At 70.5% G+C, this 115343-nt stretch carries 77 protein-coding genes, 1 tRNA gene and 6 pseudogenes (1 of these 84 running past the window's edge); 55 read left to right on the top strand and 29 right to left on the bottom strand.

Annotated features, from left to right (window positions below; all coding sequences use genetic code 11):
- The 19 genes in view from ASC98_RS05285 to ASC98_RS05200 are tightly spaced (at most 48 nt apart) and all read left to right on the top strand, a layout consistent with a single transcriptional unit that may run on beyond the window.
- Positions 1-1059 carry the 3' portion of a phage tail sheath subtilisin-like domain-containing protein gene (locus tag ASC98_RS05285; protein ID WP_056808447.1) on the top strand. Its footprint begins 732 nt before the window's first position, so 1059 of the gene's 1791 nt are visible here — the last part of the coding sequence; its start codon lies off the left edge, out of view; it ends in the stop codon at positions 1057-1059.
- Between the two features lie 33 nt (positions 1060-1092).
- On the top strand, positions 1093-1536 hold the full coding sequence (locus tag ASC98_RS05280) for a phage tail protein (protein ID WP_056808444.1): 444 nt from the start codon (positions 1093-1095) through the stop codon (positions 1534-1536).
- Positions 1537-1553: 17 nt separating this feature from the next.
- Positions 1554-3146 (top strand): phage tail protein, encoded by a 1593-nt coding sequence (locus ASC98_RS05275; protein ID WP_056808442.1) that lies wholly within the window; start codon positions 1554-1556, stop codon positions 3144-3146.
- Positions 3143-3613, top strand: coding sequence for a phage tail protein (locus ASC98_RS05270; RefSeq protein WP_056808440.1), 471 nt, complete (start codon positions 3143-3145; stop codon positions 3611-3613). The genes ASC98_RS05275 and ASC98_RS05270 overlap by 4 nt, the downstream gene beginning before the upstream one ends.
- 8 nt (positions 3614-3621) lie before the next feature.
- The gene (locus ASC98_RS05265) at positions 3622-4728 is read left to right on the top strand and encodes an MGMT family protein (RefSeq protein ID WP_056808438.1); all 1107 of its coding nucleotides are present in this window, start codon (positions 3622-3624) and stop codon (positions 4726-4728) included.
- A gap of 5 nt (positions 4729-4733) precedes the next feature.
- Entirely contained in the window at positions 4734-4901 is a 168-nt protein-coding gene (locus tag ASC98_RS30080; protein ID WP_157597911.1) for a hypothetical protein, read from the top strand.
- 31 nt (positions 4902-4932) lie between these two features.
- On the top strand, positions 4933-6018 hold the full coding sequence (locus tag ASC98_RS05260) for a phage late control D family protein (protein ID WP_056808436.1): 1086 nt from the start codon (positions 4933-4935) through the stop codon (positions 6016-6018).
- A gap of 15 nt (positions 6019-6033) precedes the next feature.
- Positions 6034-6717 carry a phage baseplate assembly protein V gene (locus ASC98_RS05255; RefSeq protein ID WP_235581179.1) on the top strand — a complete coding sequence of 228 codons (684 nt, stop codon included), beginning with the start codon at positions 6034-6036 and terminating at the stop codon, positions 6715-6717.
- 5 nt (positions 6718-6722) lie between these two features.
- Entirely contained in the window at positions 6723-8288 is a 1566-nt protein-coding gene (locus ASC98_RS05250; protein WP_056809184.1) for a hypothetical protein, read from the top strand.
- Between the two features lie 9 nt (positions 8289-8297).
- Positions 8298-8678 carry a GPW/gp25 family protein gene (locus tag ASC98_RS05245; protein WP_056808432.1) on the top strand — a complete coding sequence of 127 codons (381 nt, stop codon included), beginning with the start codon at positions 8298-8300 and terminating at the stop codon, positions 8676-8678.
- Positions 8679-8726: 48 nt separating this feature from the next.
- Positions 8727-10994: a putative baseplate assembly protein gene (locus ASC98_RS05240; protein ID WP_056808430.1), complete on the top strand. Its 2268-nt coding sequence runs from the start codon at positions 8727-8729 to the stop codon at positions 10992-10994.
- Positions 10994-13603 carry a phage tail protein gene (locus tag ASC98_RS05235; protein WP_056808428.1) on the top strand — a complete coding sequence of 870 codons (2610 nt, stop codon included), beginning with the start codon at positions 10994-10996 and terminating at the stop codon, positions 13601-13603. Before ASC98_RS05240 ends, ASC98_RS05235 begins: the two co-directional genes overlap by 1 nt.
- Before the next feature lie 36 nt (positions 13604-13639).
- The gene (locus ASC98_RS05230; RefSeq protein WP_056808426.1) at positions 13640-14548 is read left to right on the top strand and encodes a hypothetical protein; all 909 of its coding nucleotides are present in this window, start codon (positions 13640-13642) and stop codon (positions 14546-14548) included.
- 24 nt (positions 14549-14572) lie between these two features.
- The gene (locus ASC98_RS05225) at positions 14573-16780 is read left to right on the top strand and encodes a hypothetical protein (RefSeq protein WP_200953010.1); all 2208 of its coding nucleotides are present in this window, start codon (positions 14573-14575) and stop codon (positions 16778-16780) included.
- A 36-nt stretch (positions 16781-16816) separates the two neighbouring features.
- Positions 16817-21787 (top strand): hypothetical protein, encoded by a 4971-nt coding sequence (locus ASC98_RS05220; RefSeq protein ID WP_056819714.1) that lies wholly within the window; start codon positions 16817-16819, stop codon positions 21785-21787.
- On the top strand, positions 21784-23244 hold the full coding sequence (locus tag ASC98_RS05215) for a hypothetical protein (RefSeq protein WP_056808421.1): 1461 nt from the start codon (positions 21784-21786) through the stop codon (positions 23242-23244). The genes ASC98_RS05220 and ASC98_RS05215 overlap by 4 nt, the downstream gene beginning before the upstream one ends.
- The gene (locus ASC98_RS05210) at positions 23241-25166 is read left to right on the top strand and encodes an ATP-binding protein (RefSeq protein ID WP_056808419.1); all 1926 of its coding nucleotides are present in this window, start codon (positions 23241-23243) and stop codon (positions 25164-25166) included. Before ASC98_RS05215 ends, ASC98_RS05210 begins: the two co-directional genes overlap by 4 nt.
- 4 nt (positions 25167-25170) lie before the next feature.
- The gene (locus tag ASC98_RS05205) at positions 25171-34257 is read left to right on the top strand and encodes a hypothetical protein (protein ID WP_157597910.1); all 9087 of its coding nucleotides are present in this window, start codon (positions 25171-25173) and stop codon (positions 34255-34257) included.
- Positions 34257-35213: a hypothetical protein gene (locus ASC98_RS05200; protein ID WP_056808415.1), complete on the top strand. Its 957-nt coding sequence runs from the start codon at positions 34257-34259 to the stop codon at positions 35211-35213. The genes ASC98_RS05205 and ASC98_RS05200 overlap by 1 nt, the downstream gene beginning before the upstream one ends.
- Before the next feature lie 89 nt (positions 35214-35302).
- On the opposite strand, the gene ASC98_RS05195 is transcribed toward ASC98_RS05200, so the two are convergent.
- The 13 genes from ASC98_RS05195 to ASC98_RS05135 all read right to left on the bottom strand — a co-directional run bounded on the left by ASC98_RS05195 (position 35303) and on the right by ASC98_RS05135 (position 46083).
- A tRNA-Pro gene (locus ASC98_RS05195) sits at positions 35303-35379 on the bottom strand.
- A gap of 42 nt (positions 35380-35421) precedes the next feature.
- Positions 35422-35913 (bottom strand): MerR family transcriptional regulator, encoded by a 492-nt coding sequence (locus tag ASC98_RS05190; protein WP_056808413.1) that lies wholly within the window; start codon positions 35911-35913, stop codon positions 35422-35424.
- A 35-nt stretch (positions 35914-35948) separates the two neighbouring features.
- Entirely contained in the window at positions 35949-36317 is a 369-nt protein-coding gene (locus tag ASC98_RS05185; protein ID WP_056808411.1) for an integration host factor subunit alpha, read from the bottom strand.
- A gap of 12 nt (positions 36318-36329) precedes the next feature.
- Positions 36330-38744, bottom strand: coding sequence for a phenylalanine--tRNA ligase subunit beta (pheT, locus tag ASC98_RS05180; protein WP_056808409.1), 2415 nt, complete (start codon positions 38742-38744; stop codon positions 36330-36332).
- Between the two features lie 18 nt (positions 38745-38762).
- Positions 38763-39806, bottom strand: a complete 1044-nt coding sequence (gene pheS, locus ASC98_RS05175) for a phenylalanine--tRNA ligase subunit alpha (protein ID WP_056808407.1) — start codon at positions 39804-39806, stop codon at positions 38763-38765.
- Positions 39807-39956: 150 nt separating this feature from the next.
- Positions 39957-40313 carry a 50S ribosomal protein L20 gene (rplT, locus tag ASC98_RS05170; protein WP_047511792.1) on the bottom strand — a complete coding sequence of 119 codons (357 nt, stop codon included), beginning with the start codon at positions 40311-40313 and terminating at the stop codon, positions 39957-39959.
- 52 nt (positions 40314-40365) lie between these two features.
- The gene (gene rpmI, locus ASC98_RS05165; RefSeq protein WP_056808404.1) at positions 40366-40569 is read right to left on the bottom strand and encodes a 50S ribosomal protein L35; all 204 of its coding nucleotides are present in this window, start codon (positions 40567-40569) and stop codon (positions 40366-40368) included.
- Between the two features lie 135 nt (positions 40570-40704).
- Complete coding sequence (gene infC, locus ASC98_RS05160) at positions 40705-41220, bottom strand: translation initiation factor IF-3 (RefSeq protein WP_255358641.1); 516 nt, start codon at positions 41218-41220, stop codon at positions 40705-40707.
- A gap of 118 nt (positions 41221-41338) precedes the next feature.
- The gene (gene thrS / locus ASC98_RS05155) at positions 41339-43258 is read right to left on the bottom strand and encodes a threonine--tRNA ligase (RefSeq protein WP_056808403.1); all 1920 of its coding nucleotides are present in this window, start codon (positions 43256-43258) and stop codon (positions 41339-41341) included.
- A gap of 178 nt (positions 43259-43436) precedes the next feature.
- Complete coding sequence (locus ASC98_RS05150) at positions 43437-43946, bottom strand: hypothetical protein (protein WP_157597909.1); 510 nt, start codon at positions 43944-43946, stop codon at positions 43437-43439.
- Positions 43947-44049: 103 nt separating this feature from the next.
- Positions 44050-44754, bottom strand: coding sequence for an aquaporin Z (gene aqpZ / locus ASC98_RS05145; RefSeq protein ID WP_056808399.1), 705 nt, complete (start codon positions 44752-44754; stop codon positions 44050-44052).
- 55 nt (positions 44755-44809) lie between these two features.
- Complete coding sequence (locus tag ASC98_RS05140) at positions 44810-45286, bottom strand: acyl-CoA thioesterase (protein WP_056808397.1); 477 nt, start codon at positions 45284-45286, stop codon at positions 44810-44812.
- A complete protein-coding gene (locus ASC98_RS05135) occupies positions 45286-46083 on the bottom strand; it encodes a class I SAM-dependent methyltransferase (protein WP_082541880.1) in 798 nt (265 codons plus the stop codon). The genes ASC98_RS05140 and ASC98_RS05135 overlap by 1 nt, the downstream gene beginning before the upstream one ends.
- Positions 46084-46245: 162 nt before the next feature.
- Between ASC98_RS05135 and ASC98_RS05130 the strand changes: the two genes are divergently transcribed.
- From ASC98_RS05130 to fabG, 12 genes are read left to right on the top strand one after another with little or no spacing between them, the layout of a single operon-like run.
- Positions 46246-46515 (top strand): phosphopantetheine-binding protein, encoded by a 270-nt coding sequence (locus ASC98_RS05130; RefSeq protein ID WP_056808395.1) that lies wholly within the window; start codon positions 46246-46248, stop codon positions 46513-46515.
- Between the two features lie 4 nt (positions 46516-46519).
- A complete protein-coding gene (locus ASC98_RS05125) occupies positions 46520-47152 on the top strand; it encodes a hypothetical protein (RefSeq protein ID WP_056808393.1) in 633 nt (210 codons plus the stop codon).
- On the top strand, positions 47149-48519 hold the full coding sequence (locus tag ASC98_RS05120) for an AMP-binding protein (RefSeq protein WP_056808391.1): 1371 nt from the start codon (positions 47149-47151) through the stop codon (positions 48517-48519). The genes ASC98_RS05125 and ASC98_RS05120 overlap by 4 nt, the downstream gene beginning before the upstream one ends.
- A 5-nt stretch (positions 48520-48524) precedes the next feature.
- Positions 48525-48845: a MaoC/PaaZ C-terminal domain-containing protein gene (locus ASC98_RS30075; RefSeq protein WP_056808389.1), complete on the top strand. Its 321-nt coding sequence runs from the start codon at positions 48525-48527 to the stop codon at positions 48843-48845.
- Positions 48842-49762 (top strand): acyl-CoA synthetase, encoded by a 921-nt coding sequence (locus tag ASC98_RS05110; RefSeq protein ID WP_056808387.1) that lies wholly within the window; start codon positions 48842-48844, stop codon positions 49760-49762. The genes ASC98_RS30075 and ASC98_RS05110 overlap by 4 nt, the downstream gene beginning before the upstream one ends.
- Before the next feature lie 23 nt (positions 49763-49785).
- Positions 49786-50340: an outer membrane lipoprotein carrier protein LolA gene (locus ASC98_RS05105; RefSeq protein ID WP_157604793.1), complete on the top strand. Its 555-nt coding sequence runs from the start codon at positions 49786-49788 to the stop codon at positions 50338-50340.
- Positions 50337-52712 (top strand): MMPL family transporter, encoded by a 2376-nt coding sequence (locus ASC98_RS05100; RefSeq protein WP_056819711.1) that lies wholly within the window; start codon positions 50337-50339, stop codon positions 52710-52712. The genes ASC98_RS05105 and ASC98_RS05100 overlap by 4 nt, the downstream gene beginning before the upstream one ends.
- A 40-nt stretch (positions 52713-52752) precedes the next feature.
- Positions 52753-53652, top strand: coding sequence for a polysaccharide deacetylase family protein (locus tag ASC98_RS05095; protein WP_056808381.1), 900 nt, complete (start codon positions 52753-52755; stop codon positions 53650-53652).
- Positions 53649-54836 (top strand): beta-ketoacyl-[acyl-carrier-protein] synthase family protein, encoded by a 1188-nt coding sequence (locus tag ASC98_RS05090; protein ID WP_056808379.1) that lies wholly within the window; start codon positions 53649-53651, stop codon positions 54834-54836. Before ASC98_RS05095 ends, ASC98_RS05090 begins: the two co-directional genes overlap by 4 nt.
- Positions 54836-55639 (top strand): beta-ketoacyl synthase chain length factor, encoded by an 804-nt coding sequence (locus ASC98_RS05085; RefSeq protein WP_056808377.1) that lies wholly within the window; start codon positions 54836-54838, stop codon positions 55637-55639. The genes ASC98_RS05090 and ASC98_RS05085 overlap by 1 nt, the downstream gene beginning before the upstream one ends.
- The gene (locus ASC98_RS05080; protein WP_056808375.1) at positions 55636-56118 is read left to right on the top strand and encodes a hypothetical protein; all 483 of its coding nucleotides are present in this window, start codon (positions 55636-55638) and stop codon (positions 56116-56118) included. The genes ASC98_RS05085 and ASC98_RS05080 overlap by 4 nt, the downstream gene beginning before the upstream one ends.
- Positions 56115-56852 (top strand): 3-oxoacyl-ACP reductase FabG, encoded by a 738-nt coding sequence (fabG, locus tag ASC98_RS05075; protein WP_200953009.1) that lies wholly within the window; start codon positions 56115-56117, stop codon positions 56850-56852. Before ASC98_RS05080 ends, fabG begins: the two co-directional genes overlap by 4 nt.
- An 84-nt stretch (positions 56853-56936) precedes the next feature.
- On the opposite strand, the gene ASC98_RS05070 is transcribed toward fabG, so the two are convergent.
- On the bottom strand, positions 56937-57407 hold the full coding sequence (locus ASC98_RS05070; RefSeq protein WP_056808373.1) for a nuclear transport factor 2 family protein: 471 nt from the start codon (positions 57405-57407) through the stop codon (positions 56937-56939).
- 104 nt (positions 57408-57511) lie between these two features.
- Between ASC98_RS05070 and ASC98_RS05065 the strand changes: the two genes are divergently transcribed.
- The 8 genes from ASC98_RS05065 (at position 57512) to ASC98_RS05035 (ending at position 65212) form a co-directional block, all read left to right on the top strand.
- Positions 57512-58186: a response regulator transcription factor gene (locus ASC98_RS05065; protein WP_056808372.1), complete on the top strand. Its 675-nt coding sequence runs from the start codon at positions 57512-57514 to the stop codon at positions 58184-58186.
- Positions 58187-58205: 19 nt separating this feature from the next.
- Positions 58206-59684, top strand: a complete 1479-nt coding sequence (locus ASC98_RS05060) for a sensor histidine kinase (RefSeq protein ID WP_056808369.1) — start codon at positions 58206-58208, stop codon at positions 59682-59684.
- A gap of 170 nt (positions 59685-59854) precedes the next feature.
- Complete coding sequence (locus ASC98_RS05055) at positions 59855-60265, top strand: hypothetical protein (RefSeq protein ID WP_157597908.1); 411 nt, start codon at positions 59855-59857, stop codon at positions 60263-60265.
- A complete protein-coding gene (locus ASC98_RS29265) occupies positions 60262-60462 on the top strand; it encodes a CPCC family cysteine-rich protein (RefSeq protein ID WP_200953008.1) in 201 nt (66 codons plus the stop codon). The genes ASC98_RS05055 and ASC98_RS29265 overlap by 4 nt, the downstream gene beginning before the upstream one ends.
- Positions 60463-60859: 397 nt before the next feature.
- A complete protein-coding gene (locus ASC98_RS30070) occupies positions 60860-61273 on the top strand; it encodes a hypothetical protein (RefSeq protein WP_157597907.1) in 414 nt (137 codons plus the stop codon).
- 349 nt (positions 61274-61622) lie between these two features.
- Entirely contained in the window at positions 61623-62444 is an 822-nt protein-coding gene (locus ASC98_RS05045; RefSeq protein WP_056808366.1) for a helix-turn-helix domain-containing protein, read from the top strand.
- A gap of 39 nt (positions 62445-62483) precedes the next feature.
- Positions 62484-64700, top strand: a complete 2217-nt coding sequence (locus ASC98_RS05040) for a molybdopterin-dependent oxidoreductase (RefSeq protein ID WP_056808363.1) — start codon at positions 62484-62486, stop codon at positions 64698-64700.
- Positions 64701-64930: 230 nt separating this feature from the next.
- Positions 64931-65212, top strand: a complete 282-nt coding sequence (locus ASC98_RS05035; RefSeq protein ID WP_056808362.1) for a helix-turn-helix domain-containing protein — start codon at positions 64931-64933, stop codon at positions 65210-65212.
- A gap of 8 nt (positions 65213-65220) precedes the next feature.
- On the opposite strand, the gene ASC98_RS05030 is transcribed toward ASC98_RS05035, so the two are convergent.
- From ASC98_RS05030 to purL, 4 genes are read right to left on the bottom strand one after another with little or no spacing between them, the layout of a single operon-like run.
- On the bottom strand, positions 65221-66033 hold the full coding sequence (locus ASC98_RS05030) for a metal-dependent hydrolase (RefSeq protein ID WP_056808360.1): 813 nt from the start codon (positions 66031-66033) through the stop codon (positions 65221-65223).
- Positions 66034-66045: 12 nt separating this feature from the next.
- Positions 66046-66399, bottom strand: coding sequence for a 5-carboxymethyl-2-hydroxymuconate Delta-isomerase (locus ASC98_RS05025; protein ID WP_056808358.1), 354 nt, complete (start codon positions 66397-66399; stop codon positions 66046-66048).
- 9 nt (positions 66400-66408) lie between these two features.
- The gene (locus ASC98_RS05020; protein ID WP_056808356.1) at positions 66409-66651 is read right to left on the bottom strand and encodes a hypothetical protein; all 243 of its coding nucleotides are present in this window, start codon (positions 66649-66651) and stop codon (positions 66409-66411) included.
- Between the two features lie 24 nt (positions 66652-66675).
- Positions 66676-70680 carry a phosphoribosylformylglycinamidine synthase gene (gene purL, locus ASC98_RS05015; RefSeq protein WP_056819707.1) on the bottom strand — a complete coding sequence of 1335 codons (4005 nt, stop codon included), beginning with the start codon at positions 70678-70680 and terminating at the stop codon, positions 66676-66678.
- Between the two features lie 99 nt (positions 70681-70779).
- Between purL and map the strand changes: the two genes are divergently transcribed.
- Both map and ASC98_RS05005 read left to right on the top strand, forming a co-directional pair.
- Positions 70780-71619, top strand: coding sequence for a type I methionyl aminopeptidase (gene map / locus ASC98_RS05010; RefSeq protein WP_056808352.1), 840 nt, complete (start codon positions 70780-70782; stop codon positions 71617-71619).
- Between the two features lie 11 nt (positions 71620-71630).
- On the top strand, positions 71631-74267 hold the full coding sequence (locus ASC98_RS05005; RefSeq protein ID WP_056809178.1) for a [protein-PII] uridylyltransferase: 2637 nt from the start codon (positions 71631-71633) through the stop codon (positions 74265-74267).
- 658 nt (positions 74268-74925) lie between these two features.
- Here the strand turns inward: ASC98_RS05005 and ASC98_RS05000 are convergent.
- The 6 genes from ASC98_RS05000 to phaC form a co-directional block, all read right to left on the bottom strand.
- On the bottom strand, positions 74926-76365 hold the full coding sequence (locus ASC98_RS05000) for an FAD-binding oxidoreductase (protein WP_082541879.1): 1440 nt from the start codon (positions 76363-76365) through the stop codon (positions 74926-74928).
- Positions 76366-76553: 188 nt separating this feature from the next.
- Positions 76554-77489, bottom strand: coding sequence for a LysR substrate-binding domain-containing protein (locus tag ASC98_RS04995; RefSeq protein ID WP_056808349.1), 936 nt, complete (start codon positions 77487-77489; stop codon positions 76554-76556).
- 61 nt (positions 77490-77550) lie between these two features.
- Positions 77551-79407: a thiamine pyrophosphate-binding protein gene (locus tag ASC98_RS04990; protein ID WP_162249265.1), complete on the bottom strand. Its 1857-nt coding sequence runs from the start codon at positions 79405-79407 to the stop codon at positions 77551-77553.
- A gap of 497 nt (positions 79408-79904) precedes the next feature.
- Positions 79905-80642, bottom strand: coding sequence for an acetoacetyl-CoA reductase (phbB, locus tag ASC98_RS04985; protein WP_056808346.1), 738 nt, complete (start codon positions 80640-80642; stop codon positions 79905-79907).
- Positions 80643-80757: 115 nt separating this feature from the next.
- On the bottom strand, positions 80758-81936 hold the full coding sequence (locus ASC98_RS04980) for an acetyl-CoA C-acetyltransferase (protein ID WP_056808344.1): 1179 nt from the start codon (positions 81934-81936) through the stop codon (positions 80758-80760).
- 78 nt (positions 81937-82014) lie between these two features.
- Positions 82015-83652 carry a class I poly(R)-hydroxyalkanoic acid synthase gene (phaC, locus tag ASC98_RS04975; RefSeq protein WP_082541882.1) on the bottom strand — a complete coding sequence of 546 codons (1638 nt, stop codon included), beginning with the start codon at positions 83650-83652 and terminating at the stop codon, positions 82015-82017.
- Positions 83653-83843: 191 nt separating this feature from the next.
- On the opposite strand from phaC, the gene ASC98_RS04970 reads away from it, so the two are divergent.
- The gene (locus ASC98_RS04970) at positions 83844-84110 is read left to right on the top strand and encodes a hypothetical protein (RefSeq protein ID WP_056808340.1); all 267 of its coding nucleotides are present in this window, start codon (positions 83844-83846) and stop codon (positions 84108-84110) included.
- Here the strand turns inward: ASC98_RS04970 and pgeF are convergent.
- The 3 genes from pgeF to ASC98_RS04955 are packed head-to-tail and all read right to left on the bottom strand — an operon-like array spanning position 84042 to position 86195.
- Positions 84042-84821, bottom strand: a complete 780-nt coding sequence (pgeF, locus tag ASC98_RS04965; protein ID WP_056809175.1) for a peptidoglycan editing factor PgeF — start codon at positions 84819-84821, stop codon at positions 84042-84044. The two genes, ASC98_RS04970 and pgeF, sit on opposite strands and share 69 nt — an antisense overlap.
- A complete protein-coding gene (maiA, locus tag ASC98_RS04960; RefSeq protein WP_056808338.1) occupies positions 84821-85459 on the bottom strand; it encodes a maleylacetoacetate isomerase in 639 nt (212 codons plus the stop codon). Before maiA ends, pgeF begins: the two co-directional genes overlap by 1 nt.
- 28 nt (positions 85460-85487) lie before the next feature.
- Positions 85488-86195, bottom strand: coding sequence for a fumarylacetoacetate hydrolase family protein (locus ASC98_RS04955; RefSeq protein ID WP_056808336.1), 708 nt, complete (start codon positions 86193-86195; stop codon positions 85488-85490).
- 82 nt (positions 86196-86277) lie between these two features.
- Here ASC98_RS04955 and ASC98_RS04950 point away from each other — a divergent pair, with 82 nt between their 5' ends.
- The 12 genes and pseudogenes from ASC98_RS04950 to ASC98_RS31510 all read left to right on the top strand — a co-directional run.
- Positions 86278-86823 carry an NUDIX hydrolase gene (locus ASC98_RS04950; RefSeq protein ID WP_056808333.1) on the top strand — a complete coding sequence of 182 codons (546 nt, stop codon included), beginning with the start codon at positions 86278-86280 and terminating at the stop codon, positions 86821-86823.
- Between the two features lie 46 nt (positions 86824-86869).
- Positions 86870-89098 carry a type I secretion system permease/ATPase gene (locus ASC98_RS04945; protein WP_056808331.1) on the top strand — a complete coding sequence of 743 codons (2229 nt, stop codon included), beginning with the start codon at positions 86870-86872 and terminating at the stop codon, positions 89096-89098.
- 56 nt (positions 89099-89154) lie between these two features.
- Positions 89155-90603, top strand: coding sequence for an HlyD family type I secretion periplasmic adaptor subunit (locus ASC98_RS04940; RefSeq protein WP_235581177.1), 1449 nt, complete (start codon positions 89155-89157; stop codon positions 90601-90603).
- Between the two features lie 299 nt (positions 90604-90902).
- Positions 90903-98828, top strand: a pseudogene (locus tag ASC98_RS04935) (immunoglobulin-like domain-containing protein); the annotation flags it as partial.
- A gap of 124 nt (positions 98829-98952) precedes the next feature.
- The gene (locus tag ASC98_RS32290; protein WP_369821156.1) at positions 98953-99951 is read left to right on the top strand and encodes an immunoglobulin-like domain-containing protein; all 999 of its coding nucleotides are present in this window, start codon (positions 98953-98955) and stop codon (positions 99949-99951) included.
- A pseudogene (locus ASC98_RS32285) lies at positions 99948-100297 on the top strand (immunoglobulin-like domain-containing protein); the annotation flags it as partial. The gene ASC98_RS32290 and the pseudogene ASC98_RS32285, both read left to right, overlap by 4 nt.
- A 59-nt stretch (positions 100298-100356) precedes the next feature.
- Positions 100357-102542: pseudogene (locus tag ASC98_RS32280) on the top strand (beta strand repeat-containing protein); the annotation flags it as partial.
- Between the two features lies 1 nt (position 102543).
- On the top strand, positions 102544-104046 hold a 1503-nt coding region (locus ASC98_RS31515; protein WP_235581176.1), incomplete at its 5' end, for an immunoglobulin-like domain-containing protein.
- Positions 103947-104716: pseudogene (locus tag ASC98_RS32275) on the top strand (immunoglobulin-like domain-containing protein); the annotation flags it as partial. The gene ASC98_RS31515 and the pseudogene ASC98_RS32275, both read left to right, overlap by 100 nt.
- A gap of 1 nt (position 104717) precedes the next feature.
- A pseudogene (locus ASC98_RS32270) lies at positions 104718-105762 on the top strand (immunoglobulin-like domain-containing protein); the annotation flags it as partial.
- Between the two features lies 1 nt (position 105763).
- A pseudogene (locus ASC98_RS32265) lies at positions 105764-106372 on the top strand (immunoglobulin-like domain-containing protein); the annotation flags it as partial.
- Position 106373: 1 nt separating this feature from the next.
- Positions 106374-110297, top strand: a 3924-nt coding sequence (locus ASC98_RS31510) for an S-layer family protein (protein WP_235581175.1), incomplete at its 5' end; no start/stop codon positions are given.
- A 113-nt stretch (positions 110298-110410) separates the two neighbouring features.
- Here ASC98_RS31510 and ASC98_RS04915 read toward each other — a convergent pair.
- Positions 110411-112324 carry an EAL domain-containing protein gene (locus ASC98_RS04915; RefSeq protein WP_056808321.1) on the bottom strand — a complete coding sequence of 638 codons (1914 nt, stop codon included), beginning with the start codon at positions 112322-112324 and terminating at the stop codon, positions 110411-110413.
- A gap of 22 nt (positions 112325-112346) precedes the next feature.
- Positions 112347-113018 (bottom strand): transglutaminase-like cysteine peptidase, encoded by a 672-nt coding sequence (locus ASC98_RS04910; RefSeq protein WP_056809171.1) that lies wholly within the window; start codon positions 113016-113018, stop codon positions 112347-112349.
- A 279-nt stretch (positions 113019-113297) separates the two neighbouring features.
- Here ASC98_RS04910 and ASC98_RS04905 point away from each other — a divergent pair, with 279 nt between their 5' ends.
- Positions 113298-115145, top strand: a complete 1848-nt coding sequence (locus ASC98_RS04905) for a TolC family outer membrane protein (RefSeq protein ID WP_157597657.1) — start codon at positions 113298-113300, stop codon at positions 115143-115145.
- Positions 115146-115343 lie beyond the last annotated feature (198 nt).

The raw sequence follows: 115343 nt of genomic DNA, 5'->3' as shown, positions 1-115343 counted from the left end.
AACCCGCCGGCGCGCAACGATGCACTGAACAACATCGTCTGGTTCGACGTCGGCACCGCCGTCAGCGCCTTCGAACTGCAGGCTGCCGCGATGGCGCTGCCCGCCCTGGCCGGCAGCGGCGACCCGCGCCCCGCGCTGGCGCTGGCCGGCGGCACCGACGGCGCGGCCCCGATCGCCGGGGCCGAGACCACGGCGGGCACCTACGCTGCCGCGCTGGCCGTGCTGTCCGGCCTGGAAGACGTCTCCATCGTCGCCGCGCCCGGCTCCACCGCCTACGCCGACGGCCCGGCCATCCAGGCCGCGCTGATCGGCCATGCCGAGCGCCGCCGCAGCTACCGCATCGCGGTGCTCGACTCCGCAGCGCGCCAGACGCCGGGCGACGTGCGCGTGGCACGCGGGCGGATCGACTCGAAGTACGCCGCGCTCTACTACCCCTGGGTGATCGTCTCCAACCCGCTGGCCCGCCCGGGCCGCGACGACATCCCGAAGGAGATCGCGCTGCCGCCGTCCGGCTTCGTCTCCGGCATCTATGCGCGCAACGACGTCCAGCGCGGCGTGCACAAGGCGCCGGCCAACGAGGTCGTGACGGGCGCGCTGCGCTTCGAGTCGGACATCAACTTCGCGCAGCAGGAGTTGCTGAACCCGCTCGGCGTCAACTGCCTGCGCTACCTGTCGGGCCGCGGCTACCGGCTGTGGGGTGCGCGCCTGGCGTCCAGCGATCCGGAATGGAAGTACGTCTCCGACCGGCGCTATTTCAACTACCTCGAGGCCTCGATCGACCGCGGCACGCAGTGGGCGGTGTTCGAGCTGAACGGCGAGCGCCTGTGGGCCAACGTGCGGCAGACCATCTCCGACTTCCTCTACAACGAGTGGCGCAACGGTGCGCTGCTGGGCGCCAATGCCGAGGAGGCCTTCTTCGTGCGCTGCGACCGCAGCACCATGACGCAGAACGACCTCGACAACGGCCGCCTGGTCTGCCTGATCGGCGTGGCGCTGATCCGCCCGGCCGAGTTCGTCATCTTCCGCATCGGGCAGAAGACCGCCGACGCGCGGTCCTGACGACGTCCCCCATCCGCACAGGAGCCCCTCACCATGGCCAACAGGACCACGCCCTACGGCGCCTTCAACTTCGTCGTCAACTTCGACGGCGGCGAGATCTTCGGCGGCTTCTCCGACGTGTCGGGGCTGGGCACCGAAGTCACGGTGTCCGAGTACCGCTTCGGCAACGACAAGGAGAACCACGTGCGCAAGGTCGCCGGGGTCCACAAGGTTTCGGACGTCACGCTCAAGCGCGGCATCCTGAACTCCAGGACCTTGTTCGACTGGATCGCCACCGCCCGCACCAAGGGACCCGATGCGCAGAAGAGCGTCACCATCACGCTGCTCGACGAATCGCAGAAGCCGGTGCAGGCCTGGGTGCTGCGCGGCGTGATCCCGATGAAGTACACCGGGCCCACGCTGGCCGGCAAGGGCGGCGGCGACGTCGCGATGGAAGAGGTCGTGCTGTCGGCCGAGGCGCTGGAACTCAGCGTCTGAACGCCACGGTCCGCACCATGAGCCTCGCCTTCGAACCTGCCACACCCGCGCTGCAGCCGCAGGTGCGCCGTGCCGACGTGGCCTGCTTCATCGGCCACGTCGCCCGGCGTGCCGGCCAGCCGCTGCCGGCGACGCTGCGCGACCAGTTGCGCCTGGCCGGCTGGATCGACGGGCCGTGGCAGCGGCCCGCGGCGCAGGTCGAGAGCCTGCTGAACCTGCCGGTGGCGCTGGACAGCTGGCAGCAGTTCGACCAGCTCTACGCGTGGGACCGGCGCGTGCTCTCGCCCGACAGCCCGCAGCGTTGCGCGACCTACCTGGGTGCGGCGGTGCGCAGCTTCTTCGCCCGCGGCGGGCGGCGCGCCATCGTGCTGCGGGTCGGCGACCCGTGGGACTACCTGGAAAGCGCGGCGCAACGGCTGGCCGCCTCGGGCACGCGGCTGGCGCGGCTGCTGCCGGCCATCTCGGCGGCCAACCCGCCGTTCTCGCCGTACGCACCATCGACCTGGCAAGGCATCCAGCACCTCTACGGCCTGCGCGACACCAGCCTGCTGCTGTTGCCGGACCTGGCCGATGCCTGCAGCCACGTGACGCCCGCACTCGAGGCGGCACCCTTCGTCGCGCCGGCGCCGGAGGGTTTCGTCGAATGCAGCACCGACGAGCCGGCGGCGGTCGACACGCGGCTGCAACGGCTGGCGCCGCCGGAGCTCGACCTCGCCGGCTACACGGCATGGATGGGCGCCGTCTCGCAGGCCCGCGCCTTCCTTGCCGCGTGGCAGCGCGAGATCGTCTTCCTCGGTGCCCTGCCCTTGCCGCACCTCGACACGCAAGGCGGCAGCGGCAGCGGCCTGGTGCACGCGCAGGCCGACATGCCGGCGTGGCTGACGCGGCTCGGCGTGTTGCGCACCGACGGCCTGCCCGGCGATCCGCAGGCCGCCAGCGCCTTCGTGCAGCTGGCCTGGCCGTGGCTGCGCACGCAGGCGTCCGGCAGCGACCTGCCGGGCGGGCTGGAGTCGCCCGACGGCGTGCTGGCCGGGCTCGTCGCTTGCGGGGCGACGCGCCGCGGCTGCTTCCGCTCGGTGGCGGGCGACAGCTCGCTGCCGCTGCTGCGCGACCTGGCCTCGGCCGTGCCGCAGCCCGCCTGGGGGCTGGGCGACGACAACCCGGACGTGCAGCTCGCACGCCATGTCTGCCTGTTCGCGCAGGCGCCCGACGGCTGGATGCTGCAGTCCGACGTGACCACGTCGCCGAGCGAGGCCTGGCGCTTCGGCGGCGCGAGCCGGCTGATCGGTGCCATCCGCCGCAGCGTGCGCGCCGACGGCGACGTGCTGGCCTTCGACCTGAACGGCCCGACGCTGTGGGCGCAGCTGCAGCGCCAGGTCGAGGACCTGCTGCTGGGTTTCTGGGACGAGGGCGCCTTCGCCGGGACCAGCGCCGCGGAGGCCTTCGAGGTGCGCTGCGACCGCGGCACGATGAGCCAGGCCGACCTGGACGCCGGGCGATTGATCGTCGAGATCAGCGTGCGGCCTGCGGCTTCGATCGAACGCATCACCGTCGTGCTGAACCTGGGCAACATGGCCGCGGCTTCCGATGCCTTGAGGGAGGCGGCATGAGCATCGAGACCGAAGCCCCGCTGCACGTCTTCCGCTTCGAGCTGTCGTTCAAGCGCGTGGACAGCGGCCAGTCCGGCGCCATCAGGGTGTGCGGCGGCGCGTTCGCCGAATGCAGCGGGCTGGAGGCGACGATGGAGCCCAAGCTGATCAAGTCCGGCGGGGTCAACTACGGCTCGACGCAGCGGCCCGGTGCGGTGAGCTTCGCGACCGTCGTGCTCAAGCGCGGCATGACCAGCACGCGCGACCTCTACACCTGGTTCCAGCTGGTCGGTGCCGGTGGCCATGCCTTCCGGCTCGCGGCCCAGATCGCGGTGCAGAACAGCGCGGGCGCCACCGTCATCACCTGGGGGCTGGACCGCTGCCTGCCCGTCAAGTTCAAGGCCGCCGACCTGAACGCCAAGGGCACCGACGTCGGCATCGAAGAACTCCACCTGGCGCACGAAGGCCTGCGCCTGCTGCTCGCCTGAGGACGACCATGCCCTGGCTTCCCGCTCCCCGCGCCATCGCCGCTGCGACCTTCAAGATCCTCGAAGGCAGCGGTGCCGGCGGCACGCCCTTCAAGCTGCAGTTCAACCCGGCGTCGCTGGAATACAGCATCAGCACCGAGTTCGACGACCGCAACGCGAACAACGGCGCGCGCCAGTTCGTCAAGAAGTCGAGCGCCAAGCTGACGATGACGCTCGTGTTCGACACCACCGACACCGGCAGCAACGTGCGCGAGGTCACCGCCAACATCGCGGGCCTGCTGAAGCCGGCCAAGGACGGCAGCAAGAAGTTCGCGCCCAAGGTCGAATTCGGCTGGGGTGCCTACAGCTTTGCCGGCGTGGTGGAGCAGTTCAAGGAAACGATCGACTTCTTCTCGGCCGACGGCGTGCCGCTGCGCTCGAGCATCAGCCTGACGCTGGCCAGCCAGGAGGTCGAGTTCCAGAGCAGCAAGAGCCCGGCCCCGGCGGTGGACCGCAAGGCCCAGCCGGAGCCGGTGAGCGCGCCGCCGGGCCGCGGTGCCGCCGACGTGGCGAATGCGCTCGGCGACCCCCGGGCGGCGCGTGCGATCGCCAGCGCCAACGGTGCGGCGAGCCTGCGCTTCGGCGCCGGTGCCTCGCTCGACGTCGGCGGAAGCATCAGCCTCGCCGCGGCGGCGGATTTCTCGGTGGGCGCCAGTGCCGGCCTGTCGCTCGGCGCCGGCATCGGCGCGAGCGCGGGGGTGGGCATCGGCGGCGGCATCGGCGGCGGTATCGGTGGTGGCATCGGTGGCGGGCTCAGCGCCGGGATCGGTGGCGCGGTCGGTGGGGGCATCAGCGGCGGGCTGGGCGGCAGCTTCGGTGCCGGCATCGGCGGCAGCGCCGGCCTGTCGCTGACCAGCACCGCCGGGGCGTCCTTCAGCGGCCTGCGCGTCAGCGCCGGCGTCGCGCCCGGCGTCAGCGTGTCCGATGCACGCGCCGCGCTGCTGCCCGCGCCCGGGTTGGCCGGCGCCGCGTCCTTCACGGCCGGCGGCCGGGCCGTCGTGCAAGGCGGCGGCAGCCTGTCGGCCCAGGTCGGTGCCGATGCCGACCTGCATGCCCGCATCAACTTCGGAGCCTGACCCCCATGGCCATCACCTTTGAACACGTCTCGGCCGACATCCAGCGCGACCCCGCGGCCGAGTCCACCCCGGCGCCTGCGGCGCCGGCCGCGCAGCCCGACGACCTGCGCGAGCCGTTGCAGCAGTGGCTGCGGCTGCGCGACGAGCGCCTCGCCCGCCTCTGTGCCGACTGACCCCCGCGCTGCGAACGAACCCGAGCCCGCCATGTCCGAAACCAGCCTCAGCCGATCCGCGATCTTCAGCGCCCGCCCGACGCTGCGCCTGGGCGGGCAGCCCGACGAGCGGCTGGGCACCTTGATGACGGCCTTGCGGATGGAAGAGTCCGAAGGCGGCATGAGCACGCTGGAGCTGCACCTGGTCGGATGGGTCGCCAACGGCGACGGCAAGGCCGAACTCGCCTTCGACGGTAATTCGACGCTGAAGCTCGGCGCCGAGATCGCGGTCTACAGCGGCGACGAGGCCACCCCGCGCGAGATCTTCAAGGGCCTGGTCAGTGCGCTCGAGATGGTCTGCAACTACGGCTCGCCGCCGGAACTCGTGGTGCTGGCCGAGGACGGATTGACCGCCGCGCGGCGCGGCCGGCGCAGCAAGGTCTACGCCGACATGTCGCCGGCCGACGTGGTGAAGGCCGTCGCCGACGGGCTGGGCCTGACGGCCGGCGTCAGCGGCCTCGCGGCGCCGGTGTCCACCTGGGCGCAGTTGAACGAGACCGACCTCGGCTTCCTGCGCCGGCTGCTGGCGCGCTTCGATGCCGACCTGCAGGTGGTGGGCCGGCAGCTGCAGGTGGCGCCGCGGCAGGATGCCAGCCGCGGCAGCATCGACCTGACGCTCTACAGCCAGCTGGCCCGCGTGCGCGTCTGCGCCGACCTGGCGCACCAGGCCACCGCCGTCAGCATCGCCGGCTGGAACGCCCGCGAAGGCTCGGCCGTCCAGGGCGAGGCCTCGAGCCTGGCCAACGCCGGCCCGGGCCGCGGCAAGAGCGGCCTGGCCTGGGCGAAGGACGTCTTCGGCGCGCGGCCCGAGCACCTGTCGACACCGGCCGTGGCCAGCGCTGCCGAGGCGCGTGCGGTGGCCGAGGCGGCACTGGACCAGCGTGCGCGCCGCTTCGTGCGCGCCGAAGGCCTGGCCGAGGGCAACGCGCAGTTGCGGGTCGGCGCGAGCGTCAGGCTCTCCGGCATCTCGCCGCAGTTCGACAACAGCTTCTACGTGGTGCAGGCCTGCCACCTGTTCGACATGAAGCAGGGCTACCGCACCGAGTTCAGCGCCGAGTGCGCCTGGCTGGCGGGCTGAGCGATGAAGCGCGACATGCCCTTCTCCCCGGCATCGCTGCTGGCCGGCGCCGGCAACGGCCAGCTGGCCACCGTCAGCTCGCTCGACGACCCGCTGCATGCCAACCGGGTGCAGGTCAGGCTGCTGGCCTTCGACGACGTCGCGCAGCAGGATGCGCCGATGTGGGCGCGCGTGGTCGCGCCGTTCGCCGGCGACGACCGCGGCTGCTGCTTCCTGCCCGACGTGGGCGACGAGGTGCTGGTGCTGTTCGTGCAGGGCGATGCACGCTTCCCGCTGGTGGTCGGCGGGCTGTGGAACGGGGCGGCCAAGGCGCCGGCCGCCGTCCAGTCGGGCGGGCGCAACCGCTACAAGCGCATCAAGTCGAAGAACGGCATCGTCGTCACGCTGGACGACCAGGACGGCCAGGAGACCCTGCAGCTCGAAACCCCCGGCGGGCAGAAGCTGACGCTGAAGGACGGGCCCGGCACGGTGACGCTGGAAGACAGCAACGGCAACAGCATCAAGCTCGAAAGCGCCGGCATCACGGTGAACGCCGCCGCCAAGGTGACGGTGCAGGCGGCGAACGTCGAGGTGTCGGCCGGCATGGTGAAGGTGGATGCGGCGCTCTCCACCTTCTCCGGCATCGTCAAGTGCGAGACGCTGATCACCAATGCCGTGATCAGCAGCAGCTACACGCCCGGCGCGGGCAACGTCTGGTGACCCCCATGCATGCGACCCACACCATCCTGATCGGCGCGCCGCGCGACCTGCCCGGCCGCGGTGCCAAGCCTGCGATCCTGCAGCGCAGCGACGAGGACTTCCTGCCCGCGACGCTGGACGACCTGCGCAGCGCCGCCGGCCGGGGACGGCTGCAGGCCCTGGCCGCGAAGGCCCGGGATTCGAAGGGGCAGCTGAAGCTGTTCCAGCCGATCCAGCGCCAGTTCCACATCGCCCTGACCGAGGCCTGGTGCGACACCCCGGGCACGCCGCGCGTCGACCCGGCCCGCGTGGCCGGCGCCGGCATGGTGGTGCGCCGGCTGGACGCGCAGGGGCGGGCCGAGGGCTGGATGCGATCGAAGGGCCGCGTGCGCGGCTGGCTGCCGCTGTCGCGCGTGGGCGGGCCCGACCGCGACCCGGTGGCCGCGCAGCGGCTGCAACTGGGCCTGAGCGGCGTGGCCGACATCGACCGGCAGCTGGCCGGGATCGCGCGGCTGAACGACGACAGCCTGCTCGAGGAGCACGTGATCGCGATGTACCTGGCGCCGCCCGATGTGTGCGGCGATGCGGGCAAGACGCTGTTCTACGGCATCGTGCCGACCATCAGCAGCGAGCTGTCGGAGGCCGACGCGGTGTTCGAAGCGGCGCCTGGGGTGGATTTCGGGCCGCAGTCGGATGCGTTCCGCAAGCACCTGGTGCTGGCCTTGAATGGCGAGGCGATGGCGCTGCCGTTCACCGGCCAGCCGCTGAGTCCGGGCTGGTTCGCGCTCAGCCAGGCGGCCGGTGCGGACGCGACGCTGGCGCGCTTCGTGTTGCTGCTGCGGCAGCTGGGCACCGAGTTCAACCTGTTCGACGGCGGCAGCGAGGTGGCCGCGCTGAAGCAGGCGCTGCATGGCATCGCGTTGCCGCTGGTGCGCCGTGGCAGCGAGGCGCAGCGCCATGTCCAGGCCGATGATTTCCTGGCGCGCGCCCACGCCATCGTGCTGCAGGGTGGCAGCGTGCCGGGCGGCGCGGAGATGCCGTCGACCTGGCCGGCCCTGCCGGCGCCGGTGGCCGCCGCGCTGCGCAGCGCGCTGCATGCCGCGATGGTGGCGCGTTTCGCGGCGATGAAGGGCAAGCAGGGCCGCTTCGACGAGCCGGCGGCGCGCTATGTGTTGCGTGCCTTCGTGCGGCTGAAGGCGGACGGGCCGTGTCCGTCGCGCATCGTCTGGGGCGAGGCCAGCGAGCCTTTCACGATCGCGCCCTGGTACGAGGGCGCCGGTGCGGCTCCGGTGCAGATCCCGTTGCCCGACCCGGGCGACAAGAACCTGATGAACGCCTTGAAGCCGAACGTGGCGTTCGTGGTGCCGCCGTCGCTGCAGAGCCTGCTGGGGGGCGCGACCAAGGACATCCTGGACGGCAAGGGCACGAGCAGCGGGCTGGGGCTGACGTGGATCTGCGGCTTCAACATCCCGATCATCACGATCTGCGCCTTCCTCGTGCTGAACATTTTCCTGACGCTGTTCAACCTGGTGTTCGGCTGGCTGTTCTTCATGAAGATCTGCCTGCCGTTCCCGAAGATTCCGCCCAAGTGAGGTGATGCGATGCAGCCGCTGATCGGATGGCCCTTGCTGCCCTTGCCCGACGAACACGGCAGGCTGCAGTGGCCGGAGCTCGCGACGAGCGCGCGCGATGCGATCCGCATCATCCTCAGCACGCGCCCCGGCGAGCAGCTGATGCGCTCGGAGTTCGGCGGCGGGCTGGACCGCCTGCTGCATTCGCCGAACACCGTGGCCACGCGGCGCGAGATGCGCGACCTGGTGCGCGACTCGCTGGCGCGCTGGGAGGGCCGCATCCTGCTCGACGGCGTCGAGGTCTGGGAGGTCGACGGGCAGCCGAGCCAGGTGCGGGTCGAGATCGGCTACCGGCTCGCGCGCACCGGGGCGCCGTCGGCGATGAACGTCACCGTGGACCTGGAGGCGTGATGCAGGCCTCGCCCACCGAATGTTGGCCCCTGACGATGGATCACTGACATGCCGATACTTCCACCCTCACTCGACGACCGTCGCTTCGACGACCTCGTCGACGACCTGGTCGCCCGCATCCCCGCCCACACGCCGGAGTGGACGAACCCGCGACTGGGCGACCCCGGCCGCACGCTCATCGAGCTGTTCGCCTGGCTCGGCGACGCGCTGCTGTACCGCGCCAACCTGGTCCCCGAACGCCAGCGGCTGGTCTTCCTGAAGCTGCTGGGCATGGGCCTGCAACCGGCCCGCCCGGCGCGCGGCATCGTCTCGCTCGCCTTCGCGCAGGACAGCGAGCGCAGCGCCTGCACGCTCGCGCCGCAAGGCCGCCTCAAGGCCGCCCTGCCGTTCGAGACCCTGTCCGAAACCACCGTGCTGCCGATCAGCGCCGAGGCCTACCTGAAGCGCCCGCTGTCCGCCGCCGAATCCGCGCGCCGCAGCGACATGCTGCAGGGCCTGGCCCGCATCCACCGCATCAGCGGCGCCCTCAAGGCCTACGAGACCACGCCGGTGTTCGCCGGTGGCCGCGCCCAGCCCGCCGGCATCGACGTGTTCGGCAGCAGCGCCGACCGCGCGCTGTGGATCGCCCTGCTCGCCCCGCGCGCCGAAACCCCCGCCGACCAACCCGCCACGAACAGCGCCGTCAAGGCGGCCCTCGGCGGACAGGATGTCGGCCTGCCCGCCCTGCTCTCGCTCGGCATCGTCCCCGCCCTCGCCACGCCCACGCTCGACACCGTCGCCAGCACGCCGACACCCGTGCCGGTGCTGTGGGAGATCACCACCCGCGGCCGCAACGACTTCGAGACCGACTACCTCACGCTCGCCATCGACGGCGGCAGCGACACCAGCCTCGGCCTCGCGCAAGCCGGCACGCTGCGCCTGCGCCTGCCCGACGAGAGCCTGATCTGGGCGCCGTCGAACGACGTCGGCGTCAACGCCCGCGCCGGCGTCGGCGACGTGCCGCCGCGCCTGGACGACCCCGACCGCGCGGCCCGCCTCGTCGCGTGGCTGCGCCTGCGCCCGAAGCCCGGCGAACCGGTCCAGCACCTGTCGCTCGCCTGGCTCGGCATCAACGCCGTCGAGATCGACCAGCGCAGCAGCCTGGCCGGCCGCGTGCTCGGCGTCTCCAGTGGCGCCGGCGACCAGGTGTTCCCGTTGCCGCAAGGCTCGGTCGACGCCGACACGCTGCGCATCCAGGTCGAGGAGCCCGGCCGCGGCTACCAGGACTGGACCCGCGTCGACGACCTGGCCGCCATCAGCGCCGACCCCGACGTCGCCCGCGAAGCCGCCGCCTACCAGCTCGACGCCGAAGCCGGCACGCTGCGCTTCGGAGACGGCGTGCGCGGCCGCCTGCCGGAAGCGCAGATGCGCGTGCGCCTGGCCTTCGGCCGCTTCGGCGGCGGCCGCGCCGGCAACCTGCCCGCCGGCTCGCTGGCCGAATTGCAGGCGCTGCAGATCGACGGCCGCAACGCTCCGCCGATCAAGGTGCTGCAGCCGCTCGCCCTCGCCGGCGGCGAAGACGCCGAAACCCTGCAACTCGCCGAACGCCGCATCCCCGCTCGCCTGCGCCACGGCGACCGCGCCGTCACCGAAGACGACTACCGCCGCCTCGCCCTCGCCGCACCGGCGGTCGACGTCGGCCGCGTCGAGCTGCTGCCGAAGTTCAAGCCGCGCGAACGCCGCTTCGGCGTGCCGGGCGTCGTCAGCGTGATGGCCCTGCCCGCCGCGCCGCTGGGCCCGGCGCCGAACCCGCGTCCCGACCGGCCCTTCATCGAGCGCCTGCACGCCCACCTGTCGGCACGCACGCCGCTCGCCACCGAGCTCTACGTGATCGGCTGCGACTACGTGGCGCTCGGCCTCTCGGTGGCCGTCACGCTGCGCGACGGCTTCGCGCGCGACAAGGTGCTGCTGGACGTGCGCGAAGCGCTGCGCCGGCTGCTGTGGCCGCTGCCCCCCGGCGGCATCGGCCAGGCCGGCTGGCCGCTCGGCCGGGCGGTGCGCAGCCGCGAGCTGGAGGTGGAGGTCGCGCGCGTCGACGGCGTCGACGAACTGCGCGGCCTCAACCTGTTCCAGCGCAACGGCAACGACTGGCAACGCCTGCCCTCGATCGCCGCCGACGGTGCGCAGGTCCTCACGCTGCAGGCCTGGCAGCTGCCGGAGCTGCTGTCGGTGATCGCCGTCGACGGCCCCGGCGCGCCGAACGACCTGCGCGCGCTGCCCAACCCGTTTGCCGACGCCAGCGCCGTGGCGGTGCCCGCCGTGCCGGAGCTCTGCTGATGGACAGCAACGGCCTGCGTTTCTGGCTGCTGGCGGAGGCGGCGCATTTCCCCGCGCTGCAGCACGCCACCTGGGATGCCGGCTGCCGCCTGCTGCGGCTGGCTTCCGAGCGCACGCTGCAGGCCGTGCTGCCGGCCGGCCCGGCGCAGGCCGCTGCCGAACTCGCACTGGACCAGGTACCGCGCGCCATCGACGCGCTCGAATGCGTGGCCCGCTGGGACAGCGGCGCGGTGCGCGTGCACAGCGCGCTGCCGGGCGACGTGCCACTGCTGCCGCTGCCGGCCGCCCCGACGGACCTGTGCAGCACGCCGGACGGCGTGCTGTGCATCGCGCAGGCCGACGGCATCCTGCTGCACGACCTGCGCGCACGCTGGCCCGACACGCCGGTCGCGCTGGCCGGCTTCGCGCCGTGGCGGCTCGCCGCGGCGCCCGACGGCACGCTGTGGGCACTGGAGCGCGGCAGCGGCCGCCTCGCGCACCTGCGCGGCCGGCCGCTGCGCAGCCCCGCGCCGCAGCCCGGCGACTACGACGGCCGCGTGTTCCGCCCGAGCCCCGAGAACGGCTGCGCGCCGCAGCTCGCACTGGCCGGCGAGCTCGCCTGGCCCGCCGACGAACAGGCGCTCGCGCTGGCCTGCGACAGCGCAGGCACGCCGCTGCTGCTGAGCTGGCGAGGGATCGACGGCACGGCCTGCGTGCGCCGATTGCAGCTCGACACCGGGCGGCTCGGCGCCCCGCTGATCGCCAGCGGCGCGAACTTCGCCTACGCCATCGCCAGCCTGGCGCCGCAACGCATCGCGCTGCGCGTTCCGGGCCGCCAGGACGCACCGGCCTTCGACCTGTCGGCCGCCGATGCCGATGGCCGGCTGATGCCGCTCGGCGAGGTCTATCCGCTGGCCGGCGACGCCATCGAAGCGCCGTTCGCCAACGGCAGCATCGCCCCGCCGCACTACCCCGCCGGCAACGCAGGCGCCGAACCGCTGCATGCCTTGTCGCTGAACCAGCTGGCGCGCCGTGGCGAAGCCGCCAACCATGCCGCTTCACCGGCCGGCCTGGTGGCCCACGCGATCGACAGCCGCGACACCACCACCGTGTGGCACCGCCTGGTGGCGGAGGCGGCCATCCCCGACCACTGCGGCTTCGTCGTGTGGCTGGCCGCCACCAACGAGCTGCAGGCGCCGCCGGCCGACGACCGGGTCGCGTGGCAGCCGCATGGCTTCGGCCGCGACATCGCGAGCCTGGACGAGGCCCTGCAGGCCCCGCACGTGCCGCGCGCCGCCTGGGACCGCGCGCCCAGCGAGTTGCCGCACCACCCCGGCCTGCTCGGCGGCGAGCCCGAGCCCGACGTGCGCGGCCTGTTCTCGGTGCTGATCCAGGACAGCCGCCGACGGGTCCGCTCGCTGGTCGGCCGCTACCTGTGGGTGCGCATCGTGCTGCATGGCGACGGCCGCACCGGCCCGGGCATCGCCGCGTTGCGGGCCTGGGGCAGCCGGCTGTCGTATGTCGACCGCTACCTGCCGCGCCTCTACCGCGAGAGCCTGTTCGGCGACGCGGCCCAGGCCCCCGGCACGCCCAGCGGGCAGATCGAGGCCGGCTTCGGCGCCGCGCTCGATGCCGCCGGCGCGCCCGACGCAGCGCTGCGCGAGCGCCTGGCGCTGCTGCCGGTGACCCTCGGCGACGCCGCCCGCATCACGGTCGAGCGCGCCGGCCAGGCATGGTTGCTGCGCGACGGCGCCCTCGCGTGGCGCCTGGTGCTCGAAGCCGGCGCGATCGCCCTCTACCGGCCGCGCGCGACGCCGTCGGACTTCAACGCGCGGCTGCTCGCCAACTTCGAAGGCGTGCTGACGCAGCTGGAGGACCGCGTCGCGTCGGCCCACCTGCTCAGCGACCCCGATGCCACCGGCGAAGACCATCTGGAGTGGCTGGGCGGCTGGATCGGCGTCGCCTTCGATCCGGCCCTGCCGAGCCGCGCCCGGCGCGACTGGCTGCGCGCCGCACCCGATCTCGCGCGCTGGCACGGCACGCGCAACGGCCTGCGCCTGGCACTCGACGTCGCCACCGGCGGCGGCGTGCGCTCCGGTGCGATCGTCGTGGTGGAAGACTTCCGCTTGCGCCGCATCCTCGCGACGCTGCTCGGCGTCGACCTGTCCGACGAACACGACCCGCTGCTGCCGGGCCTGGGCCGCAGCGGCAACTCGATCGTCGGCGACACCTTGTTCGTCGGCGACCAGGAGCGCGTCGAGCTGCTGGCACTGTTCGACGCCTCGGTCGGCAACAACGCCGAAGACGCCGCCGCGCTGAATTTCTACGAACGCCTGGCGAACCGCGCCACCGTGCTGGTGCACCAGCAGGTCGAGGCGCAGGACCTGGCGCTGATCCGCCGCATCGCGCAGCTCGAAGCGCCGGCGCACGTCGACGTGCGCGTCGCGGTCGCGAGCTGGCCGCTGCTCGTCGGCGTGTCCAGCCTGGTCGGCGTCGACACCTTCCTCGGCCCGCCGCGCACGCCGCAACCGGTGCGGGTGCAGCGTTCGTCGCTCGGCAACGGCGACCAGACGATCGGCCGGGCCGTGCTGGACCCGCGGCTGGCCGGCACCGCGCTGCCGCCGCCCTGAATTTCCACCCCCTCCGCCTCATCAAGGTCACCCACCATGAGCCTCCAAGCCCAAGACGCCGACCCGCTGTACGCACAGCCCCGCGCCGAACGCCCCGCGTTCGCGACCGGCATGCTGCTGGACGCGCAGGACTTCACCGACGAGCAGACCTACCACCGCGGCCGGCTCGCCCGCGCGCTCGCCTTCCTGGCCGGCGGCGGCACGCTGGCAGGCCTGCAGGTGGAGCACCTGCCGGCCGCGGCGGGCCAGGTCGAGGAGATCCGCGTGCAGCCCGGCCTCGCGGTGGACCGGCTCGGCCGGCTGGTCGAGCTGGTGCGGCCGGCCTGCGTGCGGCTGGACGCCTGGTACGCCGCGACGCAGGCGGCCGACGGCGGCGACCTGCTGTTCGCGTCGGCCTACGGCACGCCCGGGCGCTTCGTCTCGCAACGCTTCACCGAGGCGGCCACGCCGCTGCCGGCGCGGGCGGTGGTGGCCGACGTCTACCTGCGCTTCGCGGCCTGCCCGATCGGGCTCTCGCCCAGCTTTGCGGGCGGACCGTTCGACGCGCTGAATGCGGTGTCGACCTCGCGCCTGCGCGACGCCTACGAGCTGCAACTGCTGCCGCGTGCCGGCCTCGACGACGCCTACAGCGGCCTGCCCTTGCCGCCGGCCGCCGAGGTGCTGGGCGACCCGACCGGCGCCGCCGCGGCACGCCGCAACGCGTTGCAGGACGCGGTGTTCGCGGCCTATGGCACGAGCGGCCATGCGGGCGGCAGCGGCGGCCTCGCGCCCTCGCCCGAGCAGCCGCCCGGCATCGACCGCAGCGCGATCTTCCTCGCCCGCGTGCTGCTGCCGGTGGACAACGCCAACCCGCCGGTGCGCGGCGCCGGCGCGCCGGCGGTCGACAACTTCGGACGCCGCTTCCTTCCCCCCGCCGCGCTGTTCGCGCAATGGGCCGGGGCCTGACCTGCATTGACGGAGCTTCCAGCCATGGCGATCAACTTCACCCGAGGCGCAGCGCGCGAACTCGTCGACCCGGCCGAGGTGCCCCAGCTGCGCTCGCGCGGCGTGCTGGTGCAGGACCCGCGGCGCGAGCGGCCGCGCTACTTCGACGGCCGCTTCCTCGCGGCGCGCGACCTGATCCGCGACCAGCAGTACTTCCTGACCCGCGAGGCCGACCTCGGCCGGGCCGCCGGCAGCGGCGTGGCCGGCGGCCTGTATGTCGATGCAGGCGCCACCCCGCAGTCGCTGAAGATCGCGGCCGGCCAGGGCATCACGCCGGCCGGCGAACTGGTGCTGCTGCCGCACGAGGTGAACCTGAACCTGGCCGACATCCCGCTGGCCGAGCAGTTGTCGGTGAGCTTCGGGCTGTCGCGCCTGCCGGCCGCACCGCTGCGCAGCCGCACCGGCCTGTTCATCCTCGCGCTGCGCCCGGTCGAGTTCACCGGCAACCCGATCGGCGCCTACCCGAGCTCGCTGACCGGGCCGCGCACCGTGGAAGACGGCGACGTGCTGGAAGCCGCGGCCATCGTGCTGATTCCCTACCAGGACGATGGTGCGCCCGACGACCTGCTGGCACGGCGCGGCAAGGCGGCGCGCACCATCTTCACGCTGTCGCAGCGCGACAGCACCTCCGTCAACGTGCTGCCGCTGGCGATGCTGGCGCTGCAAGCGAACAGCCTGGTGTGGGTCGACGAAGCGCTGGTGCGGCGCGAGCTCGGCGCCTCGCGCGGCGACCTGCCCGGCCTCGGCTTCGCGCCGCGCGCGCTGCGGCTTGCGCACCTGATGCAGCACCAGGTGCACCTGGCCGACGTGGTGGCGCAACTGCACGGCCGCAGCTTCCCGGCCGCCACGCAGTTCCCCGCGCTGCCGCCGGCCGGCCCGCTGCCACCGGGCACCATCGACGTGCGCGACTTCACGCAGCGCTACTTCCCGGCCGAGGTCGACGTCGACTTCTCGATCATCCCGGACGACGAGCTGCCAGCGCTGGTGGAGGAGTCGCTCGCGCTGCCGCCGATCGACTTCCTGGCCAGCGATGCCGCGCTCGACCTGACCGCCGTGCTGGTGCTCGCGCCGGTGCCGCGCAACGATTTCCGCAGCGTGCTGGCCAAGCTGCAGACGCGCAGCCGCGCGCTGAAGCCGGTCGCCCCGAACCGGGTCGCGCAACGCAAGCCGCTGGAGATCCTGCAGCGCCTGCGCCTGCCGCTGCCCTTGCCGGCGGTCGACCCGGCGAACCCGGCGGATGCCGAGTGGGCACGGCTGGCGCAGCTGCCGACGCTGTGGTTCGTGCGACGGCGCAACCTCGCGTACCGCGACGACCTGGTCGGCGCGCCGGTGGCGGTGGCCGGCGCCAACGAACTGGCGATCGAGACCGCGGTGCGTGCGCGCATCGGCTCGCTCGGCCTCGATGCGTCGCTGGCCAAGGTGCTGGGCAGCGCCAGCACCAAGGCGGCCTCGTCGGTGATCTCGCTGCTGGCATCGCCGCGTGTCTCGGCCTCGCCGACGCTGACGGCCGCGACGCTGGGCGCCTTGACCGCACAAGCGACCCAGGCGGGCGGCACCGAAGGGACCGGCGGGCTCGACCAGGCCAAGGTGCTGAGCCTCGGCGCCGAGATCAGCAACGGCAGCGTGGGCAGCGGGCTGCTGCGGCTGGAGAAGAGCGCCGACGGGGCGGTCAGCAAGAGCGCCCTCGCCACGCTGGCCGGCAACGACGCCTGGCGCAAGCTCGACACCAACGCGCGCAGCGCCCCCGCCGGGCAGCTGCCGCAGTTGTCGGCACGGCTGACGCGCATCGCCGGGCCCAAGGCCCAGACCGAGACCGAGACCGAGGTCGACGCGGCAACGCCGACACCGCCGGCCGGCCCGGCGGTGCCCGTGCCCCCGCCCCCACCTGTGCCCGTACCCGTACCCGCGCCCGCGCCGCCCGCAGCAACGCCTGCCACGCCGACCGCGCCACCGGCACCCCGGCCCCCGATCGTCAAGCCGCCGGTCTCGATCCCCGTCGTGACACCGCCGATCTCGCCGCCACCGGTCGTCGCGCCCCGCGTGATCGTCACGGCGCCGACCGCCGTCGTGAAGCCGGTCGCGAAGAAGGCCGTCGCCAAGGCCGCGACCGCCAAGGCCGCGCCGAAGAAGGGCGCTGCCAGCAAAGCCGCCACGGCCAAGCCCAGGACCAAGGCGCCGCGCACCGGCCGCTGAGCCGCCGCCCCGAACCGACCAGCCAGGAGAACTGCCGTGAGCATCACCCCCGTTCGCGACCCGGTGCCCGGAGAGCGCGTCATCGCGTTGTCGCCGGCCGATGCCGCCGAGGCCGCCGCGGCCTGGCTGCGGCGGCCGCACATCTTCCCCGGCCGTGCGCTGACGCAGAACGCGCTTCAGCAGTCGCAGGACTGGGCCGCGGGCCACCTGGCCAAGCGCGGCCAGGACTGGGTCGCCGGCATCGTCGACGGCCTCGAGCTGATGGCGCAGCCGGCCGTCACCGGCGATGGCTTCGCCGCCACGCAACTGCACCTGTCGCCGGGCCGCGGCCTGGCCACCAGCGGCGAAGACGTGGTGCTGACCCGCTCGCTCCAGTGCCTGCTGGCCGACGTGCCGGTGGTCGCGCCGCCCGGCTTCTTCGTCGACGGCAGCGGCGTCGGTCCGGGCGACGCAGACCTGCCGCCCAGCCTGCGCCCGCGCGGGATCGGCATCTCGCTCGGCGAACTGGCCGCGGCCTCGCTCGCGACGCTGCCGCCGGTCGGCGTGCTGCTGTTGCAGCCGGTGCGCGTCGAGACCACGCCGCTCGACCCGTCGGACCCGTGCGAGCACAACGCCTGCGACGAAGGCACGGTCAACAACGCCGAGTCGCATGTCGACTGGCGCAGCGCCGATGCGGTGCGCCTGCTGTGGTTCGCCTGGCCGCCCGAGTGGCGCCCGCTGCCGGACCTGCCCGCGGCCCAGTGGCGCAACGCCCTCGCCTGGAGCATCTTCCAGGCCGAAAGCGAGCTCGACGTCGACGCCACCCTGCCCTGGGAAGACTGGGGCGTGCCGATCGCGCTGGTGAACCTCGACGCCGCCCGGCTGCCGCTGTGGCTGGACCGCGCCAGCGTCGTGCGCGACGGCGGCCGGGCGCGCGATGCGCGCCTGTTTGCGCCCGCCGCGGGCCTGGGCGGCCCGCTCGGCTGCAACAGCCGCCTGCCGTCGCTGTGGCAGGCGCAGATCGAGCAACTCGCCGAGCAGATCACCGCGGCCGGCGAGCCTTCGCCCGCGGCCGACCAGCTCGCCGACGCCTTCAGCACGCGGTTGCCGCCGGTCGGCCTGCTGCCGAAGAACGCCTTCGAGCCCGCCAAGCGGCGGAGCGGTTTCTTCCCGGCCGGCTTCGACGTCGACGCCGTGCCGGTACCGATCGAGCAGCTCGACCTCGCGGTGCGCGCCAGTGCCTCGCTCGCGCCGCTGAACCCGTCGGCCGCCGAGAGCGTGCGGCTGCTGGTGCCGGTGCCGCTCCAATCCTGGGAACCGCGGCTGCTGCAGACCGAGCTCATCGACCCGCTGTTCCAGCAGACGCTGGACGAGAACCTGCTGCGCCGCGCCCGCACGCTCGGCATGCGGCAAGGGCTGCGCTACCGGGCCGCGATGCTGGCGCACGCGCTGAACGGCCTGTCGCAGCCGGTGCCCCCGTTCCGCGACGATCCGCTCGCGCTCGAGAACGAGGCGCTGACACCCTGGGGCGAACCGCCACCGGGCGGCGGCCACCGCAGCACGGTCGCGGTCGGCCAGCACCAGCACTTCTTCGACAACGCCAGCCCGAGCTTCACGGTGCCGGCCGGCTGGTCGATCTTCACCTGGGTCTGCCTCGACCCCGACAACCCGCCCACCGAGCTGATGCTGCAGTGGCACACGGCCGGCAACTGGGAGCACCGCGCCTACTGGGGCGACGACCAGATCAAGCTGGGCACCGCCAACACCGTGTCGCGCACCCGCATGGGCGACCTGCCGCCGGCCGGCCAGTGGGTGATGCTGAAGATCCCGGCCGAGAAGGTCGGCCTGGCCAACCAGGCACTGGACGGCATGTCGTTCATGCTGTTCGGCGGCCGTGCCGCCTATGGCCTCACCGGCGCGCGCACCGATTTCCAGTGGACCAAGTGGTTCTGCAACTTCCTGCCGCTCGGCGCGCACGTGCAGGGCGACGAAGCCTGGGACCTGCTGACCCCCAACGACCTCTGGGCACCCTTCGAGCCGCACGACGGCGTGGTGCCGAGCCTGCCCGAGCTGCTGGGCAGCACCGACGGCGACGTCTTCTCCACCCCCGGCACCCAGACGCGCGCCGTGCCGATCAGCGGCTTCAACATCGACTATCCCAACGCCGCCGGCTGGCGGGGCCACACGGTGGGCGACTTCAACGGCGTCACGCTGGCCGCCAACGGCAGCGACCGCCTTTCCATCTGGGTCTACCTGGACGAACTGACGCCACCGCGCTCCCTGCTCTCGGTGGTGGTCGGCAAGGTCAGCCCGACCGCCCCCGAGACGACGCGCTTCGCCTTCTGGGGAGAGAACCACCTGGCGCAGCTGGCAGCCACGTCCAGCGCCTTCAAGTCGGTGACGTCCGCCGAGCGCGCCGGAGCGCTGCCGCAATCGGGCAGCTGGGTCCAGCTGACGCTGCCGGTGCCTCCATTCGCCGAGGTCGCGAGCGAACTGCTGGTGCGCGTGCGGCTGCTGGCCTTCGACGGCGCCGTCGCGTTCAGCGAGCTCGTGCGCTACCCCGCCGCCACGCCCACGGTGCCGCAGCGCCTGTGGCCGCTGAGCATCGTCAACCGCACCTCCACCACCCCGCCGTACTCGCCGCTGCTCAATGCGACGCTGGTGCCGCAGAACAACCTCGGCGTGCTGACGCCGACGCCGTCGTCGCGCATCGGCACGGTGCGCATCTACACCGAGCTGGTCAGCGACCCCTTGATCAGGAAGCTGTCGGGCCACGAGCAGTCGCAGTTGCTGCTGCGCGGGCTGTCCGGCTTTGCCGACTACCTGCGCACGCGCATCGACCGCGCCGACGACATCACCGACTTCGGCTTCGCCCACATGCAGGTCGACATCTACCGCATGCGCCAGCTGACGATGAGCACCACCGACGCCTCGCGGCTGGCGGTGTCGCCGATGCTCGCCGCCATCGCCAAGTCCGACAGCGCGATCGTGGTGCAGAACCAGATCCGCGACTACCTCGGCACCGTCAAGGCCTCGGCCTCGCTGACCCGGGGGCTGGCACTGAACGCGGCGACCGTCGCTTCCGCCGCCCCGCCGTCGGCGCCGACCGTGTTCGCCGCCGCGAGCAGCCTGGCCATCAACACCAACCTGGCGATCAACGGCAGCTTCGAGGACGTGCGCGTGGCGCCCCGCTCCAACCTGCTCTCGTCGCGGCCCCTCACCTCCGGCCGCGTGCTGCTGCAACCGCGCGCGCCGCTGCCCATCGTCTACTCGGCCCCCATCATCGGCGCGTCCGAGGTGCGCACCACCGCGATCGCCGACCGGCTGCGCAACCCGCCGTCGCCCGAGGCCCGCGACTACGCACTGCTGAATCGCCGCAACACCGTCAACTCGCTGCTGACGCTGCTGGACCAGTTCATGACCGAGGACAGCGGCGAGGTGCCGGCGCTGCTCGACGGCTTCAACATCCCCGGCCTGCCCGGCGACCCGTTCCTGGCCGGCAGCAACGCCACCAGCCGCAAGCTGATGGAGTTCCGCACCAACCCGGCCTTGCTCGATGCGCTGACGCGCCCGCCGCCCCTGGTGCTGCCGCCGGCCAATGCCGTCTCGGTCGACGAAGCGGCCATGTTCACGCAGACCGTGGCGCTGTCGGACGTGACCATCTCCATCCTGCGCCAGCTGGAAGCCCGACTGGTCACCTACCGCGATGCGCTGACCCGCGCGCATGCCGCGCTCGACGACCTGCAGACCGAGAACGACGCCAGCCGGGCCCGCCTCGCCGAGGTGGCCGACGACCTGGCCGAGGCGCGCCACGACGTCAGTGTGGCCCGTGCGCTGATCAGCGAGGAGCAGGAGCGCATCGCCGCCGTCAACGCGCGGCGCGCCAAGGTGCTGGACGAGGACGTGAAGTTCGTTGCCTACATCCGCCCGCGCGAGACCGACACGCTGCTGGCCACGCCGACGCATTCGGTCGACCCGGGCCTGCTCGACGCGCCGGTGCCGGCCTGCCTGCGCGAGCACCCCGACACGCCCGACGAGCTGATGGACATGCTGCGCGTGCTGCGCGAGGCGCCGAGCAACTGGTTCGTGCGTGCGCCGCTGATCCTGCAGCAGCTGGACCGGCTGGAACCGATGCTGCGCCTGATGCAGAGCGCGCAGTTGCGGGCGGTGTCGGGCATCGCGCTGCCGCAATTCATCCAGCCGGCCGTCCATGCGAATGCGCTGGCGCTCGGCATCGCCCGCGTCGCCACGCGCCAGGTCGAGGCCCTGGCGCCGCGCCTGAGCGCGATGCAGGGCTTCAACATCGCGGCGGTCGCGACCAGCACCTGGCAGGCGGTGCGCGTGCAGGCCGAGGCGGTGGTCAGCTTTGCCGACCTGGCCGAGGGCGGGCATGGCCGGGCCGATGTGGCGCGCGCGGCGGCCACCGAGCTGCAGAACATGCGCAGCGTCGTCAGCTGCCTGCATGCCGAGTTCTCCGGCATCCCGGCGGTGCTGCGGCTGCAATGGGCCGAGATGCTGTCGGAGTTCGACGCCGCACCCAACCTGCGCAACCTGTCGAGCCTGCCGCGCTGGGCCGAGATCGGCTACATCGACCGGCGCCAGATGCAGGGCTATGTCGACTGGCTGTTCGCGCAGATCGTCGACAACGTGCCGCAGGCGGTGGCGCTGGTCAACGACGTGGTGCGCATGTGCCTGCTGCTCGCGAGCCATGCGCCGGTCGACCGCATCGTCAGCGGGCGCATGGCGCGGCCGGTGACCGGCATCAGCACCGGCCTGCGCATCCCGCTGGCGGTGCTGGATGCCGCACCGCTGCGCGTGGGGATGCAGGCGCTGCTGTACCGCAACGACGCGCTGGTGGCGCGCGCGCTGGTCGAGGACCTGGGCTCGGCCGAGATCTCGGCGCGCGTGATCCACACGGCCGCCGACAGGGTGGACCTGGGCGACGACGTGCGGGTGCATTTCGACAGCAGCGCGATGGTCAGCCTGAGAACACAGGCCTCCACGCGCACGCTGTTCCGCGTGCCATGAGCCAGCGCACCGTGCACCGGCTGCAGCTGCGCGCCCCGAGCGAGGCCGCGGTGGCGCGCCTGCTGCCGAGGCTGGAGGACGCACTGCGCTGCGCCAGCCTGCCGGGCGACGATGCGCGCGTGATGGTCGTGCGGCGGCTGGCGCTGGGGCGCATCGCGCACGACATCGGGCCGCAGGCCCTGTCGATGCTGATCGAGCGGCAGCTGGCGGCGACGACGGCGGCGGTCGCCGCGGCCACGGGCGAACCGCCGGCGGCCGACGCGGACGTCGTCTGCTTCGCGAGCCCGCTGGACGCGCGCACGCAGCTGGGCTCGCACCTGCAGCGCGGCGCAGCGTGCGATGCCTGGTACTGGCCGCTCGCGGTGCCGGAGTTCCAGCGTGGCCTGGCCTTGGCCGCGCAGTGGCGGCGCGTGTTGCTGGCGCTGGCGGCGCTGCCGGAAGCGCGCAGCGCGGTGCCGGCCTGGGTGGCCGCGATGGTGCGCGCGGGAGCCGCGGGTTCGCTGGCCGCCGCGCTGACGGCCGACGAAGGCGCGGGCCTGCTGCTGCAGTTGTCGATCGCACTCGTTGACGATCGCGACGCGGCGGCGCCGCCGCGCGACGCGCCCAGGCCGTCACACGACGGCCTGCGGGCCGATGCCGTCCTGCCGCGCTGGCTGCGCAGCCTGCTGGCCGTGGCAGCCGGCGCCCCGTCGCTGTCGCGGCGAACGCCGCCACGGCCCGCGGAGTCCGCAGCGCAGTCGCCCACGCCCACGGCCACGCCGGTCCGGCCTGGCGAAGCGCAGGTCGCGGGAGCCGTCCCGGCATCGGCCGAGACCGGGTCGGCGCCAGGCGAAGCGCACCGCGCGGCGCCTGCGCGCCCACCGGAAGGAACCGCCCCGCCATCGAAGGACGCTGCGCCGCGGGCCCGCCTCGACCCGCAGCAAGGCCACGCCCCCACCCTCGCGGCGCCGACGCCGCAGCACAGCGAGCCGCCGGACCTCGGCCGGATCGCGCACGATCCGGCCCCCTGGCTGCAAGCGACGACCTGCGGCGGCCTGCTGTTCCTGCTGCCGGTGCTGGCGCGGCTGGGGATCGCCGCACGGCAGGCATCGGACGCTGCGCTGCCGCAGCGCGTATTGCACGCAGCGCTGCGGCGGCTGCCGGTGCCCGCGGACGACCCGGCCTGGCAACTGGCACTCGCGCTGCCCGACCCCGCGCACGATGCCGATGCGCAGCAGTGGCTCGCGCAGGCCCGGCGCTGGCTGTGGCGCGCCGGCCGGCTGGGCCTGCGGCGCCTGGTGCTGCGGCCGGCCCGGCTGGGGGTGAGCGCGACGCATGCCGACCTGCATTTCACGCTGGACGACATCGACCTGCGCGTGCGACGCCTCGGCCTCGACATCGACCCCGGCTGGCTGCCGTGGTACGGCCGCGTCGTCGGCTTTCATTTCGACGGTTTCCGCCGTCGCCACGCACCATGAATGCCCCCGAACGCCTGCTGCCCGCGCTCGCCGCGTTGACGCTGGCCGAGCAGGCGCTGGCGCAACTGGCACCGGTCGAGCTGGACGACACGGCCGCGCCGGAGGCGCAGTGGCTGGCCTCGCTGCGCACCCGCGAAGCGCCGCCGCCGGACGCTGCTCCGGCGTCCGCCGATCGGGCCTTGCATCGGCTGGCGCAGGCCCTGGCCCTGCTGCCGGTCGAGTGCAGCGCCGTCGCGCTGGCCCTGGCCGCCGACACCGATCCGATGGTCTCGCGCGCACTTGCCTGGCTGCAGGCCCCGTTGCGCGAGATGCACCCCACGGCCGGCCTGGTGGCCGCCTTGCACCTCGACGAGAACGGCAGCGCCACGCAGGCCCTGGCACAGCTGGTCGACGGCATGGCCGTGCGCAGCGGGCTGCTGCAGCTCGACACGGCCGGCCGTACGCTGCCCGACGCACCGTTGCGCGTGCCCGCGCCGGTGGTGCTGGCGGCCTCGGGCGCGCAGGGGCACTGGCCGGGCGTCACCCTGGCAGAGGCCGCCGATGCGCTGCCGCCGAGCCTGCAACGGCAGGCCGAGCAATGCGCCCGCAGCCTGGCTGCGCAAGGCGTGCTGGTCGTGCGCGGCAGCCACCCGCGCGAAGCCCGCAGCGCCGCCGCCGCCATTGCCCGGGCGCTCGGCCGGCGCGCCGCCTTCATCGACGGCATCGCGCCGCCCGCGGGACTCGCCGCCTGGCTCGCGCTGCACCAGGCGCAACCGGTGTTCTGCAGCGAGGTCGCTCCCGGCGAGCGCCAGCGCGTGCCGGCCCTGCCCGGCCACCGCGGTCCGCTGCTGGTCGCCAGCGGCGTCGACGGCGCCTGGTCCTGCGATGGCGACACGCCACCGGCGTGGCGCGTGCCGCTGCCACAGGCCGACGAGCGCGCCGCGCTGTGGCGCCTGGGCCATGTCGACGTGGAACTGGCCTGGCAACTGGCCACGCAGCACCGCCACAGCGCCGCGCGCATCGCGCAGCTGTGCGAGGCGGCCGGGCAGGCGCGGCTGCGCGAAGGCGACGGGCCGCTGCAGCCTGCCCACCTGCACGGTGCGCTGCGCCACGCCCGCAGCGAACTGGGCAGCCTGGCCGAGGCCCTGCCCGACGACGTGCCCGACGCCGCGCTGGTGCTGCCGCCGGCGCTGCGTGACGAACTGGCGCGTGTGCTGCAGCGCTGCCGGCTGCGCGACAGCCTGTCCGACGGCCTGGGCGCCGCCAGCCGCACGCGCTACCGGCCGGGCGTGCGCGTGCTGATGGTCGGGCCGTCCGGCACCGGCAAGACGCTGAGCGCAGGCTGGCTGGCGACGCAGCTGTCGCTGCCGCTGTACCGCGTCGATCTGGCTGCTGTGACGAGCAAGTGGATCGGCGAGACCGAGAAGAACCTGGCCGAGCTGTTCGCGCGCGCCGAACATGCCGAGGCGATGCTGCTGTTCGACGAGGCCGATGCGCTCTTCGGCAAGCGCACCGAGGTCAAGGACGCCAACGACCGCTTCGCGAACCAGCAGACCAACTACCTGCTGCAGCGCATCGAGTCCTGCGACGGCATCGTGCTGCTGACCAGCAACAGCCGCAGCCGCTTCGACACCGCCTTCACGCGGCGACTCGACGCCATCGTCGACTTCCCGGCGCCGGGTGCGGACGAGCGCCGCGCGCTCTGGCTGGCGCACCTGGGCGAGGCCCACCGGCTGGCCGGGCCGGCGCTGAACCGGCTGGCCGCCGGCTGCGAGCTGGCCGGCGGCCACATCCGCAACGTGGCGCTGGCGGCCCGCGCGGCCAGTGGCGGCGGCTGCATCGATGCGCAAGCGCTGCTGTCGGCGCTGTCGGCCGAGTACCGCAAGCTCGGCCGGGCGATGCCGGCCGGCCTGCTGGTCGTGCCCGACGCCGCGCCGGGCTGAACCCATGACGCGGCTGGCGACGCGCCGTGCACCCGCGCCCGCCGGGCGCGTTGCCGCGCCGAGCCGACCGGCCCCCGCCCACGTGCAGGCCGATCCCGCGCCGGACGGCCTGGCCACGCCACGGCCGGCCGCGGCGCCGGCCCCGCTGCCGCGCTACCTGCAGCCGCAGCCCGCACCGCTGGGGGCGACGTGGCAGGCGCCGCTGCCGCCCGACGCCGTCGGCAGGCCGGCGCGCCGCATGCCGACCGCCGACGACGCGCCCGGCCGCACGCCGGGCACGCCTTCGGCGCCGGTCGCGATGAGCTCGGCCACGGAAGCCGTTGCCGCGTTGACGCCGCTGGCCCCGCCTGCGCCGCCCCCGAAGGCCACCGTGCCTGCTGCGACGCCGTCGCACCCACCGCCTTCTGCCACGCCCCCTGCGGCCACGCCGACGCAAGACAAGAAGGCAGACGCCAAGTCGCCGGGCGACAAGAAGGCCGACAACGGGAAGGACGACAAGAAGCAGGACAAGAAGGCCGCGGCCAAGCCCGGCGGCCCCGGCGAGGCCAGGGACAAGCCGGCCGGCAAGGGCGAGGCCGACGGCAAGGACAAGGGCAAGACCGCCAAGGGCGCCGCGGCCGGCGGCCTGGCTGGCAGGCTCGAAGGCGACGGCGAGGAGCAGCCCGAAGGCGAGGTCGAGCCCGATCCGGACAGGCCGTCGGAGGACACCGGTCTCGCGGTACCCACCAGCTTCGATGCCGAAGCGCTGGAGATGGAATGGCAGGCCGACGCCGAGTTGCCGGCCGACGTGTTGCCGCGCCGCGAAGGCAGCGCCGCCAGGCCCGCCGAGCCGAAGAAGAAGGACGAGGGCAAGCGCGCGCCCGGACCCGCCACCCACCCGTCCGCACCGGACAGCGACCCGCAGGCGGTCGACGCGGCCCGCGAGGCGGCGCGCAGTGCCTATGCCGACCTGCACCGCGAGGCGCACCGCGAGCAGGCGGCACTGGCCGCAGAGACCGGCCAGGTCGCCGCGTGGATGACGCACCGCTACGGCCTGACCGCCGACACCGTGACGCAGCAGCACGTCGAGGGCATCTCGCAGCTCGATGCGCAGTCCGACCGCCTCTGCGAAGAAGCCGACGCGCAGGCCAGCCAGGCGCAGTTCGCGCTCCAGTCGAGCTTCCTCGACGCCGGCACCAGCCTGCAGCGGGCGGCCAACAGCGCCTGGGGAGCGATCAACGCCAACGACGCCGCTGCCTCGGCGATGATCACCGCCAACGTCGGCACGCTCGAGCGCTCGCACAACGCGCGCTTCGCGAAGGAGACCGGGCGCGCCTCGGCGGCCCTCAAGACGACGCTGGATTCGATCCAGAAATGGTCGGACCAGCGCGCCACGCGGTACCCGATCCAGGGCGCCTCGTCGGCGCTGCAGGGCGCGAAGAACGAGCGCTACCAGCCCCGCATCCCACCGCTGGCGAAGAAGCAGATCGACGAGCTGGGCAAGCACAACACCGAGGTCATGAAGGCCTGGACCAGCACCAGCAGCACCACGCTGTGCAACGCCGGTTGCGGCTACCGCGGCGGCCTGGACTCGAACCGCAAGCAGACCTTCGACGCCGGGCGCAAGTCGGTCGGCAAGGCCCTGAAGCAGGCGAAGAAAGGCTTGGCCACGCAGTTCGCCGCCGCGCAGCTGAACCTGCGGCAGATGCGCGCCGCGCTGCTGCACCAGCTGCGCGCGCAGCAGCGCGCCGCCCGCAGCCGTTTGACCGCGCAGGCCCGCGCCGTGCTCGGCGGGGCGCTGCGCGGCGCGAAGGGGGCCGTCGGTTCGGTCCACGGCGCGGCCCGCAGCGCGCTGCCCGGCTACTGGCGCAGCGTGCACGGCTTCGGCCAGAACCTGCGTGCGACCGGCCTGAGCGGTGGTGCCGCCGCCGTGCGCCGCCTCGCGCAGACCGGACCGGGCCCGTTGCAGCGCGGCCTTGCCGCCACCGGCGCCTCGGTGCGCGAGCGCAGCGCCGGCAGCCGCGAACGCTTCGAAGCCGACCAGACACAGCAGCAGGACGACCTCGCGACCAGCCGCAGCACGCAGGTCGATGCGACGCTGCAAGGCATGTCGCAGGCGGCCACCGGCGGCGAGCAGCAACAGGGCGAGCGGATCGCCGCCTTCGCCAAGTCGGCCGTCCAGTTGCGCGACAGCGTCACCGCTGCGGCGCAGAGCTGCATGGCGGCCCCGCAGAAGCTGTTCAAGGAGTCGCTCGCGAAAAGCCAGGCCCAGGCCCAGGCCTCGCTGGACGGCGTGTTCACCGGCGTGCAGCCCAAGCCGCCGCCTGGAAACCCGGACGGCAAGGACGGAGGCGGCGAGGCCTGCACCAGTTGCAGCAAGGATTCACCCGGCAGCGACGGCAAGAAAGGCAGCGGCGACGGCCCCAAGGGCATCACCGGCCAATGCGACGAAGAGGTCAAGCAGCTGGAGCAATCCGCCAAGGCCGATGAGCTCTTCAAGCCCGCACTCGACAACATGGGTGCCAAGGTGGCCAGCCTGCTCGACAAGCACGGCAACGACGTGCATGCCGCCTTCCGCGGCGCCTTCGCCGGCTCGGTGAAGGAAGAAGCCGTGACCGGCGGGCTGCACGGCCTGACCGCACCGCAGGGCCACGCGCTGGACGTGAAGGACCACCCCGGCGCGATCAACAAGGGCCGCACGCTGACCTGGGAACTGGGCTGGTACCTCGGCGTCAACAGCGACGACTACGCCGCGGCGATCAAGTACCTGGCCGGCGACGCCGTCGGCGGCGCGAAGGCGGAGTTGAAGGCCTCCATGCATTGGTACAACGACGAGGAGTCGCGCATCGAGAGCACGATGCGCAACCTCTCGCCCACCGAGGCGGCCGAGCTCGCCCGCTCCGACCCGGCGTTGAAGGACAAGGTGCGCGATGCGCTGGACGGCACCGACCTGAAGGTGTTCGACGCGCTGCTGCAGGGCGATGCCGCGACGGCCGACGCGCTGCGCATGAAGGACAAGATCGACGACGCGCGCCGCGAAGGCGACGCCGACGCCGTGCACGCCGCCGAGGCCGAGTACACCAGCATGCGCGGCGGCGACTGGAATTCGCGCGACCTGGAGGAGCGCAGCGAACTCGGGGAGATGAGCCCCGAGCAGCGCGAGCAGGAAGAAGACAAGCACCGCGCCGCGGTCGCCAAGGCGCTGGGCAAGATGGTGCCGGACGCCGACGTGGCGCAGGCCGCCGGCCCGAACGGCGTGGCGGCGATGAGCGACGAGGAACGGGCGGCGGCCTACGTGACGCGCGACATCCAGGTCTACGTCGGCGGCGGCGAAGGGGCGCCGCCCGAGCCGGTGACGATGAGCATCACCGGTGCCAACAAGGACCTGGCCACCGCCATCCTGCTGCACGGCAACAAGAGCGTCGAGGCGCAGGCTGCGCGCCTGGGCGTCGAGATCGAGCGCAAGGGCGACGACCCGAAGGCGCTGAACGTCGACACCGCGGTGTTCGACGAACGCTTCACGCCCGACAACCCGCAGGCCGGCCCGAAGGAAAAGGCCGACAACGAGGCGCGCCGCGCGCAGGCACGCGACAAGCGCGCGCAGATCCTGCTGCTGGCCGGCCAGAAATACGCCGGTGCCGAGGCGCCTCCGAAGGACTTCAAGCCCGACGCGGCCAGGCCGCTGGACGACCCGCGCGTGGCCGAGGCGCGCGAGAAGCTCGGCGCGAAGTTCACCGACCGTTTCGGCGAGGACAAGCTGGGTGCCGACCTGGTCAAGGGCCTGATGAAGGACGAGCGGCCCTCGGCCACGACCAACTCGCTGGCGATGCAGCATGCGATGTACTCGCACTGGGGCACCAACGAGGAACTGATGTTCCGCTTCTCCGAGCGCATGACGCGCGTGGAGATCGAACAGATGCGGACCCAGTTCCGCACCGATACCGGCAAGGACCTGGACGCCGAGATGGGCCTGTTCGGCAAGGGCCCGTTCTTCTCCGAGCTGTCGGGAGACGACCGGCTGCGCATGGAACGCGCGATGCTCGGCGTGCCGGTCAACGACAAGGAGAAGCTCGAGGCCGCGGTGTTCGCCATCCAGCAGCAGAAGCGCGAAACGGGCTTGCTGGGCAAGTTCCTCGCGTCGGGCAGCGACGGCGAGAAGTCGATGGAGGCGACCGAGCAGAACCTCTACCAGGCGGCCGGCGTGAAGCCCGGCGACTTCACGGTCGAAGGCCACCTGAAGGGCGGCGGGCTGTTCGACAACGGCGGCAACTACACCGGCAAGGACAAGGACAGGTTCGTCTCCGGCACTGCCAACGCGCTGCAGGTGGCGCAGAACTACCAGGCGGTCATCGATTCGTATGCGGACATCGCGACCACCGGCATCGCGATCCTGGGCGCGATCGCCGCCGCCGCGATCACCGTGGCCACCGGCGGCGCGGCCGGACCGCTGATCGCCGCCGCGGTGGTGGCGGGCCTGGCCTCGATGGGTGCCAACTACGCGATCAAGGGCGGACGCTACGGCTGGGAGCAGGCGGCCGTCGACCTGGGCATGACGGCGGTGCAGGCGGTGACGGCTGGCGTCGGCGCGCAGCTGGGCGCCGCCGCGCAGGTGGCCTCCAAGGGCGCGCAGGCGGCCACGCAGGCCAGCCGCATGATCACCTCGCTGGCGCGCATCTTCACCGGCAATCCGGTGGTCGACCAGATCATCATCGGCGCGATCACGAGCAGCATCGGCACGCTGGGCAGCACCGCACTGCAGGAGCAGACCTGGGAGAAGGGACCGGGCCATGCGGTGGGCGCGCTGTTCGAGGCGTTGCTCAAGGGCGCGCTGACCGGGGCGGCGACCGCCGCGGTGTCGCAGGCGATCGAGGTCGGCGCCGGGCTCGGGCCGAAGCTGCAGGCGCTGTCGGCCGAAGGCGGGCCGGCCGCCGCGCTGCGCGCCGTCGCCTTGCGCGGGGCCGGCCGCGCGCTGATCGCCGGCACCGGCGGCATGGTCGGCAAGGGCACCGAGATCCTGTTCGACAAGGCCACCGGCAAGTTCCATGGCCGCGGCGAAGACGCGCTGTGGGAGGTGGGCAAGGCCGGGCTGCATTCGGCGGTGCAGGGTTTCGGCGAAGGCTCGTCCGAGGCGGTGGGCCAGCGCTTCCACAACGCGTCGATGCAAAGGCTGGAGGCCGACATCAGCGCCGAGCGCAAGGGCCGCGGCATGGAGCCGCTGGAGCCGCGGGCGCTGACCGAGGCGGCGCACGACCTGGCGCTGCTGAACCTGGCCGGCGGCAACGACGGGCTTGCGCGCGCGATCCACCTGGACCACGTGGCCACGCACGGCGGCATCCACGCGACCGTCGCCACGATGCATCCCGAGCCGGTGGTGCTCGACAGCATGCGCGCCGAACTGCTGCGCCATGTGCCGCCCGAGTTGCATGCGGGCTTCGGCGAGGTGCCGATCCGCGTGCTGCCCGAGGCCGAGTTCCGTGCGCTGACGCGCAGCGAATCGGGCAGCGTGGTGACGCTGATCCACGACGGCAAGCCTTCGGTGGTGATCCGCGAGGGCACGCCGATCTCGCGCCTGGCCGACGAAGGGCCGCACCTGATGCAGGCGCACGAAGGGCCGGCCCGGGCCCGCGTCGCCAGGCTCGACGAGGCGGCGCTGGCGCACTGGGATTCGCTGCCGGTGGAGGCGCAGCTGGACCTGTACCGCAACAAGGTCGGGCTGGAGATCGAGGCCCACGAGCAGATCGCGCGTTCGACCGACGAGGCGGTGGCACGCGGCGAACTCGACCCGCGCCAGGCGGCGCTGGAGCAGGCACGCAACGACACCACGCTGCGCAACCTGCGCGAACGGCTGGTGGAGGTGGAGGCGATCGGGCCGCAGCAGCGCGCCGCGATGGAGAGCGGCGCGGCCGCGAAGCCGCAGTACCTGGAACAGCCGGCGCGGCTGTTCTCGAAGGAGTCCGCGCCGCGCGCCAACGCCGGTTTCAGCACCGAAGAGATCCAGGCGGTGCGACAGCAGCACGAAGGCGAGCATGAGCACGACGCACGCCCGGCCCGACCGGGCGAGACCGAGGAGCCGCACCCGACCGTGCCGCACGAGCCGCCGGAGTCGACCGATGGCAAGCGCCTGTTCGACCGCACCCAGCAGCAGGTGGATGAGCAGCAGGCGCGCATGGACCGCGGCAACACCTTCAACAACGAACAGGAAGTGCGCCACCCGCACAACGAGGTGTACATCGACATCGGCAGCAATGGGAAGCGGGTGCGGGTCGACTCCTACGTGCCGGGCGAGGAGATCATCTCGCGCAAGTACACCCAGCTGGCCGAGCTGAGCGAGGCGCATGCGATCGGCTACATCAACGAGCTGATCGAGAAGTACCCGCGCGGTGCGGTGATCTCCGACGTGCCGTCGAACCATGCCAACGGGCTGGCGGGGCGGACGCTGCAGGGCGAGTACGTGCTGCAGGTGGCCGAGCAGTTGACGCCGGTGCCGCGCGAGGTGCTGCAGAACGCGCACAACGCCGGCGTGACCATCCGCGATCCCGAAGGTCGGGTCTACTCGCTGGAGCATCCGGAAGGCAGCGGTCGACCCGGCCTGCGGGCCTCGGCCAGCGAGCCGGAACAGCATGCCGCCGAGATGCAGCAGGCCCTGCTGCGCCATGTGCCGGAGGCGTTGCACGCGGTACTGGGCGACACCGTGATCGAGGTGTTGCCGGAGCACACGTACAACCGGCAGTTCGGCAGCGAGCACTCGGGGGCCGTCACGCTCATGCAGGACGGGCGCCCCTACGTCGTGATGCGCGAGGGCATGCCGATCTCGCGCCTGGCCGACGAAGGCCCGCACCTCGTGCAGGCGCACGACGAGACCACCAGCGCCCGCGTGGCGATGCACGACGAAGCCGAGATGCGGCGCTGGAACTCGCTGAGCGTGGAGCGGCAGACCGAGCTGTATCGCAACAAGCTGGAACTGGAAATCCTGGCGCACGAGCAGATCGGCCGCTCGTTGCAGGAAGAATCGCCACAGGGCCTCGACGAGCAGCACCAGCGCGACTTCGAGGCCGGCCGCAATCGCAACACGCTGGACAACCTGCGCGCACGCCTGACTGAACTCGGCGAGATCACCTCGGCCGGTGCCGCCCGGACGCCGGCGCAGGCCGACACGCTGAACGAGCGGCTGAGCCAGCCGGCACGGCTGTTCTCGAAGGAAGCCTCACCGAAGATGGAGCAGCGGCCGGTCGTCTTCGAGCCCTTCTCCGGCCCGTCGCTGAAGAGCGCGCAGGAACTGCAGCAGCGCCATCCGGGCGCGGAGGTGGTCACCTCCGAGGCCAGTCGCCCGCCTCCCGCCAGCGAGGTCGAGCACTTCGAGGCCGGCGGCGGGCGCTTCATCGGCGAGCGCTTCGGCGAATCCCTGCCGGACAACTCGGTCGACCAGATGCACGTGCGCTTCCCGTTGCCGCACAGCAAGGGCAGCGAGATGGCGATCGGCCCGCACCAGATGGCGGCGCACCCGGGCAAGAACATCTTCGAGGTCGCGATGGCGATGCAGGCCGGCATCGAGAGCATCACCAACCTGGGCCCGCACGCGCTGCGCACGCTGAAGCCCGGCGCGACGATGGAGGTGGTGTTCCACGAGGGCGAGATCGCCGGCGAGCTGGCGAAGCTGCAGGGACGGGTGTGGACCGACCCGGGCACCGGCGAGCGCTTCCGGCTGGAGGCGGTCGGGCCCGCGCAGCGCCAGCAGCGCAGCGAGGTCGCGCCGCATTCGGGCCACGGCCTGATCGAGATGGGCGTGGACCTGACCGAGGTCAACGTGGTGAAACTGCGCAAGGTGCGCGAAGGTGCACCGGCGGGCGAACCGCCGCCCTCCTCCTCCTCGAACCCGACGGCGTCGAGCGCGGCCAGGGCCCCGAGCGAACAGGAGCGTGCCGAGGGCCGCAGCGGCCGGGCCGGGCGCAAGCAGCAGGAGCGCCTCGAACGCAACCAGCGTGCCGAACAACGCCAGCTGAAGACCGAGCGCGAGGCCGCGCAGCGCCAGGCGATGCAGGAGCGGCAGGCGTCGGCCGCGATCGAGACGGCGGCCCGGCGCGCTGCGGTCGAGGAAGGCCGCGTCGGCCCCGGCGAAGACCTGCACCAGCGCATCGGTGCCGTCGCCGCGGCGCTCGACGTGCCGGTCGACCAGCTGGCTCGTGCCATCCGGCACTTCACCGACGACCTGGGCGGCTCCGGCCGCCGGCTCGATGCACAGGAGGTGATCGACAGCCTGCGCAACCGCGTGCGCGATGGCCAGCCGCCGCGCTACGGCGAGCTCGAGACCTGGGTGGCGCAAAGCGTGCTGGAGCAGAACGCGCTGGCGGTGCAGATGATGCGCGAGCACATCGCGCAGGTGAAGCCCGATGCGGTGCTGGGCGTCAAGCGAGGCGGGGCCTTCCTGGCCGAGATGCTGTCGAGGGGCGTGAGCGGCTTCCCCGAGACCGTGCAGGTGCCGAAAGCCCTCATCCAGCGGCCGGGCAAGGCCGACATCGAACTTCGCATCCCGCACCTGGAGACGGAGATCCGTGCGCGCATCGCAGCGGGCCAGTCGACCTTCGCCATCGTCGACTTCTACATGGGTGGGGTGTTCGCCGGCGAGCTGCAGTCGATGATTCGGCGCATCGTTGCCACCCGGCCCGATGTGCGCTTCGAGGTGATGTGGATGCGCGAGACGCACGGCTTCGAGCGACTCGCGCTGCACCCCGAACGGCCGAACCCGATGAAGCCCACGCGCGAGGACCTGGAGCGCGGCGTGGTCTTCACCGGAAGGCTGCATGACGGCAAACTGCTGCTGCAAGGGCCGGGCGTGCTGCTGCCGGGCCTGAAGGGCACCGGCGACAACCTGGTGCAGTTGCGCGCCACCGAGTTTCCGGTCGACCTGGTGCTCGGCGACGACATGAACAAGGTGATGGCCGCCACCGCGACCGACCCGATCCGCATCTTCGACCGGCATGGCAGCATCGTGAACGAGATCCCGGCCGGCACGCCGGACCCGTCGACCGGGCAGCCGCTGCGCACCACCAAGGACATCCTGGTGCGATTGATCGAAGATCCGGGCTTCAACGACGAAGACAGGGAGGGCAAGTGATGAGCACCGTGGACCCAGCCTCCGGCGCGACGCAGCGTCGTTCTCGCGTGCTCGACCCGGGATGCGGCTTCGAGGCGCTGTCGCGCCGGCTGGCCTCGCAAGGCTGGACGGTTTCGGCCCAGGCGCAGGGGCCGCTGCTGCCGGGCGAACCGGAGCATGCGAGCTTTGCGCACGCGGACGGCGGGCAGCTCGTCTACACCTTCAACCCGGTCTGCCAGCTGCGCGTGCTGGATGCGCCGACGGCGCTGGATGCGGACAGCCTTTCGCAACTGCCGATCGTCGGCGATGAATTGGTGGCCGCGTGGCTCGGGAGCTCGGATGAACGCACCTTGCTGCGCGGCGTGCTCGCGGCGCGCGTGCTGTCGCTGCTGGCGCTGCGCCCTCGCCTGCAGGCACTGCGCACGCACGCGAGCCACGCGGTGCAACAGGCGGCCACGGCAGCCGACGCGGCGATGGCCCGGCAGGTGGAACCTCTCGCGCGACAGGCCGCGATGGTGTCGATCGAGTTGATCGAGGAACAGCTGCAGCCCTTGCTGCGCGCACTCGTGAGCGACTCGCAAGGCGCGGTGGCGGCCACGCTGCGGCCTCGCGACGACGACTTCGACAAGGCCTTCGTGCCGGGTGTGGCGCGGGCCGCGCGGCAGGCTTATGGTGCGCTGTGGTCGCAGCCGCCCCGCCTGGGCAGCGCATCGCGCGAAAGCCGCATCGTGCTGCACCTCGCACCGGCCGGCATGCTGGCCGACGACAACGAACTGTCGCGGCACCTGCCCGGTGGCTATCGGCACATCGCGTCGCAGTTGCAGCCGCAGCGCGTGTGGGCAGCCTGGAAGGTGATCGAACCGGGCCAATCCGCTGGCACGTCGTACGACGGGCTGGTGTGGCTGGACGACCACTGGGCATGGTTTCCGAAGCCGTACCGGGTGCTGGGGCCACCGGGCAGGGACTCGCAGGCCTGAAAACACAAGAGCCCGCCAAGTGCATGCCTTGGCGGGCTCTCTTTCATCGGTGCCGGTCATTGGGACATGACCGCTAACTTTCAAATCTATGGTCGGGGTGGCGGGATTCGAACTCGCGACCCCTTGCACCCCATGCAAGTGCGCTACCAGGCTGCGCTACACCCCGACGTAAGCCGCGCAGTATAGCGTGGAAATCCGGTGGTTCCGGTCAGGCGACGAGCAGGTGGCGGATCGAGATCAGCTCTTCGCGCATCTGCGTCATCGACACCTCGTCGACGATCACGACCGGTTGCGGAATGGGCGCATCTTCGGGCTCGGCCGCCAGCGGCAATTCGGAGTCGGGACCGGTCGCATCGAGTTCGGCATCCAGTTCACCGTCGAGCTCCGCATCCTGGCTGTCCGGCGCTGCGGACGATGCCAGCGAAGACGACGACGCCCGCGAATGGACCAGCTCGGTGAGCCGGTTGCGGGCTCCGCTGATCGTGAACCCCTGCTCGTACAGCAGCTCGCGGATGCGCCGGATCAGCAGCACTTCGTGGTGCTGGTAGTAGCGCCGGTTGCCCCGGCGCTTCATCGGCTTCAGCTGCGTGAACTCCTGTTCCCAATAGCGCAGCACGTACGGCTTCACGCCGCACAAATCACTGACCTCACCAATGGTGAAGTAGCGTTTGGCAGGGATGGCGGGAAGCGCTTTCTCCATTGAAATCAAGGAGTTCGAGAGAGAAAGCTAAGACTTTACTCGAAGTCGTCACCCGCAGGTATGTCGCCCTGCACAACTCCCTTCAGTTTGTGACTCGCGTGAAAAGTTACAACATTCCGGGCCTTGATCGGTATCGATTCCCCGGTACGGGGGTTGCGCCCCGGTCGCGGCGCCTTGCGCCGGATGTTGAAATTACCGAATCCCGACAGCTTCACGTCCTCGCCCTTCACCAGCGTGCCGTGGATGATGTCGAAAAACGCCTCGACCATGTCCTTCGATTCGCGCTTGTTCAGGCCCAACCGCTCGAACAGCAGCTCGGCCAGTTCGGCCTTGGTCAGCGTCGGGGTCTCGAGCGTCGGCAGCAGCACGCGCGGCGGGGATTTGTCGTCGTTGTGGTCGTCCATCGCGGCCTCCGCTCAGCCGCGAAGGCGCACGCCGAGGCGGGCCTTCAGGCTGTCCAGCACCCGGTGTACACCGGCTTCGATGCGCTCGTCGGTCAACGTCGCGGTGTCGTCCAGCAGTTCGAGCCGGATCGCCAGGCTGCGCTCGCCGGCCGCCATGTCGGCGGACGGCGTGACCGGCTTGTAGATGTCGAACAGGCGCGCCGAGCGGATCAGGCCCGGGTCGACGCCGATGATCGTGCCGATCAACGCCTCGTGCGTGACCTGCTCGCCGGCGATCACGGCGATGTCGCGCCAGGCCGACTGCTGCTTCGGGATCGGCTGGAACTGCGGCAGCGGGCGCTGCAGCAGGGCCGACGCATCGAGCTCGAACACCACCGGCGCCTGCGGCAACTCGTACGACTGCCGCCACTTCGGGTGCAACTCGCCGACGAAACCGAGGACCATGCCGTCGACCTCGATGCGCGCCGAGCGCCCCGGGTGCAGCGCCGGATGCTCGTCGGCGACGAAGCGGACCGCCAGCGGTGCGAGCAACGATTCGATGTCGCCTTTCACGTCGAAGAAGTCGACCGGCCGCTCCTTGGCCGCCCATTGCAGCGCATCGACACCGCCGTAGGCCAGGCCCGCGACCCGCAGCGGCTGCGCGATGCCCGCGACGCTGAACGCGCCGTTGGCGACCGCCGCATCGCGGCGGAACACGCGGCCGAACTCGAACACCCGCACGCGCGAGGTCTTGCGCGCCAGGTTGAAGCGCAGCACGTTGACCAGGCCGCCGATCAGGCTGGAGCGCATCACCGACAGCGGGCTCGCGATCGGGTTCAGCACGCGGATCGGATCGGCATTGCCGGCGAGTTCATGCTCCCAGCGCTCTTCGACGAAGCTGAAGTTGATGGTCTCCTGGTAGTCCAGGCCGGCCAGCAGGTGGCGAACCGCATGCGGCCCGCGCTTCGATTCGCTGCGCACGCTCGCGGTGATCGCCGCGCGCGGCGGCGTCGACGGCAGCGTCGGGTAGCCGAGCACGCGGATCACTTCCTCGATCAGGTCTTCCTCGATCAGCAGGTCGAAGCGCCAGCTCGGCGGCGTCACGGTGATCGTGCCGTCGGCCTGCGTGAACGGCAGGCCCAGGCGCTCCATCACGCCGACGCACTGCGCCTGCGTGATCGGCATGCCGATCACCTTCGCTGCACGCGCGACGCGCAGCGTGACCGGCGTGCGCGCCGGCAGCCGGGTGGTCTGGTCGTCCATCGGACCGGCCTCGCCGCCGCAGATGTCGAGGATCAGCTGCGTGATGCGCTCGATGTGCTCGACCGTCTGCGCCGGATCGACGCCGCGCTCGAAGCGGTGCCCTGCATCGGTCGTGAAGTTGAAGCGGCGCGAACGGCCCGCCACCGCTTCTGGCCACCAGAACGCGGCCTCGACGTAGACGTTGCGCGTGGCATCGGACACCGAGGTCGCGTCGCCGCCCATGATGCCGGCCAGCGACTCGACCGCCTCGGCATCGGCGATCACGCCAACTGCCGCATCGACCTCGATCGTGTTGCCATTCAGCAGTTTCAGCTGCTCGCCAGGGCGCCCCCAGCGGACCGTGAGGCCGTGGTGGATCTTGTCGAGGTCGAAGATGTGCGAAGGCCGGCCGAGCTCGAACATCACGTAGTTCGAGATGTCGACCAGCGCGGTCACCGAACGCTGGCCGCAGCGCGCCAGGCGGTCGACCATCCAGGCCGGCGTCTTCGCGGTGGTGTCGACGTTGCGCACGATGCGGCCCGAGAAGCGGCCGCACAGGTCGGGCGCCTCGACCTTGACCGGCAGCACGTCGCGGTGCTTCACCGGCACCGGCGCGAAGGTCGGCAGCTTCAGCGGCGTGCCGGTCAGCGCGGAGACCTCGCGCGCGACGCCGAGCACGCTCAGGCAGTGGCCGAGGTTCGGCGTCAGCTTCAGCGTGAACAGCGTGTCGTCGAGCGACAGGTGCTTGCGGATGTCTTCGCCGACCGGCGCGTCTTCGGCCAGGATCAGCAGCCCGCCGTGGTCCTCGGACAGCTTCAGCTCGCGGGCCGAGCACAGCATGCCCTGGCTCTCGACGCCGCGCAGCTGGCCGAGCTTGATCTCGAAGGGTTTGCCGTCCTCGCCAGGAGGCAACACCGCGCCTACCAGCGCGCACGGCACCTTCACGCCGGCTGCCACGTTCGGTGCGCCGCAGACGATGTTGAGCAGCGCACCGCTGCCGACGTCGACCTGGCAGACGTTCAGCCGGTCGGCATTCGGATGGCGCGCCAGCGACACGACGCGCCCGACGACCACGCGGCTGAAGGGCGGCGCCACCGGGCGCAGCTCCTCGACCTCCATGCCGGACATGGTCAGCAGCTCGGCCAGCGCGGCGGTGTCAAGGGGCGGATTGCAGAACTCACGCAACCACGACTCGGGGAATTGCATTGATGGGTCTTCCGCTGGTTACTTGAACTGGCTGAGGAAACGCAGGTCGCCGTCGAAGAACAGGCGCAGGTCGCTGACGCCGTAGCGCAGCATCGCAAGGCGGTCGATGCCCGAGCCGAACGCGAAGCCGACATGGCGCTCCGGGTCGAGCCCCATGTTGCGCACCACCTGCGGGTGCACCTGGCCGGAGCCGGAGACCTCGAGCCAGCGGCCTTTCAGCGGCCCGCTCTCGAACATGATGTCGATCTCGGCGCTCGGTTCGGTGAACGGGAAGTAGCTCGGGCGGAAGCGCAGCGCGAGCTCGCTGGTCTCGAAGAAGGCCTGGATGAAATCCAGGTACATCGCCTTCAGGTCCTTGAAGCTGACGTTCTCGCCGATCCACAGGCCTTCGACCTGGTGGAACATCGGCGAGTGCGTCGCGTCGCTGTCGACGCGGAAGGTGCGGCCCGGCGCGATCACGCGGATGTCGGGCATGTGCGGCTGGCCGGCGTACTTCGCGGCATGCGCGCGGGCATGGCGCACCTGCATCGGCGAGGTGTGCGGACGCAGGTTCAGCCAGTGGCCCTCGTCGTCCTTCATGTCGACGTAGAAGGTGTCCTGCATCGAACGCGCCGGATGGTTCTCCGGGTTGTTCAGCGCGGTGAAGCTGTACCAGTCGGTCTCGATCTCGGGGCCATCGGCCACGTCGAAACCCATCGAACCGAAGATCGCCTCGATGCGCTCCATCGTGCGTGCGATCGGGTGCACGCTGCCGACGCCGCGCTTGCGACCGGGCAGGCTCACGTCCAGCGATTCGGCCTTCAGCTGCGCCTGCAGCTCGGCATCGGCCAGGGCCTGGCGGCGCGCATTCAGCGCGGCCTCGATGGCCTGCTTCGCCGCGTTGATCTCGGCGCCGCGCGACTTCTTCTCGTCGCCCGCGAGCCCGGCCAGCGACTTCAGCAGCTCGGTCACGCGCCCCGCCTTGCCGAGGTAGCGCGCCTTCGCGTTCTCGAGATCGGCGGGTGCAGTCGCCTGCGCGAAATCGGCGTGCGCGGCCTGCACCAGTTGATCGAGGTCGTTCATCGGTTGAGGGTGGATGGTCGGTTCAAGAAACAAAAAAGGCCGCACACGAGGTCGGCCTTGGAGAGCTTGCCCCGACGGCTGCGAACAGCCTTCGGGGACTTGCGTGGCACCGGATGCACAGGATGTGCGCAAACCGGCGCGATCACGACATCAAGCGAGCTGGGCCTTCACCTTCTCCACGATGCTGCCGAAAGCGGCAGGATCGTTGACTGCCATGTCGGCAAGAACCTTGCGGTCGATCTCGATCGACGCCTTCTTCATGCCGTTCATGAACTTGCTGTAGGTGATGCCCAGGCCACGGGCCGCGGCGTTGATACGCGCGATCCAGAGCTGGCGGAACACACGCTTCTTGGTGCGGCGATCGCGATAGGCATATTGCCCAGCGCGCATGACCGCTTCCTTGGCGATGCGGAACACATTCTTGCGACGGCCGCGGTAACCCTTGGCGAGTGCGAGAATTTTCTTGTGACGAGCGCGGGCTGTTACACCACGTTTGACGCGAGGCATGGATTTCTCCTTCTAGAAGTATTTCTGAGACCGTGGAATCAATCGCTGCAGATCACAGCCCGGCGAAGGGCAGCATCTGAGCCATGTGACCCATGTTGGTCTCGTGCACGCCGACAGAGCCACGGAGGTGGCGCTTGTTCTTCGTGGACTTCTTCGTGAGGATGTGGCGCTTGAACGCCTGGCCCCGCTTGACGGTGCCACCCGGACGAACGCGGAAACGCTTCGCAGCGCTCTTCTTGGTCTTCATTTTGGGCATGACTGCTCCTTTTTCGTTGCTCCACCAGGCGCCCGCAAAGAACTTGCGGTCTTGTTGGCCTGGAGGGGCTTCTTGCAACGCGCCGGTGACCAGACCGGCGCGCTGAACTCTCAAAAACTCAACGCTGTTGCGGTCTCAGCGCTTCTTCGGACCGAGCACCATGATCATCTGGCGCCCTTCGAGCTTCGGCATGTTCTCGACGACGGCCACATCGGCCAGTTCGTCGCGAATGCGCTCCAGCAGGCGCATGCCGATGTCCTGGTGGGTGATCTCGCGGCCGCGGTAGCGCAGCGTGACCTTGCCCTTGTCGCCGTCTTCCTCGATGAAGCGGCGCAGGTTGCGCATCTTGATCTGGTAGTCGCCCTCGTCCGTGCCCGGACGGAACTTGACTTCCTTGATCTCGATGACTTTTTGCTTGGACTTCGCTTCCGCTGCCCGTTTCTGCTCTTGGTACTTGAACTTGCCGTAGTCCATCAGCCGGCAGACCGGCGGATCGGCCTGGGCAGCGATTTCGACCAGATCGACGTCCAGTTCGCCCGCCATGCGCAGGGCCTCCTGGATGTTGACGATCCCGAGCGGTTCGTTCTCCACACCGTTGAGCCGCACCTCTGGCGCCATGATTTCGCGATTGAGGCGGTGCTTGCGCTCCACATTGGGAGTGCGACGGTCAGCAAAAGTAGCGATGGTTCTTACCTTTCACCGGACCCCGAGGCAGCGGAGCCCAAACTTTGGATGTCGATGAATGCCGGCGGACAGGAGTTGCCTAGCTTCAGGCCCGGTGGGCGATGTCGCTGGCGAGCTTCTTTGCGAAGTCGTCCAAGGGCATCACGCCGAGATCCTGGTTGCCGCGGGCACGCACCGCAACGGCCCCGATTGCCTTCTCCTTCTCGCCAACGACAAGGATGAACGGGACCTTTTGCAAGGAATGCTCGCGGATTTTATACGTGATCTTTTCATTGCGCAAATCACTCTCCGCCCTAACTCCTTGTTTTTGAAGTGTTTTCGCGACTTCCCGGGCGTAGTCGGCATGCGCTTCGGTGATGCTGGCCACCACGACCTGCACCGGCGCGAGCCAGACCGGCAGCGCGCCGGCATGGTGTTCGATCAGCATGCCGATGAAACGCTCGAAGCTGCCGATGATCGCGCGGTGCAGCATCACCGGGTGGGCGCGGCCGCTGGTGTCGGTGACGTACTCGCCGCCCAGGCGCTCGGCGGTGTTGTAGTCGACCTGCATCGTGCCGCATTGCCATTGCCGGCCCAGCGCGTCCTTCAGCGTGTACTCGATCTTCGGTCCGTAGAACGCACCGTCGCCCGGGGAGATGATGAATTCGCAGCCGGAGCGGCGCAGGCTCTCCATCACCGCGAACTCGGCCTTGTCCCAGAACGCATCGGAGCCGACGCGGTGTTCCGGCCGGGTCGCGACCTTGTAGATGATGTCGGTGAAGCCGAAATCCTTGTAGACCTGCTGCAGCAGCGTCGTGTAGGCGACGCACTCCTCGAGGATCTGGTCTTCGGTGCAGAAGATGTGGCCGTCGTCCTGCGTGAAGCCGCGCACCCGCATGATCCCGTGCAGCGCGCCCGACGGCTCGTTGCGGTGGCACTGGCCGAACTCGCCGTAGCGGATCGGCAGGTCCTTGTAGCTGCGCATCTGCGAGTTGAAGATCAGCACGTGGCCGGGGCAGTTCATCGGCTTCAGCGCGTAGTCGCGCTTCTCCGATTCGGTCACGAACATGTTGTCGCGGTAGTTGCCCCAGTGGCCGGTCTTCTCCCACAGCCCCTGGTCGAGGATCTGCGGGCCCTTCACTTCCTGGTAGCCGTTGTCGCGGTAGACGGCGCGCATGTACTGCTCGACCTGCTGCCACACCGACCAGCCCTTGGCATGCCAGAACACCAACCCGGGCGCGTGCTCGTCGAGGTGGAACAGGTCGAGTTCGCGGCCGATTTTGCGGTGGTCGCGCTTCTCGGCCTCTTCGAGCATGTGCAGGTACTGCTGCAGCTCGTCCTTGGTGGCCCAGGCGGTACCGTAGATCCGCTGCAGCATCTCGTTGCGGTGGTCGCCGCGCCAGTAGGCGCCGGCCACCTTCATCAGCTTGAAGTGCTTCAACCGGCCGGTGCTCGGCACGTGCGGGCCGCGGCACAGGTCTTCGAACTTGCCTTCGCGGTACAGCGAGACGTCTTCATCGGACGGGATGCTGGCGATGATCTCGGCCTTGTAGTCCTCGCCCAGGCTCTTGAAGTACGCCACCGCCTCGTCGCGCGGCAGCACGCGGCGCTCGACGCGCTCGTCCTTCTTCGCGAGCTCGGTCATCTTGGCTTCGATCGCCACCAGGTCTTCCGGCGTGAACGGGCGCTTGTACGAGAAGTCGTAGAAGAAGCCGTTCTCGATCACCGGGCCGATCGTGACCTGGGCCTCCGGGAACAGCTCCTTGACCGCGTACGCCAGCAGGTGGGCGGTGGAGTGGCGGATGACGTCCAGCCCGGCGGGGTCCTTGTCGGTGACGATCGCGAGCGCGGTGTCGGCCTCGATGCGGTAGCTGGTGTCGACGACGCGCGCCGCATCGCCCTGCCCGACCCGCCCGGCGAGCGCCGCCTTCGCCAGCCCGGTGCCGATGGACGCCGCCACCTCGGCCACGGTGACCGGGCCGGGGAACTCGCGTCGGGAACCGTCGGGCAACTGGACTGAAATCATGAAAGGAGCTCCTGAAAACAAAAAAGCGCGGGGGTGAGCCGCGCTTCGAGAGAGATGACGAGTAAAGACGTGATGAGCCGCGGCCGACTAAACCTTCGTGAAATCCGGCGTAGTTCGCGGTGTCATAACCATGCTGCCTTCCTCGGTCCTTGCTGCTCGTGGGAGCCGGGATTGTAGATCAGCCGGGGAAGATGCGGGGGCCTTCGACGCGCACCGCGTCGCCCACGCGCAGCCCGTTCGGCTGCGAGACGATGAATTGCCGCCACACGCCGCTGTCCAGCCGCACCGAGATCCGGAACACGTCGTAGGCCGGCGCCTGGTTGCGCTCGATCTCGTTGCCGACGACCGCACCGCCGATCGCGCCGGCCACCACGCCCGCGCCGCGCCCGCCCATCACCGCGCCGATCACCGCGGCGCCGACGATGCCGCCGAGCACCGCGCCGCCGCCGGTCGGGCGCTCCTGCTGGCGCAGCACCTCGATGTTGGTGACCTGGCCGCGGCCGTTGTCGTTGTACGAATAGCGCGGCGGCGGCGCCTGCGGCACCACGACGACCGCTCCGGGCGGCGGCCCGGGTGGCGGGCCGTAGGGCCGCTCGTGGTACGGCCGTGGGTAGACGATGCAGCCGGACAAGGTGCTGCCCACCAGGGTCAGCAACGCGAGCCGCGTCAACGCAAGCTTCGGGTTCATCGACATCTCCGGGCGCCGGAGGCGGCGCCGCCCTGGAGCAACGTCGCAGCCCGGCCGCGGGTTGGCCGCCCGCGTGTAAAGAACGATGTCGGCCCTTGTCGCCTCAGGCCTTGTCGTCGGCCCCGGCCAGCCAGCGGTACAGCACGCCGCCGATCACCGCGCCCCCGATCGGCGCGACCCAGAACAGCCACAGCTGCGCGAGCGCCCAGTCGCCGACGATCAGCGCCGGACCGGTGCTGCGCGCCGGGTTCACCGAGGTGTTGGTGACCGGGATGCTGATCAGGTGGATCAGCGTCAGCGCCAGGCCGATGGCGATCGGCGCGAAGCCGGCCGGCGCGCGCTTGTCGGTCGCGCCCATGATGATCACCAGGAACATGCCGGTCATCACGACCTCGCAGACGAAGGCCGCCATCACCGAATAGCCGCCCGGCGAGTGCTCACCGAAACCGTTCGACGCCAGCCCGCCGGCCAGGCTGAAGCCGGCCTTGCCGCTGGCGATCAGGTACAGCACCGCGGCACCCAGCAGGCCGCCGATCACCTGCGCGGCGATGTACGCCGGCAGCTCCGACGCCTTGAAGCGCCCGCCAGCCACCAGCCCGATCGACACCGCCGGGTTCAGGTGGCAGCCGGAGATGTGGCCGATCGTGAAGGCCATCGTCAGCACCGTCAGCCCGAACGCGAGCGACACCCCGAGCAGGCCGATCCCGACGTTCGGGAAGGCGGCAGCCAGCACGGCGCTCCCGCATCCGCCCAGCACCAGCCAGAAGGTTCCGATCAGTTCGGCCGCAGCCCGCTTCGTCAGGTTCATCGCCTCTCCTCTGTCGTTGATGAGGAGCGCATTGGTGCATTCCTCATCCGACACGTCAAGGCTTCATCGACGTGGCGCGCTGCTCGAACTCCTGGCGCAGCTGGCGCCGCACCTGGGCGGCCTTGCTGCGGCGGATCTCGTCGGGCGTCACCGGCACCAGTTTCGGCACCGTGGCCGGCTGGCGCTCGTCGTCCATCGCGACCATCGTGAAGAAGCAGCTGTTGGCATGCCGCACCGTCTGCGTGCGGATGTTCTCGGTGACCACCTTGATGCCGATCTCCATCGAGGTGTTGCCGGTGTGGTTGACCGACGCCAGGAAGGTCACCAGCTCGCCGACGTGGATCGGCTGCCGGAACGTGACCTGGTCGACCGACAGCGTCACCACGTAGCGCCCCGCATAACGGCTCGCGCAGGCATAGGCCACCTGGTCGAGCAGCTTCAGGATGCTGCCGCCGTGCACGTTGCCGGTGAAATTCGCCATGTCGGGCGTCATCAGCACCGTCATGGTCAGTTGATGCGAAGGCAGGTTCATCAGCCGCGGGCTCCGTATTCCGAAAAAATGCCGAGTTCGACGTACCTGCTCGCATCGTGCAGGCCGGCCGCACGCAGCGTCGCCAGCACCTCGGCCGGTGCCACGCAGGCGGCGATGGTGTCCCAGTAGTAGCGCCACAGCCGCGGCGTGCCCTCTGCCTTCGAGACGAAGCGCGCCAGCAGCGGCAGCGCGCCGCGCATGTAGAGCTTCAGCAGCGCGGTGGCGATGCGCCCGGCCGGCTTCGTGATCTCGAGGATCAGCAGCCGGCCACCCGGTTTCAGCACGCGGCGGAACTCGGCGCAGGCGACCGAAAAGTCCTCGATGTGGCGCAGCGCATAGCCCATCACCAGGAAATCGATGCTGGCATCGGGCACCGGCAGCGCCTCGGCCCGGCCGACCAGGCAGCGCACCTCGCCCGGCAGGTGGGCCTGCGCCATCATCCCCGGGCTCGGGTCGACGCCGACCAGCCGCTGCGGCTCGTTCGTGACATGCAGGATCTCGTGCGACACCAGCCCGGTGCCCATCCCGAGGTCGAGCACCTGCATGCCCGGCGCCAGACCCGCGCGCAGCAGCGCCTGGCGCCGGTACCACGAGCCGGTGCCCAGGCCGAGGATGCGTTCGAGGCGGTTGTAGTCGCCGGCGGTGTCGTCGAAGGCCGAGCGGATGAAGCGCTCGCGCGCCTGCCTGTCGCCGTCGGGGTAGTAATCGGTCAGCGCACCGTGCGGCAGGTGCACCACGCCGTCAGCCGACTCGGGCGAGGAGCGTGCGGGCGGAACGCGGTCAGCGCGGTCGGGCATGGGCTGCAGACGGTGGCCAGGGTCGGGCGATGGTACGGCCTGTGACGGATGCCGCAACCCGGGCTCCGCTAAAATCGCGCACTTTGATTGTGCGGACCCATTGCACAGTCCCCTCGCAAGACGCTCCGAGCCAGACCCACCGAGCAAGTAGCCCGAGACTGCATGAGTTCAGCTGACACCTCTCTGTTGCCGGAAGTCGGCACGCTCCTGGTCGAATCCCTCAACCTGGAGATCGCCCCGGACGCCATCGACCCCGATGCGCCGCTGTATGGCGAAGGCCTCGGCCTCGATTCGATCGACATCCTCGAACTGGCGCTCGTCGTGTCCAAGCGCTACGGCTTCCAGCTGCGCTCGGGCGACGAGGACAACCTGCGCATCTTCTCGTCGCTGCGCAGCCTGGCCGGCCACATCGCGACCCATCGAACCGTTTGATGTCATGAAGGTGCATGCCCGCTGGGGTCTGGCCGCCGTCGGCCTCGGGGCGTATGCGCTGCTCGCGCACCACCTCGTCAGCCGCGACGCCGGCTCGGTGCCGGCACTGCTGACGCTGCTCGGGCCGATGGTCGGTGCCGCGCTGTGGGGGCTGTGGCACGCCGGCAACCGGCTGGTCGCGCTCGGGCTCGCGGGGCTGGCCGTCGCGGTGCTGCTGAACGGCTCGCGGCTGCCGGTCTCGTGGCTGTACCTGGCCCAGCATGCCGGCATCCACCTCGGGCTCGCGTGGTGGTTCGGCCGCACGCTGTTCGACCAACGCGAACCCTTCATCACGCAACTGGCACGCCGGCTGCACGATCCGATGCAGCCGACGATGGTGGTCTACACCCGTCATGTCACCGTGGCCTGGACCGCCTACTTCGTCGCGATCGCCGGCAGCTCCATCCTGCTGTTCGCGTTCGCATCGCTCGCCGCCTGGTCGCTGTTCGCCAACGTGCTGACGCCGGTCTCGCTGGTCGCGATGTTCGCCGTCGAGTACCTGCTGCGCTACCGGCTGCACCCGGAGTTCGAGCGCGTCGCCTTCCTCGACGCGGTGCGCGCCTACCGCGCGAGCGCTGCCGCCGACACCCCGCGATGAGCGCCGCCGCGCCGTTGCCGCCGCAGTTGCCACTCCTGGCCGGCGCGCCGCTCGACGCGCCGCTCGCGTGGCGAGCCGGCGTGCCGATCAGTCGCCGCCAGTACCTCGCCGACGTCGACGCGCTGGCCCGCCGCTTGCCCGACGGCGACGCGGTGCTCGCCGTCTGCAACGACCGCTACCGCTTCGCGCTGTCGCTCGGCGCGGCCATGCAGCGCGGCCAGTTCAACCTGATGCCGCCGAACCACACGCCGGACATGGTCGAGCGCCTGCTCGGCCTGTTCCCGCGCACGCACGGCCTGCTCGAAGCCGGCGCCGGCCCGCACGCATTGCCGTCGCTGCGCTTCGACGACGTCGCCCCGGGCCGCGCCGACTCCATCACCGAAACGCCCTGCTTCGCGCCCGACACCGTCGTCGCGCAGGTGCTGACCTCCGGCTCCACCGGGCAGCCGACGCGCCATGCCAAGCGCTGGGACCTGCTGGTCGAGAACCTCCGCGCCGAAGCCGCGCGCATCGCGCACCACCTCGGCCGCGACAGCCTCGCCGGCGTCAGCCTGCTGGGCACCGTGCCGCCGCACCACATGTACGGCTTCGAATCGACGGTGCTGCTCGCGATGCTGGGCGGCGCGTCGTTCGCCGCCGAGAAGCCGCTGCTGCCGGCCGACATCGCCGAAGGGCTGGCGCAGTTGCCGCGGCCGCGCGTGCTGGTGACCACGCCGTTCCACCTGAAGACGCTGCTCGACGCCGGCGTCGCGCTGCCGCCGCTCGACCTGGTGCTGTCGGCCACTGCGCCGCTGTCGCCGCAGATGGCCGCCCGCGCCGAGGCGGCGTGGCAGGCGCCGCTGATCGAGATCTACGGCTGCACCGAGGCCGGCCAGGTCGCGACGCGCCGCACCACCGACGGCGCCGACTGGCTCACCTACGACGGCGTGCGGCTGGCGGGCGACGGCGCCGACAGCATCGTCAGCGGCGGCCACGTGCCCGAACCGGTGCGGCTCGCCGACGTGCTGGAGGTGCTGTCGCCGACACGCTTCCGGCTGCTCGGCCGCAGCAACGACCTGATCAACGTCGCCGGCAAGCGCAGCTCGCTGTCGCACCTGAACTTCCAGCTCAACGGCATCGACGGCGTGCGCGACGGCGCGTTCTGGCTGCCGCCGGCCGACACGGTCGAGGGCATCGCACGCCCGGTGGCCTTCGTCGTCACCGACACGCTGACGCGCGAGGCACTGCTGGCCGCGCTGCGGCTGCGGCTCGACCCGGTGCTGCTGCCGCGGCGCATCGTGCTGCTGCCGTCGCTGCCGCGCGACGCCACCGGCAAGCTGCCGGCGCAGCGGCTGGCCGCGCTCGCGGCCGAGCACCTGCCCACCTGACCCGCATGCCTGTCGCCACCGTTCGCATCCCGGCCTCGCACCCGGCCTTCGCGGGGCACTTCCCCGGCCGGCCGATCGTGCCGGGCGTGCTGCTGCTGGCCGAGGTCGTCGAGGCGATCCTGGCGCACGGCGGCACGCTGGCGCCGCTGCAGGTCGGCGCGGTCAAGTTCGTCGCGCCGGTCGGCCCCGATGCCGAGCTGCGCATCGAATGGGACGCGGTCGACGCCGCGTCGACACGGCTGCGCTTCGAGGTCGGCCAGGTCGTCGACGGACAGGCGCAGCGCCGCGCCAGCGGCCATTTCGACCTGTCGCCCGCGCCCCGATGACGCCTGCCGACAGCTCCTGGACGAGCCAGCGCGAGCGCAGCAACCTGTGGGCGCTGGCGCTGATGCGCCGCATCGCGGTCGGCCTCGGCCGCCCGGTCGCGCGGCTGCTGCTCGGCCCGATCGCGCTGTACTTCCTGCTGTTCGGCGGCGCGCCGTCGCGCGCCTCGGCACAGTACCTGCGGCGCGTGCTGGGCCGCGCGCCGTCGTTCGGCGAGCGGCTGCGCCACCTGCACGCCTTCGCGTCCACCGTGCTCGACCGCGTCTACCTGCTGCAGCAGCGCTTCGACGGCTTCGACATCCGCATCGAAGGCACCGACCACCTCGATGCGGTGCTCGCGCGCGGCCAGGGCGCGCTGCTGATCGGCGCGCACCTCGGCAGCTTCGAGGTGATGCGCGCGCTCGGCCAGTCGCGCGCGGGCTTGCGGGTCGCGATGGTGATGTACGAAGAGAATGCGCGGATGATCAATGCCACGCTGAAGGCGATCGCACCCGACACGCCGCTGCACATCATCGCGCTCGGCCACCTCGAATCGATGCTGCAGCTGCGCCGCTGGCTCGACGACGGCGGCGTCGGCGGCCTGCTCGGCGACCGCAGCCTGCCCGGCGCTGCCTCGGCGCGCTCGGTCAGCCACCGGCTGCCCTTCCTCGGCGACGACGCCACCTTCTCCGACGGCCCGTTCCGGCTTGCCGCGCTGCTGCGCCGGCCGGTCGTCTTCATGACCGGGCTGTACCTCGGCGGCAACCGCTACGAGCTGCGCTTCATGCCGCTGGCCGACCTGAGCGAGCGGCCGGCCGGCCGCGAGGCGCAGGATGCGGCCATCGCCGAGGCGCAACACCGCTATGTGGCCATGCTGGAATCGCTGTGCCGCGAGCAGCCGTTCAACTGGTTCAACTTCTACGACTTCTGGAAACCATGACCCCCGTGCGCAGGCTCGTCTGGATGTTGCTGGCACTCGTGAGCACCGCCGCGGGCGCCGCGCCCGCCGACCTGGGCAGCCTGCTGCCGCTGCTGGCCGCGGTGAAATCCGGCGAGGCCACGTTCACCGAACAGCGCCAGGTCACGCTGCAGGACATGACGCGCACGCTGGAATCGTCCGGCCGGCTCAGCTTCGCGGCGCCCGACACCTTCGTGCGCGAGACGCTGAAGCCGCGCCGCGAGCGCCTGGCCGTGGCCGGCAACACGCTGACGATGAGCCAGGGCAGCCGCAGCCGCAGCGTGCCGCTGGACACCGTGCCCGAAGCGCAGGTGCTGGTCGAGGCGGTGCGCGGCACGCTGACCGGCAACCGCGAATTGCTCGACCGCCATTTCACGCTGCAGTTCAGCGGCAGCCTCGACCAGTGGACGCTCGAGATGGTGCCGCGCGAACCGCTGTTGCGCGAGCAGGTCGCGCGCGTCACGGTGAGCGGCGTGCGCGCCGCGCTGACCGAGGTGCAGGTGCAGCTCGCCGGCGGCGACCGCTCGACGATGAAGATCGTCGAGAGCCGGGCGCCATGAATCTTCAGGCGTTGCGCCGGCCGGCGGCCTGGGTGTGGCTGGCAGCGATGCTGCTGGGCGCCTGGCTCGCGACGCGCGCCACGTACGTCGCCGACCTGTCGGCCTTCCTGCCGTCGTCGCCGAGTGCCGAGCAGCGCGTGCTGCTCGAGCAGCTTCGCCACGGCGTCACCGCGCGCGTGATGCTGGTCGGCGTGCGCGGTGGCGATGCGGCCTTGCGCGGCGAAGCCTCGCGCGGCCTGGCGGCCGCGCTGCGCACCGGCGGCGAATTCGACAGCGTCAACAACGGCGACGCCCTGGGCACGCCGAAGGCGGTCGGCGAACTGCTGATGGGCCACCGCTACCTGCTGAGCCCGGCGGTCGATGCGCAGCGTTTCAGCGTCGACGGCCTGCGCGACGGCATCGCCGACACCACGGCCATGCTCGGCACGCCGGCCGGCGCGTGGATCAAGCCGCTGCTGTGGCGCGACCCGACCGGCGAGATGGCGCGGCTCGCCGAGACGCTGCTGCCGTCGGGCGGGCCGCGCGTCGAGGCCGGCGTGTGGGTGTCGCGCAGCCAGCCGCGCGCGCTGCTGGTCGCGATCACGCGCGCCGGCGGCTCCGACCTCGACGGCCAGGCGCAGGCCATCGATGCGCTGCACCGGGCCTTCGCGCCGTGGGCCGCGCGCGGGCTGTCGCTCGACCTGTCCGGCGCCGGCGTGCTCGGCGTGCAGTCGCGCACGCTGATCAAGGCCGAGGTCGAACGGCTCGCGCTGTGGGACGGCGCGATCGTGCTCGCGCTGCTGCTGCTCGCGTTCGGTTCGCTGAAGGCGCTCGGCGTCGCGCTGCTGCCGGTGGCCAGCGGCGTGCTGGCCGGCACCGTCGCGGTGAGCCTCGGCTTCGGCCAGGTGCACGGCATGACGCTCGGCTTCGGCACCACGCTGATCGGCGAGGCGGTCGACTACGCGATCTACTACCTGGTGCAGGCACGCCCGGCCGCCGGCAGCGCGCCCGGCGGCGGCGCGCTGCATTGGCGGCGGCACAACTGGCCGACCGTGCGCTGGGGCCTGCTGACCTCGCTGGCCGGCTTCTCGGCGCTGGTGTTCTCCGGCTTCGGCGGGCTGGCCCAGCTCGGCGTGTTCTCGGTGGCCGGGCTGCTGGCCGCGGCGCTGACCACCCGTTACCTGCTGGTCGACCTCGCGCCCGACGGCGCGCCCGGCCTCGGCCTGCGGATGCGCCTCGGCCAGGCCACCGCGCGGATGGCGTCCGCGCTGCCGCGGCTGCGCTGGTTCTGGGGCGGCCTCGGTGCCGCGGCGCTGGCGCTGCTGCTGTGCCTGCCGAGCGCCTGGCGCGGCCAGCTCACGCACCTGAGCCCGGTGTCGGCGAAGGCGCTGACGCTCGACGCCTCGCTGCGCGCCGACCTGGGCGCGGCCGAACTGGGCACGCTGGTCGCGATCGAGGCGCCCGACGAAGCGACCGCGCTGCAGCGCGCCGAGCAGGCGAGCGCGCGGCTCGACCCGCTGGTGGCCGCCGGCCTGCTTGCCGGCTACGAATCGCCGACCCGGCTGCTGCCGGCCGAGGCGACACAGGCCGCCCGCCGGGCCGCGCTGCCCGATGCCGACACGCTGCGCGCCCGGGTGAAGCTTGCGACCGTCGACGGCCTGCTGCCGGCCGACCGGCTCGAGCCCTTCATTGCCGACGTGCAGGCGCAGCGCCAAGCCAGGCCGTTGACCCGCGCCGACTACGACGGCACGCCGCTCGCCACGGCGTTGCAGGCGCAGCTGCTGCCGGCGGCACAGGGGCGGCCGTGGACCGTGTTGCTGAGCCTGCGCGCCGGCACGCAGGCGCTGCCCGCGGCCCGGCTGCGCGACGCGATGCAGGGCCTGCCGGACACCCGCGTCGTCGAGATCCAGCCCGAACTCGATGCGCTGTACGCCCGCTACCTGCGCGAGGCCTTCTGGCAGAGCGCGCTCGGCGCGCTGGCGGTGCTGCTGATCCTGTACGCCGGGCTGCGCTCGCTGCGCCGGCTGTGGCGCGTCGCGCTGCCGCTCGCGGCCAGCGTCGTGCTGGTGCTGGCCGGGCTCACGCTCGCCGGCGTCGCGCTCGGCGTGCTGCACCTGGTCGGGCTGCTGCTGGTGGTGGCGGTCGGCTCCAACTACGCGCTGTTCTTCGACCAGCTCGCGCAGCAGGATGCGCGCGAGGCCGATACCGAGACGCTCGCATCGCTGCTGCTTGCCAACCTGACCATCGTCGCGTCGTTCGCGCTGCTGTGCACCTCCAGCGTGCCGTTGCTGGTCGCGCTCGGCGAGGTGGTCGCACCGGGCACCGCGCTGTGCCTGCTGCTGTCCGCCAGCTGGGCCCGCCGCGCGGGCGGTGTGGGACAATCCGGGCCCTGATTTCCCCTGCTGGCGGCACAGCTCCTCGCCCCCAAAATCGATGTCGCCTTTGCAGCATTCAACGTCGCTCCCCCGTTCGACGCCCCCGCCTTCGCTTCGTGTGACGACCTGGCCCGTTCCCGTCTTCCTGCTGCTCAGCGCCGGCCTGCACCTGGTGGCGCTGCTGGCGGTGCTGCGCACGCCCGCCGCGTGGCCCTGGGCGCTCGGCGCGGTCGTGCTGAACCACCTCGCGATCACGCTGCTCGGGCTGTGGCCGCGGTCGAACTGGCTGGGCGACAACCTGACGCGGCTGCCGGCCGCGGCCGCCGCGCGCGGCGAGATCGCGCTGACGCTCGACGACGGGCCCGACCCGGTGCTGACCCCGCAGGTGCTGGCGTTGCTCGACGCGGCCGGCGTGCAGGCCACCTTCTTCGTGATCGGCGAGCGCGCCGCGGCCCACCCCGGCCTGCTGCACGAGATCGTGCGGCGCGGCCATGGCGTGCAGAACCACAGCTGGCGGCATCCGCATGCGTTCTCGGTGTTCGGCCCGCGCCGCATCGCGCGCGAACTGCAGCAGGCGCAAGCGTTCCTGCACGGCGCGACCGGCGAGCCGCCGACGCTGTTCCGCGCGCCGGCCGGGCTGCGCAACGTGTTCCTCGGCCCGTTGCTGCACCGCGCGGGGCTGCGCCTGGCCAGCTGGACGCGCCGCGGCTTCGACACCCGCGACGGCGATGCGCAGCGCGTGCTGGCGCGCCTGACGCGCGGCCTGCGCGGCGGCGACATCCTGCTGCTGCACGACGGCCACTGCGCCAGCACGCCCGACGGCCGGCCGGTGGTGCTCGACGTGCTGCCCGCGCTGATCGCCCAGGCGCAGCAGGCCGGGCTGCGCTTCGTGCGGCTGGACGATGCCTGCACCGCGCCGCCGCAGGTCGCGGCAATCAACACCTCGCCTGCCACATGAAGCCGGTCGCGATCACCCGCATGACGGTCACGAGCGCGCTCGGGGCCGGCAACGAGACCCACCTGCAGGCGCTGCGCGACGGCCGCAGCGGGCTCGCGCCGTGCCGCTTCGAGGACGTCGCGCTGAACTGCCACGTCGGCGAGGTCGCCGGCGTCGATGCGATCGCGCTGCCGGCCGAGCTGGAAGCCTACGACTGCCGCAACCACCGCCTCGCCTGGCTCGGGCTGCAACAGAACGGCTTCCGGGCCGCGGTGCGTGCGGCGCGCGAGCGCCATGGCGCGCAGCGGGTCGCGGTGCTGCTCGGCAGCAGCACCTCCGGCATCCTGCAGACCGAGCATGCCTACCGCCACCGCGGGCCCGATGGCGCGCTGCCGGCCGACTTCCACTACGCCGAGACGCACAACACCGGCTCGCTGGCGCGCTTCGTCGCGCTCGCGCTGCAGCTCGACGGCCCGCAGTGGGTGGTGTCGACCGCCTGCTCGTCCAGCGCCAAGGTGTTCGCGGCCGCGGCGCGCCTGATGGAACTCGGCTGGATCGACGCGGCGGTGGTCGGCGGTGTCGACAGCCTGTGCCTGACGACGCTGTACGGCTTCAACTCGCTGGAGCTGCTGTCGCCGCAGATCTGCCGGCCCTGGGATGCCGGCCGCAACGGGCTGTCGCTCGGCGAGGCCGCGGCATTCGCGCTGCTGGAGCGCCCGTCGCCGGGCGGGGCCGAGCTGCAGGGCTGGCTGCTCGGCGTCGGCGAAAGCAGCGACGGCTTCCACATGAGCTCGCCGCTGCCCGACGGCGGCGGCGCGGTCGCCGCGATGCAGCAGGCCCTGGCCGGTGCCGGCCTGCAGCCGGGCGACATCGACTACATCAACCTGCACGGCACCGCGACGCACAACAACGACGCGGCCGAAGACCGTGCGGTGCAGACGGTGTTCGGCCCGGCGACGCCCTGCAGCTCGACCAAGGGCGCGACCGGCCACACGCTGGGCGCGGCCGGCGGCGTCGAAGCGGTGCTGAGCCTGCTGGCGCTGCAGCACGGCCTGCTGCCGGGCGGGCTGAACCGCCGGCAGCCGGATGCCGAGCTGCAGTCGAACTACGTCGACCACAGCCGCGCCGCGCCGCTGCGCCGCGTGCTGAGCAATTCGTTCGGTTTCGGCGGCTCGAACGCCAGCCTCGTGCTCGGAGCCGCCTGATGGCCACGCTCTTCGTGCAAGGCATCGGGCTGTGCGGCCCCGGTCTGACGGACTGGGCGCAGGGCGCGCAGGTGCTGGGCGGGCAACTGGCCTACACGCGCACGCCGACCGCGGTGCCGCCACCGGCGCGCCTGCCGGCCGCCGAGCGGCGCCGCGCCGGCGCCGCGATCAAGATCGCGCTGGCGGTGGCCGACGAGGCCTGCCAGCGCGGCGGCATCGATCCGGCGCTGGCGGCCACGGTGTTCGCATCGTCGAGCGGCGACGGCGCGAACTGCCATGCGCTGTGCGAGGCGCTGGCCGGCAGCGACCGGCTGGTGTCGCCGACGCGCTTCACGAACTCGGTGCACAACGCCGCCGCCGGCTACTGGCACATCGCGGTCGCCGGCCGCGCTGCGTCGACCAGCCTGTGCGGCTTCGACACCAGCTTCGCGGCCGGGCTGATCGAGGCGGCCGGGCAGTTGCATGGGCGGGCGCCGGCGCAAGCGCAGCCGGTGCTGCTGGTCGCGAGCGACACGCCCTACCCCGAGCCGCTGAACGCGACACGGCCGCTGCCCGACAGCCTGGGCATCGCGCTGGTGCTGCAGCCGCGGGGCGATGGCGCGCTCGCGCGGCTGACCCTCGCCGCGCAGCCGCCGCAGGCGTCGACGCCCTGCAGCGACGCCGGGCTCGAAGCGCTGCGCCAGCAGATTCCCGCGGCGCGCGCGCTGCCGCTGCTCGAACTGATTGCCCGCGGCGGCGCGGGCCATGTCGTGCTCGACTGCCAGACGGGCCTGTCGTTGCGCGTCGACGTGTCGAGGCCGTGAGCGACGAACCGCTGCTGCTCGACCAGCGCGGCATCGCGGCGCTGATCCCGCATGCCGGGTCGATGTGCCTGCTCGACGGGCTGCTGGCCTGGGACGCGCAGACCATCCGCTGCCGCGCCACCGGCCACCGCGCCGCCGGCCACCCGCTGCGCACGGCGTCGGGCCTGCTCGCGACGAACGCCATCGAATACGCCGCGCAGGCGATGGCCTTGCACGGCGCGTTGCTCGCGCAGTCGACCGGCACGGCGCCCTCGCCCGGCTTCCTCGCGAGCGCGCGCGGCGTGCACTGCCACCGGCTGCACCTGCACGACCTGCCCGGTGCGCTGGAAGTGGTGGCCGAGCGGGTCGCCGGCGATGCACACCAGCTGCTCTATGCGTTCCGCGTGCAGCATGCGGGCGAGCCGGTGGCCGACGGGCGGGCCGCGGTCGTGCTGAACCCGGCGCTCGCCTCAGGATCGACACCAGGAGACCCCTCATGAGCGACACCCCTGCCCTGCGGCGCGCGCTGGTCACCGGCGCGAGCGGCGAGATCGGCAGCGCGATCGCACGCCGGCTGGCGCGCGACGGCTTCCACGTGATCCTGCATGCGAACTCGCGGCCCGATGCGGTCGAGCTGCTGGCGCTGCAGCTGAAGGCCGCCGGCGGCTCGGCCGAGGCGGTCTGCTTCGACGTGACCGACCGCGCGGCCTGCGACGCGGTGCTGCTGCCGCTGGCCGAGGCCGGCGCGATCCAGGTGATCGTCAACAACGCCGGGCTGCACGACGACGCGGTGTTCCCGGCGATGCGCGACGAGCAATGGCACCGCGTGATCGACGTGTCGCTGCACGGCTTCTTCAACGTGACGCAGCCGCTGGTGATGCCGATGATCCGCACGCGCTGGGGCCGGGTGATCAACATCTCGTCGGTGGCCGGCGTGATGGGCAACCGCGGGCAGACGAACTACGCGGCGGCCAAGGGCGCGCTGAACAGCGCGACCAAGGCGCTGTCGCTGGAGCTGGCGAGCCGCGGCATCACGGTGAATGCGGTCGCGCCGGGCATCATCGCGTCGCCGATGGCGGCGCAGGCCTTCGACGACAAGACGATCGCGCAGCTGGTGCCGGCCAAGCGGGCCGGCAAGGCCGACGAGGTGGCGGCGCTGGTGGGGTTCCTGGCGGGAGACGAGGCCGGCTACATCACCGGGCAGGTGATCGGCATCAACGGCGGGATGGCCTGACCGGGTCGAGCGCCGGGCCGCCCCAAGCCGGCCCGGATCCCCCTGGGGGATCGGTCGATGTACCCATCGACCGAGGGGTGGTCATCAACTCGGGTTCTTGGCCTTGAACTGGGCGAGGTTGAAGGCCGCCTTCGCCTTGATCTTGTTCTGCAGCAAGCCGGACCAGCCCAGTGCCCACCCCGGCGCTCCCAGGGCCTGCCGCGACCAGGCCCAGAAATCGAACTGGTCGACGTGCCGCACGATCAGCCCGTCGCGGAACTCGAAGCTCGCATCGATGATGTTCAGCACCTTGCGCCCGGTCGCGGAGAACGTGTAGCTCGCCTCCCAGTGCGCAGCCCCCTGGCGGTCGTCGGCCTGGATGCCGGTGTACTCGAGCCGCAGGTCGCGCCCGTTGGTGCAGAGCATCCGCCACATCATCCCGGCGTCGGGGCCGTGCAGGTCGAACACCGGGTCGGTGAAGTGGATCTCGCGGTGGTAGCAACCGGCCATCGCGGACCAGTCGCGGCGGCAGAAGCCTTCGTAGAAGCGTTGGATCAGTGCAGCGTGGTCGTGCATGCGGGCCACCGGGGCAGTCGAGGTTCGCCACAGTGTGCCAGCAGCCAGGGCCGTTCGGGTATCCGGCGATGCGGATTCGCCACTGAAGTCGGTAAGCTTCGCCCATGAAGTTGCTGCTCGCCGAAGACGACGCCATCCTTGCCGATGCCCTCAGCGCCAACCTGGCGCTGGCCGGCTTCGAGGTCGACGTGGCCCCGAATGGCGCCGTCGCCGAGTACCTGCTGCTGCGCCAGCAGTTCGACCTCGGCGTGCTCGACCTGGGCCTGCCGCTGGTCGACGGCCTGACGGTGCTGAAGCGCGTGCGCGCCGCCCGGCCGACGCTGCCGATGCTGGTGCTGACCGCGCTCGACGGGCTCGACCACCGCGTCGCCGGGCTGAACGCCGGCGCCGACGACTACCTGACCAAGCCCTTCGACTTCCCCGAACTGGAAGCCCGCATCCGCGCACTGCTGCGCCGCACCCGCAGCGCGGCGGCCGCGTCGGCGCAGGAGATGGGGCGCCTGAGCTTCGACCGCGACACCCGCCGCGCCGCGATCGACAACGAGGCGATGGAGCTGTCGCCGCGCGAATGGATGCTGATGGACCTGCTGCTCACGCAACGTGACAAGGTGGTGACGAAGGAGCAGATCGCCGAGGCCTGGGCGGTGGAGCGCGGCGATGCGAACGCCGGTTCGATCGAGGTCTACATCCACCGGCTGCGGCGCAAGCTCGATGGGTCCGGCCTCGCGATCCGCACGGTGCGCGGGCTGGGCTACCTGCTGGAAGCCGAAGCGGCCTGACTGGAACGGCCCGGCGTCGATGCTCTCCCCGTTCAAGCTGGCCCTGCGCCGCGTGCCCGGCGTGACGCCCGGCACCCGCTCGCTGCACCGTCACCTGCTGCTGTGGCTGCTGCTGCCGCAGCTGGTGCTGTGGCTGGCCGCCGCCTACGTCACCTACAACGTCGCCGACCGCTACGCCAACCGCGCGATCGACGCCGCGCTGAAGACCGCCACCCGCTCGCTCGCCCGCCAGGTCAAGCCGATCGGCAACGGGCTGTTCATCGATTTCCCGAAGGCCGCGCAGGACATCATCGAGGCCGACCCGGACGACCGGGTGTATTACATGGTCAGCACGCCGCCGGGCGAGTTCATCCTCGGCAACAACAAGCTGCCGCCGCCGCCGGTCACCGATGCGCGGCTGGGCGAGACCTATTTCTACAACGGCAGCATGAAGGAGCGGACTCCGCAGGAAAAGACGCAGCAGCTGGGCATCCGCGTCGCGGCGATGTACCTGTCGTTCGGCGACGAGAACGCGCCGCAGCGCATGCTGGTGCAGGTGGCGCGCAGCCGCGCCAGCGGCGAAGAACTCGCCCGCCAGATCCTGGTCGACACCGCGCTGCCGCTGTCGGGGCTGGTGGCGTTGATGTCGGTGATCGTCTGGGGCGGCATCCGCACCGGCCTGGCGCCGCTGGCGCGGCTGCGCGCCGAGGTCGAGGACCGCGCGCCGAACGACCTGGCGCCGATCAAGCTCGAAGCCGCGCCCGAGGAAGTGCGTGCGCTGGTGAAGGCGCTGAACAGCCTGCTGGCCCAGGTGCACGAGAACGTGTCGGTGCAGAAGCGGTTCATCAGCGATGCGGCGCACCAGCTGCGCACGCCGCTGGCGGGGCTGAAGAGCCAGACCGAACTCGCGCTGACCGAGACCGACAACCCCGCGCTGCAGGCGCGGCTGCGCCGCGTGCACGAGAGCGCGACGCGCAGCGCCCACCTGATCAACCAGCTGTTGACGTTGGCGCGCGCCGAGCCCGAATCGGTGGCGGCGCAGGGGCGCACCCGCGTCGACCTGCGGCGCCTCGCCAGCGAGGTGACGGCCGAGCTGGTGCCGCGCGGCCGGCACGCGGGCGTCGACCTCGGGCTGGACGATGGCGACGAGAAGCCGATCGAGATCCACGGCAATGCGCTGCTGCTGCGCGAGTCGCTGCTGAACCTGGTCGACAATGCGATCCGCTATGCCGGCGACGGCAGCGTCGTGACGGTGCGCTTGTCGGCGCAGGACAGCCAGGCGGTGCTGGAGGTCGAGGACAACGGCCCGGGCATTGCCGAGGCCGACCGCGAGCGGGTCTTCGAGCGCTTCGCCCGCGCGACGCACGAAGGCAACGGCTGCGGGCTGGGGCTCGCGATCGTCAAGGAGATCGTCGAGCGGCACACCGGCACCGTCGAGCTGCAGGCGGTGCAGCCGCACGGCCTGCGCGCGGTGGTGCGGCTGCCGCGGATCGTCGAGCGCAAGGCCGTGGCGGCTTGACGCCTCCTTCATCTTGACGATGACTGGCCCGTCGAGCCGTTGACGCGGCTCGCGACACTGGTTAACGTGCCGACCCACGGTCGCCGCATCGATTGATGCGCCCGAGCCCGACCCGCTCACAAAAGCGGGAGGTGCATTCCGTCACGTCCAGCCCTCCCTGGAGACTTCTCTTGTTCAGAACACACCACGCGGCCGTGGTGAGCTGCGGCATTGCTGCGCTCCGGACGGCTTGCAGATTCCTTGTGTCGTTGCCGGTGCTTGCCGCCCTCGGTTCGGTGTCTCATGCGCAGACGGCCGTCCAGACGGTGACGCGCACGGTGAGCTACGAGTACGACGCGTACGGCACGCCGATCAAGCAGACGGTGGAGCCGTTCCCGGAACTGGCGAATTCGAAGCAATACGTTGAAGCGGCTCATTCGTTGGCAGCGCATCCACCTGCCCGCGCATTGACGAAGGCGCGTGGAGCGGAAACCTTGATGTACGACCAAGCCACCAACACCTTTTTGGTTAGAGGGGCGGACAGTGCACCAAAGACAATGTTTAGGCCGACAGACGGCATCAATTACTGGAACAAGCAATGAGCGCAGCTATCGACGACTTGCATCCCTGTCCCTGCTGTGGCTCTCGAGCGTTAGGCGCCTTAGGCAGTTATGAAATCTGCGACGTCTGCGGCTGGGAGGATGACCCGGTGCAATCTGCGGATCCAGACTACGCGGGTGGTGCGAACCATGAGAGTCTGAACTCTGCGAGAAGAAGATGGCAAGAGAAGGCTGAGTAGTTGCCGCAAAGGGGCGTGCCTTCAAAGTCGACCTCAAGCCTGAAGTGCGCCGCCTTTACTCATTGCTCGGCGTTGCACGTCAGCTTTGAGGCCACCCTCGGAAGAAGGACCATTGCCCGAGTTTTATCAAGGCGCGCCGCCGCAAGGAATGTCATCTTGCGGAACAGTTCGTTCCTCATTGGCACTTCAACTGATGGCTATGCAACAAAGCCGCCAGCGGGTACTGCCTGCTCTTCGGCAAGTTGCGCAGCCCTTGAAGCACGCGGCATGAACGTACGTCACACCCCGACCCGAAACGACCCGAATCACCACACGGTCGAACTTCCGAAGCCTGTGACGCCTGAGCGCGCGCGAGCCTTCAACGAAGCGTTCGGTCGTCAGTAAGGAGCGAGCCAGTATGAAGGCATCAAGTCCAAGGCTAGTTGCTCTCGGGTTCTATGACGGGCCTACTGAAGGCTTCGTGCGGGGAGTCGAGAGTGGTTTCGCCCACTACTTCAAAGCTGTGGCGTGGGACGACGATCAGGATCGCCGACTGTATTTGTTGGGGCGGGTCGAGGAGCGTGTCGTTGATCAGCTACTTGCGCTGCTAGCGGAACCCGGTCAAGCCATTTCGAGTGCAGTCTTTACTCCTGCATGGGCATTCGGCGATGCCCAGCGCGAGGCGCTAGCCAACAAGCTCGTTGAAGAAGGGCGGCGCACGTTGAATTCGCCGGCCCTTGTAGTACTGGGTTCAAGCTTGCTTGACAGCTGGGAACGACTTTTTTCTCCCACCGTTCCAAACCCCGTGCCGCCCACACTCCGGGGCTTTTGAGGACTGACTATGTTGTTTTGCGTTGACTTCAACGAGACGTTGGAGCCGGATCTTGTGCTGCTGTCCGCAACCGACACAAAGATTGCCTCTGACGGCGCAATGGTTCGCCTACGCAACGGGCAGGAAGTGATCGTGTTCATGGAGGATTCGGACGAACAAGGTCAGTCGGACAACTTGGTTGCGTCAGGCGTCGTGGAAGCCAATCAGTCGTCAGGTTGAGCCGCGCACGTCAAGTGGTGCTGCCGGATCGATGCCAACGGCATACGCCACCAGTCTGAACTTTGACGACCTGCTCGCATGACCGGCGAGGTCATGGCCCCCACGCAGCCGCTGCGCTATCGTGCGCCGCATGCACACTGCCTTGCCCTCCAGCCCGCCGCCGGTCGGCACCTTGCTGCGCGAATGGCGGCAACGCCGGCGCCTGAGCCAGCTCGACCTGGCCAACGGTGCCGACATCTCCACCCGCCACCTGAGCTACGTCGAGACCGGCCGCGCGGCGCCCAGCCGCGCGATGGTGCCCCACCTCGCCGAGGCGCTCGATGTCCCGCTGCGCGAGCGCAACACCTTGCTGACGGCCGCCGGCTTCGCGCCGCTGTACCGCGAGCGCACGCTGGACGACCCGGCGCTGAAGGCCGCGCGCGACGCCGTCGAGCTGGTGCTGCGGGCGCATGAACCTCACCCGGCGCTGGCCGTCGACCGGCACTGGAACCTGCTGGCCCACAACCGGTCGATGCTGCTGTTGCTCGACGGCATCGCGCCGCACCTGCTCGCGCCGCCGGTCAACGTGCTGCGGCTCAGCCTGCACCCCGAGGGCGCGGCGCCGAAGATCGTCAACCTGAACGCGTGGCGCACCCACTTGTTCGCACGGCTGCGCACGCAAGTCCTGGCGAGCGGCGACCCGGTGCTGGCCGCGCTGCTCGACGAGCTGCAGGCTTATCCTGGCGACGACAGCCCGCCGGGTGGCGAGGACGGGAGCGCGGTGGCGGTGCCGCTGCAGATCCGCAGTTCTCTCGGCGTGCTGTCGTTGATCAGCACGACCACGGTGTTCGGCACGCCGGTCGACATCACGCTGTCGGAGCTGGCGCTGGAGACCTTCTTCCCGGCCGATGCGGCGACGGCGCAGCTGCTGCGTCGCCTCGGTGACGGACAGGCGGCGCCGACCGGAGGATAAAGGCGAAGTCGCGGCAACGATCCGCGCAAGGAGACGACGATGACTTCACGAACCGCCCTGCGCATCTGCCCCCTGTGCGAGGCCTGCTGCGGCCTCGAGGTGCAGGTCGACGACGCCGGCCGCATCGGCACGATCCGCGGCGACGCGGCCGACGTGTTCAGCACCGGCTTCCTGTGCCCGAAAGGCGTCGCGCTGAAGGACCTGCACGAGGACCCGGACCGCCTGCGCACGCCGCTGATCCGGCGCGGCGCGCGCTTCGTCGAGGCGAGCTGGGACGAGGCCTTCGCCGAGATCGAGCGCCGCCTGCTGCCGCTGCGCGAGGCGCATGGCAAGGACAGCGTCGCGCTGACGCTGGGCAATCCGTCGGCCCACAAGATGGGGCTGCTGCTGTACATGCCGCGGTTGCTGAAGGCGCTGGGCACGCGCAACTTCTTCTCGGCGTCGACGCTCGACCAGATGCCCAAGCAGCTGTCGAACGGGCTGATGTACGGCCACTGGCTGACGATGGCGGTGCCCGACATCGAACGCTGCGACTTCCTGCTGGTGCTCGGCGCGAACCCGATGGCGAGCAACGGCAGCCTGTGGACCGTGCCGGATTTCCGCGGCAAGGCCAAGGCGATGAAGGCGCGCGGCGGCCGGCTGGTGGTGATCGATCCGCGGCGCACCGAGACGGCCGCGCTCGCCGATGCGCACCACTTCATCCGCCCGGGCGGCGATGTGTTCCTGCTGCTCGGGATGGTGCACACGCTGTTCACCGAAGGGCTGGTGAAGCTCGGGCGGCTGCAGTCGCATCTGGCGGGGCTGGACGCGCTGCGCGACGCGGTGCAGCCGTTCGGCGCCGACGCGATGGCCGCGCGCTGCGGCATCGAGGCGGACGCGATCCGCAGCCTCGCGCGCGAACTCGCCGCGGCCGCGCGCGGTTGCGTCTACGGCCGCCTCGGCACCTGCGTGCAGGCCTACGGCACCACCTGTTCGTGGCTGATCGACGTGCTGAACATCCTGACCGGCCACCTCGACGAGCCGGGCGGCGCGATGTTCCCGCAGGCGGCGGCCTTCGCGGCCAACACCGCCGGCACGCCGGGCCGCGGGCGCGGCATCGTCACCGGCCGGCACCGCAGCCGCATCAGCGGCGCTCCGGAGGTGTACGGCGAGCTGCCGATGACCTGCCTGGCCGAGGAGATCGAGACGCCGGGCGAGGGCCAGGTGAAGGCGCTGATCACGATCGCGAGCAACCCGGTGCTGTCGGCACCGAACGGGCCGCGGCTGGCGAAGGCGCTGGAGGGGCTCGACTTCATGCTGAGCCTGGACATCTACCTGAACGAGACGACGCGCCATGCCGACGTGATCCTGCCGGGGCTCTCGCCGCTGGAGGACACGCACTACGACGTCGCGTTCCCGCAGTTCAGCGTGCGCAACCATGCGCGCTACAGCCCGGCGGTGCTGCCGCCGCCGGCCGGCACACCGGCCGAATGGGAGACGCTGCTGCGGCTGGCCGCGCTGCTGCAGGGGCGTGGCGCGCAGGCCGACATCGGCGCACTGGACGACGCGCTGGTGGCCGAGGACGTGCGCAAGTGGGCCGGCGAGCAGGCCGATGCGGTGATGCAGATGGTGTCGGCGCACCGAGGCCCGGAGCGGCTGCTCGACCTGGCCTTGCGCAGCGGCCCGTTCGGTGACGGCTTCGGCCGCAAGCCCGACGGCCTGACGCTCGACAAGTTGAAGGCCGCGCCGCACGGCATCGACCTCGGTCCGCTGGCGCCGCGCGTGCCCGAGCTGCTGCGCACGCCGTCGGGCTGCATCGAACTCGCGCCGCCATCGCTGCTCGACGACCTGCAGCGGGTGGCCACCGATGCGCGGGCCGGCATCGACGACGCGGTGATCATCGGCCGGCGCCAGGTGCGCTCGAACAACAGCTGGATGCACAACCTGCCGACGCTCGCGAAAGGCCCGTTCCGCTGCACCGCGCTGGTCCACCCGCAGGACGCCGCCCGCTGGGGCTTGCAGCACGGCGGCCAGGCACGCATCGCCCGGGCGGCGGACCAATCGATCGAGGTGCAGGTGGAGGTCAGCGACGAGATGATGCCCGGCGTGATCAGCTTGCCGCACGGCTGGGGCCACGCGCTGCCCGGCGCACGCCTGGCGGTGGCCGGCGAGCGCCCCGGCGCGAACCTCAATGCGGTGCTGGACGATTCATTGCGGGACCCGTTGTCGGGCAATGCGGTGCTGGGCGGAACCGCGGTGCGGGTGATGCCCTGCTGAGTTGCACAGTTGCAGCTCAAGAAGCAGCGCCAATCCGTTCGCCCTGAGCCTGTCGAAGGGTTGCGCACCACGCACCCAAGGCCTTCGAGAGGCTCAGTCCGACCCTTCGACAGGCTCAGGGCGAGCGGTGTTTCTTTGCGACCGCCGGGTTCCTTCAAGGACACGCTTTGCTCAGAAAGCGGGACTACCGGTCAATACAGAATGCCGATCTGCATCACGGAGTTGAGTCAATGAGCAAGCAACGATTTACCAGCGTTTGGGATGCCATCGAAGACACGCCGGAGGACGCCGAGAACATGAAACTGCGCTCCGTGCTGATGAGCGCCATCTCCGAGCACATCGCTCGCAGGGGCATGAGTCAATCCGAAGCGGCCGCACTGTTCGGCGTGACACAGCCACGCGTTTCGGATCTGGTGCGGGGAAAGATCAACCTGTTCGCCCTCGATGCGCTCGTCAACATGGCGACTGCTGCCGGCATGCGGATCGAAATGCGGGTGCTGGAAGCAGCCTGAGGCCGGCGCTACACCTCGCGGAACTGCGCCGCGTTGTCGCGCAGCCAGACAGCCGCCCGCGGCTCCTCCTGCTGCTGCGGATGGAAATCGGCCCGGAAGTACGCCCGCCACGGCCTGAAGGTGTCGCGCACCAGCCCGCCTTTCGCGAACAGCAGCCGCCACGCGCCGCGCCAGGTGCGGCCCTGCAGCAGCGCGCCGTCGTGCCACAGGTTGCGCAGCGTCTGGCGGATCACGTCGGTGACGAAGAAGAAGGTGACGACGCGGAACCAGCGGATGCGCCAGCGCTGGTCGCCGCCGCCCGCGCGGTAGACGTCGAACGCGGTGCTGCGGTGCTCGGTTTCCTCGGCCGCATGCCACATCCACATCGTGCGCAGCCGCGGCTCGGCGCCGTCGAGCACCTCGGGGTGCTGCAGCATCCACGCGGCCATGATCGCGGTGAAGTGCTCGTAGCCGGCGGTCACCGCCAGGGCATGGCGCGGGTCGCCACCCTCGAAGCGCGCAATGCGGCGCGCCGCCCGCGGGCCCCAGGTGTTGCGGTGGCCCTGCGCTTCGAGCTGGCCGTTGAACAGCCCGTGGATGCGCCGGTGCGTCGCCTCCTGCCCGACGAAGCCCTGCACCTCGTCGGCGAAGCCGGCCTGCACATCGGCCGGCAAGGCCTTCGCGGCCGTCCGCACCGCATCGATGAAGAACTGCTCGCCGACCGGGAAGCTCATCGACAGCGCATTGAAGAACGCCGTCAGGAAGGCATCGCCGCCCGCCCAGCGCCGCTCGATCGGGGTCGACAGGTCGACGAGCAGCGAGCGGACGGTGTGATGGGTCATGGTGCCGCGATGCTAGTCGATGCCGGCGTTGCGGCGGTTGCTGAAGGTCGCGCGGTCCATCTCGCGCACGTCGCACGACACGGCCTGCACCGCCGGCATCAGCGCCGCCAGCCCGCGCACGATGCCGGCCGAGAGCGTCTTGCGCTCGGCCTCGCTGCGGCCGGTCAGCACATAGGCGAAGACGTGGACGAAGTCGGCGTTGATGCCACCGACCAGGCTGTGCTCGTGCACCAGCACGCGGATCTTCACGTCGCCGACGGTGAACAGCTCGCTCGCGAGCGCGGCGTCGTGCACGGCGCGCATCATCCGCTCGACCGGCACCTGGGCCGCGACCGCTTTCGTGCACTCGAGGATGCAATGGGGCATGGATCGTTCTCAGACGTCGAGCGTGTAGACATGGGCCGCGGCACGCTCGGCGGCACTGTGGCCGCGCAGCGCCTGTGCCCACGCGGGGTCGGCGGCGGAGTGCGCCGGCGTGAGGCCGCGCAGCATCACCGCGATCTCTTCGGAGCCGCCGTCGATCTCGTTGAGCTGGTGCAGCTGTTCATCGAACAGTCGCGCCACCGACGCGCCAGCGGCGTCGATCAGGACCAGATACCGCACGGGTTTGCTGTGCATCGATGTCTCCGAAAGGAACCCTGATCAGCCGATCCAGCGGCGGGCGTTGTGGAACATCCGCATCCACGGGCTGTGGGCGCCGATGTCGCCCGACGTCCAGCTCATCAGCACGTTGCGGAACACCCGCTCCGGGTGCGGCATCAGCACCGTGAAGCGGCCGTCGTCGGTGGTCACCGCGGTCAGGCCGTCGGGGCTGCCGTTCGGGTTCGCCGGGTAGGCCTCGGTCGGTCGGCCGGCGGCGTCGACGAAGCGCATCGCGCGCTTCACCTTGGCCGCGTCGCCGCGCTGCGAGAAATCGGCAAAGCCCTCGCCGTGCGCCACCGCGATCGGCAGCCGGCTGCCGGCCATGCCGCCGAAGAAGATCGACGGGCTGTCCAGCACCTCGACCTGCGCCAGCCGGGCCTCGAACTGCTCGCTGCGGTTGCGGGTGAACTTCGGCCAGTCCTGCGCGCCGGGGATCATCGGCGACAGCGCGGCCATCATCTGGCAGCCGTTGCACACGCCGAGCGCGAAGGTGTCGCTGCGCCCGAAGAACGCCGCGAACTGCTCGGCCAGCACCGGGTTGAACATCACCGAGCGAGCCCAGCCCTCGCCGGCACCCAGCGTGTCGCCGTAGCTGAAACCGCCGCAGGCGACGAAGCCCTGGAACTGGTCGAAGCGCGCGCGGCCGGTCTGCAGGTCGCTCATGTGCACGTCGAAGGTGTCGAAGCCGGCCTGCGCCATCGAGTAGCTCATCTCGAGGTGGCTGTTGACGCCCTGCTCGCGCAGGATCGCCACCTTCGGGCGCGCGGTGTTGACGTAAGGCGCGACCGGCGCCGCCGGATCGAAGCTCAGCTGCAGGTGCAGCCCGGTGTCGTCGACGCGGCCGGCGGCCGCATGCTCGGCATCGGCGCAGGCCGGGTTGTCGCGCAGCCGGGCGATGCGCCAGCTGACCTCGTCCCAGGCCTGGTGCAGGTCGCGCAGCGGCGCGCTGAACACCGCCTTCGCATCGCGCCAGACCTCGACGACGCCGCGCTCGTTGGTCTTGCCGATGGCATGGCTGTGCCTGGCCAGGCCGTGCTCGCGCAGCACCTGCATCACCTCGTCGCGGAACTCGGTGGGCACCTGGATCACGGCGCCCAGCTCTTCGTTGAACAAGGCCTTCAGCGTCAGCTCGGTGCGGCGTGCGCCGACCTGTCCGGCCCAGTTCTTCGAGTCGCCGTGGTCGGCGCGGCTGTCGGCAATGCCGTCGCCTTCGGTGACCAGCATGTCGACGTTCAGGCTCAGGCCCCGATGGCCGGCAAAGGCCATCTCGCAGGCCGCCGCCCACAGGCCGCCGTCGCTGCGGTCGTGGTAGGCCAGCAGCCGGCCCTGGCTGCGCAGCTGGTTGATCGCGGCGACCAGCGACTTCAGCAGCACCGGGTCGTCGAGGTCGGGCACCTCGTCGCCGAACTGGTCCAGCACCTGCGCCAGCATCGAGCCGGCCATGCGGTTCTTCCCCCGGCCCAGGTCGATCAGCACCAGCGTCGTGTCGCCCGGCTGCAGCTGCGGCGTCAGCGTGCCGCGCACGTCGGCCAGCGTCGCGAACGCGGTGACGATCAGCGACACCGGCGCGGTGACCTGCTTGCCCACGCCGTCGTCGCTCCAGCGGGTGCGCATCGACAGGCTGTCCTTGCCGACCGGCACGCTGATGCCGAGCGCCGGGCACAGTTCCATGCCGACCGCCTTCACGGTGTCGTACAGCGCAGCGTCTTCGCCCGGTTCGCCGCAGGCGGCCATCCAGTTGCAGCTGAGCTTGATGCGTTCGAGCTCGATCGGCGCGGCCAGCAGGTTGGTGATGGCCTCGCCGACCGCCATGCGGCCGGAGGCCGGCGCATCGAGCGTCGCGAGCGGCGTGCGCTCGCCCAGGCTCATCGCCTCGCCGCGGAAGCCGCGGAAATCGGCCAGCGTCACCGCGCAGTCGGCCACCGGCACCTGCCACGGGCCGACCATCGGGTCGCGGTGGTTCAGGCCGCCCACGGTGCGGTCGCCGATCGTGATCAGGAACCGCTTGCTCGCCACCGTCGGGTGGCGCAGCACGTCGAAGGCCACCTTGTCGAGCGACACGTCGGTCAGCTGCAGCGCCGGCAGCGTGCGCGCGACGCGCTTCACGTCGCGGTGCATCTTCGGCGGCTTGCCGAGCAGCACGTCCATCGGCATGTCGATCGGGCGCTGCTGCGGGTCGGTGTCGGTGGCCGAGTGGTCGAGCACCAGCTGCTTCGCCTCGGTCGTCACGCCGACCACCGCGAACGGGCAGCGCTCGCGCTCGCACATCGCGCGGAAGATCGGCAGCGCGTCGGGCGACATCGCCATCACGTAGCGCTCCTGGCTCTCGTTGCACCAGATTTCCTTCGGCGCGAGGCCGCTCTCTTCCAGTGGCACCTGGCTCAGGTCGAAGCGCGCGCCGAGGCCGGCACCGTCGACCAGCTCGGGGAAGGCGTTCGAGATGCCGCCCGCGCCGACGTCGTGGATCGCGAGGATCGGGTTCGACTCACCCAGCGCCCAGCAGTGGTTGATGACCTCCTGCGCGCGCCGTTCGATCTCGGGGTTGCCGCGCTGCACCGAATCGAAGTCGAGCTCGGCCGCGTTGGCGCCGGCCGCCATCGAGCTGGCCGCGCTGCCGCCCATGCCGATGCGCATGCCGGGGCCGCCCAGCTGGACCAGCAGCGTGCCGGCCGGGAACTTCACCTTGTGCGTCTGGCTGTCGGAGATGCTGCCCAGCCCGCCGGCGATCATGATCGGCTTGTGGTAGCCGCGGCGCTGGCCGTCCACCGTCTGCTCGTAGACGCGGAAGTAGCCGGCGAGGTTGGGCCGGCCGAACTCGTTGTTGAACGCCGCACCGCCGAGCGGGCCGTCGACCATGATCTGCAGCGGGCTCGCGATGTGCTCCGGCTTGCCGTAGGGCGACTGCTCCCACGGCTCGTTCGTGCCGGGCAGGTGCAGGTTCGAGACGCTGAAGCCGGTCAGGCCGGCCTTGGGCTTGGAGCCGCGTCCGGTCGCGCCTTCGTCGCGGATCTCGCCGCCGGCACCGGTCGACGCGCCCGGGAACGGCGAGATCGCCGTCGGGTGGTTGTGCGTCTCGACCTTCATCAGCACGTGCACGGTGTCCTCGCGCGGGCCGTACAGCGGCGCGTTGGTGTAGCCCTGCGGCAGCCAGCGTTCGGTCGTGCCGCCTTCCATCACCGACGCGTTGTCGCTGTAGGCCACCACCGTGTGCTGCGGCGCCAGCTGGTGCGTGTTGCGGATCATCCCGAACATCGAACGCTCTTGCGGGACACCGTCGATCGTGAAGGCGGCGTTGAAGATCTTGTGCCGGCAGTGCTCGCTGTTGGCCTGCGCGAACATCATCAGCTCGACGTCGGTCGGGTTGCGCTTCAGCCCGGTGAAGGCGGCGACCAGGTAGTCGATCTCGTCGTCGCTGAGCGCGAGGCCGAAGTCCTTGTTGGCGGCCACCAGCGCGGCGCGGCCCGAGCCGAGGATGTCGACATGCGCCATCGCCTTGCCGACCTGCTCGTCGAACAGGTGGGCGGCATCGTCGCGCTGCAGCAGCACGCTCTCGGTCATGCGGTCGTGCAGCAACGCGGCGGCCTGCTGCAGTTCGCCGGCCTCGAGCGGCTTCGCGGCGCCGAGCAGGCCGGCCAGGCCGGTCTTCAGCACCAGCCGGTATTCCGTCACGCGTTCGACGCGCCGGATCGCCAGGCCGCAGTTGTGCGCGATGTCGGTGGCCTTGCTGGCCCACGGCGACACGGTGCCCAGGCGCGGCGCCACGAGCACCAGCGCTCCGTCGGTGGGCCCGGCGTAGGCATCGCCATAGGTGAGCAGCGCGGCGAGCTTGTCGTGGGCGTCGCGCGCCAGCGGCTGGTCGCTCCAGGCCCAGTGAACATGCCGGGCGTGCACGGCGGCGATGCGCGGGCTGATCGCCTGCAGCCGCGGCAGCAGGGCCTGGGCGCGGAAGGCGGACAAGGCGTTGCCGCCCTCGAAGTGCAGCAGATGCTTGGGTGTGGACGTCACGGTGGGGGGCCAGCTTCGGGTTCTGGAGACCGGGTCGTGTTCAGGGACTGCCGGTGGAAACCCGGGATTTTACGGGGGTCGGTGCAATAATTCCGCCCCATGACGATCACGATCAAGAACGCCGAGGATGTCGCCGGCATGCGCATCGCCGGGCGGCTCGCCTCCGAAGTGCTGGACATGCTCACGCCGCACGTGAAGCCCGGCGTCACCACCGAGCAGCTTGACAAGCTGGCGCACGACCACATCGTCGACGTCCAGCAAGGCATTCCGGCCCCGCTGAACTACGCGCCGCCGGGCTACACCCCCTACCCGAAATCGATCTGCACGTCGATCAACCACCAAGTCTGCCACGGCATCCCGAACGACCGGCCGCTGAAGGCCGGCGACATCGTCAACATCGACGTCACCGTCATCAAGGACGGCTGGCACGGCGACACCAGCCGGATGTTCGTCGTCGGCCACGGCTCCATCGCGGCCAACCGCCTGTGCCAGATCACCTACGACGCCATGTGGAAGGGCATCGTGAAGGTGAAGCCCGGCATCCACCTGGGCGACATCGGCCACTCGATCCAGACCTTCGCCGAGAACGCCGGCTTCTCGATCGTGCGCGAGTTCTGCGGCCACGGCATCGGCCGCAAGTTCCACGAAGAACCGCAGGTGCTGCACTACGGCCGCCCCGGCACGCTCGAAGAGCTGGTGCCGGGCATGGTGTTCACGATCGAGCCGATGATCAACGCCGGGCGGCGCGACATCCGCGAGGCCGGCGACGGCTGGACCATCGTCACGAAAGACCGTTCGCTGTCGGCCCAGTGGGAGCACACGGTGCTCGTCACCGAGACCGGCTACGAAGTGCTGACGCTGTCGGCCGGCAGCCCGCCGCCGCCGGCCTTCGCCGTCGCTGCCGCGGCGGCATCGGCAACCGCCTCCACCACCGCCTGACGGTGTCGTCGATGGCGATCGCGGTGGACACACCGACGCCTGCAGCCGCGCGCAGCCTGGCCGAACAGCGCAGCCGCTTCCGCGAGGGCAAGGCGGCGCTGATGGCCCACTTCAGCGAGTCGCGTGCCACCGCGCCGGCCGCGACCCGGCTGGTGCGGGCGCTGGCCCGCCACGTCGACCAGACGCTGCTCGGCCTGTGGGAGCACGCGATGATGCCGCCGGGGGCTGCGCTGCTGGCGGTCGGCGGCTATGGGCGCGCCGAGCTGTACCCGCATTCCGATGTCGACGTGCTGGTGCTGCTGCCGCCGGGCGACGCGCTGCACAACGCCCGCATCGGCGCGCCGGGTTCCGACAACGATGCGCTGAAGTCCTCGGTCGAGGGCTTCATCACCGCCTGCTGGGACCTGGGCCTGGAGATCGGCTCCAGCGTGCGCACCGTCGACGAATGCGTCGCCGAGGCGCACGGCGACGTCACGGTGCAGACCGCGCTGCTCGAATCGCGCTACCTGTGCGGCTCGAAGCGCCTGTTCAACGCGTTCCGGCGTGCCAATGCCGGCGCGATGGACCCGAAGGCCTTCCTGCGCGCGAAGACGCTCGAGATGCGCCAGCGCCACCAGAAGTACGAGGACACGCCCTACTCGCTCGAACCCAACTGCAAGGAAAGCCCCGGCGGCCTGCGCGACCTGCAGATGGTGATCTGGATCGCGCGGGCGGCCGGCCTCGGCCGCACCTGGACCGAGCTGGCCGCCAAGGGGCTGATCACGCCGTTCGAGGTGAAGCAGCTGCAGCGCAACGAAGGCCTGCTGCGCCTGATCCGCGCCCGGCTGCACATGGTGGCCGGCCGCCGCGAAGACCGGCTGGTGTTCGACCTGCAGACCGCGGTGGCCGAGAGCTTCGGCTACGAGACCACGCACGCGCGCCGCGCGTCCGAGCAGCTGATGCACCGCTACTACTGGGCGGCGAAGGCGGTGACGCAGCTGAACCAGATCCTGGCGCTGAACATCGAGGAGCGCATCAACGGCTCGCAGGACGCGCCGATGCGCCCGATCAACCCGCACTTCCTCGACCGTGCCGGCATGCTCGAGGTCGCGAGCGACGACCTGTTCGAGCGCGAGCCGCACACCATCCTCGAAGCCTTCCTGGTGTACCAGCAGACGCCCGGCATCAAGGGGCTGTCGGCGCGCACGCTGCGGGCGCTGTACAACGCCCGCGAGGTGATGGACGGCGAGTTCCGGCGCGACCCGGCGAACCGTGCGACCTTCATGCAGATCCTGCGCCAGCCCGAAGGCCAGACGCATGCGTTCCGGCTGATGAACCAGACCAGCGTGCTGGGCCGCTACCTGTGGGTGTTCCGGCGCATCGTCGGGCAGATGCAGCACGACCTGTTTCACGTCTACACGGTGGACCAGCACATCCTGATGGTGCTGCGCAACGTGCGGCGCTTCTTCATCCCGGAGCATGCGCACGAGTACCCGTTCTGCTCGCAGCTCGCCTCCACCTGGGACCGGCCGTACGTGCTGTACATCGCCGCGCTGTTCCATGACGTGGCCAAGGGTCGCGGCGGCGACCACTCCGACCTGGGCGCGGTCGAGGCGCGGCGCTTCTGCCGCGACCACGGGATCGACAAGGACGACACCGCGCTGATCGAGTTCCTGGTCAAGGGCCACCTGACGATGTCGCGCATCGCCCAGAAGGAAGACCTGAGCGACCCCGAGGTCATCGGGAACTTCGCGACGCTGGTCGGCACCGAGCGCCGGCTGACTGCGCTGTACCTGCTGACGGTGGCCGACATCCGCGGCACCAGCCCGAAGGTGTGGAATGCCTGGAAGGGCAAGCTGCTCGAGGACCTGTACCGGCTGACCTTGCGCGCGCTGGGCGGCGCGACGCCGAACATGGACGCCGAGATCGAGGCCCGCCGCCAGGACGCGCGGCACACGCTGAACCTGTACTCGCTGCTGCCCGGCACCGAGGTGCCGCTGTGGAAGACGCTGGAGCTGAGCTACTTCGCGCGGCACGATGCCGGCGACATCGCCTGGCATGCACGCTCGCTGTTCCGCCACGTGACCAGCACCGAGCCGATCGTGCGGGCGCGGCTGTCGTCGGTCGGCGAAGGGCTGCAGGTGCTGGTGTACGCACCCGACCGCCCTGACCTCTTCGCCCGCATCTGCGGCTACTTCGACGGCGCCGGCTTCAACATCCTGGACGCCAAGATCCACACCACGCGCGCCGGCTATGCGCTCGACACCTTCCAGGTGATCAGCCCGCAGATGGAGCACCACTACCGCGACCTGATCTCGCTGGTGGAGACGCAGGCCGCGCTCGCGCTGAAGGCCGACGGGCCGCTGCCCGACCCGAGCCGCGGCCGGCTGTCGCGCCGCGTGAAGTCGTTCCCGATCACGCCGCGGGTGCTGCTGCGCCCCGACGAACGCGGCCAGCGCTGGCTGCTGTCGGTGTCGACCAGCGACCGCTCCGGCCTGCTGTACGCGATCTCGCGGGTGCTGGCGCGGCACCACATCAACCTGCAGCTCGCGAAGATCACGACGCTCGGCGAGCGCGTCGAAGACACCTTCCTGATCGACGGCTCGGCGCTGCAGCAGAACCGGGCGCAGATCGAGATCGAGAGCGAGCTGCTGGACGCGATTACGTAGCGTGTCGTGTGTGCTGCAAAGGCGCGGGTGGGGAGGGTGTGGCGCGCCGGACGGGTCGGTCACCGCCCCTGGCGGGGCGCTGACTCCCCTCCACTGGCTGGTTTCATGGCCCGTCGCCGAAACTCCCTCCGCTCGCTTCGCTCGCTGTGGTCAAACAGTCGGCGACAGTCAGTTCACGATCGCGCTGCGCGCGGGGCCATGAAACCAGCCAGCTCCGGCGACCCGCCCTGATTGGCGCGCCACACCCTCCCCACCCGCGCCTTTGTGCCACCGCCCTGCCTTGGGAAGGTGACAAGCGAACAAGTGAAGGTTGATCCCCGGGTTCGCACCCGGGGGCGCCAAGCGTGTTTTGTGCGCATCGAGCCACCGCTTCGGCAAAGGCGCGGGCGGGGGGTGTGAGGAGCGCCAATCAGGACGGGGCGCCGGAGCCGTCTGCTTTCATGAACCGCGCGCGCCAGCGCGCTTCGTCAACTGACTGTCGCCGACTGTTTGACCACAACGAACGCAGTGAGTGGCGGGAGTTTCGGCGACGGTTCATGAAAGCAGATGGCGCAGGGCAGTCAGCATCCCGCCAGGGATGCTGACCGCTCCGTCCGGCGCGCCCCACACCCCCCGCCCGCGCCTTTGCTCGCGACAATCGCGCAACCGAGATCGAGATTCACTCGGGAACGGCGATCACCTTGCCGGGGTTGAGGATGTTCAGAGGATCCCACGCCCGCTTCAGCTGGCGCATCAGGTGCACCGCGTTGGCATCGAACTCCTCGGTCAGCAGCACCACCTTCTGCGCACCGATGCCGTGCTCGGCCGTGCAGGTGCCTTCCATGCGCAGCGCCCGGCTCATCATCCGCTGGTTCAGGCGCTCGGCCTCGGCCATCTCGGCCGGGTTGTCGGGGTCGGCAATGATCAGGCACAGCAGGTGCCCGTCGCCCACATGACCGAACAGCGGGCACAGCAGGGATGACCGCCGCGTGTCCTCGATGGTCTCCTCGATGCACTGCGCGAGCCGCGACAAAGGCACGCAGGCATCGGTCGTGAACGTGCGCCAGCCCGGCCGCAGCAGCTCGCAGGCGCTGAAGGCGGTGTGGCGGGCATTCCACAGGCGCGTGCGGTCTTCCGGCTGGTCGGCCCAGTCGTAATCGTCGCCACCATGCTCGCGCGCGATGTCCCGCACGATCTCGGCCTGCTCGGCCACGCCGGCCGGCGTGCCGTGGAACTCCAGGAACAGTGTCGGCCGCTCGGTGAACAGCGTGTCGGCGTGCAGGTTGACGGCGCGCAGGGCCAGCGCATCCATGAACTCGGCACGGGCCAGCGGCACGCCGGTCTGGATGGTCTGGATCACCGTGTCGACCGCGCTGCGCACATCGGAGAAGGTGCACACCGCCGTCGCGATCGCCTCGGGCCGCGGGTACAGCCGCACCGTCACTTCGGTGATGATGCCCAGCGTGCCCTCGCTGCCGACGAAGATGCGCGTCAGGTCGTAGCCGGCCGACGACTTCTTGGCCCGGCGCGCGGTGCGGATGATCCGGCCTTCGGCGGTGACGACCGTGAGCGCCAGCACGTTCTCGCGCATCGTGCCGTAACGCACCGCGCTCGTGCCGCCGGCGCGCGTCGCGGCCATCCCGCCGAGCGAGGCCTTCGAGCCGGGGTCGATCGGGAAGAACAGCCCGGTGTCCTTCACCTCGGCATTCAGCTGCTCGCGGGTGACGCCGGCCTGCACCGTCGCGGTCAGGTCCTGCGCATTGATGGTCATCACCTCGTCCATCTCGGACAGGTCGATCGAGATGCCGCCCACATGGCCGAGCACATGCCGCTCGAGCGACGAGAACATGCCGAAGGCGGTCACCGCGACCCGGTGCATCGCGCACAGCCGGACGATCTCGGCGACCTCCTCGGTCGTGTGGGCGAAGACCACGCCGTCGGGCGCCGTCGTGTCGGACGGCGACGCCTCGCAGCCATGCTGCTCGCGCATCGAGCGGCCGAGCTTGAAACGCAGGCCGAAGCGGTGTCGCAACGCGTCGAGCAGCGCGATCGGCGCCCCCGTCAGGACGGTCGCGGGAGGGGCCGCAAAGGCGGCGGCAGCAGTCGCAAGATCGATCATGTGGTCCTCTCTGAGACGATGGTGAACACGGCGCCTGTTGGCCGGCGCTCGGCGAGGTGGGAAGACTAGCGACGAATCGCCGCGAGCGCGCCGGCATTGCCATAGCTTTTCGAGAACGCGCCATCTGCTGCAGCGATCACGGCCACCGACCGGCGCCGCGCAACTGCAATTTCTTGCAGCCGCACGGGTCATGCACCGACGCTCAACAGGCGCACGCCGCGCCACGACGCATTGCGCACCGCATGGCGGATCGCCGTGGTGGAGGCCGCCAGCACGCATTCGGCGGCACGCGTCTGCTTGACGACGGTGGTCGCGCACACCGACACCGTGCGCGTGATCGACGGCCGCGTGATCTCGATCACCGCGAGCTTCCTCTGCAGCACCTCGAGCTCGATGCTGGGCCACGACAGCACGGTCGCGGCGATGTCGGTCGCGACCGCCTGCTTGAGCAGCGTCAGCGAGTTCATCTCGGCGATGACGGTCGGCGGCGACAGGCCCTCGCGCATCATCACCCGCTCGACGCGGTGGCGCACGCCCTGCTCCAGCCCCGGCAGCACCAGCTCGATGCCCTGCAGTTCGCGCAACGTGATCACCTTGCGCCGCGCCAGCTGCGACTTGGGGTTGACGACCAGGAACAGCCGCTCCTCCATCACGCGCACCATGTCCAGCCCTTCGAGGTTGCCGTCGTCGAACGCGATGCCGAGCATCAGGCGGCCGCTCTTGACCCATTCGAGCACCGTGCCGCTCAGCTCCTCGTAGACCTGCAACCGGATCGCCGGATAGCGCGTGCGGACCTCGTTGAAGATCGGCAGGCCGAGCGGCGCGACCATGCACAGCGGCATGCCGATGCCGACGTGCCCAGTCGGCTCGGTCGAACAGCTGGTGACCGCGTCGTGCGCATCGTCGGCATGCTTCAGGATCGCCTGCGCATAGCGGTACAGGTGCAGTCCGCATTCGGTCGGCGACACGCCGCGCGAGCTGCGGTTGAGCAGCAGGCTCTTGAACTCGTCCTCCAGGGCGGCCACCTGGTGGCTCAATGCGGATTGCGCAACGTGCAGCACACCGGCCGCGCGGGACAGGCTGCCCATGTCGACGATGCGCACGAAGTAGCGAAGCTGTCTCAACTCGATTTTCTCGTCCTCCTGGGGGGCGTCCACCCGCGCCGCATGCCGCGCGGTCGCGGGTTCAGCGCTCGCGCGCCAGGGCGGGCCGGGTCCGTCCCTGTTCGACCGCCGGTTCGACCGCTGGGTCGACCGCGGGTCCGGCGACCGGCTCGACCGCCGGTCCGTCCACGGGCTCGAACCGCAACGGGTCCGCGAGCGACAGGTCGACCTGCAGCAGGTACGGTTCATCGCTGGCGAGGCATTCGGCAATCGCCCGCTCGATCGCGGCGGCCGACTTCAGCCGGTGGATGCGCCAGCCGAAGGCGCGCGCGACGGCCGCGATGTCCGGGCGCTGGATCATCACCGACGGCGACGCCGCACAGGCCGCGGCACTGCGACGCAGGTCGGCCACCGGCGGCGGGAACACGATCAGCTTCAACGGCCAGCCGTGGTCGTAGACGGACTGCAGTTCATGCAGCGTCGGCAGCAGCGCGTTCGCATCGCTCAGGCACACCACCGGCCGCCGCGGTTGCGCCGCCAGCACGCCGACCGCCGCGGGCAGCGCGAAGCCCGGCATGCCGACACCTGCCGACACCAGCCAGCGGCCCGGCAAGCGGTGCTGCAGGTGGCGTGCACCGGCCCCCTGCGCCAGGCCGTCGTCGACGGTCACGACGGCGTCGAGCGACGCCAGCGGCTCGCGCAGCGCGCGCAGCACCTGGTCGGCGATCGGCGCCCGGGGCTGCGGCGCGTCGGCCGGCGTGGCCTCGTGGCGCCAGCCGTCGATCGCCTGCCACCACGGCTGCAGCCGGGCGGCGGCACCGTCGTCGGTCGCGGCGCCAAACCCGGGGGCCTGCAGCCAATGCTGCCCGAGCCCCTTCAGCACCTCGGCGCAATCGCCGACCAGCGGCGTGGCGGCCGGGCAGATCTTGTTGATGCTGGTCGGGTCGATGTCGACATGGATCAACGCGCCGGGCAGGCTCTCGCCGCGCGGCCACGACCGCTCGTCGAGGCGCGTGCCGACGCAGATCACCAGGTCGGCGTTCCGCAGTGCCAGGTTCGCGACCGGGCTGCCCTGTTCGCCGAGACAGCCCAGGCAGCGGCGATCGGCCGACGGCAGCGCGCCGAGCGCCGACATCGTCAGCACGCACGGCAGGTCGGCCACCTGCGCGAATGCGGCCAGCGCCTCGCTGGCGGCGACACCGGAGCGGATCACGCCGCCGCCGGCGTACAGCACCGGCCGGCGGGCGGCGCGGATCTGCGCGACCGAGTGCACGAGCCGTCGGTCGGGCGGCGAACGGGGCACCTGGCCCGCGCGCGAGCCGCTGCGCGCGGCCATCGCCGCCGCGCCCCCGGCTGCCGGCCGCCGCACCGGCACCTGGGTGCGCTGCACGTCGATCGGCACCTCGAGCAGCACCGGTCCGCAGCGTCCGTTGCGCGCGATCTGCACCGCGCGGTCGACGATGTCGGCCGCGTCGTGCGCCAGGTCGATGCGCCGGCTCCACTTGGTCACCGAGCGGGTGATGCCCAGGGCATCGCACTCGCGGAACGCATCGGTGCCGATCAGCGCCGAATCCACCTGCCCGGCAAGGCACAACACCGGCACCGAGTCGGCCATCGAGCTCATCAGCCCCGCGACGGCCGCCGCCACGCCGGGCCCGCCCGACACCAGCACCGCGGCCATCTGCCCGGTCGCCTTCGCGTAACCCTCGGCGGCGTGCACGGCGGCCCGCTCCTGCGACAGGCGCACGACGCGCACGCCGGCGCGCGCACCGAGCGCCTCGCACAGCGGAGCGATCAAGGCCCCGCCGCTGCACAGGAAGAACATCGTCACGTCGCGGTCGACCAGCGCCTGGACGACGGCCTGCGATCCGGACTGGCGGCGCGCCGTCAACTCGAGTCGGCGAGAACCCGGCCGGCTGTCGTCGGACGGGTCGAGCACGGGCTCGGGGAGGGAGTGGGCGGGGGGCTGGGAGTGCTCCATGCGGGGGCTCTGCACGCTGACGGGACCGGGGGAGGACAGCAAGGGAACAACAGCGCCGAAACAACAGCGACGAGAACAGCAGCGACGAAATGACGGCAGGACGGCAACGGCGCGACGATCGCGGCGGGGCGCCAGCTTGCGTCTCAATTGCGGGGAAATCGTGCAGGCCGATGGGCCGGGTTCCCCGCCGCCTGCGGATGGGTGAATCCGGCGGCGCGTGGCGAATGGGTGCGAATGGGTGCGAATGCTAGTGAGCTTTCGCGGGCCGGGCCATATCCTCTGTCGATAGCGCCATCTGGGAAATCGATGGCCCATGCCGAGCTGGCTCAGCGTGGTGCAAGAAAGTGCAGGTGTACCTCGCGAACATCGTTGCAGGCACCATGAAAACAGCCCCGGCCGCCAGCGTGCTGGCGACCGGGGCTGCGGGGAACAGCGAACGGTGGAGCGCGCGGGCGTCAGCCCATGTGCAGCCCGCCGTTGACCGAGAAGTCGGCGCCGGTCGCGAAGCCGGATTCGTCGGAGGCCACCCACGACACGATGGACGCGATGTCGTCCGGCGTGCCCAGGCGCTTGACCGGGATGCCGGCGACGATCTTGTCGAGCACGTCCTGGCGGATCGACTTGACCATGTCGGTCGCGATGTAGCCCGGCGACACGGTGTTGACCGTCACGCCCTTGCTGGCCACTTCCTGCGCCAGCGCCATCGTGAAGCCGTGCATGCCGGCCTTCGCCGCGGAGTAGTTGGTCTGGCCGAACTGGCCCTTCTCGCCGTTGACCGAGCTGATGTTGATGATGCGGCCCCAGCCCTTTTCGAGCATGTCGTCGATCACCTGCTTGGTGACGTTGAACAGGCTGGTCAGGTTGGTCTCGATCACCGCATCCCAGTCGGCGCGACTCATCTTGCGGAACATGCCGTCACGCGTGATGCCGGCGTTGTTGACCAGCACGTCGATCGAGCCGAACTCGGCCTTGGTCTTCTGGAACGCCGACACCGTGGAATCCCAGTCGCCGACATTGCCGACCGACGCGTGGAAGGTGAAGCCGAGCGACTTCTGCTCGGTCAGCCATTTCGTGAAATCCCGGCTCGGGCCGCAGCCTGCGACGACGAGGAAGCCGTCCTTGTGCAGGCGCTGGCACATCGTGGTGCCGATGCCGCCCATGCCGCCGGTGACGTAGGCGATCTTCTGAGTCATTCTTTTCTCTCCTGAAATGGTATGCAGACACCCGAGCGTCGTCGTGCCGGGGTGCCGCGTCAACCGGGGTTCGCCCTGGGCTCACCCTGGCTTAATGTTCACGCCCGGCGTGCGCTCAGCGCTCGACCGTCAAGGCAACACCCATGCCACCGCCGATGCACAGGCTGGCGATGCCCTTCTTCGCATTGCGGCGCTGCATCTCGTGCAGCAGGGTCACCAGGATGCGGCAGCCGGATGCACCGATCGGGTGCCCGATCGCGATCGCGCCGCCGTTGACGTTCACCTTGCTGACATCCCAGCCCATCTCGGTGTTGACCGCGCAGGCCTGGGCCGCGAAGGCTTCGTTGATCTCGAGCAGGTCGAGCTCGCCCGGTTTCCAGCCGGCGCGCTGCAGCGCCTTCTGCGACGCCGGCACCGGCCCGATCCCCATCAGCGCCGGGTCGAGCGCCACCGTCGCATAGCTCTTGATGCGCGCGAGCGGCGTCAGGCCGAGCTGGTCGGCCTTCTTCGCGCTCATCACGACCACGCCGGCCGCGCCGTCGTTCAGGCCCGAGGCATTGCCGGCCGTCACGCCGCCGGCCTTGTCGAAGGCCGGGCGCAGCCCTGCAAGCGCTTCGGCGTTGGTCTTGCGGTTGATGAATTCATCGGCCGCGAAGACGATCGGATCGCCCTTCTTCTGCGCGATGCTGAACGGCACGATCTCGTCCTTGAAGCGACCGGCATCCTGCGCGGCGGCCGCCTTCTGCTGCGAGGCCAGCGCCAGCGCATCCTGCGCCTCGCGGCTCACGCCGAACTTCTTCGCGACGTTCTCGGCGGTGATGCCCATGTGGTACTGGTTGTACACATCCCACAGGCCGTCGGTGATCATCGAGTCGACCAGTTTCCAGTCGCCCATGCGCTGGCCTTCGCGCGAGTTCGGCAGCACGTGCGGTGCGAGGCTCATGCTCTCCTGGCCGCCGGCGATCACGATCTCGGAATCGCCGTCGCGGATGGCCTGGGCCGCCAGCATCACCGCCTTCAGGCCGGAGCCGCAGACCGCGTTGATGGTCAGCGCCGGCACCGCCTGCGGCAACCCGGCCTTGATGACGGCCTGGCGCGCCGGGTTCTGGCCCGAACCGGCGGTGAGCACCTGCCCGAGGATGACCTCGTTGACCTGGTCGCCGCTGAGCTTCGCGCGCTTCAGCAGTTCGGCGATGACGGACGCGCCCAGCTCGGGAGCCGGCGTCTTGGCGAGGGAGCCACCGAACTTGCCGACGGCGGTGCGGGTGGCGGCGACGATGACGATGTCGGACATGAAAGTCTCCAGTTGACGGATGTTGGTCGGAATGTGGTGCCGTGCGGGGCCGCGGTCAAGCGCGGGCGGCGTTCGACGTCAGGCCTTTTGCTTCACATAGCGCCCCGGCGCCGGCTCGATCGGTTTGTGCCTGCGGCTGCCAGGGTTTTTCGGGGCCGGCACCTGCCTGCCGGCATGGCCCGCCAGCCAGGCGTCCCAGTCGGTCCACCAGCTGCCGGGGTGCTCCTTCGCGGTCGCCAACCAGGCCTCGGCGCTGGCCGGCTGCGATGCCTGGGCGGGGCCGATCCAGTGGCTGCGCTTCTTCTTGGCCGGCGGGTTGATGACGCCGGCGATGTGGCCCGACGCGCCCAGCACGAAGCGCGTCTTCGCCTTCTTCAGCACCTGGGTGTTCCGCCAGGCCGCGTCCCACGGCACGATGTGGTCCTCGCGCGAGCCGTAGACGTAGGTCGGCGCGTCGACCCGGTTCAGGTCGAGCTTCTCGCCGCACACGGTGAGGCGGCCCGGTTTCACCAGGTTGTTCTCGAGGTAGGTGTTGCGCAGGTACCAGCAGTACATCGGCCCCGGCAGGTTGGTGCTGTCGCTGTTCCAGTACAACAGGTCGAACGGCGGCGGCGTCTCGCCCTTCAGGTAGTTGCCGACGACGTAGTTCCACAGCAGGTCGTTCGGGCGCAGCGCGCTGAAGGTGGAGGCGAGCTCCTGCCCCTTCAGCAGCCCGCCGCCGTTCGGGCTGGCCGGGCCGAGCGTCATCTCGCGCAGCTGCACCATGGCCTCGTCGACGAACAGGTCGAGCACGCCGGTGTTGCTGAAATCGAGGAAGGTGGTGAGCAGCGTGATGCTCGCCGCCGGCTTGCTGCCGCGCGCGGCCAGCACCGCCAGCGCGGTGGCGAGGATGGTGCCGCCGACGCAGAAGCCGAGCGTGTTCAAACTGCCGTTTTCCTTTCCTGCGCCGGTGATCTCCTGCACCACCTCGATCGCGCGGATCGCGGCGTCTTCGATGTAGTCGTCCCAGCCGAGGTGCGACAGGCTCGCATCGGCATTGCGCCAGCTGACGACGAACACCCGGTGCCCTTGCGCGACCGCATGGCGGATCAGCGAGTTCTCCGGCTGCAGGTCGAGGATGTAGTACTTGTTGATGCACGGCGGCACCATCAGCAGCGGCCGCTCGAACACGGTCTTCGTCAGCGGCTTGTACTCGAGCAACTGGAAGAGTTCGTTCTCGAACACCACGCTGCCCTCGGTGGTCGCGACGTTGCGGCCGACCTCGAACACGCTCTCGTCGGTCTGCGAGACGTGGCCCTGCTGCAGGTCCTGCACCAGGTGCTGCACGCCGTGCAGGATGCTCTCGCCCTGCGTCTTCAGCGCGAGCTGCAGCGCCTCGGGGTTGAGCGGCAGGTAGTTGCTGGGCGAAGCCGCGGCCACGTACTGCTGCACCGCGAAGCGGATGCGCTCGCGCGTCTTCTCGTCGCCCTGCACGCTGTCGGCCAGCGCCGTCAGCGTGCGGGCGTTCAGCAGGTACATGCGCGCGGTGAACGACGCCATCGGGTTGTCGGCCCAGGCCGGGCTGCTGAAGCGGCGATCGCCGAGCGGCTCGGGTTGGTGCGCGGCGCCGTTCGACGGCGCGGCAGCAACGCTCTGGTTCCACAGCGCACTCGCCTGGGCCATGTAGTCGGCCTGCAGCGCGCTGAGCTGCGGCAGCGGCACGCTCAACCCGCTCATCGACTTGAAGACATCGCCGATCGTCGCGCCGAAGGCATCGGCATGCTCGTTGGCCACCGCGTCGGGCACCGCTGCTGGTTTCTTCACAGGTCTCCTTGCCGGCCTCGTGCGGGCCTCCGTGGTGTCGTTCGACGGGTTCGGTTTCGGGTCACACTCGATGCTTCGCCATCAGCCGCCGGGCGGCCTCAAAAATGTACCTCGTCGCGATTGCCTGGATGTACGTGGTTGTCATGATGAGCATCGCCGAAGCGACCAGCTCGCAAGGCACCGTGCTCGGCGCGGTCTTCACGCTGCTGCTGTATGGCGTGCTGCCGTTGTCCATCGTGCTGTACCTGCTGGGGACGCCGTCGCGCCGGCGCGCGCGACGGCAGGCCGACGCGGCGGCGGCATCAGCGCAGCCAGACGGCGGCGGCCATCCGGCCGGTGATGCGGTCGCGCCGGAACGAAAAGAACCGTGACGCATCATCGGCGGTGCACCAGGCGCCGCCATTGACCTGCGTCACGCCGAGGCCCGCCAGCCGGCGGCGCGCGAGCTCCGGCAGGTTGGCCATCCACTTGCCGGCCGCGTGGCTGCGGAACAGCGCGGGATCGGCCTGCTGCGGGTCGTCGCCGAACGCCTGCACCACGTCGGGCCCGACCTCGAATCGCCCGGGGCCGATGCAGGGCCCGAGCCAGGCCACCAGCGCCGCGGGTTCGCAGCCCGCCGCCTGGCACATCGCGGCCACCGTGTTATCGAGCACGCCGCCGGCCAGACCGCGCCAGCCGGCATGTGCCGCCCCCACCGCCTGCACGGCCGGCGCGCCGGTCGTCGCCAGCAGCACCGGCAGGCAGTCGGCCACTTGCACCGTGCAGGCCAGGCCGCGCTCGGTGGTGATCGCGGCATCGGCCTCTTCGAGCGGCGCGTTCACCGACGCCCGCACCAGCCGCAGCACCCTCGTGCCATGCACCTGCTTCATGAAGACCGGCACTGCGCCGGTGGCCGCCGCGAAGCGGGCCCGGTTCGCGTCGACCGCCTCCGGGTCGTCGCCGACCGCGATGCCGAGGTTCAGGCTGTCCCATGGCGGTGCGCTGAGCCCGCCGCGGCGGGTGCTCATCAGCGCGCCCACGTGGGCCAGTGCCCAGTCGGGGTGCAGCGCGTCCTGCAGCGCAATGGTGTTCGACGCGGCCATCAGGTGGCGTCCGGGCAGGCCGACGGCTGCGCGCCGCTGAACGCGTCGAGCCGCATGCATTCGTCGAACACGCGCATCACCGTCGGCACGTGGTCGAGCCGGCAGTTCAGGCGCTGCGCGTTGAAGATCTGCGGCACCAGCGTGATGTCGGCCAGCGTCGGCTTGTCGCCGTGGCAGAAGCGGCCGGTCTCGGGCTGGCTCGCGAGCTGGCGCTCCACCGTCTCGAGGCCGGTCTCGCACCAGTGGCGGTACCAGCGGTTCTTGTCGTCCTCGCTGACGCCCAGGTCGTGCAGCAGGTAGCGCAGCACGCGCAGGTTGTTCAGCGGGTGGATCTCGCAGGCCACGTCCATCGCGAGCGCGCGCACGCGGGCCCGGCCGAGCGGATCGGCGGGCAGCAGCGGCGGCTGCGGATGGGTCTCGTCGAGGTACTCGATGATCGCGAGCGACTGCGACAGCAGCGCGCCGTCGTCCTTCAGCACCGGCACCAGCCGGCCGGGCGACAGCGCGGCGAAGTCCGGTTGCGTCTGCTCGTTCTTGACCAGGTGCACCGGCACGTAGTCGTAGTCCAGCCCCTTCAGCGCGAGCGCGACGCGCACGCGAAACGAGGCCGACGACCGGAAATAGCTGTAGAGCTGCATGCCGCGGGCGCCTTTCAACGGACCACCATCAGCGCGCGACCAGCCGGACCTGCAGGCCGCCGACGCCGTCGACCTGCGCGCTCAGCGTGTCGCCGGCGACGACCGCGGCCACGCCCTCGGGTGTGCCGGTGAAGACCAGGTCGCCCGGTGCCAGCTCCCACAGCGCGGACAGCTGCTCGATGATCTCGGGGATGCTCCAGATCAGCTTGCCGATCACGCTGTGCTGGCGCACGCTCTCGTTGACCTTCAGCTCGATGCGCGTCGCGGCGCCCACATGGCATTGCGCGGCCGGCCGCACCGGGCCGATCGGCGCCGATTCGTCGAAGCCCTTGCCGCTGCACCACGGGCGGCCCTGCTTCTTGGCCTCGCCCTGCAGGTCGCGGCGCGTCATGTCGAGCCCGACCGCGTAGCCGTACACATGGTCGAGTGCCTGCGCGGCCGGGATGTTGCGCCCGCCCTTGCCGATGGCCACCACCAGCTCGACTTCGTGGTGCAGGTCCTTCGTGACGCTCGGGTAGTGCATCTGCCCCAGCGTGCCCTCGGCCACCGGCAGCACCGCGTCGGCGGGCTTCATGAAGAAGAACGGCGCCTCGCGGCCGCTGTGGCCCATCTCGATCGCATGGTCGACGTAGTTGCGGCCGACGCAGTAGATGCGGCGCACCGGGAAGGTGTCGCCGGGTCGGGCGCCGACGACGGGCACGGATGGGGTGGCCGGAACCGGCACGACGTGGCTCATGGAAAGCACTCCGCAGAGAGTCAGTTGGGGGGATGCCGGGATGATGCCATGAGGTGTGAAACCTCACGGCTAAACTCGGTGGATGTTCAAAGCGCAAAGCTTCAAGCACTGCAAGGACTGCGGGTCGGCCGTCACCTACAGCGTGCCGCCGGACGACAACCGCGAGCGCGCCACCTGCGGCGCCTGCGGGGCGATCCATTACGAGAACCCGCTGAACGTCGTCGGCACGCTGCCGGTGTGGCAGGACCAGGTGCTGCTGTGCCGCCGCAACATCGAGCCGCGCCACGGCTTCTGGACGCTGCCGGCCGGTTTCATGGAACTCGGCGAGACCACCGCCGCCGGCGCGCTGCGCGAAACCGACGAAGAGGCCGGCGCACGCATCGAGATGCAGGCGCTGTTCACGCTGCTGAACGTGGTGCGCGTCGGGCAGGTCCACTTCTTCTACCGCGCCCGCCTGCTCGACACCGATTTCGCGCCCGGTCCCGAGACGATCGAGGCGCGCCTGTTCCGCGAAGAAGACGTGCCGTGGGACGAGCTCGCGTTCCCCACGGTGAGGGAAACCCTGAGGCGCTTCTTCGACGATCGACGCCGGGGTCAATTCGGCTTTCATATGGCCGATATCGATTGACGGCGCGCCGCGTCGCCGTTCGAATCCAGCAGTAACCGCGACATCGATGACCGACCCTCGCCCCCTGCCCTCCGCTGCTGCCCACGCCCCCTCCGACAAACCGGCGGAGGCCGCGCCGCTGCGCTTGCGCGAGGACCTGATCCATCCCGATCCGCTGCTCGACTGCCTGGTCGAGATCTGCCGGCTGAACGGCCAGGCGGCCTCACGCGCCTCGTTGTCGGCCGGGCTGCCGCTCGGTGCCAGCGGCAAGGGCCGGCTGACCATCGAGCTGACCGAACGGGCCGCGGCGCGTGCCGGCATGGCGACCAAGCTGCAGCGCCTCGCGTTGCCGCGCATCGACGCCGCCGCACTGCCGGCCATCCTGATCCTGAAGGACAACCAGGCCTGCGTGCTGCTGCGCATCGAAAACGGCGGCAAGGCCGGCAAGGTGGCCCGCGTGCTGCTGCCCGAAACCGGCCAGGGCTCGATCGTGCTGCCGGTCGCCGAGCTGCAGCAGCGCTACACCGGCGTGGTGCTGTTCGTGCGCCCGCATTTCCGCTTCGATGCCCGCACGCCCGAAGTGCGCGCGGTGCGCCAGCGGCACTGGTTCTGGGGCGCGGTGCTCGAGCAGCGCATCGTCTACCGCGACGTGCTGTGGGCGGCGCTGCTGGTCAACGTGTTCGCGCTGGTGTTCCCGCTGTTCTCGATGAACGTCTACGACCGGGTGGTGCCGAACAACGCGGTCGAGACGCTGTGGGCGCTGTCCATCGGCGTCGTGCTGATCATGTGCGGCGACCTGTTCATGCGCTTGCTGCGCAGCCACTTCGTCGACGAGGCCAGCGCGCGCATCGACGTGCAGATCTCCGCCACGCTGATGGAGAAGGTGCTCGGCATGCGGCTCGAGAACCGGCCCGAATCGGTCGGCTCGTTCGCGTCGAACCTGCGCGGCTTCGAGCAGGTGCGCGACTTCATCGCGTCGGGCACCGTCACCGCGCTGATCGACCTGCCGTTCGCGCTGCTGTTCGTCGTGGTGCTGGCGTGGATCTCGCCGTGGCTCGCGGTGCCGGTGGTCGCGGCCTTCACGTTGATCCTGGTGATCGGCTACGTGCTGCAGCACCGGCTGCACGAGCTGTCGCAGACCACCTACCAGGCCTCGGCGCAACGCAACGCGACGCTGATCGAGAGCCTGACCGGCATCGAGACCATCAAGTCGCTCGGCGCCGAAAGCGTCGTGCAGGCCAAGTGGGAACGCGCCAACGCCTTCCTCGCGGTCACCAACGTGCGCATGCGGGCGCTGTCGTCGACCGCCAACTACGGCACCAACTGGCTGTCGCAGGGCGTCACGGTCGCGATCGTGATCGTCGGCGTCTACCTGATCAGCCAGCGCGAGCTGACGATGGGTGCGCTGGTGGCGTCGTCGATGCTCGCGTCGCGCGCGCTGCAGCCGGCCGGGCAGATCGTCGGCCTGCTGATGCAGTACCAGGGCGCGCGCACCGCGATGGAGTCGCTCGACAAGATCATGGAGCGGCCGGTCGAGCGGCCGCCGGGCGAGAACTTCGTGCAGCGCGCGCAGCTGCGCGGCGACATCGAGTTCCGCAACGTCAGGTTCAACTACCCCGGCCGGCAGGATGCCGCGCTGGACGGCATCAGCTTCAAGATCCAGGCCGGCGAGCGGGTCGCGCTGATCGGGCGGGTGGGCTCGGGCAAATCGACGATCGAGCGGCTGATCATGGGGCTGTACCAGCCGAACGACGGCGCGGTGCTGCTCGACGGCATCGACCTGCGCCAGCTCGACCCGGCCGACGTGCGCCGCAACCTGGGCTACGTGTCGCAGGACGTGACGCTGTTCTACGGCAGCCTGCGCGACAACATCACCTTCGGGCTGCCGTATGCCGACGACTCGGCCATCGTCGCGGCCGCCGAGCTGGCCGGCATGAGCGGCTTCATCGACCGCCACCCGCGCGGCTTCGACATGACGGTCGGCGAGCGCGGCGAATCGCTGTCCGGCGGGCAGCGCCAGGGCATCGGCCTGGCGCGCGCGGTGCTGCACAACGCACCGATCCTGCTGCTCGACGAACCGACCAGCGCGATGGATTTCTCGACCGAGGCGCAGATCACGCACAACATCGGCAACTTCGCGCAGAACAAGACGGTGGTGCTGGTGACGCACCGCACCTCGCTGCTCGCGATGGTGACGCGCGTGATCGTGATCGACGGCGGCAAGATCGTCGCCGACGGGCCGCGCGACCGCATCATGGAAGCGCTGCAGAGCGGGCGCATCGCGAGGGCCGCATGAGCACGCCGGGCCGCCCCAAGGGCGAATACCGCAGTGCGCAGCACGAAGGTACTCCAATGAGCGCGCGCCAGGAAGGCGGCCTGAACCGCGTGCTGATCAAGACCGGCCTGGCCGTGATGTGGGTGCTGGAGTGCATCCGCGTGCTGCTCGACCCGATCACCCGGCGCCTGCTCGGCCCGGTGGCCACGCGCGACGACGCCGCGGACGCCGGTTTCCGCAGCTTCGAGGCCGAGGCCGACCAGGTGATGTCGCGCAGCGCCACGCACCATGCGCAATCCATCGTGCGCGCGGCGCTGCTGATCGTCGTGCTGCTGGTCGTCTGGGCCGCGCTCGCCCACGTCGACGAGGTGACCAAGGGCGACGGCAAGGTGATCCCGTCGCGCCAGCTGCAGGTGGTGCAGTCGCTCGACGGCGGCGTGGTGTCGGAGATCCTGGTGCGCGAAGGCGAGGTGGTCGAGGCCGGCCAGCTGCTGCTGAAGATCGACGAGACGCGCGCCACGTCGGGCGTGCGCGAGAGCAACGCCACCGGCCTGGCGCTGAAGGCCCGCCAGGCGCGGCTGCAGGCGCTGGCTGACGGCTCGGTGTTCACGCCGCCGACCTCGGCCGATCCGGACGAGCAGCGCATCCTGCTCGGCGAGCGGCAGCTGTATGAGGCCAAGCGCTCCGAACTGGAGACGCTGCTGTCGATCAACCGCCAGCAGTTGCAGCAGCGCCAGCAGGAGCTGACCGAGATGCGCGCCCGCAAGGCCTCGGCCGACCGCGGGCTCGAGCTCGGTCAGCAGGAACTCAACAAGACCCGCCCGCTGCTGGCCAGCGGCGCGGTGTCGGAGGTCGACATCCTGCGGCTGGAGCGCGAGGTGGCGCGCTCGCGCGGCGAATCGGAGCAGTCGGCGGCGCAGATCGCGCGGGTGCAGGCCGCCATCGGCGAGGCCGAGCGCAAGAGCCAGGAGACCGAGATCGGCTTTCGCAACGAGGCGCGCAAGGAACTGGCCGAGGTGGCCGGCAAGCTGAATGCGCTGAACGAAGGCGCGGTCGCGCTGACCGACAAGGTCGCGAAATCGCAGGTCAAGTCGCCGGTGCGCGGCCGGGTGCAGCGGCTGCTGGCCAACACGGTGGGTGGCGTCGTGCAGCCGGGCAAGGACATCGTCGAGATCGTGCCGCTGGACGACAACCTGGTGCTCGAGGCGCGCATGGCGCCGAAGGACATCGCGTTCATCCGCCCGGGCCAGCCCGCCACCGTCAAGTTCACCGCCTACGATTTCTCGATCTACGGCGGCCTGGACGCGCAGGTCGAGAACATCAGCCCCGACACCATCACCGACGAGCGCGGCAACGCGTTCTACCTGGTGCGGGTGCGCACCACGCGCTCCAACTTCAGCGAGAAGATGCCGATCATCCCCGGCATGACGGCCGAGGTGAACGTGCTGACCGGCCAGAAGACCGTGCTCGCCTACGTGCTGAAGCCGGTGCTGAAGATCAAGGCGAACGCGCTGCGCGAACGCTAGGCAGCTGCCCCACGGTTCGGGCTCGCAGTGCATCCACCGGCGCCGGTCTTGCGTAACAAACGGCCGGACATTCATTTCTCAAGTTCCCTTCCGGCAGGTCGAAAACCCGATCAGCCGGGAGTTTCGAACACGTCCGAAACCCTTTGAGCCGGGCCAAACCGATCTCGCTTATTGCCCCACGAAGGGCCGGTTTCGGTGATTCAGGTCACGAACCACGGCAGTAGGTTTGTACATAAGCGCTGGGTTTCTGGATATCCTGACTGGTAAGTTCTGGCCAGTTTTGTGTCCGAGGAAATCCCATGCCCACCATCGTCCAAACCCAACACGGCAAGGTGTCTGCACTGTGGGGTGCAGCCCTGATCCGCACGCCCGACGGCCACGTCCGTGCGCTGCAGATCGGCGACGTGGTGAACAGGGGCGATGTGGTGCTGACGACGCAGGACGGCATCGTGCGGCTGGAAGACCTCGACGCGCCGACGATGGCCGCGGCACCGAAGGTTCCCGCGCCGGCCGACACCGACATCGATCGGGTGATCGCCGAGTTGAACCAGCCCGATGCACTGACGGCCCCGGCGGCCGGCCTGACCGGCGGTGGCGGTGGCGGCCTGACCCCGGGCCTGCGCGTCGACCGCATCGCTGAAGACATCACGCCGGCCTCGCTCGAACTCGCCGACACCGCCGCGCCGGCGCCCGCAACGACCCCGATCGTGCCCACCACGCCGACCGGCGACGGCGTTGCCGCCACCCCGGCCCAGGCCCCGGCCCCGACCCCGGCCGGCCCGCCGCCGGCGCCACAGAACACCGCACCGTCGGCCATCGCCGGCAATGCCAGCGGCCTCGAAGACAGCACGCTGCCGCTGCCGCTGCGTGGCAGCGATGCCGACGGCAACGTGGTCTCGGTCACGATCGTCTCGATCCCGGCCGGCGCCAGCCTGCTGCTGGCCGACGGCGTCACCGTCGTCACCGCCGGCCAGACGCTGAGCGCCGCCGATGCCGCCGGGCTGCTGTTCAAGCCGGCCGCCGATTTCAACGGCAATGCCGGCGTCAGCTTCACCGTCACCGACAACAGCGGCGCCGTCTCGGCGCCGGCCAGCGTCGCGATCTCGGTCACGCCGGTCAACGACCTGCCGGTTGCCACCAGCGTCCCGGCCGGTTCGGGCCTCGAAGACACCGCGATCGCCGTCCACCTGGGCGGCAGCGACATCGACGGCAGCGTGACCAGCGTCACCGTCACCACGCTGCCGCAGCACGGCACGCTGTACCTGCCCGACGGCACGACCCCGGTCAGCGCCGGCACGCCCATTTCGGCGGCAGACGCGGCCAACCTGGTGTTCCGCCCGGATCCGAACTACCACGGCTCGACCGACATCGGCTTCACCGTCACCGACAACGAAGGCGGCACCTCGGCGCCGGTCAGCGTGCCGGTCACGGTGACGCCCGAAGGCACGACCATCACCCTGACCGCGTCGGCGGCCACGGTGACCGAAGGCGGCAGCCTCAGCTACACCGCGACGCTGAACAACCCGGTCGCCGGCAGCCCGCTGGTGATCACGCTGAGCAATGGCAGCACCATCACGATCCCGGTCGGGCAGACCAGCGGCAGCAGCGCCCCAGTACCGGTGCGCGCCGACGACGCCTATGCGCAAGGTCCGCAGACGGTCGCCGTCAGCGTCACCCAGGCGAGCGGCGGCGACTTCGCGTCGCTCGACCCGAACGCAAGCACCAGCAGCACGGTGGTCGACGACGCCGATGCCACCAGCCTCACGCTGAGCCCGTCGGCCACCACGCTGGCCGAAGGCGGCAGCATCGTCTACACCGCGACGCTGAACAACCCGGTGACCGGCTCGCCGCTGGTCATCACGCTGGACAACGGCCAGACCATCACGATCCCGGTCGGCCAGAGCAGCGCCAGCAGCGCGCCCTTCGTGGTGCGCGGCGACGACGCCTACGCGCAAGGCACGCAGACGCTGACGGTGGGCGTCGCGTCCACCAGCGGCGGCAACTTCGAAGGCCTCGCGCCTGCGGCCCCGGTCAGCACCAGCGTCACGGACAACGGCAGCCACAGCACCGTGGTGCTGAGCGCGTCGGCGGCCAGCGTCACCGAAGGCGGCAGCATCGTCTACACCGCCACCGTCAGCAGCCCGGTCAGCGGCACGCCGCTGGTGCTGACGTTGGACAACGGCCAGACCATCACGATCCCGGTCGGCCAGAGCAGCGCCAGCAGCGCACCATTCGCGGTGCGCGCCGACGACGTGCTGGCCCAAGGCCCGCAGACCGTCACGGCCACCATCGCCGGCAGCAGCGGCGGCGGCTACGAGTCGCTGACGCCGGTCGGCAGCCCGTCGACCTCGGTCACCGACGATGCCGACGCCACCACCGTCTCGCTGAGCGCGACGCCAGCGGTGGCCGAAGGCGGCAGCATCGTCTACACCGCCACCCTCGGCGCACCGGCCGCCACCGACGTGACGGTCACGCTGTCGAACGGCGCCACCATCACCATCGCCGCCGGCGCCAGCAGCGGCTCGGTCGCGCACGCAGCGCCGGCCGACAGCGTCTATGCCGACGCCGGCAGCGTCTCGGCGACGATCAACGGCGCCACCGGCGGCGGCTTCGAGCAGCTGACGGTCAACCCGGCCGCGGCCACCACCGCCGTGTCCGACACGGTCGACACCACCACCGTCACGCTGACGGCCTCGCCGTCGGTGGTCGAGGGCGGCAGCATCGTCTACACCGCCAGCCTCGGCGCACCGGCGCTGACGCCGGTCACCGTGACGCTGTCGAATGGCGACGTGATCACGATCGCCGCCGGCGCCAGCAGCGGCTCGGTCGCGCACGCCACCGGCGCCGACGACGTCTACACCAACGCCAACACCGTCTCCACGACGATCAGCAGCGCCAGCGGCGGCCAGTTCGAGAACCTCGCGCTGAACCCGGCGCCGGCCACGACCAGCGTCGCCGATTCGATCGACACCACCACCGTCAGCATCACCGGCAGCAACACCGTCAACGAGGGCGCGGCCGCGAGCTACACGCTGTCGCTGACCAGCCCGGCGCAGACCGCCGTCACCGTGACGCTGAGCTACAGCGGCACCGCCGCCGACGGCAGCGACTTCACCGGCGTCACCACGGTGACGATCCCCGCCGGCAGCAGCAGCGCGACCTTCAGCGTCGCCGCGCTGACCGACGGCACGGCCGAGGGGCCGGAGCAGTTCACCGTCAGCATCGCCGGCGCCACCGGCGGCAACTTCGAGAACCTGGCGATCAGCGCCGGCAGCGGCAGCGTGAACACCGGCATTGTCGACGCCGACACCGCGACGCTGAGCCTGTCCGCCACGCCCGCGCTGACGGAAGCCGGCGGCAGCATCGTCTACACCGCGACGCTGAGCCAGGCGCCCACCACCGACCTGAGCGTCACGCTGAGCAACGGCGCGGTCATCACCGTGCAGGCCGGCCACCTGAGTGGCAGCACCAGCGTCGCGCTGCCGGCCAGCGACGACGTCTACGTCGACCCGGGCAGCGTCAGCGCGAGCATCCAGGGCGCCACCGGCGGCGGCATCCCGATCACCATCGACGCAACGCCGGCCGTCACCGCCGTCAACGACAGCATCGACACGACCACCGTGTCGCTCGCGGCCACGCCCAACGCGACCGAAGGCGGCAGCATCACCTACACCGCGACGCTGACCGCCGCGGCCCAGGGCCCCGTCACGGTCAACCTGTCCAACGGCGACGTGATCACCATCGCCGCCGGTGCCACCACCGGCAGCGTGAGCCATGCCGCGCCCGCGAACGACGTGTACACCGGCAGCAGCACGGTGTCGGTGTCCATCGCCAACGCCAGCGGCGGCAACTTCGAGCAGCTGGCCGTCGACCCGACGGCCGCTCAGACCCTCGTCACCGACAGCGTCGACACCACCACCGTCCGGCTGGTCGCATCGGCCAGCGCGGTCGAGGGCGGCAACATCACCTACACCGCGCAACTCACCGCGGTGGCGCAGGCCGACGTGACCGTCACGCTGTCGAACGGCGCCACGATCACCATCCTGGCCGGCGCACAAAGCGGCTCGGTGAGCCACCCGGCCCCGGCCGACGACGTCTACACCGACGCCGGCACCGTCAGCGCCACCATCACCGGCGCGACCGGTGGCAAGTTCGAGAACCTGGCGATCGATTCGACGCCGGCGCAGACCGCCATCGGCGACAGCATCGATGCCACCACGCTGACGCTGTCGGCGCCGGCCAGCGCCGTCGAAGGCGGCAGCATCACCTACACCGCGACGCTCGGCGCGGCAGCGCAGACGCCGGTCAGCCTCAGGCTGTCGAACGGCGCGACGATCACCATCGCCGCCGGTGCCACCACCGGCAGCGTCAGCATCGCCGCCCCGGCCGACGACGCCTATGCCGGCCACGCGCCGGTCTCGGCCTCGATCACCGGCGCCACCGGCGGCAACTTCGAACAGCTGGACGTCGACACGACGCCGCGTTCGACCAGCATCACCGACAGCGCCGACACCACCACGCTGAGCCTGTCGGCCAGCGGCAGCGTGACCGAAGGCGGCAGCATCACCTACACCGCGACGCTGACGCAGGCGGCGCAGACGCCGCTCACCGTCAACCTGTCGAACGGCGACGTCATCACCATCGCCGCCGGCGCCACCACCGGCAGCGTCACCCACGCCGCACCGGCCAACGACGTCTACCTGAGCGGCGGCACCATCAGCGCGACCATCGCGAACGCGAGCGGCGGCAACTTCGAGAACCTCAGCGTCGACCCGACGGCGGCCAGCACCACGCTGACCGACAGCGTCGACGCGACGACGGTCGTGCTGGCGGCCACGCCGTCGGTGGTCGAGGGCGGCAGCATCGTCTACACCGCGACGCTCGGCGCCGTGGCGCAGGCACCGGTGCTGGTGACGCTGTCGAACGGGGACACCATCACCATCGCCGCCGGCCAGTTCAGCGGCTCGGTCTCGCACGCGACCGCGGCGAACGACGTCTATGTCAACGGCGGCACGGTCTCGACCACCATCGCCAGCGCCGTCGGCGGCAACTTCGAGCAGCTGGCGCCCAGCGCCGCCGCCGCGACGACGACGGTCACCGATTCGGTCGACACGACGACGCTGAGCATCACGGGCAGCGGCAGCGTCACCGAAGGCGCGAGCGCCGGCTACACGCTGTCGCTGACCAGCCCGGCGCAAGGCCCGGTCACCGTCACGCTGAGCTACAGCGGCACGGCTGCCGACGGCAGCGACTACACCGGCATCGCCACCGTCACCATTCCCGCCGGCAGCAGCAGCGCGACCTTCAGCATCCCGACGCTGGACGACGCCGTGGCCGAAGGCAGCGAGCACTTCACCGTCAGCGTGGCCTCGGCCACCGGGGGCGGGTTCGAGAGCCTGGTCGTCAGCGCCGCCAACGGCAGCGTCACCACCGGCATCGTCGACAACGACAGCGCGACGCTGAGCCTGTCGGCCACGTCCGGCCTCACCGAGGCCGGCGGCAACATCGTCTACACCGCCACGCTGACCCAGGCGCCGGTGAGCGACTTGAGCGTGACGCTGTCGAACGGCGCGGTCATCACGATCGCGGCCGGTCAGCTGAGCGGCACCGCCACGGTGGCCGTGGCGCCCGGCGACGACGTCTACGTCGACCCGACCAGCGTCAGCGCCACCATCCAGGGCACGAGCGGCGGCGGCATCCTGCTGAGCATCGACCCGACGGCGGCCGTCACCGCCATCGCCGACACCGTCGACACGACGACGGTCACGCTGAAGGCCTCGGCAACCAGCGTCGCCGAAGGCGGCAGCATCGTCTACACGGCCAGCGTCGACCACCCGGTGACCGGCTCGCCGCTGGTGCTGGTGCTGTCGAACGGCCAGAGCATCACCATCGCCGTCGGCCAGAGCAGTGGCAACAGCGCGCCGTTCGCGGTGCGCCCGGACGACGCCTATGCGCAGGGCGACCAGCCGCTGAACGTCGGCATCGTGTCGCACAGCGGTGCCAATTACGAGAACCTGGCCACCGGCAGCACGGTGGCGACCACCGTCACCGACAACGCCAGCACGACCACCGTGACGCTGAGTGCGTCGACGGCATCGGTGGCCGAAGGCGGCAGCATCGTCTACACCGCGTCGGTGAACCAGCCGGTGTCCGGCCAGGACTTCGTCGTCACGCTCAGCAACGGCCAGACCATCACGATCCCGGTCGGCCAGAGCAGCGCCGACAGCGCGCCCTTCGCGGTGCGCGGCGACGATGCCTATGCCCAGGGCACGCAGGCGCTGAACGTCGGCGTCAGCGCGACCAGCGGCGGCAACTACGAGGCCGTGGCGCACACGTCGACGGTCAGCACCGCCGTCACCGACGACGGCGACCTGACGACCGTCACGCTGAAGGCGTCGTCGGCCACGGTGGCCGAGGGCACTGGCGTCAACTACACCGCGACGCTCGACCATGCCGTCACCGGCACCGACTTCGTGATCACGCTGAGCAACGGCCAGACGATCACCATCCCGGTCGGCCAGTCGAGTGCCAGCAGCCCGGCCGTCGTGCTGCGTGCCGACGACGTCGACGCGCAGGGTTCGCAATCGGTGGTGGTCGGGGTCACCGGCACGGCCGGCGGCAATTTCGAGGCGCTGAACACCGCCAGTACGGCCAGCACCACCGTCACCGACGACGCCGATGCGACGACGGTGACGCTGAAGGCGTCGAGCAGCTCCGTGTCCGAAGGCGGCAGCATCGTCTACACCGCCGAGCTGGACCATGCGGTGAGCGGACAGGACCTGGTGCTGACGCTGACCAACGGCCAGAGCATCACGATCGCGGTCGGCCAGACCAGCGGCAGCACGGCACCGTTCGCGGTGCGCGCGGACGATGCCTATGCGCAGGGCACGCAGACGCTGAACGTCGGCGTCAGCTCGCACACCGGCGGCAATTTCGAGGCGCTGGACACCGGCAGCACGGTCGGCACCGACGTCACCGACAACGGCACGCAGACGGTCGCCACGGTGACGGCTTCGGCCGGCGCGGTGGCCGAAGGCACGGCGGTCAGCTACACCGTCACGCTGAACCAGGCGGTGACCGGCTCTGATTTCAGCGTCACGCTGAGCAATGGCCAGAGCGTGACCATCCCGGTCGGCCAGAGCTCGGCCAGCACCGCGGCCCTCGTGCTGCGCGGTGACGACGCGCATGTGCAAGGGACGCAGACGGTGTCGGTGGGCATCACCGGCACCAGCGGCGGCAATTTCGAGGCGGTGAACGGCAGCTCGACGGCCCAGGTGGACGTGAGCGACGACGCCGACGTGACGACGGTGTCGCTCAGCGGCGCGGGCAGCGTCGCCGAAGGCGCGAGCGCCGGCTACACGCTGACGCTGGACCATGTCGCCGCCACGCCGGTGACCGTGACGCTGAGCTACAGCGGCGTCGCCGCCGACGGCAGCGACTACACCGGCGTCGCGACGGTGACGATCCCGGCCGGCAGCAGCAGCGCCGGCTTCAACCTGGCGACCATCGACGACGCACTGGCCGAGGGCACCGAGAGCTTCACCGTGACGGTGACCGGTGCGAGCGGCGGCGGCTTCGAGAGCCTGGCCGTGGGCAGCGCGAACAGCGTCACCACCGCCATTGTCGACAACGACGTGGCCAGCGTGAGCCTGAGCGCCACGCCGGGCCTGACCGAGGCCGGCGGCAGCATCACCTACACCGCGACGCTGACGCAGGCGCCGGTGAGCGACATGACAGTGACCCTGTCGAACGGCGCGAGCATCACGATCCAGGCCGGGCATCTGAGCGGTACCACGCAGGTGGCGATGGCCGCGAGCGACGACGTGTATGTCGACCCGACCAGCGTGTCGGCGACGATCCAGGGCACGAGCGGCGGCGGCATCCTGCTGTCGATCGACCCGACACCGGCCGTCACGGCCATCGCCGATACCGTCGACACCACGACTGTCACGCTGAGTGCTTCGACCAACTCGGTCTCCGAAGGCGGCAGCATCGTCTACACGGCCAACGTCGACCACCCGGTCACCGGCTCGCCGCTGGTGCTGACGCTCAGCAACGGCCAGACCATCACCATCGCCGCCGGCCAATCCAGCGGCACCAGCGCGGCATTCGCCGTGCGCGCCGATGACGCCTACGCCCAGGGCGACCAGACTGTCTCGGTCGGCATCAGCTCGCACAGTGGTGGCAACTACGAGGCGCTGACGACCACCGGCGCCGTCGATACCACCGTCACCGACAACGCCAGTGCGACCACCGTCACGCTCACACCGTCGGCCACGTCCGTGGTCGAAGGTGGCAGCATCAGCTACACCGCCAGCGTCAACAACCCGGTCACCGKCGGCCACGTCCGTGGTCGAAGGTGGCAGCATCAGCTACACCGCCAGCGTCAACAACCCGGTCACCGGTTCGCCTTTCGTCGTCACGCTGTCCAACGGCCAGGTCATCACAATCCCGGTTGGTCAATCCAGCGCGAGCAGCACGGTCACCGCCGTGCGCGCTGACGACGTCTACGCTCAAGGGAACCAGACTGTCTCGGTCGGCATCAGCGGCACAACCGGCGGCAACTACGAAGCCGTCACCACGACGAGCACGGCCAGCACCACGGTCACCGACGATGGCGATGCGAGCGTCGTCACACTGAGCGCCTCGACCAACTCGGTCTCCGAAGGCGGCAGCATCGTCTACACGGCCAACGTCGACCACCCGGTCACCGGCTCCCCGCTGGTACTGACGCTCAGCAACGGCCAGACCATCACCATCGCTGCTGGCCAATCCAGCGGCACCAGCGCGGCATTCGCCGTGCGCGCCGATGACGCTTACGCCCAGGGTGACCAGACTATCTCGGTCGGCATCAGCTCGCACAGCGGTGGCAATTACGAGGCGCTGACAACCACGTCGACCGTGGCCACGACGGTCACCGACAACGCCAGCGCGACCACTGTCACGCTGACTCCGTCCGCCGCATCCGTCGCCGAGGGCGGCAGCATCAGCTACACCGCCAGCGTCAACAACCCGGTCACCGGCGCGCCTTTCGTCGTCACGCTGTCCAACGGCCAGGTCATCACGATCCCGGTGGGCTCCAGCTCTGCCTCCAGCGCCGCGACGGCAGTCCGCGCCGACGACGTCTACGCTCAAGGGAACCAGACCGTCTCCGTCGGCATCACCAATACCGCAGGTGGCAACTTCGAGGCTGTCACCACGACGAGCACGGCCAGCACCACGGTCACCGACGACGGCGACGCCAGCGTCGTCACGCTGAGCGCCTCGGCCAACTCGGTCTCCGAAGGCGGCAGCATCGTCTACACGGCCAACTCACCGACGACGGCGACGCCAGCGTCGTCACGCTGAGCGCCTCGGCCAACTCGGTCTCCGAAGGCGGCAGCATCGTCTACACGGCCAACGTCGACCACGCGGTCACCGGCTCGCCGCTGGTACTGACCCTCAGCAACGGCCAGACCATCACTATCGCCGCTGGCCAGTCCAGCGGCACCAGCGCGGCCTTCGCCGTGCGCGCCGATGACGCGTACACCCAAGGCGACCAGGCCGTCTCGGTCGGCATCAGCTCGCACAGCGGCGGCAACTACGAGGCGCTGACGACCACCAGCACCGTCAACACCACCGTCACCGACAACGCCAGCGCGACCACTGTCACGCTCACGCCCTCGGCCACGTCCGTCGCCGAAGGCGGCAGCATNCCTGCACCCCGAGACCTTCGTCGGCATCAGCTCGCACAGCGGTGGCAACTACGAGGCGTTGACGACCACCAGCACCGTCAACACCACCGTCACCGACAACGCCAGCGCGACCACTGTCACGCTCACGCCCTCGGCCACGTCCGTCGCCGAAGGCGGCAGCATCAGCTACACCGCCAGCGTCAACAACCCGGTCACCGGCGCGCCCTTCGTCGTCACGCTGTCCAACGGACAGACGATCACGATCCCGGTGGGCTCCAGTTCGGCGACCAGCGCCGCGACGGCAGTCCGTGCCGACGACTTCGACGCCCAAGGGAATCAAACCGTCTCCGTCGGCATCACCAATACCGCGGGTGGCAACTTCGAGGCTGTCACCACCACCAGCACCGCTAGCATCACCGTCACTGACGATGGCGACGCCAGCGTCGTCACGCTGAGCGCCTCGGCCAACTCGGTCTCCGAAGGCGGCAGCATCGTCTACACGGCTAACGTCGACCACGTCGTCACCGGCTCCCCGCTGGTACTGACCCTCAGCAACGGCCAGACCATCGCCATCGCTGCTGGCCAATCCAGCGGCACCAGCGCGGCATTCGCCGTGCGCGCCGATGACGCGTACACCCAAGGCGATCAGACCGTCTCGGTCGGCATCAGCTCGCACAGCGGTGGCAACTACGAGGCGCTGACGACCACGTCGACCGTGTCCACGACGGTCACCGACAACGCCAGCGCGACCACCGTCACGCTCACGCCCTCGGCCACGTCCGTCGCCGAAGGCGGCAGCATCAGCTACACCGCCAGCGTCAACAACCCGGTCACCGGTTCGCCTTTCGTCGTCACGCTGTCCAACGGCCAGGGCAGCATCAGCTACACCGCCAGCGTCAACAACCCGGTCACCGGTTCGCCTTTCGTCGTCACGCTGTCCAACGGCCAGGTCATCACGATCCCGGTCGGTCAGTCCAGTGCAAGCAGCGCGGCCACTGCCGTGCGCGCAGACGACGTCTACGCCCAAGGGAACGAGACCGTCTCGGTCGGCATCAGCGGCACAACCGGCGGCAACTTCGAGGCTGTCACCACGACGAGCACCGCCAGCACCACCGTCACCGACGACGGCGATGCGAGCGTCGTCACGCTGAGCGCTTCGGCCAGCTCGGTCTCCGAAGGCGGCAGCATCGTCTACACGGCCAACATCGACCACGTGGTCACGGGCTCGCCGCTGGTGCTCACCTTGAGCAACGGCCAGACCATCACCATCGCTGCTGGCCAATCCAGCGGCACTAGCGCGGCATTCGCCGTGCGCGCCGATGACGCCTACGCCCAGGGCGACCAGACCGTCTCGGTCGGCATCAGCTCGCACAGCGGTGGCAACTACGAGGCGTTGACGACCACCAGCACCGTCAACACCACCGTCACCGACAACGCCAGCGCGACCACCGTCACGCTTACACCGTCGGCCACGTCCGTCGCCGAAGGCGGCAGCATCAGCTACACCGCCAGCGTCAACAACGCGACCACCGTCACGCTTACACCGTCGGCCACGTCCGTCGCCGAAGGCGGCAGCATCAGCTACACCGCCAGCGTCAACAACCCGGTCACCGGTTCGCCCTTCGTGGTCACGCTGTCCAACGGGCAGACGATCACGATTCCGGTCGGTCAGTCCAGCGCGAGCAGCGCGGCCACTGCCGTGCGCGCCGACGACGTCTACGCCCAAGGAAACCAGACCGTCTCAGTCGGCATCAGCAGCACCTCCGGCGGCAACTTCGAAGCCGTCACAACGACGAGCACCGCCGGCACCACCGTCACCGATGACAGCGATGCGAGCGTCGTCACGCTGAGCGCCTCGACCAACTCGGTCTCCGAAGGCGGCAGCATCGTCTACACGGCCAATGTCGACCACGTGGTCACCGGCTCGCCGCTGGTGCTGACGCTCAGCAACGGCCAGACCATCACTATCGCCGCTGGCCAGTCCAGCGGCACCAGCGCAGCCTTCGCCGTGCGCGCCGATGACGCCTACGCCCAGGGCGACCAGACTGTCTCGGTCGGCATCAGCTCGCATAGCGGCGGCAACTACGAAGCGCTGACGACCACGTCGACCGTGTCCACGACGGTCACCGACAACGCCAGCGCGACCACCGTCACGCTTACACCGTCGGCCACGTCCGTCGCCGAAGGCGGCAGCATCAGCTACACCGCCAGCGTCAACAACCCGGTCACCGGTTCGCCTTTCGTCGTCACGCTGTCCAACGGCCANGCCACGTCCGTCGCCGAAGGCGGCAGCATCAGCTACACCGCCAGCGTCAACAACCCGGTCACCGGTTCGCCTTTCGTCGTCACGCTGTCCAACGGCCAAACGATCACGATTCCGGTCGGTCAGTCCAGCGCGAGCAGCGCGGCCACCGCCGTGCGCGCTGACGACTTCTACGCTCAAGGGAACCAGACCGTCTCGGTCGGCATCAGCAACACCTCAGGTGGCAACTACGAAGCCGTCACCACGACCAGCACGGCCAGCACCACCGTCACCGACGACGGCGACGCCAGCGTCGTCACCCTGACCGCTTCGGCGGCCTCCGTCTCCGAAGGCGGCAGCATCGTCTACACGGCCAACGTCGACCACGTCGTCACCGGCTCGCCGCTGGTGCTGACGCTCGGCAACGGCCAGACCATCACTATCGCCGCCGGCCAGTCCAGCGGCACCAGCGCGGCCTTCGCCGTGCGCGCAGACGACGCCTACACCCAGGGCGACCAGACCGTCTCGGTCGGCATCAGCTCGCACAGCGGTGGCAACTACGAGGCGCTGACGACCACCAGCACCGTCAACACCACCGTCACCGACAACGCCAGCGCGACCACTGTCACGCTGACTCCGTCCGCCGCATCCGTCGCCGAGGGCGGCAGCATCAGCTACACCGCCACCGTCAACAACCCGGTCACCGGTTCGCCTTTCGTCGTCACGCTGTCCAACGGCCAGACGATCACGATCCCGGTCGGTCAGTCCAGCGCGAGCAGCGCGGCTACCGCCGTGCGTGCTGACGACTTCTACGCCCAGGGCAACCAAACCGTCTCCGTCGGCATCACCAATACCGCGGGTGGCAACTTCGAGGCTGTCACCACGACGAGTACCGCCAGCACCACCGTCACCGACGACGGCGATGCGAGCGTCGTCACGCTGAGCGCCTCGGCCAACTCGGTCTCCGAAGGTGGCAGCATCGTCTACACGGCCAACGTCGACCACGCCGTCACCGGCTCCCCGCTGGTGCTGACGCTCAGCAACGGCCAGACCATCACTATCGCCGCTGGCCAGTCCAGCGGCACCAGCGCGGCCTTCGCCGTGCGCGCAGACGACGCTTACACCCAGGGCGACCAGACCGTCTCGGTCGGCATCAGCTCGCACAGTGGTGGCAACTACGAGGCGTTGACGACCACCGGCGCCGTCGATACCACCGTCACCGACAACGCCAGTGCGACCACCGTCACGCTCACACCGTCGGCCACGTCCGTGGTCGAAGGTGGCAGCATCAGCTACACCGCCAGCGTCAACAACCCGGTCACCGGTTCATCACGATCCCGGTCGGTCAGTCCAGCGCGAGCAGCGCGGCCACCGCGGTGCGCGCTGACGACTTCTACGCCCAAGGGAACCAGACCGTCTCGGTCGGCATCAGCGGCACAATCGGTGGCAACTACGAAGCCGTCACCACGACCAGCACCGCAAGCACCACCGTCACCGACGACGGCGACGCCAGCGTCGTCACGCTGAGCGCTTCGACCAACTCGGTCTCCGAAGGCGGCAGCATCGTCTACACGGCCAACGTCGACCACGTGGTCACCGGCTCGCCGCTGGTGCTGACGCTCAGCAACGGCCAGACCATCACTATCGCCGCAGGGCAGTCCAGCGGCACCAGCGCGGCCTTCGCCGTGCGCGCCGATGACGCCTACGCCCAGGGCGACCAAACTGTCTCGGTCGGCATCAGCTCGCATAGCGGCGGCAACTACGAAGCGCTGACCACCACCAGCACCGTCAACACCACCGTCACCGACAACGCCAGCGCGACCACCGTCACGCTGACTCCTTCCGCCGCATCCGTCGCCGAGGGCGGCAGCATCAGCTACACCGCCAGCGTCAACAACCCGGTCACCGGCGCGCCCTTCGTCGTCACGCTGTCCAACGGCCAGACGATCACGATCCCGGTCGGTCAATCCAGCGCGAGCAGCGCGGCCACTGCGGTGCGCGCTGACGACTTCTACGCCCAAGGGAACCAGACCGTCTCGGTCGGCATCAGCAGCACAACTGGCGGCAACTACGAGGCTGTCACCGCCACGAGCACGGCCAGCACCACGGTCACCGACGACGGCGACGCCAGCGTCGTCACGCTGAGCGCCTCGGCCAACTCGGTCTCCGAAGGCGGCAGCATCGTCTACACGGCCAANACGAGCACGGCCAGCACCACGGTCACCGACGACGGCGACGCCAGCGTCGTCACGCTGAGCGCCTCGGCCAACTCGGTCTCCGAAGGCGGCAGCATCGTCTACACGGCCAACGTCGACCACGTCGTCACCGGCTCCCCGCTGGTACTGACCCTCAGCAACGGCCAGACCATCACCATCGCCGCCGGCCAAACCAGCGGCACCAGCGCGGCCTTCGCCGTGCGCGCCGATGACGCGTACACCCAGGGCGACCAGACTGTCTCGGTCGGCATCAGCTCGCACAGCGGTGGCAACTACGAGGCGTTGACCACCACCTCGACCGTGTCCACGACGGTCACCGACAACGCCAGCGCAACCACGGTCACGCTCACACCGTCGGCCACGTCCGTGGTCGAAGGCGGCAGCATCAGCTACACCGCCAGCGTCAACAACCCGGTCACCGGTTCGCCCTTCGTGGTCACGCTGTCCAACGGCCAGACGATCACGATCCCGGTCGGTCAGTCCAGCGCGAGCAGCGCGGCTACCGCGGTGCGCGCTGACGACGTCTACGCTCAAGGGAACCAGACTGTCTCGGTCGGCATCAGCGGCACAACTGGCGGCAACTACGAGGCCGTCACCGCCACGAGCACGGCCAGCACCACTGTCACCGATGACAGCGATGCGAGCGTCGTCACCCTGACCGCTTCGGCGGCTTCCGTCTCCGAAGGCGGCAGCATCGTGTACACGGCCAACGTCGATCACGTGGTCACTGGCTCGCCGCTGGTGCTGACACTCAGCAACGGCCAGACCATCACCATCGCCGCAGGCCAGTCCAGCGGCACCAGCGCGGCCTTCGCCGTGCGCGCCGATGACGCCTACGCCCAGGGCAACCAGACCGTCTCGGTCGGCATCAGCTCGCATAGCGGCAGCAACTACGAAGCGCTGACCACCACCAGCACCGTCAACACCACCGTCACCGACAACGCCAGCGCGACCACTGTCACGCTCACGCCCTCGGCCACGTCCGTCGCCGAAGGCGGCAGCATCAGCTACACCGCCAGCGTCAACANCAACACCACCGTCACCGACAACGCCAGCGCGACCACYGTCACGCTCACGCCCTCGGCCACGTCCGTCGCCGAAGGCGGCAGCATCAGCTACACCGCCACCGTCAACAACCCGGTCACCGGTTCGCCCTTCGTCATCACACTGTCCAACGGCCAGGTCATCACGATCCCGGTCGGTCAGTCCAGCGCGAGCAGCGCGGCCACCGCGGTGCGCGCTGACGACTTCTACGCCCAAGGGAACCAGACCGTCTCGGTCGGCATCAGCGGCACAACCGGTGGCAACTACGAAGCCGTCACCACGACCAGCACCGCAAGCACCACCGTCACCGACGACGGYGACGCCAGCGTCGTCACGCTGACCGCTTCGGCSGCCTCSGTCTCCGAAGGTGGCAGCATCGTCTACACGGCCAACGTCGACCACGCCGTCACCGGCTCGCCACTGGTACTGACSCTCAGCAACGGCCAGACCATCACCATCGCCGCCGGCCAAACCAGCGGTACCAGCGCCGCCTTCAACGTGCGCGCCGACGACGCTTACGCCCAAGGCAGCCAGACCGTCACCGTCGGCATCAACGCACACAGCGGCGGCAACTACGAGGCGCTGACGACCACNCTCAGCAACGGCCAGACCATCACCATCGCCGCCGGCCAAACCAGCGGTACCAGCGCCGCCTTCAACGTGCGCGCCGACGACGCTTACGCCCAAGGCAGCCAGACCGTCACCGTCGGCATCAACGCACACAGCGGCGGCAACTACGAGGCGCTGACGACCACGTCGACCGCCTCCACGACGGTCACCGACAACGCCAGCGCGACCACCGTCACGCTCACGCCCTCGGCCACGTCCGTCGCCGAAGGCGGCAGCATCAGCTACACCGCCACCGTCAACAACCCGGTCACCGGTGCGCCCTTCGTCGTTACGCTGTCTAACGGCCAGACGATCACGATCCCGGTTGGTCAGTCCAGCGCGAGCAGCGCGGCCACTGCGGTGCGCGCTGACGACGTCTACGCCCAAGGGAACCAGACCGTCTCGGTCGGCATCAGCGGCACAACCGGTGGCAACTACGAAGCCGTCACCACGACCAGCACCGCAAGCACCACCGTCACCGACGACCTCAGCAACGGCCAGACCATCACCATCGCCGCCGGCCAAACCAGCGGTACCAGCGCCGCCTTCAACGTGCGCGCCGACGACGCTTACGCCCAAGGCAGCCAGACCGTCACCGTCGGCATCAACGCACACAGCGGCGGCAACTACGAGGCGCTGACGACCACCAGCACCGCCAGCACCACCGTCACCGACAACGCCAGCGCGACCACCGTCACGCTCAGCAGTTCGGCGAACTCCGTCGTCGAGGGCGGCAGCGTCACCTACACCGCAACGCTCGACCACGCCGTCACTGGCACACCGCTGGTGCTGAACCTGAGCAACGGCCAGACCATCACCATCCCGGTCGGCCAGTCCAGCGCCAGCGCCCTGGCCTATGTGCCACGCGCCGACGACGCCTATGCCCAGGGCACGCAGACGGTCACCGTCGGTGTGGCCTCCAGCTCGGGCGGCAACTTCGAGTCGCTGACCACCTCGTCGACCGTGGCCACCTCGGTCACCGACGACAGCGACGTGACCACCGTCAGCCTGTCGGGATCGAGCACCGTCACCGAAGGCGGCGCAGCCACCTACACGCTGACACTGAGCAACCCCTCCACCAGCGCTGTCACCGTCACGCTGAACTACACCGGCACCGCGAGCAATGGCACCGACTACACCGGCGTCGCGACCGTCACGATCCCCGCCGGTGCCAGCAGCGCCAGTTTCAGCGTCGCAACGGCTGCCGACGGCCGCGACGAACCGAACGAATCGATCGTGGTCTCCATCGGCGCCGTCAGCGGTGGCGGATTCGAGACCATCGCGCCGCATGGCACGAACAACACGCTGACCACCTCCCTGGTCGACAACGACCCGACCCCGACGCTGTCGATCAACAACGTGACCGTCAACGAAGCCGCCGGCACGGCCACCTTCACGGTGACGCTGTCGGCCGCGTCGGGCCAGGCCGTCTCGGTCAACTACGGCACGTCCAACGGCTCCGCAACGGCCGGCTCCGACTACACCGCGGCCACCGGTACGCTCACCTTCGCCGCGGGCTCGACCGTCCAGACCATCACGGTCCCGATCACCAACGACACCCTCGCCGAGGCCACCGAGACCTTCAACGTCACGCTGAGCGGCGCCACCAACGCGACCATCGCGGTGGCCACCGGCGTCGGCAGCATCATCGACAACGACCAGCCGCCGGCGATCGACCTCGATTCGAACAACTCCACCGCCACAGGCGTCGGCTACGCGACCACCTTCACCGAGAACGGCTCGGGTGTCTCGATCGCCGATTCCGACATCAAGATCACCGATGTCGACAGCGCATCGCTGGCCAGCGCCACCATCACGCTGACGAACGCCAAGAGTGGCGACGTGCTGACCGTCGGCACCCTGCCGGTGGGCATCACCGCCAACGTCGTGGGCAACGTCATCACGCTCAGCGGTGCCGCGTCGCTCGCCAGCTACGAGACGGCGATCCGCGCGATCACCTTCTCGAACACCAGCGACACGCCCGACACCACCAACCGCGTGATCACCGTCGTCGCCAACGACGGCACCAGCAACAGTGCCACCGCGACGACGACCATCAGCGTGGTCGCCGTCAACGACGCCCCGGTGGCCCACAGCGACGAGGCCAGCGTCACCGCCGCGGCCACGCTGAGCGTCACGGCAGCGAACGGCGTGATCCTGTCGGCGGCCACGCCGGCCGGCACCGACACCGACCCCGAAGGCAATGCCCTGACCGTCGCGTTCGCGGCCGCCGGCACCGGCACCCCCGCGACCGCCATCAGCGCGGCCGGCACCACCATCACCGGCACCTACGGCACGCTGACGCTGAAGAGCGACGGCAGCTACAGCTACGCGGCCAGCAACGCCAATGCGGTCGCGACCGGCACCACGGTCAACGACGTGTTCACCTACCAGGTCAAGGACCCGAGCGGCGCCACGTCGAACACCACGCTGACGGTCCACGTCGCCGGCCAGGCCGACACGCTGACCGCCGGCACGCCGACCACGACGACGATCACCAACACCCTGGGCCTGAACGGCGAGTACTACGGCTACAACGAAAACGCCGTCAACGGCAACCGTCGCCACAGCGACGACGGCAGCGTCGGCAACCTGGACCGCGTGGCCGACTTCAACACGCTGGTCAACGCGCGCAACGCGACGATGGGCGGCAGCAACGCCATCCTCGGTACCTCGACCGCGGCCGTCACCGGCACGGTCGATGCACGCTTCCTCGCGAAGACCATCGACTACGGCGGCAGCCCGGCCGTCACCAACTCGCTCGGCTCCAACGCCAATGTGGCCGCCGGCGGGTCGACCTCCGGGCTGACCGACGCCAACAGCTCGCTGTACAAGTTCCTCGACCGCACCGGCGCCGGCGGACCCGATGTCGCCTCGCTGAAGATCGAGACCGGCACCGGCGCGGGCAGTGGCGGCGGGTCCGGCCCGAGCAGCGGCCTGGGCACCACCACCGACGCAGGCATCCGCCTGACCGGCGAGGTGTACATGGCAGCCGGCAGCTACGACATCCGCGTCACCGCGGACGACGGCTTCCGCCTGAAGCTCGACGGCCACCAGGTCGCGATCTTCGACGACATCCAGTCGCCGACCACCCGCGTCTACACCGGCGTGCCGATCACCGGCGGGCTGACGGCGATGGAACTGCTCTATTGGGAGCAAGGCGGCAACTCGGTGCTGAAGATCGAGATCAAGGCCACAGGGTCGGCAGACACCAGCTACCAGACGCTGGGCACGAGCAGCTTCGCGATGTTCAGCGATGCGAATGCGCCGACGCTGTCGGACACGCAGGACATCATCCAGAGCGGCAGCCAGTACGTGATCCGCACCGGCTCCACGCTGGACGGCGGCGTCGGCAACGACACGCTGACCGGCAGCGACGCCCGCGACAAGCTGATCGGCGGCGACGGCAACGACTCGATGAACGGCGGCGCGGCCGACGACACGCTGATCGGCGGCAAGGGCAACGACCTGCTGACCGGCGGCGCCGGCCACGACGTCTTCCAGTGGAAGTTCGCCGACCAGGGCACAACCGCGGCACCGGCGCGCGACGTGATCACCGATTTCGACAACGCGAACAACTCCGGCGACGTGCTCGACCTGCGCGACCTGCTGGTCGGCGAATCGCACACGGCCAACGGCGTGACGACGGCGACCAACATCGGCACCAACAACGCGACCGCGATCACCGTCGACCATGGCAACCTGAGCAACTACCTGCACTTCTCGGTGGTGGGTGGCAACACGGTGGTCGAGGTCAGCACCAACGGGGGTTTCACCAACGGCACCTACAACGCCGGCGCGGTGAACCAGGTGATCACGATCAGCAACCTGAACCTGGTCGGTACGTTCGTGAACGACAACCAGGTGCTCGACGACCTGCTGAAGCGCGGCAAGTTGGTGGTGGACTGATGAAGCAGCTCCGTTCGCCCTGAGCCTGTCGAAGGGACGGGCTGAGCTTGTCGAAGCCCTGGCTCGATGCGAGCAGGCCCTTCGACAAGCTCAGGGCGAACGGATGTGCGCGGTCAGGCGTTCTCGCTGATCCAGGGCCCGGTGGCCCCGTCGATGCCGCAGTCCCACAAGCGCTGCGCATCGGCGGCGCTGCTGACGCCCTCGGCATACACCTGCAGCGACAGCCCGTGCAGCAGCGTCACCGTGCCGCGCACGAAGGCGGCGCGGTTCTCGTCGCTGCCGACGCCCTGCACGATGGCCGCATCGAGCTTCACGTAGTCGAGCCCGGCCTCGAACAACCGCGGGATCTTGCCCAGCCGCTCGCCGGCATGCTCGAGCCCGAGCCGGATGCCGGTCGGCCGCAGTTGCCGCCCCAGCTCCTGCAACAAACCGAAGTGCTCGACGGCCGCGCTCTCGGCCACCTCGAGCCAGATCAGCCGCGCCACCTGCGGCGCATTCCACAGCAGCGCGCGCAGCCGCGCCGAGAAGCCGCTGTCGGCCAGCGAGGACGGCGACAGGTTGACGCAGCGCGCCTTGCCGTCGCGCGCCGCATCGCGCAGCGCGAGCGCAAGCGCGCATTCGTCGATGTCGACCGTCAACCGGCTGCGGATCGCCAGCGGCAGCCAGCGCGCGGCCGGCTCGTAGGCGCCGTTCGGTTCCAGCTGCAGGCGCAGCGGGCATTCGAGATGGATCAGGTCCTTGCGCACGTTGACCAGCGGGAAGTTGACCAGGTGGGCCCGCTGCTGGCCGATCGCGTCGCGGATGCGCTGCCGCCACGCACCCTCGCCCAGCATCGCGACGCTGACCGCGCCCTCGCCGCCCAGTTCGACCGCGAACGGCCCGCGGCTCTCGGCCCGCGCCAGTGCGGCGTCGGCCTCGCTCATCACCTGCCCCATCGTCATCTCGCGGCGCAGTTCGACCGCGCCGACGCTGACCCCAGCCTCGGCGCTGAGGTTGGGCAGCACCAGGCTGAGCGCGTCGGCCAGGGCCTGGGCGGTTTCGCGCGCCATGCCGGCGACCGGCAGGCACAGCGCGAAGTCGGAGCCGTTCAGGCGGCCGATGAAGCAGCCCTTCACCCGGTCGCCATACGGCCGCAACGCCTGCGCGACGGTGGTGATCATGCGGTCGGTCTCGGCATGGCCGAGGGCGCGGTTCAGGTCGGCCAGGTCGAGCATGCGCAGCAGCACCAGCCCGCCTTCGGCCGTGCCATCTTCGCGCTGCAGCGTCACCGCCAGCTGGCCGAGGAAGTGCGCCCGGTTCGACAGGCCGGTCAGCCGGTCGCAGTTGGCCTGCTGGCGCAGACCTTCGAGCTGCTCGGCCTGCGCCTGGAACGTGATGCGCAGCCGGCCGACCATCGTGTTCATCGCCTGCGTCATGCGGCGCAACTCGGGCACGCCGGGCTCGGGCACGGTGACGAACTCGCCGCGCACCAGCGCCTGCGCCTGGTCCACCACCGAATCGAGCGGCCGGCGGATGCGCTGGATCATCAGCGTGCCGACGCCGCCGGCCAGCAGCCCGACCAGGCCCAGCGCCAGCGCCGACCACAGGCTGCTGCGCCACAACTCGTCGTGCGCATAGCCGCTCTGGCTGATCAGCTCGACGCGGCCGAGCGCGCGCCAGCCGTCGGACACCTGGGCCACGCCCGGCTCCGCGCTGATCGGCACCAGCCGGACGAACCAGCCGGGCGCCTCGCGCGGGGCGCCGGAGGTTTCGCGCTGGAAGGCGATGCTGCCATCGCTCGCGACGAAGCGGATGCGGCTGTAGTAGCCGCTGTCGAACTGAGCCGACAGCAGCAGGTTCATCAGTTCCTTGTCGCCATGCTGCTGCGAGAGCGCCAGCGCCAGGGCGGTCGCGTTGTCGGTGTTCTTCACGCCCAGCTGCGTCTGCAGGTAGCCGCGCGCCGATTCGACCGCAACGGTCACGCTGCCGGCAAAGGCAAGCAGCACCGTGCCCAGCAGCAGCAACCAGATCTGACGAATCAGCGACATGCTCTCTCCCTCTTTCGGAAACTCATTGGAACCCCTCGGCACGTGCCTTCGCAAGCACTTCGCGCCAGCGCGACAGGCGCACCGACGGGTCGCCCGCGGCCTGCGCGCCGACGCCCTGCCACAGGCCGTCGCTGTTGAAGCTGAACACGGGGGTCAGGTCCGGGCGCCGCGACGCCGGGCGCACGTCGGTGATCAGGTTGTCGAGGATCAGCGGCTCGGCGTCGGGGGCGGCGTACCAGGCGAGCACCATGTGCGCCTGCACGATGCCGCCCGGCCCGCCGATCTGCGCCCGCACGTAGACCAGCCGCAGCTTCGCGATCGGCACGCCGAGCGCGAGCAGGCTGAAGTACTTCGCGATCGCGTAGTCCTCGCAGTCGCCGGCGCCCTTGCCGAGCGTCTCGAGGGGGCTGGCCCAGTAGTCGACCTGGCCCCAGACCTCGGTGTCGTCGCGGAACAGCACGCGGCGGTTGAAGAACTCGTTGACGGTCTGCAGCTTGGCCGCTTCGTCCAGCGCCTGCGCGGCGGCCAGCACCGGCTGCAGCGCGCGCACCCCGTCGACGGCACGCGGCGAGATGCGCTGCGCGGCGGCCAGCATGCGATCGGCGTCCCACGCGCCCGACGGCAGGCCGGCGCACACGAGCGCCAGCGCAAGCATCCACGCGACGACGCCGCGGCCGGGCCGGCGGCGATACATCACGTCGGGATTCGATTCAGCGCTGTGCACGTGCATCCATGAAGTGGGGCCCGACGTAAGGATGTCGTCATGACGCGCGAGGACTTGAGGTGCAAGATCCCGGCGCACCGAAGCCCGGCAGAGTGTGAGAGCTTGTTGCAAAAACACTTCTTCGCGCACCGGTTGCGTGAAATACTTTGCCCGCCCCGGTGTCCTCTCGGCCCGCGCGGGTGAGCAGATGTAGCGCGGCCACTACACTCATCGGGTTTCACGATGGGTTCGCTCAGAGACAGGATGACGATGCAGTTGAAGACCAAGCGCTTGCTCTCCGCCGCCGCTGCCGCACTGGTGTGCGCTGGCCCTGCCCTCGCGCAGAGCAACGAGGCCCTGAAGGCGGCTGCCCAGAAGGCCATCGCGTCCAACCCCGACGTCACCGGCCGGTTCAATGCCTACCGCGCTGCATCCGATGCGATCGACGCCTCGCGCGGCGGTTTCTACCCCCGGCTCGACCTGAGTGCCAACGTCGGCCGCGACCGCGACAGCATCGATTCGCGCACGCCCGAGAGCCAGTCGATCAGCCGCAGCGGCGCGGCGCTGACGCTGACGCAGCTGCTGTGGGACGGGCTGGCCACCAGCAGGGACGTGGGTCGCCTCGGCCACGAGCGGCTGGCCCGCTACTTCGAGGTGGTCGACGTCACCGAGCAGACCGCGCTCGAGGCCGCGCGCGCCTACTACGACGTGCTGCGCTACCGCCGGCTGGTGACGCTGGCCGAAGACAACTTCGTGCAGCACCGCGGCGCGTTCAACCAGATCAACTCGCGGGTGCGCGCCGGTGTCGGCCGTGGGGTCGACCTCGAACAGGCGGCGGCGCGCCTGGCGCTGGCCGAATCCAACCTGTCGACCGAGGTGTCGAACCTGCACGACGTGTCGGCCCGCTACCAGCGCGTGGTCGGCGAGGCGCCGCCGGCGTCGTTGCCGCTGCCCACGCCGCTGCGCGCGGCGATTCCTGCCAGCGCGAACGATGCAGCCGCCGAGGCGATCCGTCGCAGCCCGACCATCAGCGCCACCGTCGAATCGCTGCGCTCGGCGCGTTCGGCGGTCGGCGTGCGCGAAAGTGCCTACCAGCCGAAGGTCGAGGCCCGTGTGCGGGCCGGTGCCGGCCGCAACTTCGACGGCGTGCAGGACCAGCGCCGCGACAGCACCGCCGAGATCGTGCTGAACTGGAACCTCTTCAACGGCGGCTCCGACCAGGCGCGCGTGCGCCAGCAGACCAAGCTGCTGACGCAGGCCGAGGACCTGCGCGACAAGGCTTGCCGCGACGTGCGCCAGACGGTGGCGATCGCCTACAACGACACCCGCAAGCTGAGCGACCAGCTGAGCTACCTCGACCGCAACACGATCGCGATCGAGAAGGCGCGCGACGCCTACCGGCAGCAGTTCGACATCGGCCAGCGCAGCCTGCTCGATCTGTTGAACGCCGAGAACGAGCTGTACACCGCCCGGCGCTCGTATGCGAATGCCGAATACGACCTGGGCATTGCCTATCTGCGCACGCAGGCGTCGATGAACCAGCTGAGCGCGCAGCTCGGGCTGGCGCGCGACCAGGCCGCGCCCGAGGCACCGGACGACGCGAGCGGCTGGGCGGTCGACGGCGACGCGCCGACGCGCTGTCCGGCCGACGCCATCGTGTCGCCGCCGATCGATTTCGAAGCCTTGTCGCGGCGCGCGGCCAGCGGCACCGGCCCGGCCACGCCGATCGCGGCAGGCGTCTCGACGCTGCCCGCCGCCGTGGTGGCACCGGCAGCTGTGGCTGCGGGCGGCAGCCCGCTGACGCGCCTGAACGGCTGGGCGGCGGCCTGGGAAGCCAAGGACCTGCCGCGCTACCTGGGCTTCTACGCGCCCGGTTTCACGCCGGCGCAAGGCTCGGTGGCCGCATGGAAGGCACGCCGCCAGGCGATGCTGACGAAGAGCGGCTCGATCAGCGTGAAGCTCGACAGCATCGACGCGAAGGCGGTGAGCCCCACGGTCACGCAGACCCGCTTCAAGCAGAGCTACAGCTCGAACGGCTATGCCGACGTCACGGCCAAGTCGTTGACCTGGCAGCTGATCGATGGGCAGTGGTTCATCATCAAAGAGAGCAACCTCTAGGCTGTTTTGTCGCGGTTCGGTCGCGCGTCGCGGCGGGTGGGGGATGGGCTGGGGGCTCATGCCGGGGCGGTCGGCCTGGCGGCCGACTCCACGAAGAAGCTCGGCTTTGGGGATGCGCCGGCAAACTCCCTCCGCTCACTGCGTTCGCTGTGGTCAAACAGTGCCGGCGAGTCAGTCCACGAAGCGCGCTGGCGCGCG

Origin of the sequence: Rhizobacter sp. Root1238, from assembly GCF_001425825.1 — a bacterium.
In the GTDB taxonomy this organism is placed as follows: Bacteria; Pseudomonadota; Gammaproteobacteria; order Burkholderiales; family Burkholderiaceae_C; genus Rhizobacter.
Note: the sequence above shows the minus strand (reverse complement) of the source record. Positions and strands in the feature narration are given on the sequence as shown.

Coding starts and splice junctions, on each gene's coding strand:
- ASC98_RS05280 (WP_056808444.1), top strand. CDS start 1,093: ATGGCCAACAGGACCACGCCCTACGGCGCCTTCAACTTCGTCGTCAAC.
- ASC98_RS05275 (WP_056808442.1), top strand. CDS start 1,554: ATGAGCCTCGCCTTCGAACCTGCCACACCCGCGCTGCAGCCGCAGGTG.
- ASC98_RS05270 (WP_056808440.1), top strand. CDS start 3,143: ATGAGCATCGAGACCGAAGCCCCGCTGCACGTCTTCCGCTTCGAGCTG.
- ASC98_RS05265 (WP_056808438.1), top strand. CDS start 3,622: ATGCCCTGGCTTCCCGCTCCCCGCGCCATCGCCGCTGCGACCTTCAAG.
- ASC98_RS30080 (WP_157597911.1), top strand. CDS start 4,734: ATGGCCATCACCTTTGAACACGTCTCGGCCGACATCCAGCGCGACCCC.
- ASC98_RS05260 (WP_056808436.1), top strand. CDS start 4,933: ATGTCCGAAACCAGCCTCAGCCGATCCGCGATCTTCAGCGCCCGCCCG.
- ASC98_RS05255 (WP_235581179.1), top strand. CDS start 6,034: ATGCCCTTCTCCCCGGCATCGCTGCTGGCCGGCGCCGGCAACGGCCAG.
- ASC98_RS05250 (WP_056809184.1), top strand. CDS start 6,723: ATGCATGCGACCCACACCATCCTGATCGGCGCGCCGCGCGACCTGCCC.
- ASC98_RS05245 (WP_056808432.1), top strand. CDS start 8,298: ATGCAGCCGCTGATCGGATGGCCCTTGCTGCCCTTGCCCGACGAACAC.
- ASC98_RS05240 (WP_056808430.1), top strand. CDS start 8,727: ATGCCGATACTTCCACCCTCACTCGACGACCGTCGCTTCGACGACCTC.
- ASC98_RS05235 (WP_056808428.1), top strand. CDS start 10,994: ATGGACAGCAACGGCCTGCGTTTCTGGCTGCTGGCGGAGGCGGCGCAT.
- ASC98_RS05230 (WP_056808426.1), top strand. CDS start 13,640: ATGAGCCTCCAAGCCCAAGACGCCGACCCGCTGTACGCACAGCCCCGC.
- ASC98_RS05225 (WP_200953010.1), top strand. CDS start 14,573: ATGGCGATCAACTTCACCCGAGGCGCAGCGCGCGAACTCGTCGACCCG.
- ASC98_RS05215 (WP_056808421.1), top strand. CDS start 21,784: ATGAGCCAGCGCACCGTGCACCGGCTGCAGCTGCGCGCCCCGAGCGAG.
- ASC98_RS05210 (WP_056808419.1), top strand. CDS start 23,241: ATGAATGCCCCCGAACGCCTGCTGCCCGCGCTCGCCGCGTTGACGCTG.
- ASC98_RS05205 (WP_157597910.1), top strand. CDS start 25,171: ATGACGCGGCTGGCGACGCGCCGTGCACCCGCGCCCGCCGGGCGCGTT.
- ASC98_RS05200 (WP_056808415.1), top strand. CDS start 34,257: ATGAGCACCGTGGACCCAGCCTCCGGCGCGACGCAGCGTCGTTCTCGC.
- ASC98_RS05190 (WP_056808413.1), bottom strand. CDS start 35,913: ATGGAGAAAGCGCTTCCCGCCATCCCTGCCAAACGCTACTTCACCATT.
- ASC98_RS05185 (WP_056808411.1), bottom strand. CDS start 36,317: ATGGACGACCACAACGACGACAAATCCCCGCCGCGCGTGCTGCTGCCG.
- pheT (WP_056808409.1), bottom strand. CDS start 38,744: ATGCAATTCCCCGAGTCGTGGTTGCGTGAGTTCTGCAATCCGCCCCTT.
- pheS (WP_056808407.1), bottom strand. CDS start 39,806: ATGAACGACCTCGATCAACTGGTGCAGGCCGCGCACGCCGATTTCGCG.
- rplT (WP_047511792.1), bottom strand. CDS start 40,313: ATGCCTCGCGTCAAACGTGGTGTAACAGCCCGCGCTCGTCACAAGAAA.
- rpmI (WP_056808404.1), bottom strand. CDS start 40,569: ATGCCCAAAATGAAGACCAAGAAGAGCGCTGCGAAGCGTTTCCGCGTT.
- thrS (WP_056808403.1), bottom strand. CDS start 43,258: ATGATTTCAGTCCAGTTGCCCGACGGTTCCCGACGCGAGTTCCCCGGC.
- ASC98_RS05150 (WP_157597909.1), bottom strand. CDS start 43,946: ATGAACCCGAAGCTTGCGTTGACGCGGCTCGCGTTGCTGACCCTGGTG.
- aqpZ (WP_056808399.1), bottom strand. CDS start 44,754: ATGAACCTGACGAAGCGGGCTGCGGCCGAACTGATCGGAACCTTCTGG.
- ASC98_RS05140 (WP_056808397.1), bottom strand. CDS start 45,286: ATGAACCTGCCTTCGCATCAACTGACCATGACGGTGCTGATGACGCCC.
- ASC98_RS05135 (WP_082541880.1), bottom strand. CDS start 46,083: ATGCCCGACCGCGCTGACCGCGTTCCGCCCGCACGCTCCTCGCCCGAG.
- ASC98_RS05130 (WP_056808395.1), top strand. CDS start 46,246: ATGAGTTCAGCTGACACCTCTCTGTTGCCGGAAGTCGGCACGCTCCTG.
- ASC98_RS05125 (WP_056808393.1), top strand. CDS start 46,520: ATGAAGGTGCATGCCCGCTGGGGTCTGGCCGCCGTCGGCCTCGGGGCG.
- ASC98_RS05120 (WP_056808391.1), top strand. CDS start 47,149: ATGAGCGCCGCCGCGCCGTTGCCGCCGCAGTTGCCACTCCTGGCCGGC.
- ASC98_RS30075 (WP_056808389.1), top strand. CDS start 48,525: ATGCCTGTCGCCACCGTTCGCATCCCGGCCTCGCACCCGGCCTTCGCG.
- ASC98_RS05110 (WP_056808387.1), top strand. CDS start 48,842: ATGACGCCTGCCGACAGCTCCTGGACGAGCCAGCGCGAGCGCAGCAAC.
- ASC98_RS05105 (WP_157604793.1), top strand. CDS start 49,786: ATGTTGCTGGCACTCGTGAGCACCGCCGCGGGCGCCGCGCCCGCCGAC.
- ASC98_RS05100 (WP_056819711.1), top strand. CDS start 50,337: ATGAATCTTCAGGCGTTGCGCCGGCCGGCGGCCTGGGTGTGGCTGGCA.
- ASC98_RS05095 (WP_056808381.1), top strand. CDS start 52,753: ATGTCGCCTTTGCAGCATTCAACGTCGCTCCCCCGTTCGACGCCCCCG.
- ASC98_RS05090 (WP_056808379.1), top strand. CDS start 53,649: ATGAAGCCGGTCGCGATCACCCGCATGACGGTCACGAGCGCGCTCGGG.
- ASC98_RS05085 (WP_056808377.1), top strand. CDS start 54,836: ATGGCCACGCTCTTCGTGCAAGGCATCGGGCTGTGCGGCCCCGGTCTG.
- fabG (WP_200953009.1), top strand. CDS start 56,115: ATGAGCGACACCCCTGCCCTGCGGCGCGCGCTGGTCACCGGCGCGAGC.
- ASC98_RS05070 (WP_056808373.1), bottom strand. CDS start 57,407: ATGCACGACCACGCTGCACTGATCCAACGCTTCTACGAAGGCTTCTGC.
- ASC98_RS05065 (WP_056808372.1), top strand. CDS start 57,512: ATGAAGTTGCTGCTCGCCGAAGACGACGCCATCCTTGCCGATGCCCTC.
- ASC98_RS05060 (WP_056808369.1), top strand. CDS start 58,206: ATGCTCTCCCCGTTCAAGCTGGCCCTGCGCCGCGTGCCCGGCGTGACG.
- ASC98_RS29265 (WP_200953008.1), top strand. CDS start 60,262: ATGAGCGCAGCTATCGACGACTTGCATCCCTGTCCCTGCTGTGGCTCT.
- ASC98_RS30070 (WP_157597907.1), top strand. CDS start 60,860: ATGAAGGCATCAAGTCCAAGGCTAGTTGCTCTCGGGTTCTATGACGGG.
- ASC98_RS05045 (WP_056808366.1), top strand. CDS start 61,623: ATGCACACTGCCTTGCCCTCCAGCCCGCCGCCGGTCGGCACCTTGCTG.
- ASC98_RS05040 (WP_056808363.1), top strand. CDS start 62,484: ATGACTTCACGAACCGCCCTGCGCATCTGCCCCCTGTGCGAGGCCTGC.
- ASC98_RS05035 (WP_056808362.1), top strand. CDS start 64,931: ATGAGCAAGCAACGATTTACCAGCGTTTGGGATGCCATCGAAGACACG.
- ASC98_RS05030 (WP_056808360.1), bottom strand. CDS start 66,033: ATGACCCATCACACCGTCCGCTCGCTGCTCGTCGACCTGTCGACCCCG.
- ASC98_RS05025 (WP_056808358.1), bottom strand. CDS start 66,399: ATGCCCCATTGCATCCTCGAGTGCACGAAAGCGGTCGCGGCCCAGGTG.
- ASC98_RS05020 (WP_056808356.1), bottom strand. CDS start 66,651: ATGCACAGCAAACCCGTGCGGTATCTGGTCCTGATCGACGCCGCTGGC.
- map (WP_056808352.1), top strand. CDS start 70,780: ATGACGATCACGATCAAGAACGCCGAGGATGTCGCCGGCATGCGCATC.
- ASC98_RS05005 (WP_056809178.1), top strand. CDS start 71,631: ATGGCGATCGCGGTGGACACACCGACGCCTGCAGCCGCGCGCAGCCTG.
- ASC98_RS05000 (WP_082541879.1), bottom strand. CDS start 76,365: ATGATCGATCTTGCGACTGCTGCCGCCGCCTTTGCGGCCCCTCCCGCG.
- phbB (WP_056808346.1), bottom strand. CDS start 80,642: ATGACTCAGAAGATCGCCTACGTCACCGGCGGCATGGGCGGCATCGGC.
- ASC98_RS04980 (WP_056808344.1), bottom strand. CDS start 81,936: ATGTCCGACATCGTCATCGTCGCCGCCACCCGCACCGCCGTCGGCAAG.
- phaC (WP_082541882.1), bottom strand. CDS start 83,652: ATGAGCGGGTTGAGCGTGCCGCTGCCGCAGCTCAGCGCGCTGCAGGCC.
- ASC98_RS04970 (WP_056808340.1), top strand. CDS start 83,844: ATGTACCTCGTCGCGATTGCCTGGATGTACGTGGTTGTCATGATGAGC.
- pgeF (WP_056809175.1), bottom strand. CDS start 84,821: ATGGCCGCGTCGAACACCATTGCGCTGCAGGACGCGCTGCACCCCGAC.
- maiA (WP_056808338.1), bottom strand. CDS start 85,459: ATGCAGCTCTACAGCTATTTCCGGTCGTCGGCCTCGTTTCGCGTGCGC.
- ASC98_RS04955 (WP_056808336.1), bottom strand. CDS start 86,195: ATGAGCCACGTCGTGCCGGTTCCGGCCACCCCATCCGTGCCCGTCGTC.
- ASC98_RS04950 (WP_056808333.1), top strand. CDS start 86,278: ATGTTCAAAGCGCAAAGCTTCAAGCACTGCAAGGACTGCGGGTCGGCC.
- ASC98_RS04945 (WP_056808331.1), top strand. CDS start 86,870: ATGACCGACCCTCGCCCCCTGCCCTCCGCTGCTGCCCACGCCCCCTCC.
- ASC98_RS04940 (WP_235581177.1), top strand. CDS start 89,155: ATGAGCGCGCGCCAGGAAGGCGGCCTGAACCGCGTGCTGATCAAGACC.
- ASC98_RS04915 (WP_056808321.1), bottom strand. CDS start 112,324: ATGTCGCTGATTCGTCAGATCTGGTTGCTGCTGCTGGGCACGGTGCTG.
- ASC98_RS04910 (WP_056809171.1), bottom strand. CDS start 113,018: ATGTATCGCCGCCGGCCCGGCCGCGGCGTCGTCGCGTGGATGCTTGCG.
- ASC98_RS04905 (WP_157597657.1), top strand. CDS start 113,298: ATGCAGTTGAAGACCAAGCGCTTGCTCTCCGCCGCCGCTGCCGCACTG.